This is a genomic window from Plantactinospora sp. KLBMP9567 (assembly GCF_033446045.1).
Lineage (GTDB): Bacteria > Actinomycetota > Actinomycetes > Mycobacteriales > Micromonosporaceae > Plantactinospora.
The window spans coordinates 1-115,343 of record NZ_JAWQRR010000033.1 but is presented as its reverse complement, the minus strand read 5'-3'; the positions used below and the strand labels follow the sequence as shown (position 1 = coordinate 115,343).

At 69.2% G+C, this 115,343-nt stretch carries 83 protein-coding genes and 1 pseudogene (1 of these 84 running past the window's edge); 31 read left to right on the top strand and 53 right to left on the bottom strand.

What is annotated here, in order from left to right; all coding sequences use genetic code 11:
• Together R6Y94_RS24725 and R6Y94_RS24720 are read left to right on the top strand one after the other, a co-directional pair.
• Positions 1 to 403, top strand: partial view of an ABC transporter ATP-binding protein gene (locus tag R6Y94_RS24725; RefSeq protein WP_318398233.1) — the 3' portion only. 332 nt of this gene lie to the left of the window's left edge; only the last 403 of its 735 coding nucleotides appear in the window; its start codon lies beyond the left edge, outside the window; the stop codon is at positions 401 to 403.
• On the top strand, positions 403 to 1,776 hold the full coding sequence (locus R6Y94_RS24720) for an FtsX-like permease family protein (RefSeq protein ID WP_318398232.1): 1,374 nt from the start codon (positions 403 to 405) through the stop codon (positions 1,774 to 1,776). The genes R6Y94_RS24725 and R6Y94_RS24720 overlap by 1 nt, the downstream gene beginning before the upstream one ends.
• Before the next feature lie 347 nt (positions 1,777 to 2,123).
• On the opposite strand, the gene R6Y94_RS24715 is transcribed toward R6Y94_RS24720, so the two are convergent.
• A complete protein-coding gene (locus R6Y94_RS24715) occupies positions 2,124 to 2,492 on the bottom strand; it encodes a YciI family protein (protein ID WP_318398231.1) in 369 nt (122 codons plus the stop codon).
• 528 nt (positions 2,493 to 3,020) lie between these two features.
• The gene (locus R6Y94_RS24710; protein ID WP_318398230.1) at positions 3,021 to 3,608 is read right to left on the bottom strand and encodes a TetR/AcrR family transcriptional regulator; all 588 of its coding nucleotides are present in this window, start codon (positions 3,606 to 3,608) and stop codon (positions 3,021 to 3,023) included.
• Positions 3,609 to 3,725: 117 nt separating this feature from the next.
• On the opposite strand from R6Y94_RS24710, the gene R6Y94_RS24705 reads away from it, so the two are divergent.
• Positions 3,726 to 4,586, top strand: a complete 861-nt coding sequence (locus tag R6Y94_RS24705) for an SDR family oxidoreductase (RefSeq protein WP_318398229.1) — start codon at positions 3,726 to 3,728, stop codon at positions 4,584 to 4,586.
• A gap of 38 nt (positions 4,587 to 4,624) precedes the next feature.
• Positions 4,625 to 6,082, top strand: coding sequence for an aldehyde dehydrogenase family protein (locus tag R6Y94_RS24700; RefSeq protein WP_318398228.1), 1,458 nt, complete (start codon positions 4,625 to 4,627; stop codon positions 6,080 to 6,082).
• Here R6Y94_RS24700 and R6Y94_RS24695 read toward each other — a convergent pair.
• Together R6Y94_RS24695 and R6Y94_RS24690 are read right to left on the bottom strand one after the other, a co-directional pair.
• Positions 6,079 to 7,080, bottom strand: coding sequence for a HEAT repeat domain-containing protein (locus R6Y94_RS24695; protein WP_318398227.1), 1,002 nt, complete (start codon positions 7,078 to 7,080; stop codon positions 6,079 to 6,081). The two genes, R6Y94_RS24700 and R6Y94_RS24695, sit on opposite strands and share 4 nt — an antisense overlap.
• 718 nt (positions 7,081 to 7,798) lie before the next feature.
• Complete coding sequence (locus R6Y94_RS24690; RefSeq protein ID WP_318398226.1) at positions 7,799 to 8,413, bottom strand: TetR/AcrR family transcriptional regulator; 615 nt, start codon at positions 8,411 to 8,413, stop codon at positions 7,799 to 7,801.
• Positions 8,414 to 8,511: 98 nt separating this feature from the next.
• Between R6Y94_RS24690 and R6Y94_RS24685 the strand changes: the two genes are divergently transcribed.
• Positions 8,512 to 8,889: a DUF4267 domain-containing protein gene (locus tag R6Y94_RS24685; protein WP_318398225.1), complete on the top strand. Its 378-nt coding sequence runs from the start codon at positions 8,512 to 8,514 to the stop codon at positions 8,887 to 8,889.
• Between the two features lie 115 nt (positions 8,890 to 9,004).
• Positions 9,005 to 9,472 carry an SAM-dependent methyltransferase gene (locus tag R6Y94_RS24680; RefSeq protein ID WP_318398224.1) on the top strand — a complete coding sequence of 156 codons (468 nt, stop codon included), beginning with the start codon at positions 9,005 to 9,007 and terminating at the stop codon, positions 9,470 to 9,472.
• A gap of 337 nt (positions 9,473 to 9,809) precedes the next feature.
• Here R6Y94_RS24680 and R6Y94_RS24675 read toward each other — a convergent pair whose 3' ends face one another.
• From R6Y94_RS24675 to R6Y94_RS24660, 5 genes and pseudogenes are all read right to left on the bottom strand, one after another.
• Positions 9,810 to 10,268, bottom strand: coding sequence for a DUF4265 domain-containing protein (locus tag R6Y94_RS24675; protein ID WP_318398223.1), 459 nt, complete (start codon positions 10,266 to 10,268; stop codon positions 9,810 to 9,812).
• A gap of 57 nt (positions 10,269 to 10,325) precedes the next feature.
• The gene (locus tag R6Y94_RS24670; RefSeq protein WP_318398222.1) at positions 10,326 to 10,829 is read right to left on the bottom strand and encodes a hypothetical protein; all 504 of its coding nucleotides are present in this window, start codon (positions 10,827 to 10,829) and stop codon (positions 10,326 to 10,328) included.
• Positions 10,830 to 11,148: 319 nt separating this feature from the next.
• A complete protein-coding gene (locus R6Y94_RS24665) occupies positions 11,149 to 12,555 on the bottom strand; it encodes a serpin family protein (protein ID WP_318398221.1) in 1,407 nt (468 codons plus the stop codon).
• A 72-nt stretch (positions 12,556 to 12,627) separates the two neighbouring features.
• Positions 12,628 to 12,843 (bottom strand): annotated as a pseudogene (locus R6Y94_RS45290) (helix-turn-helix domain-containing protein); the annotation flags it as partial.
• A 161-nt stretch (positions 12,844 to 13,004) separates the two neighbouring features.
• Positions 13,005 to 13,442, bottom strand: a complete 438-nt coding sequence (locus R6Y94_RS24660; protein ID WP_318398220.1) for a hypothetical protein — start codon at positions 13,440 to 13,442, stop codon at positions 13,005 to 13,007.
• A gap of 1,018 nt (positions 13,443 to 14,460) precedes the next feature.
• On the opposite strand from R6Y94_RS24660, the gene R6Y94_RS24655 reads away from it, so the two are divergent.
• Entirely contained in the window at positions 14,461 to 14,613 is a 153-nt protein-coding gene (locus tag R6Y94_RS24655) for a hypothetical protein (RefSeq protein WP_318398219.1), read from the top strand.
• Positions 14,610 to 14,843: a hypothetical protein gene (locus R6Y94_RS24650; protein WP_318398218.1), complete on the top strand. Its 234-nt coding sequence runs from the start codon at positions 14,610 to 14,612 to the stop codon at positions 14,841 to 14,843. The genes R6Y94_RS24655 and R6Y94_RS24650 overlap by 4 nt, the downstream gene beginning before the upstream one ends.
• Here R6Y94_RS24650 and R6Y94_RS24645 read toward each other — a convergent pair.
• A complete protein-coding gene (locus R6Y94_RS24645) occupies positions 14,834 to 15,739 on the bottom strand; it encodes an oxidoreductase (RefSeq protein ID WP_318398217.1) in 906 nt (301 codons plus the stop codon). The genes R6Y94_RS24650 and R6Y94_RS24645 overlap by 10 nt on opposite strands.
• A gap of 133 nt (positions 15,740 to 15,872) precedes the next feature.
• Here R6Y94_RS24645 and R6Y94_RS24640 point away from each other — a divergent pair, with 133 nt between their 5' ends.
• Positions 15,873 to 16,793: a helix-turn-helix transcriptional regulator gene (locus R6Y94_RS24640; protein ID WP_318398216.1), complete on the top strand. Its 921-nt coding sequence runs from the start codon at positions 15,873 to 15,875 to the stop codon at positions 16,791 to 16,793.
• A 27-nt stretch (positions 16,794 to 16,820) separates the two neighbouring features.
• Here the strand turns inward: R6Y94_RS24640 and R6Y94_RS24635 are convergent, their stop codons facing one another.
• The 7 genes from R6Y94_RS24635 to R6Y94_RS24605 all read right to left on the bottom strand — a co-directional run bounded on the left by R6Y94_RS24635 (position 16,821) and on the right by R6Y94_RS24605 (position 24,026).
• Positions 16,821 to 17,147 carry a DUF1048 domain-containing protein gene (locus R6Y94_RS24635; RefSeq protein WP_318398215.1) on the bottom strand — a complete coding sequence of 109 codons (327 nt, stop codon included), beginning with the start codon at positions 17,145 to 17,147 and terminating at the stop codon, positions 16,821 to 16,823.
• Position 17,148: 1 nt separating this feature from the next.
• Entirely contained in the window at positions 17,149 to 17,505 is a 357-nt protein-coding gene (locus tag R6Y94_RS24630; protein WP_318398214.1) for a DUF1048 domain-containing protein, read from the bottom strand.
• Positions 17,502 to 17,828 carry a PadR family transcriptional regulator gene (locus tag R6Y94_RS24625; RefSeq protein ID WP_318398213.1) on the bottom strand — a complete coding sequence of 109 codons (327 nt, stop codon included), beginning with the start codon at positions 17,826 to 17,828 and terminating at the stop codon, positions 17,502 to 17,504. Before R6Y94_RS24625 ends, R6Y94_RS24630 begins: the two co-directional genes overlap by 4 nt.
• A 519-nt stretch (positions 17,829 to 18,347) precedes the next feature.
• A complete protein-coding gene (locus tag R6Y94_RS24620) occupies positions 18,348 to 19,109 on the bottom strand; it encodes an ABC transporter permease (protein ID WP_318398212.1) in 762 nt (253 codons plus the stop codon).
• A 10-nt stretch (positions 19,110 to 19,119) separates the two neighbouring features.
• A complete protein-coding gene (locus tag R6Y94_RS24615; protein ID WP_318398211.1) occupies positions 19,120 to 19,923 on the bottom strand; it encodes an ABC transporter ATP-binding protein in 804 nt (267 codons plus the stop codon).
• Positions 19,924 to 20,580: 657 nt separating this feature from the next.
• A complete protein-coding gene (locus R6Y94_RS24610) occupies positions 20,581 to 22,569 on the bottom strand; it encodes an ABC transporter permease subunit (protein ID WP_318398210.1) in 1,989 nt (662 codons plus the stop codon).
• A gap of 26 nt (positions 22,570 to 22,595) precedes the next feature.
• Positions 22,596 to 24,026, bottom strand: coding sequence for an extracellular solute-binding protein (locus R6Y94_RS24605; RefSeq protein WP_318398209.1), 1,431 nt, complete (start codon positions 24,024 to 24,026; stop codon positions 22,596 to 22,598).
• A gap of 1,019 nt (positions 24,027 to 25,045) precedes the next feature.
• On the opposite strand from R6Y94_RS24605, the gene R6Y94_RS24600 reads away from it, so the two are divergent.
• A complete protein-coding gene (locus R6Y94_RS24600) occupies positions 25,046 to 25,204 on the top strand; it encodes a hypothetical protein (protein WP_318398208.1) in 159 nt (52 codons plus the stop codon).
• A gap of 92 nt (positions 25,205 to 25,296) precedes the next feature.
• Positions 25,297 to 26,799: an endo-1,4-beta-xylanase gene (locus R6Y94_RS24595; protein ID WP_318398207.1), complete on the top strand. Its 1,503-nt coding sequence runs from the start codon at positions 25,297 to 25,299 to the stop codon at positions 26,797 to 26,799.
• 166 nt (positions 26,800 to 26,965) lie between these two features.
• Here the strand turns inward: R6Y94_RS24595 and R6Y94_RS24590 are convergent, their stop codons facing one another.
• On the bottom strand, positions 26,966 to 27,529 hold the full coding sequence (locus R6Y94_RS24590; protein ID WP_318398206.1) for a class I SAM-dependent methyltransferase: 564 nt from the start codon (positions 27,527 to 27,529) through the stop codon (positions 26,966 to 26,968).
• 161 nt (positions 27,530 to 27,690) lie between these two features.
• Positions 27,691 to 28,704 carry a LacI family DNA-binding transcriptional regulator gene (locus R6Y94_RS24585; RefSeq protein ID WP_318398205.1) on the bottom strand — a complete coding sequence of 338 codons (1,014 nt, stop codon included), beginning with the start codon at positions 28,702 to 28,704 and terminating at the stop codon, positions 27,691 to 27,693.
• Between the two features lie 780 nt (positions 28,705 to 29,484).
• Between R6Y94_RS24585 and R6Y94_RS24580 the strand changes: the two genes are divergently transcribed.
• The 6 genes from R6Y94_RS24580 to R6Y94_RS24555 all read left to right on the top strand — a co-directional run bounded on the left by R6Y94_RS24580 (position 29,485) and on the right by R6Y94_RS24555 (position 39,384).
• Entirely contained in the window at positions 29,485 to 30,459 is a 975-nt protein-coding gene (locus R6Y94_RS24580; protein ID WP_318398204.1) for a glycoside hydrolase family 6 protein, read from the top strand.
• A 690-nt stretch (positions 30,460 to 31,149) separates the two neighbouring features.
• Positions 31,150 to 32,712 carry a non-reducing end alpha-L-arabinofuranosidase family hydrolase gene (locus R6Y94_RS24575; RefSeq protein WP_318398203.1) on the top strand — a complete coding sequence of 521 codons (1,563 nt, stop codon included), beginning with the start codon at positions 31,150 to 31,152 and terminating at the stop codon, positions 32,710 to 32,712.
• 275 nt (positions 32,713 to 32,987) lie between these two features.
• On the top strand, positions 32,988 to 35,795 hold the full coding sequence (locus R6Y94_RS24570; RefSeq protein WP_318398202.1) for a glycosyl hydrolase family 95 catalytic domain-containing protein: 2,808 nt from the start codon (positions 32,988 to 32,990) through the stop codon (positions 35,793 to 35,795).
• A 436-nt stretch (positions 35,796 to 36,231) separates the two neighbouring features.
• A complete protein-coding gene (locus R6Y94_RS24565) occupies positions 36,232 to 37,494 on the top strand; it encodes an ABC transporter substrate-binding protein (protein ID WP_318398201.1) in 1,263 nt (420 codons plus the stop codon).
• Between the two features lie 64 nt (positions 37,495 to 37,558).
• Positions 37,559 to 38,521 carry a sugar ABC transporter permease gene (locus R6Y94_RS24560; protein ID WP_318398200.1) on the top strand — a complete coding sequence of 321 codons (963 nt, stop codon included), beginning with the start codon at positions 37,559 to 37,561 and terminating at the stop codon, positions 38,519 to 38,521.
• The gene (locus tag R6Y94_RS24555) at positions 38,518 to 39,384 is read left to right on the top strand and encodes a carbohydrate ABC transporter permease (RefSeq protein WP_318398199.1); all 867 of its coding nucleotides are present in this window, start codon (positions 38,518 to 38,520) and stop codon (positions 39,382 to 39,384) included. The genes R6Y94_RS24560 and R6Y94_RS24555 overlap by 4 nt, the downstream gene beginning before the upstream one ends.
• Positions 39,385 to 40,045: 661 nt before the next feature.
• Here R6Y94_RS24555 and R6Y94_RS24550 read toward each other — a convergent pair.
• The 9 genes from R6Y94_RS24550 to R6Y94_RS24510 all read right to left on the bottom strand — a co-directional run bounded on the left by R6Y94_RS24550 (position 40,046) and on the right by R6Y94_RS24510 (position 53,380).
• On the bottom strand, positions 40,046 to 41,431 hold the full coding sequence (locus tag R6Y94_RS24550) for a glycoside hydrolase family 43 protein (RefSeq protein WP_318398198.1): 1,386 nt from the start codon (positions 41,429 to 41,431) through the stop codon (positions 40,046 to 40,048).
• A gap of 262 nt (positions 41,432 to 41,693) precedes the next feature.
• On the bottom strand, positions 41,694 to 43,178 hold the full coding sequence (locus R6Y94_RS24545) for an endo-1,4-beta-xylanase (protein ID WP_318398197.1): 1,485 nt from the start codon (positions 43,176 to 43,178) through the stop codon (positions 41,694 to 41,696).
• A gap of 672 nt (positions 43,179 to 43,850) precedes the next feature.
• Positions 43,851 to 44,612 carry an RNA polymerase sigma factor gene (locus R6Y94_RS24540; RefSeq protein WP_318398196.1) on the bottom strand — a complete coding sequence of 254 codons (762 nt, stop codon included), beginning with the start codon at positions 44,610 to 44,612 and terminating at the stop codon, positions 43,851 to 43,853.
• 260 nt (positions 44,613 to 44,872) lie between these two features.
• Entirely contained in the window at positions 44,873 to 47,263 is a 2,391-nt protein-coding gene (locus tag R6Y94_RS24535) for a ricin-type beta-trefoil lectin domain protein (protein WP_318398195.1), read from the bottom strand.
• Between the two features lie 300 nt (positions 47,264 to 47,563).
• On the bottom strand, positions 47,564 to 48,415 hold the full coding sequence (locus R6Y94_RS24530) for a sugar phosphate isomerase/epimerase family protein (protein ID WP_318398194.1): 852 nt from the start codon (positions 48,413 to 48,415) through the stop codon (positions 47,564 to 47,566).
• Positions 48,416 to 48,421: 6 nt separating this feature from the next.
• Positions 48,422 to 49,606, bottom strand: coding sequence for a substrate-binding domain-containing protein (locus R6Y94_RS24525; RefSeq protein WP_318398193.1), 1,185 nt, complete (start codon positions 49,604 to 49,606; stop codon positions 48,422 to 48,424).
• A gap of 10 nt (positions 49,607 to 49,616) precedes the next feature.
• The gene (locus R6Y94_RS24520; RefSeq protein ID WP_318398192.1) at positions 49,617 to 50,600 is read right to left on the bottom strand and encodes an ABC transporter permease; all 984 of its coding nucleotides are present in this window, start codon (positions 50,598 to 50,600) and stop codon (positions 49,617 to 49,619) included.
• Positions 50,601 to 50,602: 2 nt separating this feature from the next.
• Positions 50,603 to 51,577 (bottom strand): ABC transporter permease, encoded by a 975-nt coding sequence (locus R6Y94_RS24515; RefSeq protein ID WP_318398191.1) that lies wholly within the window; start codon positions 51,575 to 51,577, stop codon positions 50,603 to 50,605.
• Positions 51,578 to 51,868: 291 nt separating this feature from the next.
• Positions 51,869 to 53,380, bottom strand: coding sequence for a sugar ABC transporter ATP-binding protein (locus R6Y94_RS24510; protein WP_318398190.1), 1,512 nt, complete (start codon positions 53,378 to 53,380; stop codon positions 51,869 to 51,871).
• A 521-nt stretch (positions 53,381 to 53,901) separates the two neighbouring features.
• Between R6Y94_RS24510 and R6Y94_RS24505 the strand changes: the two genes are divergently transcribed.
• Positions 53,902 to 57,447, top strand: a complete 3,546-nt coding sequence (locus tag R6Y94_RS24505; protein ID WP_318398189.1) for a ThuA domain-containing protein — start codon at positions 53,902 to 53,904, stop codon at positions 57,445 to 57,447.
• Between the two features lie 113 nt (positions 57,448 to 57,560).
• Here R6Y94_RS24505 and R6Y94_RS24500 read toward each other — a convergent pair whose 3' ends face one another.
• From R6Y94_RS24500 to R6Y94_RS24470, 7 genes are all read right to left on the bottom strand, one after another.
• Complete coding sequence (locus R6Y94_RS24500; RefSeq protein WP_318398188.1) at positions 57,561 to 57,821, bottom strand: aldo/keto reductase; 261 nt, start codon at positions 57,819 to 57,821, stop codon at positions 57,561 to 57,563.
• Positions 57,818 to 58,579: an SDR family oxidoreductase gene (locus tag R6Y94_RS24495; protein WP_318398187.1), complete on the bottom strand. Its 762-nt coding sequence runs from the start codon at positions 58,577 to 58,579 to the stop codon at positions 57,818 to 57,820. The genes R6Y94_RS24500 and R6Y94_RS24495 overlap by 4 nt, the downstream gene beginning before the upstream one ends.
• Entirely contained in the window at positions 58,576 to 59,601 is a 1,026-nt protein-coding gene (locus R6Y94_RS24490; protein ID WP_318398186.1) for a zinc-dependent alcohol dehydrogenase, read from the bottom strand. The genes R6Y94_RS24495 and R6Y94_RS24490 overlap by 4 nt, the downstream gene beginning before the upstream one ends.
• Positions 59,602 to 59,949: 348 nt before the next feature.
• A complete protein-coding gene (locus R6Y94_RS24485; RefSeq protein ID WP_318398185.1) occupies positions 59,950 to 61,173 on the bottom strand; it encodes a mandelate racemase/muconate lactonizing enzyme family protein in 1,224 nt (407 codons plus the stop codon).
• A 1-nt stretch (position 61,174) separates the two neighbouring features.
• Positions 61,175 to 62,002: a carbohydrate ABC transporter permease gene (locus R6Y94_RS24480; RefSeq protein ID WP_318398184.1), complete on the bottom strand. Its 828-nt coding sequence runs from the start codon at positions 62,000 to 62,002 to the stop codon at positions 61,175 to 61,177.
• Positions 62,003 to 62,980, bottom strand: coding sequence for a sugar ABC transporter permease (locus tag R6Y94_RS24475; RefSeq protein ID WP_318398183.1), 978 nt, complete (start codon positions 62,978 to 62,980; stop codon positions 62,003 to 62,005).
• 4 nt (positions 62,981 to 62,984) lie between these two features.
• Positions 62,985 to 64,250 carry an ABC transporter substrate-binding protein gene (locus R6Y94_RS24470; RefSeq protein WP_318398182.1) on the bottom strand — a complete coding sequence of 422 codons (1,266 nt, stop codon included), beginning with the start codon at positions 64,248 to 64,250 and terminating at the stop codon, positions 62,985 to 62,987.
• Between the two features lie 181 nt (positions 64,251 to 64,431).
• Here R6Y94_RS24470 and R6Y94_RS24465 point away from each other — a divergent pair, with 181 nt between their 5' ends.
• Positions 64,432 to 65,178 carry a FadR/GntR family transcriptional regulator gene (locus tag R6Y94_RS24465; RefSeq protein ID WP_318398181.1) on the top strand — a complete coding sequence of 249 codons (747 nt, stop codon included), beginning with the start codon at positions 64,432 to 64,434 and terminating at the stop codon, positions 65,176 to 65,178.
• A 90-nt stretch (positions 65,179 to 65,268) separates the two neighbouring features.
• On the opposite strand, the gene R6Y94_RS24460 is transcribed toward R6Y94_RS24465, so the two are convergent.
• A complete protein-coding gene (locus R6Y94_RS24460) occupies positions 65,269 to 66,651 on the bottom strand; it encodes an RICIN domain-containing protein (protein ID WP_318398180.1) in 1,383 nt (460 codons plus the stop codon).
• 784 nt (positions 66,652 to 67,435) lie between these two features.
• Here R6Y94_RS24460 and R6Y94_RS24455 point away from each other — a divergent pair.
• Together R6Y94_RS24455 and R6Y94_RS24450 are read left to right on the top strand one after the other, a co-directional pair.
• Positions 67,436 to 69,079 (top strand): glycoside hydrolase family 27 protein, encoded by a 1,644-nt coding sequence (locus R6Y94_RS24455; protein ID WP_412102866.1) that lies wholly within the window; start codon positions 67,436 to 67,438, stop codon positions 69,077 to 69,079.
• A 180-nt stretch (positions 69,080 to 69,259) separates the two neighbouring features.
• Positions 69,260 to 70,351, top strand: coding sequence for a cellulose binding domain-containing protein (locus R6Y94_RS24450; RefSeq protein ID WP_318398179.1), 1,092 nt, complete (start codon positions 69,260 to 69,262; stop codon positions 70,349 to 70,351).
• A gap of 142 nt (positions 70,352 to 70,493) precedes the next feature.
• On the opposite strand, the gene R6Y94_RS24445 is transcribed toward R6Y94_RS24450, so the two are convergent.
• Genes R6Y94_RS24445 through R6Y94_RS24425 form a run of 5 tightly spaced genes read right to left on the bottom strand, consistent with a single transcriptional unit; the run spans position 70,494 to position 74,932 of the window.
• Positions 70,494 to 71,462, bottom strand: coding sequence for a branched-chain amino acid ABC transporter permease (locus R6Y94_RS24445; protein ID WP_318398178.1), 969 nt, complete (start codon positions 71,460 to 71,462; stop codon positions 70,494 to 70,496).
• Positions 71,462 to 72,322: a branched-chain amino acid ABC transporter permease gene (locus R6Y94_RS24440; protein ID WP_318398177.1), complete on the bottom strand. Its 861-nt coding sequence runs from the start codon at positions 72,320 to 72,322 to the stop codon at positions 71,462 to 71,464. The genes R6Y94_RS24445 and R6Y94_RS24440 overlap by 1 nt, the downstream gene beginning before the upstream one ends.
• On the bottom strand, positions 72,319 to 72,975 hold the full coding sequence (locus R6Y94_RS24435; RefSeq protein ID WP_318398176.1) for an ABC transporter ATP-binding protein: 657 nt from the start codon (positions 72,973 to 72,975) through the stop codon (positions 72,319 to 72,321). Before R6Y94_RS24435 ends, R6Y94_RS24440 begins: the two co-directional genes overlap by 4 nt.
• The gene (locus tag R6Y94_RS24430; protein WP_318398175.1) at positions 72,972 to 73,745 is read right to left on the bottom strand and encodes an ABC transporter ATP-binding protein; all 774 of its coding nucleotides are present in this window, start codon (positions 73,743 to 73,745) and stop codon (positions 72,972 to 72,974) included. Before R6Y94_RS24430 ends, R6Y94_RS24435 begins: the two co-directional genes overlap by 4 nt.
• Entirely contained in the window at positions 73,742 to 74,932 is a 1,191-nt protein-coding gene (locus R6Y94_RS24425) for an ABC transporter substrate-binding protein (RefSeq protein WP_318398174.1), read from the bottom strand. Before R6Y94_RS24425 ends, R6Y94_RS24430 begins: the two co-directional genes overlap by 4 nt.
• Before the next feature lie 261 nt (positions 74,933 to 75,193).
• Between R6Y94_RS24425 and R6Y94_RS24420 the strand changes: the two genes are divergently transcribed.
• The 6 genes from R6Y94_RS24420 (at position 75,194) to R6Y94_RS24395 (ending at position 81,273) form a co-directional block, all read left to right on the top strand.
• Entirely contained in the window at positions 75,194 to 76,108 is a 915-nt protein-coding gene (locus tag R6Y94_RS24420; protein WP_318398173.1) for a PaaX family transcriptional regulator C-terminal domain-containing protein, read from the top strand.
• Between the two features lie 114 nt (positions 76,109 to 76,222).
• A complete protein-coding gene (locus R6Y94_RS24415) occupies positions 76,223 to 76,633 on the top strand; it encodes a thioesterase family protein (protein WP_318398172.1) in 411 nt (136 codons plus the stop codon).
• 24 nt (positions 76,634 to 76,657) lie between these two features.
• Positions 76,658 to 78,274 carry a long-chain-fatty-acid--CoA ligase gene (locus tag R6Y94_RS24410; RefSeq protein WP_318398171.1) on the top strand — a complete coding sequence of 539 codons (1,617 nt, stop codon included), beginning with the start codon at positions 76,658 to 76,660 and terminating at the stop codon, positions 78,272 to 78,274.
• Between the two features lie 147 nt (positions 78,275 to 78,421).
• A complete protein-coding gene (locus R6Y94_RS24405; protein WP_318398170.1) occupies positions 78,422 to 79,249 on the top strand; it encodes an SDR family NAD(P)-dependent oxidoreductase in 828 nt (275 codons plus the stop codon).
• A gap of 45 nt (positions 79,250 to 79,294) precedes the next feature.
• Complete coding sequence (locus R6Y94_RS24400; protein ID WP_318398169.1) at positions 79,295 to 80,473, top strand: thiolase family protein; 1,179 nt, start codon at positions 79,295 to 79,297, stop codon at positions 80,471 to 80,473.
• Complete coding sequence (locus R6Y94_RS24395) at positions 80,473 to 81,273, top strand: MaoC/PaaZ C-terminal domain-containing protein (protein ID WP_318398168.1); 801 nt, start codon at positions 80,473 to 80,475, stop codon at positions 81,271 to 81,273. The genes R6Y94_RS24400 and R6Y94_RS24395 overlap by 1 nt, the downstream gene beginning before the upstream one ends.
• Before the next feature lie 33 nt (positions 81,274 to 81,306).
• On the opposite strand, the gene R6Y94_RS24390 is transcribed toward R6Y94_RS24395, so the two are convergent.
• Complete coding sequence (locus tag R6Y94_RS24390) at positions 81,307 to 82,659, bottom strand: PHB depolymerase family esterase (protein ID WP_318398167.1); 1,353 nt, start codon at positions 82,657 to 82,659, stop codon at positions 81,307 to 81,309.
• Positions 82,660 to 82,930: 271 nt separating this feature from the next.
• Positions 82,931 to 83,128, bottom strand: a complete 198-nt coding sequence (locus R6Y94_RS45285; RefSeq protein WP_412102871.1) for an MMPL family transporter — start codon at positions 83,126 to 83,128, stop codon at positions 82,931 to 82,933.
• 480 nt (positions 83,129 to 83,608) lie between these two features.
• On the opposite strand from R6Y94_RS45285, the gene R6Y94_RS24385 reads away from it, so the two are divergent.
• Positions 83,609 to 84,958 (top strand): cellulose binding domain-containing protein, encoded by a 1,350-nt coding sequence (locus R6Y94_RS24385; protein WP_318398166.1) that lies wholly within the window; start codon positions 83,609 to 83,611, stop codon positions 84,956 to 84,958.
• Positions 84,959 to 85,408: 450 nt separating this feature from the next.
• Here the strand turns inward: R6Y94_RS24385 and R6Y94_RS24380 are convergent, their stop codons facing one another.
• On the bottom strand, positions 85,409 to 87,490 hold the full coding sequence (locus R6Y94_RS24380; RefSeq protein ID WP_318398165.1) for a family 43 glycosylhydrolase: 2,082 nt from the start codon (positions 87,488 to 87,490) through the stop codon (positions 85,409 to 85,411).
• 616 nt (positions 87,491 to 88,106) lie between these two features.
• On the opposite strand from R6Y94_RS24380, the gene R6Y94_RS24375 reads away from it, so the two are divergent.
• The gene (locus R6Y94_RS24375) at positions 88,107 to 90,455 is read left to right on the top strand and encodes a beta-L-arabinofuranosidase domain-containing protein (RefSeq protein ID WP_318398164.1); all 2,349 of its coding nucleotides are present in this window, start codon (positions 88,107 to 88,109) and stop codon (positions 90,453 to 90,455) included.
• Positions 90,456 to 90,547: 92 nt separating this feature from the next.
• On the opposite strand, the gene R6Y94_RS24370 is transcribed toward R6Y94_RS24375, so the two are convergent.
• The 4 genes from R6Y94_RS24370 to R6Y94_RS24355 form a co-directional block, all read right to left on the bottom strand.
• Positions 90,548 to 91,009, bottom strand: a complete 462-nt coding sequence (locus R6Y94_RS24370; RefSeq protein WP_318398163.1) for a S26 family signal peptidase — start codon at positions 91,007 to 91,009, stop codon at positions 90,548 to 90,550.
• Complete coding sequence (locus R6Y94_RS24365; RefSeq protein ID WP_318398162.1) at positions 91,006 to 92,748, bottom strand: ABC transporter ATP-binding protein; 1,743 nt, start codon at positions 92,746 to 92,748, stop codon at positions 91,006 to 91,008. The genes R6Y94_RS24370 and R6Y94_RS24365 overlap by 4 nt, the downstream gene beginning before the upstream one ends.
• 119 nt (positions 92,749 to 92,867) lie before the next feature.
• Entirely contained in the window at positions 92,868 to 93,428 is a 561-nt protein-coding gene (locus R6Y94_RS24360) for a TlpA disulfide reductase family protein (RefSeq protein ID WP_318398161.1), read from the bottom strand.
• Between the two features lie 2 nt (positions 93,429 to 93,430).
• The gene (locus R6Y94_RS24355) at positions 93,431 to 93,979 is read right to left on the bottom strand and encodes a MauE/DoxX family redox-associated membrane protein (protein WP_318398314.1); all 549 of its coding nucleotides are present in this window, start codon (positions 93,977 to 93,979) and stop codon (positions 93,431 to 93,433) included.
• Between the two features lie 1,481 nt (positions 93,980 to 95,460).
• On the opposite strand from R6Y94_RS24355, the gene R6Y94_RS24350 reads away from it, so the two are divergent.
• On the top strand, positions 95,461 to 98,205 hold the full coding sequence (locus R6Y94_RS24350) for an AfsR/SARP family transcriptional regulator (protein ID WP_318398160.1): 2,745 nt from the start codon (positions 95,461 to 95,463) through the stop codon (positions 98,203 to 98,205).
• A 180-nt stretch (positions 98,206 to 98,385) separates the two neighbouring features.
• Here R6Y94_RS24350 and R6Y94_RS24345 read toward each other — a convergent pair whose 3' ends face one another.
• The 5 genes from R6Y94_RS24345 to R6Y94_RS24325 all read right to left on the bottom strand — a co-directional run bounded on the left by R6Y94_RS24345 (position 98,386) and on the right by R6Y94_RS24325 (position 112,737).
• On the bottom strand, positions 98,386 to 99,351 hold the full coding sequence (locus R6Y94_RS24345) for a sulfotransferase domain-containing protein (RefSeq protein WP_318398159.1): 966 nt from the start codon (positions 99,349 to 99,351) through the stop codon (positions 98,386 to 98,388).
• Positions 99,352 to 99,388: 37 nt separating this feature from the next.
• Complete coding sequence (locus R6Y94_RS24340; protein WP_318398158.1) at positions 99,389 to 100,270, bottom strand: alpha/beta hydrolase; 882 nt, start codon at positions 100,268 to 100,270, stop codon at positions 99,389 to 99,391.
• Positions 100,271 to 100,346: 76 nt separating this feature from the next.
• Complete coding sequence (locus tag R6Y94_RS24335) at positions 100,347 to 100,682, bottom strand: hypothetical protein (protein ID WP_318398157.1); 336 nt, start codon at positions 100,680 to 100,682, stop codon at positions 100,347 to 100,349.
• Between the two features lie 29 nt (positions 100,683 to 100,711).
• Positions 100,712 to 105,493, bottom strand: coding sequence for a polyketide synthase (locus R6Y94_RS24330; RefSeq protein ID WP_318398313.1), 4,782 nt, complete (start codon positions 105,491 to 105,493; stop codon positions 100,712 to 100,714).
• A gap of 5 nt (positions 105,494 to 105,498) precedes the next feature.
• The gene (locus R6Y94_RS24325; RefSeq protein ID WP_318398156.1) at positions 105,499 to 112,737 is read right to left on the bottom strand and encodes an SDR family oxidoreductase; all 7,239 of its coding nucleotides are present in this window, start codon (positions 112,735 to 112,737) and stop codon (positions 105,499 to 105,501) included.
• Between the two features lie 667 nt (positions 112,738 to 113,404).
• Here R6Y94_RS24325 and R6Y94_RS24320 point away from each other — a divergent pair.
• Positions 113,405 to 115,222 carry a hypothetical protein gene (locus R6Y94_RS24320; protein WP_318398155.1) on the top strand — a complete coding sequence of 606 codons (1,818 nt, stop codon included), beginning with the start codon at positions 113,405 to 113,407 and terminating at the stop codon, positions 115,220 to 115,222.
• Positions 115,223 to 115,343: the final 121 nt, after the last annotated feature.

The following is a 115,343-nucleotide window of genomic DNA, read 5'->3' as shown; positions in this document are numbered from 1 at the left end:
CCCGGCTACCCTTGCCGGCCGCCGGAAAGACCGCGGGCTCGTCAAGCGGACCCTCTCCGGCTTCGGTCTCGACGGCAAAGCGCGGCAAGTGGTGTCGACGATGTCCAGCGGCGAGCAGCAACGAGTCGCTCTGGCACGTGCGATCACCGCGCGCCCGCGCATCATCTTCGCCGACGAACCGACCGGGGCACTGGACAGCGCCACGTCGTCGTTGGTGCTCGACACTCTGCGCAGTCTCGCGGACGAGAACCACGCCGTGGTGATGGTGACCCATGATCTGGACGCTGCCTGCCGCGCCGATCGCGTCGCCGTGGTGCGTGACGGGCGACTCGTCGCCCAGGTGCAGGCCACGACGCCCACCGAGCTGCTCACTTTGATGCGCTCCACCGGTGAGGCGGCGTGATGGCCGCGCTCCTCTCCCAGACTTTCCGCGCGCGGTGGCGGGCGTGGCTGCCTGCGCTGGGCGTCGTCGTCCTCGTCTCCACCCTGGTCGGCGTGAGTGTCCTGCACTTCTGGACAACGACGACACCGCAGATGGCCGACGCCGTCGAGCAGGCTGGCACCACCCTTGCCGAAGTCCGCATCGCCGCTCAGACGATTTACGTCCTGACCGCCCTCTTCGGCGCGATCGCTCTCAACGTCGTGGGAGCTGCCACCGTACAAGCCGAACGCACCCTGATGGCCCAATGGCGCCTGGCCGGTGCCGTCCCCCGACAGACCGCAGGGATGGCCGTCGGACTCGTCGGCCTCACCGCGCTGGCAGGCTCAATCCCCGGGGCCATCCTCGCAGCCCTCATCGGCCCGCCCATGGTCAGTCTGCTGAACACCATGGCCGGGCCCGACATCGCCTCCGTACCCGTGACCATGCATCTCGCCCCCGCCGCCGTGACCATTCTGCTTACCATTGGCACCTGCCTCCTCGGCGCGGTTTCACCTGCCCGGCGCGCTGGCCGCGTGCCTGCCATTGAGGCACTCGTGGCGACATCCCCTCGGCCGGTCCGCCTCACCGCGTGGCGATGGGTACTCACGGTGATCGGCGCCATCACGACGGGGGTAATCGCGGTCGCCGCGCTGACTGTTCCCGCGACCTCCAACGGGATGGTGACGATCGCTCTCTATCTCGGCTTGTGCCTCATCTTGACGTTCCATGTTGCCGCACCCGGCCTCGTCCCGGCGATCATTCGCGGCTTCGGCCGACTGCTCGCCGTTGTCGACTCGCCGGCCCTCCAGATCGCTCGGCGCTCCGCTGTGGCACGCTCTCAGATCAGCAGCGCTACGGTCGCTCCGTTGGCCGCGGGGCTCGGCTGTGTCGGCATCCTCGTGGGCACGCTGAACACCTTCCTGGCCCGAATGCGCACATTCGGCGTCACGGAGGTCAACGTGGCCGACACCTGGATCATCGTCACCGTCGCCGCCGTGATGCTCACCGGGTGCAGTGTGGCGGTTGTCGCCCTCACCTCACGCAACCGGGAACGGGAGTTCGCCCTCCTCCGGGTAGCCGGTGCCACACCGACAATGCTGGGCCGCGTCGTGCTCCTGGAGGCAATGCTCTACGTGGCCACCGCGCTCATCCTTGCAGCAGTCGCCACACTTGCCACCGCCATGACCCTCGCTTGGCTCGGCTACCAAGCTGGCCTCCCCTTCACGGCCCAGTTCCCGGGCGTCGCCCTGGCGGCGTTCGGCGCTGCCGCCTACATCGCGATAGCCATAGCCACTGCGCTTCCTGCCAAGAAGGCCATCGGAGCAAACCTTCGTTCATCTCTCAGCCCCGAATGACAGAACGTTGGAGGTATTCGTTCGTATCGGTTCCTCGGCGACTTCCTCGACTTACTGATCGGCACCGTAGCATCACTGAACCTTTTTCAACCTGGACCGCGCGGCGCTCACGCACCGCGTCCGGCCTTGCGGTCCGCTGGACCGCCGGGGGAGGTTGAAAGGTTCAGTGGTTGCGGGGATCCGACCAGGCCCGGGGATTGGGCTTCGCCCCGCGCCCGATCCCCGGGCCACCGTCACGGCGTCCTAGTCCAGGTCGATGCGCAGACCCGCCTCGTCAACCGCGGCCACGCAAGTCTTGCTCTGACGTGGCGAGTCTTCCTCGATCCGACATCGTCGGACCGTCATCATCAACTATCAGCCCGGCGAAGCATCGCGTCTGTTTCGGGATCGGGCATGAGTTCCCGAACCTCTTGCGCGCAGCGGCAAGCGCCGGCAATCTTGGCAGCCCACGACAGCGCCTCCTCGCGTGAGGCCACGTCGACGACCACGAACCCGCCAATGACCTCCTTGGTCTCCGGGTAAGGGCCGTCGGTGACCATCCCGTCCGTGGCCACGACGCTCGCCCTCTGGCGTTCTAGTCCAGCGCCGAACACAAACACGCGGGCGTTCACGGCCTCCTGGACCACCGCGTGCGAGGCCTTGCCCACGTCGGGCCAATCCTCGTCGGGGATGTGGTCCATCGCGCCGTCATTGAACGAGATCAAGTACCGCGTCATCCCATGACTCCCTTGTCCCGGCGGCCTCGTCCAGCCGCCTCTCGCCTGCACTACGAACGACTCACCCCGGATCCGACGCTATGCCACAGAAATTCTCACGGGATCTCCGCCGCTCGGCGCCCGCGTCAGGTCGCTCGTGTTCGTGGGGATCATCGCCGCCGCCACTGGCCACGAATAGTCCCACACTCACCTGCCGCCGACCGTGCGCGCTGTGGCCTCGGCGCACCGGTCACCCCGCGTAGAGCCCGGCCCCGGCACGGTTCTCTTGCCGGCATGTCGAGATGCGGATACCTGATGGAGCGGGCTCGGTCGGCCTCGCGCTTCTCGTCCGCGCGCATCTCGGCGTCGTCGTCGCCGATGTTGAATCCGGTCCGACTGCGCGGCCTTTTCAGCCGCACGCGTACCACCAACGAACTGTCGCGGACGCTCCGGTTGGTCGTCGGAGGGAACTCGGCGATGGCGAGCCGCTGACGTCCGGGCGGATCTCACCACTTTTCCGGCCGTAGCCGTCGAGTCCGTTGGCGCCGGTCATGCGTGCCGGCTCGTGCCGGCGATCATGTGGACGAGGGTGTCGGTGAGGTCTTCGGCGGAGACGCCACCCCATTTGGGATCGGTGAGCTGGCCGCTGGCCTCCAGGCCGGCGATCCCGTTCGCGCTGCTGATGAGTAGGGCTGCGTATCGGCGGGCGTCCTGCTCGCCGACCAGGTCGGCGACGACGGCGAGGAACTCGGTCTGGCTGCGCTGGGCGGCACGGGCGAGTGCCGTGGGGTCGCCGGATGGGTTGCTGAACATGAGCTTGTAGAGGTGTGGCTGAGAGCGGCCGATGTCGATGAGCGCGATGAGGCCGCCGCGCAGTTTGTCGGCGGGCGACAGGCCCGGATCCGCGCGCAGGGCTTGCATGCGGTCTGCGAGCGTGTCCCAGGCCTGGGTCCCGACGGCGATCAGCAGGCTTTCCTTGTCCGGAAAGTGCCGGTAGGGCGCTCCCCGAGTCACTCCGGCGCGTGCTCCCACCGCGCGCAACGTCACGGCGTCGAGGCCACCGGAATCGAGCAGGTCAGCGGCCGCATCGAGCAGGGCGCGGCGCGTGGCGGCGGCTGATTCGGCGCGGCTGGTCATGCGGACGATCCTAGCGCCCTTGTGATGACTAAGTCACTTGATCCAGTTGACAATGTCATCCCACCATCGCACACTGGAAAGATGACAACGTCATCTGAAACTCAAGGACTCGTGGTCGTGACCGGAGCGTCAACCGGCATGGGCGCGGCCACCGCGCGGGAACTGGCCCGCCGCGGCTTCCACGTCCTCGCCGGGGTGCGGCGCGACATCGACGGTGAGCCCCTGCGCGCCGCAGGCGTCGAGCCGGTGATCCTCGACATCACCAACCCCGACCACATCGCCGCGCTCGCCGCACGCGTCGAGCGGGACCCGTGGCCGCTGCGGGCGCTGGTCAACAACGCCGGCATCTCCGGCGCCGGCCCGGTCGAAGTGACGCCGCTCAGCGAATGGCGGCGCATCTTCGAGGTGAACTTCTTCGGCCACGTCGCCGTCACCCAGGTCCTGCTTCCCGCGCTGGTACGCAGCAAGGGCCGCGTCGTCAACATCACCTCGATGCTCGGCAAGCTCGCCATGGCCGGCTACGGACCGTACGCCAGCAGCAAGTTCGCGATGGAGGCAATGAGTGACGCGCTGCGCAACGAGCTGGCCCCGCACGGTGTGCAGGTGGTGGTGGTCGAGCCGGGCGGCGTCAAGACCGAGATGGCCGGCCACGGAACTGCCGGCTTGAGCGAGGTCGGTGCCCGGATGACGCCGGAGCAGAACGGGCGCTACGGCGACCTGATGCAGGCGCTGCCCTCCCACATCGCCGCGTTCACCAAGGCCGGTGTGACCGCAGGCGTCGCAGCTAAGACGATCGCCAAGGCGGTGACCGATCGCAGGCCCGGCACCCGGTACACCATCGGCGCCACGGCCACCTTCCTCATCGGTGTCTCCCGCTTCCTGCCCGACCGGATGCTCGACCGGATGACGACCTCCGACCTGCGCAAGCACTACCCGGCCGAGACCCGCGGCCGCACGACCGCGACACGTACCGCCTGATCGACACCCGCCGTCTGAGACGAATCGAGAGGACAACAATGTCGACCACCAACACCGCCCGCAATCTCATCAACGGCGAGTGGAGCGACACCGGCTCGGTCCACGAGTCGATCGACCCTTCCACCGGTGAGGTCGTCGGCGCCTACGTTTCCGCGGGCCGCGCCGAGGCACAGGCCGCGATCGCTGCCGCTCGCTCCACCTTCGACACCACCGGCTGGTCGTGCAACCCGTCCCTGCGATCGCGGGCACTGAACGAACTGGCCGACCGGCTTGCCGAACGAGTCCCCGCCATCGCCCGGATGCTGGCTCAGGAGAACGGCAAGCTTCTGGCCCAGACGACCTGGGAGCTACTGACCTCGGTCGAATGGCTGCGTTACAGCGCCGCCTCCGCACTCGTCCAGATCGCCGGCCGCGCCGCCGAACCCACGCCGGGCTCCTACTACCACTCGGCCCCCGAGGCGGCAGGCGTCGCCGGCATCATCGCCCCGTGGAACTCCCCGGTGGTCCTGCTTGTCCGCGCTCTGGGCCCGGCCATCGGAGCCGGCTGTACCACCGTGGTCAAGATGCCCGGCCAGACCGCGCTGACCAACGCGTTGTGCGCCGACGCCGTCGCCGCCACAACGTCGCTTCCCGCCGGTGTCGTCAACATTCTCACCGAGACCGGCAACGAGGTGGCTCCGATGCTGGTCGCCTCGCCCGACATCGACGTGATCAGCTACACCGGCAGCACGCACGTCGGGCGCGCCATCGCGGCCGCGGCCGCCCCCACGCTCAAGCGGCTCGGACTCGAGCTGGGCGGCAAGACCCCGCTGATCGTCTTCGACGACGCCGACCTGGACATCGTGGTCCCCACGCTCGTGATGAGCAGCGTCCTGATGAACGGCGAGTTCTGCTGCACCGGCTCCCGCGTCCTCGCCCAGCGCGGCATTGCCGACGAACTACGCACCCGGCTCGCGGCAGCACTGGAAGGGGTCAAGGTCGGCCCCGCACTCGACCCCACCAGTCAGATGGGCCCGCTGATCGACAAGGCCAGCGTCGCCAGGGTCGACCGCATCGTCGAGGAGGCCGCCGAATACGCCAAGGTGATCGTCCGGGGTGGCCCGGTCAACGACCCCGACCTGGCCGGTGGCGCATTCTTCCGGCCCGCCCTGATCGAAGTCGACCAGGTCGACGTCCCCATCGTCCAGCAGGAAGTGTTCGGCCCGGTCCAGACCTTCGAAATTTTCGACGACGAGACCGACGCGATCCAGCGAGCCAACGCCACCGAATTCGGCTTGGCCGCCTCCGTGTTCACCCTCGACGACTTGCGGGCGCGCCGCGTCGCACGCGGCCTGCGCTTCGGTGGCATCTGGTTCAACACCTGGGGCACAATGTCCGAACACTTCGAGCAGGGCGGCATGAAGCAGAGCGGCTACGGCACGCTGTGCGGGCCGTCCGCCATGAGCGAGTTCCAGCACCTCAAGACCTACGGCAGCATGGCCCCACAGCCGGCCTAAGAACCGGGCCCAGCGCGATCCCCGGGGCTGACGCTGGGCCCGCCACCGCCGAACACAGCACGCCGGTCCTGGACGGGCGGTGCCTCATTCAGGAACGCGACCAGCCACGCTACGAGCCCGCCGGGTTCCGCGATGCGATCGGGCCACGGAACATCCTGCATCCAACCCGCTAGATCCGGCCCGACTACCTCGCCGAACAGGTCCAGCATTCGATCCGGCACCGGCTGCGTGGTCGCGCACAGCCAGCTCAGCGCGGCGGCGAATCGCACGTCGGGCGTGTTGGCCGCGTCGGTCCACAGCTCACCGGTCCACATCACCACGTCCGGGTCGCCGTGCTCCACCGCCAACTGCGCGAGAGCCAACACCAGACTGATACGTACGGCTTGGGACGTCTCGGCCGCGAGCCGCGCCCGCAGTGCGGCTGGTACCTCAGGTGGTGGCCACAGTGCTCCAGCGAGCGCGTACGCCGTGTTCGCCCGCACCAGCGGATCAGGGTCGTCCAGCAGTCGGATCAACAGCGCCGCGTCGGCCGTGACCGCCTCCCGCGCCGCCTGTTGAGTCCATACGACCGGGCGCCCGGATCCGTCGATCATCAGATCGTCCGGATCATCGGCCACCTGGAACAGATCCGTCCGAAGGTCGGTCCCGAAGTGGTTGCGGTGGCCGGCCTCGGCCGCCAACCTCAGCACCCGACCGCGACCGTGCGCCCCAGGGGTGGCAGCGATACGCAGCAGAAAAGGTACCGCTAACGCCAGCGCGGTGTCGCTGTTGCCCTGATGCCGCACCTTGTTCCAGAGGTTGACCAGACCATGACGGGCGGCATCGGGTTCCGGGGCGTACAACACCTGCAGCATCGCCGGCACGTCGTCGGCCGGCCCGTACGCATGGCTGAACCTGGCCCAGGGCACACGATCCAACGTCAGCTCGCCGGCAGCACGGAGCTCCGCCATGACCCGCCGGACGTCCTGCTCTCCACCCGGCTCACTGATCTCGATCACGCCGCGATGATGACACGTTGCGAACGACAATTCCGGCTCTCGTGACCTGCCTGTCGATCACGGTCCAGACGCAGGTGCGCGGATCTGCCGCAATCCGCGCCAGCGGTGGTTGAGCGGCATGGCGACTGAGGTACGCACCGGCCTTGACCATTGAGCCTTTTCCAACCTGACCTTGCAGCTCAGGGTGGGTCCGGCGAGCCCGGATATCGATGAGGGCGAGGCTCCGAGGGGCGCTGGAAGCTGTTCACGTAGGGATGAGGCCCGGCCGTCATCGGCCGGGCCTCATCCCGTGGTCGTGCTATCCGTAGTTGTACATGCCGGCGTAGGGGTCGGGCTCGCCGGTCCACGGGTCCACCCCGGACCGCAGCCGGCGCATGTACTCCGTCCGGGTCAGGAAGGTGGCCCTCCTTTTTCAGCCTCCCCTTGCGATCCGTCGGACCGCAGGGTCGGACGCGGTGCGTGCGCGCCGCGCGGTTCAGGTTGAAAGGTTCAATGTCGAGCGTGTACCAAATGCGTCCGTCGTCGAACTCCATCCACATCCGGTTATCCCGGCAGACTGTTCGCCGTGCCCAGGTGGTGGGTCGCTGCCCGCTGGGCAGGAGAAGTGGTGTGGTCGTGGTGGTTTCGAGCGGGCCATCCGCTTCGAGTCGCGATCCGAGCACTACGGATCTTGACCGCTGGCGTGCCGGCGGCCGTCCGGACGTGCCGATGAATGCGCTCAGTGGTTCTGCTCAGATCCATGGGGCATGGTCGGTCTTATCGGGGTGTCCGCGATCCGGGTGATGAGGAAGTCAATTCGTTCCTCCTGTCCGGCGGGAGGGATGCGGCCGCTGTCCGACAGAACGGCGATACCGTGCAGGGCGCTCCAGATGACTTCGGCGAACAGTTCGCGTCGCTTGTTGTCCGGCCGGAAGCAGTTGACGAACTCGTCGAAGCAGGCTCGCAGCGGAACCGGCGTCTCCGCGCTCGCGAACTTCAGGTCGGTGGGCAGGATGAACATGGCCTGGTAGAGGGCAGGTCGCTCGGTCGCGAACCCCAGGTAGGCGCCGCAGACGGCTCGCAGGGCCTGTCCAGGTTCGGAAGCTGCCTGCCGCGCGCGGCGCAGATGCGCAGCAAGTTCGCCGAATCCGTCCAGGGCGACGGCGCTCACGATGGCGTCCTTGCCGTTGAAATGGCTGTACAGCACCGGCTGGCTGTACTCGACCCGTTCAGCTAGCCGTCGTGTCGTCACGGCCTCCCAGCCTTCGGCCTCCGCGAGTTCACGTGCGGCGGTAATGATCATCTGATGGCGGTGGGCGCGTTCACGCTCGCGGCGCTCACTGATGATGGACATGACCAGATCCTAGCAACGCTAGACATGCTTTCGTTGGTAGTCTACCGTCGCTACAGGTTCTAGCGCCGCTAGACTGCTTCGCCGCAGAGAGGAAACCCATGCTCGTCAACGTCGCCGAAGTGCTCGCCGGACTGATCGGCGTAGGCATCATCTTGATCGGCGCGCGCGCCTTTTGGGCGCCGCGGGCCGCAGCCGGCTTCGGTATCCCCGGCACGCCGACCAGAGATCGCACCTTCCAGGCCTGGCTGACCGTCAAGGCCGTGCGTGACATAGCCTCGGGGCTCTTCATCTTCATCCTGCTGGCCGGAGCGACACCCCACCTACTCGGCTGGTTCATGCTGGCCGCCGCGGGCATCCCGGTCGGCGACGCACTGATCGTGTTGCGCAGCAACGGGCCCAAGGCAGCCGCATACGGCATCCACGGGGTCACCGCCGTGGTGATGCTGGCGATCAGCGTGCTCCTGTTCGTCGGATAACCGTTTGCCACACCGCAGTACCGCCGATCCTCCGGATGCGGTCTCCCCGGCTCGTCAAGGTGAGGTCGAGGACGGCACTGATGGCCCCGACACCCGTACGGACGTGGAAGGAATCATGCTCAGCTTCGAGATCACCCCGATAGGTACCGTCCGGAACGACAGGACGGACGTTCAGGACACGGACAACTGGGGTGCCGTCCGCAGCACGATCACCATCGACGAGCGCTTCGGCGAGGCATGCCTCCAGGGCCTGGAGGGCTTCTCCCACGTGGAGGTCCTCTTCGTTTTCGACCAGTTCCCGGAACACGGCGATTACCGCGAGCCCCGCCCCTACCGCGGCCGTCCCGACCTTCCGCCCGTCGGCGTGTTCGCCGGCCGCGGCCCCCGCAGACCGAACCGCATCGGGGTGACGTGCTGCGCCATCGAGTCCGTCCACGGGCGCGAACTGACGGTGGTGGGGCTCGACGCGATATCGGGCACCCCGGTCATCGACCTGAAACCAGCGATGGCAGAGTTCTTACCGGAGAACGTCAAGCAGCCGGAGTGGGTCAGCCGCCTGATGTCGGAGTACTTCCAGCCGTAAGGCGAGGTCTAGGCGGTCGACCTGACTCCCAACCGACGCATCGATCTCTCGCATTCACAAACGCATCAGCCCACGAGAGTCAGCGGCTTTCCGAAGAGAATCCCGAGGCGGCCGAGCGACCATGATCCGACGTACTCTCATGGCCGAGCGGACGCGGTGACAGGTCGCCAACAAGTCACACAGAGTGACGGCTCCGCCTGGCGTGTGGCGCACGGTCATGCCGATGTGCGCGCATCCAGCCTGGCGGGTGATCGGGCTCGACGGTTCGCTGGCGACGCGGGCCGCTTGAGCTGTCTTATTTGAGGTAGTCGAATGCAGCAGAAGCCGACCAAACTGGTTATGCGTCGCGCCAAGCGTCGGTGACGCAACCCTCCTCGAACTGCCACCAGCCCTGCGCCTGCCCCGACACCAGCAACTGCTTGATCGCGGCCAGGTCATCGTCCGCCGGCACGTTCATCGCCACCAGCGGGAACGCCTCGCTGAACGCCTCGCCGCCAAGACCGAACCTACCGAAACACTCGTGAACCGCCTGGGCACTACGTCCCAACGGACCATCAGGCACCGGCAACACACGGATCGTGCAGTTGCCCGACGCCTCGACCCGCTCCACCACCCATCGCCTACCGCCGTCGTCGGTCACGAAGCGCACGACGTCACCCTCCGCGACACCGTCCTGCAGGAACGGCACGTTCACCACCCGCACCGTGTCCGCACCCACCGGCTCTGCCCACAATCCCTCGGTGTCATACGGCAGCCACCCCTCCCGCGGCACGAACCGAAACCAGACCTTGACCAAACCCTCCTCGACCGGTGCCGGCCTGTCGGGCGCTACCGTCGTCACGCCGCGCTCACCTCACAGGTAGTCGAAATATCGGATGAACCACGTCGGCGGGTACGACGGATAGGCATCGCGCAACGCATCGTTGGTTCCGTCGTACTCCGAGGACAGCACGTCCTCCAGCAGCGGCACATAGTTCAACGCTGCCAGCACCTCCAGCACCGCCCCGCGATCGGTCTCAGCGATCAGGCACAGAGTCTCGGCATCGTCGTAAATGCCCGGTCCCTCCGCGCCCAGCAACGCCAAGCCACCGAAGTTGCTCACACGAACGAAGATCGCCACGCCGTTCGCCGTCACCGGCGCCGGTACCACCAACTGCCCCAGGTAGCTCGCGTCCTGAACCTGGCGACCCGCCTCGGCCTCGCAGGTGCACCCGAACCGCTGTTCCACCCCGGCCACCAGCGACTGGAAACGCCGCTGCTCAGCCGCGTAATCGAACAGGGCCGGGTACTCGAGGCGTGTGGGGTCGTCCAGCCGTCGCAGCAACGCCGCGACCTCGGCTCGGTCGGGCAAGGTCACCAGGCCATCGTGCCAGCCGACAGTTGTCCTTGGTCGCCGGCTTCCCCGTCCGGCACCCTGACCTCCGCACGAGCGGGCGCCACTCGATTGGGTGAAGTGCAGGCTCATGCCGCCGACCGTACGCGCCGCCACCAGCCGGAGCCGTCACGCTCCGTGGCCAACCTCCGACATCGGTCGCCGACGTCCGGAACTTGCCGATGAGCGTGATGCCTGTAGGGACTCACCAACCGATCTGCCGCGATCCGCTCGTTACGCAAGGTTGCGAGCCTTTCCGACTGACAGTGCGGATCAACCGAAGATCTCGACCGACCCGGTCCGGTCAGGCTGGGCCGGTGACCAGCGGGTCGTGGACCCTGCCGAGGAACAGCGGTACGCCAGTGAGCTGGTCGTGGATGACGTACAGGAATGGCCGGTTGACGAAGAACTGCGGCCCTTGCGGGATCGACGGCGGCCGGATGATGACGGCCGACGCGGCTGCGGCCTCGGTACCCTTCTCGTCCACCGCGATGAACGTCTCGTGCACCACGTCGTCGATGCACAGGGCTGGTTCGGTGCTCATGGCGGCGAAGTCGGCCTGCGACGTGAACGCCGTGGGCATGCCGAGGCTGCCCAGCACGGCACCCAGCTCGGCCGGCAGGCGGAACGTCCACCGGGGCAGGCGCAGTTGGACGTCGACGAACCGGAACCCGGTCAACAACGCGCCCAGCCACGTCACATCGAGATTCGCCTCAACCGCAGTGAGATCGCCCCGGGTCGGCATGACGATGGCCATGGCCAGCCCGCCGCCCGCGTAAGGCACGTCGACCGCGCGCCACCCGTCCCCCTCCAGGTAGCCCATCCTGTCGAACGGTCCGCGCATGATCGGGACGTCGACGACGCTGCCGTCATCCCGGGTGAACGGCTCCACCGCCGTGGCCGTCGGGGTGAACGGGTACTTCCAGGCCGCCATGAGGTAGGTCGTGTTGGTGAGGATCAGGCTGGTGTCGGGGCTCACGGCGTCGGACCGCAACAGCTCCGGGATCTTCGCGTTGGTCCGGTCGGACACCCAGGTGTTGATCTCCTGTCGGGCCACCTCCGGCGCGCCCCGGAAGTCGACCGGGTGCGGCGCCGCACCGTAGTAGCCGGCCAGGGTGTCCCGGAACCCGGGTCGCAGGCCCAGATCGAACCGTGTCCACAGGGCGTTGGCCGTGGTCAGCCGGGACTGCCTGGTTCCATCGCCGTCCTGGTACCGGCCGGCGAGCATCTGATCGACTGTGTTGAACCCGCTGTCGAGCGCGCCGGGTCGCGGATACGGCGCGTGGAGCACGGCATCCATCTCGTCCGCCGTGGTCGAGCCGGCGCCCGCCCTGGTCATCGCGAGCGCGAGCCCGACCGAGTACGGCGCGCACACCACGTTGCCGCCTGCACGGGTCGACGCCAGGGTGCGGTAGAGGTCGGCCGTGAAGCCGCGTACCGCAGTCGCGGCAGCCTCCGTCGCAGCCGGGTCGGGGGGTACGCGTACCGGATCCGTCGATGTGGACGACCTGCCGAGCAAACGGGGATGGCCTGGGGCGGCGGTAAGGGCAGCGGCCGCAAGCGGTACCGCCCGCAGGACCGATCGGCGCGAGACCATGCAGCGACGGTAGAACAGTCCTACAGGGACGCGCCAGGTACAGCTCCTAAATTCATAGAAGTTCGGCAATGTTTGCCAGTTGTGCGGGGAAGCAGCTCGCGATGAGCTGGACATCGGCTCATATCCTGCACCAACCGTCACCGTGGGTGATAACGGGCGATGCGTGTTCCGGATCATGCAACGGCGATGGGCGGCGTCCCACTCACCGTCCGGCCAGCCCTGGTTCGGCTCACGACCTAGCGGCCCAGGGTCTGTCCCGGCCCGCTGGACCAGCGGCTCGCAGCCACCCAGCCCGGCCGCGAGCACCGCGGCCACGTGTCCGTCGCCACGGTGCTCGCGCAGCGCCGAGCCGCCCGAGACAAATTGCGGCAACTTGTCTGGTCGGCGGATTTGAAGCCGCACATTGGACTGTCACGGACGTCGACCCGTCACGCCGGGAATCTCCAGGATCCGGAGAACGAAAACCCCTCCGGCCGCCCGACCCTACCTAACGTCATCCGACAAACAACGAGAGCCGACATTGGACGGCGACGCACCGCGGCGACCACCGTTAACGCCAATCGTCAGGAGCGTGGCGGCGTAATCGCGAGGGTCTGGCACGTGTCGTTGATCGGGAAGATGTCGCCGGGCTGGAAGAATTGCACGAAGCCCGAGCCTTGACCGGGATTTGAGCACTCGAGCCAGCCCCAGTAGCCGCCGGCCACGAGACTCTGTACGTAAAGTTGGCCCAGGTCCCAGGTACCGACTGTGCCGCCGTAGCAGATCACGGCACCGGGCGCGAGGACGAGCCGGATCTGCCTGGGGGTCTGGCTGGTGTTGCACGGCCGGGCATCGATCAGCGGGACCACGGGTGGGTTCCCAACCTGCGACGAGACGACGTACGCCTCTTTCGCTGATGCGGATGCCGTGGTCACTGATGCCTGCGCCGGCAGCCCGGTCGCTATCGAGCCGATGATGACTGCGGTTGCCGCCAGGCCGGCGAAGATTCGTTTCTTGGCCACGGGATCCTCCTGAGCGCGTCGTGCCTTCGTTCTCCACGAAGGCTGTCCCCAGCTCAGCAGACGGCGCATTCAGTTCGACTTCAACGGTCGACGACCGTGCACTGACGCCGTATGGCGACGGGTGCAGATTGGTTCTGCCCACTGGCCCCTGGCCAACGCCGTCGACGAGCTGGGCGTCGTACGGCGAATGGTCGGGACTACCTGGGCGCGAACGACCTGCTGCGCCAAGCCCTGGAGCTGCATCGCGCCCTGAGTCGGTGGCGCCCGCAACTGGCGGGCCTGGCTGGCCAGCCGGCTGATCATGCTCTGCTACCCGCCGTTCCGGGCGCTGCACCGGGCTCACCCGACCTACACCGCCGCCCCGCCCCCGGAAGAATCCGATGGCGGCGGAGCCGTCGCCCCGACCAGGCTGAGACATCCACAGGCCCTGGCCCGAAGAACGCAGCGGTTGGCCACACTGTCGTCGCGGCGCGCCCTGCCTGCGGCAGATTGGCCCACTCGGCCCCGCTCCGCCACCGAGCCCGGCCACTGGCCCTGCTGCCCGGCATCGGCGGCGGCTCGCCCTCCAGCGCGTCCGCCGATCGTCCCCCGCCCCCCTTGCGTTCCAGAACATCCTGGAGACAGCGATGACGGACCTCCACCCGGACCTGCCGATCCCGCCGTGCGGGCTGACGGCGACGGCGCTGCGGTTCGCCCAGCGGATCGAGTCCGCACCGATCCTCAACCACAGCCTGCGCAGCTACCTCTACGGCGGCCGGGGAACTCGTCCGCCAACGCACCGCAGCCGCCTGGCCGACCTGGGAACAGCTCACCCAATCTCCCGGCTGGCACGACTACGACGGGTACGAGGTCTGACGGCACCCGGCGCACCACCAATCGACCCTCCAGGAGTTGTCACGCACACCCGAGAAGCGTCCGCGCAACCACCCCCGGCCCGGCAGCGGCTCACGAAGGCGCTGCTGACGGTGCGCAGTTCGGTCAGGCGCAGCTCTTCTTCGGCAACCTCAACGAAGCCGTGGTGAAGGTCCCGGACCGGTTCGCCGAACACCGCGACCTGGCCGCCGCACCGGGGACGGCGGTACACCTGGCGGCAGTGCTCCGGCCCGGCAGCCCGGTGCTCTACTTCGTACCCAGTGGCCCCCTCACCGTCGCTGCGGCCCTCGGCGGATGAGTAGCAAGACCGACACCAGCAACATCGCTGGCCTCCACCGACCTCTCCGGCGAGCGATGGCGGCGGATCGCCCCGACCTGGGCTCTGCTCTGCGTACCCTCGGCCTGCCGCTGCTCGACGGCACCACCGCGCAGGTCGACGGGCTGACCGTGGCGGCCGTGCGAGAGTTGTCTCCGGCGGCGCTGGTCGAGACGCTGCGGATCGCCGATGACCGTCGGGCTCAGAGGTAGCTGACGCCGGTCAGTTCCTCGGCCGCAGCCCAGAGCCGCTTGCCGACGGCCGGATCGGCGGCCTCCCGGCTGAGCCGGGCCTCGGTGACCCGGCCCCGCGTCTCCCAGAGTCCGGACGGCCCGAAGAACTGGCCGCCCCGCACACCGGGCTCGGTCGCGGCGCGCAACTGCGGCAGCGCGCCCTGCTCCACCGACTGGGTGGCCAGCAGGCCGAGCCACGCGATCAGCGCCCCGAGCCGGCCACGGTGCTCCCAGGCACGCGGGGTCAGGTTGGTGCGGGTGAGACCGGGGTGGGCGAGCGCGCTGACGATCGGCGATCCGGCCGCGCGCAGGCGACGGTCCAGCTCGATGCCGAAGATCGTGGTGGCGAGCTTGGACCGGCCGTAGGCGGGAGCTGCTCGGTAGTCACGCTCGAACATCAAGTCGTCGAAGTCGAGGTGCGCGTTCTTGTGGGTGATCGAGCTGAGACCGACCACGCGGGCCTCCCGAGCTGCGGTCAGGTTGCCGAGCAGCAGGCCGGTCAGCGCGAAGTGGCCCAGCATGTTGGTGCCGAGTTGCAGCTCGAAGCCGTCGGCGGAGGTGCGGCGCGGGCCGAGCAGCACCACGCCGGCGTTGTTGACCAGTAGGTCGATCACCGGGTGGTCGGCGGCGAGCTTCGCGGCGAAGGCCCGCACGGAGGCAAGGGAGGCCAGGTCCAGCTCACGTACCTCGACGTCGCCGCCGATCCGCCGGGCGGCCTCCTCGCCGGCGGCGGTGTTGCGGACGGCGAGTACGACGTGGGCGCCGTGGTGGGCGAGCCTGGTGGCCGTGACCAGGCCGAGGCCCGAGTTCGCGCCGGTCACGACGGCGACCCGGCCGTACTGGTCGGGGATGCCGTCGGCGGTCCATCCGGTCATCTGCTGCTCCTGAAAGTGTCGGTGTGCGGTAGACCGACGACGCTAGGAGCAACGCGAGCCGGTTCGGTCGTCCTTGGTTACCTAGGTCTGCGGGACCTACCTCGGCTGCCCAGCGAGGGGGCACACTTGCGGCATGACCCATCCGTACGCTCGTGAGCTCGGTGATTTCCTGCGCGCCCGGCGCAGTCGGCTGCGTCCACACGACGTCGGCCTGGAGCCGGGCGGCCGGCGGAAGGTCACCGGGCTGCGACGCGAGGAGTTGGCCCTGCTGGCCGGGCTGAGCACCGACTACTACCAGCGGATGGAGCAGGGCCGGGAGGTACGCCCGTCCGACGACGTCCTAGACGCGCTCGCCGGCGCGCTCGGCCTCGACGACGAGGAACGCCGCCACCTGTTCACCCTGGCCCACGCCGCCCGCCGGCCGATGCCCGTCCGGATGGACCACGGTCCGGAACAGGCACCGGACAGCACGCGGCGGCTGCTGCGGGTGATGGAGACCCCGGCGGTCGTGCTCGGCCGGCACCTCGACCTGCTCGCCTGGAACCCGATGGCGGAGGCACTGCTCGGCGACCCGGACGCCTACCCGGCCGACCGGCTCAACATGCTCCTGCTGATGTTCGACGACACGCTGACCGGCGAGCGGGGCTGCCCGGACTGGGAGCGCCAAGCCCTGGACTACATCGGCATGATGCGCGCCGCCGTCGCCACCGACCCCACCCACCCCCGCGCCACCGCGATCGTCGGTGAGCTGAGCATCCGCAGCGCCGACTTCCGTCGGCTGTGGGCCCGGCACGACGTACGCGAGTCGGTCAGGGGCACCAAGACCTTCCGGGTCCCCGAGGTCGGCGACATCGTCCTGGACTGGGACACCTATCCGCTGCCCGGCAACCCCGGCCCGGTCATGCTGGTCTTCACCGCCGAGCCGGGCAGCGCCGACGCGGACCGACTGCTGCTCCTGGCCTCGATGCACGCGACCCGCTCGGCGCTCACCAACAAGCACTCCGGTGAGGAAAACACCTCCGTAGGGAAACTGTCGGCAAGGGAAATCCCATAACTGGCGGGTGTCTTGGGTCGACGGGTGCTACTTCTCGGCCGTGCCGGATTTCCCTTTGACGGACTCCTGATAGATGTCCGCGTAGGTGCGCGAGTCCTTGATTAGGTCATCGCAGAAGGCCGCGACGTCGTTGCCGATGAGCTGCAGGACTCCCTTGCCGGCCACGACGCCTTCCTCGAAGAAGTCGAGGATCCCCGAGAGCAGGGACCCGTCAGTCAGCCCGACCGGCCCGACCTTGAAGAAGTACCTCTGAATCTCCTTGTAGACGATCTGGTAATCCCGTGGGAGCGCCTTGACCCGCGCCATGTGCGCCCGCCACTGCTTCTTGCCCTCGATGATGTCCTGGATGCCCACGTCAGCCCCCTAGCCGGTCTAATTTCCTTGCGACATTCCGATTCAACTGCTGGCGCCACCGGTCGCGATAGCTCCGAGCCCCTTCCTCACCGGCCAGCGCCGCGCAGAATCCCTTGATGTCGTCACCCAGCACGTCGTGAATGCTCTGCCCATCGGCCGCTGCCTCTTCGAGCAGCCCCAGAGCGCCGTCGAGAATCGGCATCAGGTTTCGACCTGTGAAGTCCGAGTACGGAAAAAGGTGGCCCTTGATCTCTTCCCACGCCGCCCGGTAGTCGGCCGGCAATGCCTCGGCCCGGGCCTCGAACGCCTTCCATTCCCTGGTGAGATCGCTGCCCGTGATGGTCTCCCAGAAGTTCATCTCCCGCCCTCCTTGAGCTTGTCGATCCGTGTTGTGATGTACTCCCATTTCACCCAGAACGTCGCGAGTTCTTCGCGCCCCGCGTCGTTGAGCGCATAGAACTTGCGCGGCGGGCCCAGCCCGGACGGCCGTTTCGTCACTTGGACGAGCCCGTTCTTCTCCAGTCGCAGCAGGATGGCGTAAACCGTCCCCTCGACGACGTCCGCGAAGCCGAGTTCGTTCAGCCGACGCGTGATGGCGTAGCCGTAGGTCTCCTCGCTGCCGATGATTTCAAGCACGCAGCCCTCAAGCGTGCCCTTCAGCATCTCCGTCAGGTTGTCCATCCTGGGTCCTCTTCGGTCTCGCGGTACTCAGTACCGCCGAGTACCGCTATACGGTATCACAGAGTAGTGCACGAAGCCCAGCAAGCGCCAAGCGCGCGACACCTACCGCTCCCCGGTCGTCCTTGACGCCGTCGCCTGGCCCCGGCAATTGTCAGACCCGCCCCTCGTCCCACTCACTGCCGCAGGTGCCACAGTTGGAAGACCTTGTGCCGGCGTAGTAGGGTCCGCGCGGCCGGCCGTTGGAAGAGGAGGCGTGGCGCGGCTGCAACTGCGGCGCGATCCGGGCCAGCATCGCGGCGACGTGGACTGCCGTCACTGCAGGTGTGCGGTGTGTCCGTGGCAAGCGGGCGGCCACCGTCAGGCCGGGACGGCTCTGCGAGCCGACCAGGACGCCGCAGTGGCCGCCTTGGGGTTGACGTTCAGCGAGGAGCTGGGCCGTTCTGCAAGCGGCCGGGAGGGAGCCGGTCAGCGCAGCCTATCCGGGGGACCTGGCGCCCGGCCGGATCAATCACGGTGCTGTCAGGAGATTTGGCGGCGGTAGATGGCCATGGCGAAGACGTAGGTGACGATGAGGATGCCGACGCACCAGGCGAGGGCGGTCCAGATGTCGCTACCGACCGGCTGTTGTGTGAACAGGTCGCGAATCGTGTCGACGATGGCCGTCACCGGCTGGTGTTCGGCGAAGGCGCGTACCGGGCCGGGCATGGTGTCGGTGGGTACGAAGGCCGAGCTGATGAACGGCAGGAAGATGAGCGGGTAGGAGAAACCGCTCGCGCCGTCCACGCTCTTGGCGGTGAGGCCGGGGATGACGGCGAGCCAGGTCAGCGCGAGGGTGAACAGGATGAGGATGCCGGCGACGGCGAGCCAGGCCAGTACTCCCGCTCCGGAGCGGAAGCCCATGAGCAGGGCGACGCCGACGACGACCACGAGTGAGATCAGGTTGGCGACCAGCGAGGTCAGCACGTGCGCCCACAGCACGGACGACCGGGCGATCGGCATGGACTGGAAGCGCTCGAAGATGCCGCCCTTCATGTCCAGGAAGAGTCGGAACGCGGTGTAGGCGATGCCTGAGGCGATCGTGATGAGCAGGATGCCGGGCAGCAGGTAGTTCACGTACGAGTCCGACCCGGTGTCGATCGCACCGCCGAGCACGAAAACGAAGAGCAGCATCATGGCGATCGGCGTGATCGCGGTGGTGATGATGGTGTCGACGCTGCGGGTGACGTGTGTCAGGGATCGTCCCAGCAGGACGGTGGTGTCGCCAAAGAAGTGCTTGGTCATCGTTCTTCCTCTACTTGTCCGCGCCGACGCTGCGGGCGTTGGCGGCGCCGTCCTTGCCGGTACCGACGATGGCGAAGAAGACGTCCTCGAGGCTCGGCTGCTTCTCGACGTATTCGACCTTGGCCGGTGGGAGCAACTGCTTGAGTTCGGTGAGGGTGCCGTTCACGATGATCCGGCCCTCGTGGAGGATCGCGATCCGGTCGGCGAGTTGTTCGGCCTCGTCCAGATACTGCGTCGTGAGCAGCACCGTCGTGCCCTGGTAGGCGAGCTTTTTGACGGCCTGCCACACCTCGATGCGTGCCTGGGGGTCGAGTCCGGTTGTCGGCTCGTCGAGGAAGATGACCGGTGGATTTCCGATGAGGCTCATCGCGATGTCGAGCCGGCGGCGCATGCCTCCGGAGTACGTCGACACCTTCCGCGCACCCGCGTCGGTCAGCGAGAACCGCTCCAGCAGGTCATCCGCGATGATGCCCGGGTTCTTCAGGTGCCGCAGCCGGGCGACCAGCACCAGGTTCTCCCTCCCGGTGAGGATCTCGTCGACGGCCGCGAACTGCCCGGTGAGGCTGATGGACTCCCGCACCCGCGCCGCCTGGGTGGCGACATCGAAACCGTTGACGCTAGCCGCCCCCGCGTCCAACTTGAGCAGCGTGGACAGGATCCGCACCACGGTGGTCTTGCCCGCCCCGTTCGAGCCGAGCAGGGCGAAGATGCTGCCCCGCGCCACGTCGAAATCCACGCCTCGCAGCACGTGCAGCTGCTTGTACGACTTCTCCAGACCCTTCACGTGGATCGCCGGGACATGCTGTGCCGTCATCAGATTTCCTCTCTTCTCTTCCGGTTCCTTCTTCAGCGGCGCGGTCGATCGCTCTGGTCAGCCGTTCCCGCTCCCGGACGATCCACTGATCCCTGGGGCAGTTGCGGACGAACGTTTCGATGAAGTCGACGGGACGGACCCTTTTCCACATCGCCGAGGCGCTTCTGCTCGACCCTGACCAGCAGGGCGTGGACGCTGCCCTCGGCGATTTCGGGGAAGCCCTGCCCCCGCAGCCACGCCGATCTCGTCGCCATACCCGGGCGACATGGCCAGGACCGCGAGAACGATGCCCCTCCAACGCGCCCTTCAGCATCTCCGTCATCTGCCTGCCCATCGACCACCTACCGCACTACTCAGCAGCACTAGCTACCAGTAGATAGTAGCACTGACTACTGAGCGAGCAAGCCTTCATGTGACGGGCGGGGGTGACGGCCGCACCGAGCTGGCAGCTACCGAGCCGAGGTCCGCCACCTCACCGGCAGTGACCCCGACGACCCCACCCACGCTTCACCCTGCAAGCCGCCGGCCTCGGCCCCCTACGTGACTGGTCCGCCGAGCCGCAAGGCGCACCGGGCGTAGGCGTCCGCCGACGGAACCGCCAACGTGATCTGGTCCATGCGGGATTCATGTCGCTCGACGGCGTGCTGGATTCCCAGGTCAGCCCTTCACCGCGCCCGCGGTGAGCCCCTCGGTCAGGAAGCGCTGCCCGAAGGCGTACATGACCACCACGGGGATGCTGACGAGCAGCGACGCCGCGGCGAGCTGCCCCTGCGGCACGACGTCCCCGGTAATCATCGACTGCATTCCCACCGGGAGCGTCTTGTACTCGTCCTTCGTGATGAAAACGAAGGCGAAGAGGAACTCGTTCCAGGCATTGGTCAGGGTGAACAGCATGACCGCCAGCAGTCCCGGCTTGGCGAGCGGCAGCACCACCCGGCGGAACGCCTGGAGGCGGGTGCAGCCGTCGACCAGCGCGGCCTCCTCCAGCTCGACGGGGATCGACGAGAAGTACCCCGCCAGCAGCCAGGTGGCGAACGGAAGGGTGAAGGTCGGGTACGTCACCACCAGCGACCACAACGAGTCGGTGAGCCGCACCCCGATGAGCAGCTGGTACAGCGGGATGAACAGCAGCGCGCCCGGCATCACGTAGGTGATCAGCACCGTGACGGTGAAACCCTGCGCCCCGCGGAACCGCAGCCGGGCCAGCGCGTAGCCGGCCAGGACGGCGCAGAACAGCGCCACCACGGTGGACGCGGCGGACACCAGCACGGTGTTGAGGTACCAGCGGCCGAACGGCTGGTTGGTGAACAGTGCGCCGAACTGATCCAGCGTCCACGGCGTCGGCCACAGGTCGTGTTCCCGCATGACGACCTGCCCCTCGGACTTGAAGGCCGTCACGGCGATCCAGTACATCGGGCCGAGCACGAAGGCGAGCAGGCCGGTCAGCGCGACACCGGAACCCAGGCCCGACACGAGGGACGACGCACGGCGACCTCCCCGGGCCTGGAAAGCCGAGGCCACCCGACCGACCCCAGCCGCGATCAGCAGGATCACCCCGAGGACCACCGCCGCCTTCCAGAAGATCTGCGGCGACGCCCAGAGCAGCAGACCGGCGACCGCCGCGGTGACGACCCACGGCAGCGCCTTCCGCGCCGTCCCGGCCCACCGCGCCGTCCGGGTATACCGGGTTGGCCTGGTACCGGTGTCCTGGCGCAACAACCGGACCAGGACGAATACCAGCCCGCCGATGATCGGCAGCATGACGAGCGTGACCGCCGCCCCCGCGCCGTACTGTAGCTGCAGGATCGCCTTCGAATAGGCGACGAGCACGTACGGCGCGGTCACGTCGCCCGGGCCGCCCTGCGTCAGCAACCAGATGAGGTCGAAGTTGTTGAACGTCCAGATGGACGACAGGGTCACCGTCACGGTGATCACGTGGCGCAGTCCGGGCAGCGTCACGTGGACGAACCGCTGCCACGACGAGGCGCCGTCGATGGTCGCCGCCTCGTACTCCTCCGCCGGGATCGCCTTCAACCCCGCGAGGAAACAGACGGTGAAGAACGGCACGCCCTTCCACACGTTGACGAGGATCACGGAGGGCATGGCCAGCGAGGCGTCGGACAGCCAGCCCGCGGGCCAGCTGTCGACCAGATGCGCGGAGGCCAGCAGCGGCCCGATCCCGGAGGCGGTGAGCAGCGTGTTGACACTGCCGAAGATCGGGTCGAGCAGGGAGCGCCAGCTGAACGCCGTCACCACCGTCGGCACCACCCACGGCACCAGGAGCAGCCCGGTCAGCAGGGCCCGCCCACGACGCCGATGGTGCAGCAGCAGGGCCGCGGCCAGCCCCAGCACCACCTTGAACACCTCGGCGTAGGCGGTGAAGACGAAGGAGTTCACCACGCCCGTGTGGAACTGCTCGTCACCGGCAAGGGCGAGGTAGTTGCCCAGGCCGACGAACACACTGTCCGGGCCGTGTCGTTCCGTGGTGCTGGTGACGATCGACCGGGCGATCGGCACGAGCACGAGCACCCCGACCAGCACGGCCGTAGGCGCCAGAAACAGTGTCGCCAGCCGCCAGTCACGACCCAGCCGCCGCTGGGTCGCCGTGAGGGAGCCCGGCCCCGGCGGCGAGGATGCCCTCGTCACCGGGGCCGGCGCTGGACGAGCCGACCTCACTGCGGCAGCCCCTGCTGGGCGAAGATCCGCACCATTTTCGCGTGCGCGGCCGTCACGGCCTGGGCGGGCGCCGTTCCCTGGATGACCTGCTGCATCATGTCGGTGAGGACGTAGGCCGCTACGACGGCCTGCTGGCCGGCGCTGGCCTTCTGTGGGAAGGTCAGGCCGTTCTTGGTGGGCAGCGGCAGCGGCTGCTGGGACATGTTGCGCAGCATGGGAAACGCCGGGTCGCCGCTGGTGAAGAACGGGTCGGCGTCCCAGACCTTCTCCCAGGCGGGCATCGCCAGGCCGGGCGCCTCCTTGGCCACCCCGACCAGCGCCGGCGCACTGACCAGGTACTGCGCCAGCAGCTTGGCGAGCGCGGCGTTCTTGGCGCCCTTGAAGACGACGAAACCCTGGGACTGCCCGAACAGCAGGGACTTGTCGGTCGCCGGCCCGATGCAGTCGGAGAAGACGTGGGTGTTGCCGTAGACCGGGTTCTTCTTGGTCTTGGAGTCCGCGTAGACGCTGAAGCTGTTGCGGGTGTAGCCGGAGATCCCGGCGAGCCAGTTCTCGTTGTTGCTGGTGTCGGTCCAGCTGGCCACCCCCGGCGGCAGCATCGGCCTGTACTTGGAGTTGGTGTAGATGTCCCCCAGGAAGGTCACCGCCTGCACCGTCTCGGGCGAGTCGAACGTGACCTTCCGGCCGTCGTTGGAGGCGATCGCCCCGCCATAGGAGTTGATCAGTGCCTCGATCATGCCGTTGCCGTCACCGGACCGATTGACGGTCATGCCCCAGCCGAACCGGCGCTTGGTCGGATCCGAGATCGCCAGGCACAGGTCCCGCAGCTCCTCCCAGCTGTAGACGTCCTTGGGGGCGATGCCCTTGTCCTGCATCCAGTCCTTGCGCAGGAACGACCCGATCCCGATGAAGTGGTACGGGATCGCGAACCACTTGCCGTCGAAGACGCAGAAGTGCTTGGCCTCCGCGCAGGGCTCGCCGTACTTGGCCGTCAGCGCCTCGACGATGTCCGTCACCTCCTCCAGGTCGCCCAGCGCCTGGAACTGCGCGACGAACCGCGAGTCGGTCATGAACGCCAGGTCACGCGCCACGCCGCCCTTGACCTCTGCGTCGATCTTGGCCACCACATCACCGGCGTCGGCCTGGACCAGACTGTTCTCGATCTTCGTCCCGGTGGTGTCGGCGAATTTCTTGATCGAGCTGTCGAGCACTTCGTTCGCCGCCGTCGAGTACAGCTTCTGCGACAGCATCCCCATCGAAGAGCCCTTCAACGACGCCGCGGCGTCGAGCAACTCCTTCGGAACCTCCGCCTGCGCTCTCGGGGGCGACTCCGAGTCGCCCCCGCACGCGGCCAGACCGGCCGCGCCGAGCACCCCCACCCCCATCCCCAGAAAGCCGCGCCGGGACCACAACGGGTTGTCCTCCATGGCCACTCGTCTCCTTCCTATCCCCTCACCGCTGCACGCCGAAGGGGCCGGAAGGCCTGCCGCCTCCCCTGTTGACACCTGCGAACCGCTCACGAGGACAGATCGCCCGAACGGGGGGTCGCAGCCCGCCTCTGTCGCGCAGTCATCGGAAAGTTGCCCCGGTGCGCGGCGGCCTTTCCCCCGACTTGCCCCGAGACATGCGCGCCGCCGGCCGGAACATCGGCCTGCCCGGCGGTGCGCTCACCTTACACATTCCGGAAAGTCGCGCCTAGAGGGATGAAGCAAAATCTGGGCAGCAGTGCCATTGATTGCCGTCAACTACCTACGATCGAGGTCGGGGCACGGCCCATGGGCCGCGCCATTCAACGATGTCGCTCCGCATCGGGGCTCCGAGATCTACCGACGTGGACGTCTGCGTGGGTCGCTTTGCTGACGGCCCGGTCCTCGCGCTCCGTACCGTGCCGGCCGCGGCCAGCTGCCCGGCGACGCAGATCTGACCGGCCAGAGCCTCCAAAGTGGAGCAGCGTCCCGGTGGTCAGGGCCTCCCGTCCGCCGCGGCCGCGTGCCGAGCTACCTGATCAGAGGGAGTACGTGTCCAGCACGGCACTGCGCTACGCTGCGCTGCTGAAAGGTCGTGGCGAGACGCCGTTCCCGGCGGTCGGCGCGCCGACGGAAGAAGAACGCCAGCATCCCCGAGGCGGCCCGCCGCCGCGCCACCTCGGCGCACCACAGCGAAGTTGCGGGCTTACTGGGTCGCCCCTGCCCCGGTCGGGTGGGCGGTGACGCCGAGTAGATGGACCCGCCGGGTAGTCACCTCCATGACCACCAGCGCGTACCGGCCCCCAGTGCACAGCCGGTGCGACCAGTTCGGCGCAGTACACGGCGAGCAGCGTCTCCGTTTCCGGAAGATTTCCGGAAGGGTGTTGACATCATCGCGGATCCGTATCGATACTTGCTCATCGACAGGCGTCTACCCATGTAGCTCGGGTTGATCCCAGGACTCACCACATGGTTCGACCATGACAAGCAACCAGGGTCAGCCGCAGGCCAGCCACACCGGCGACAGCGCCGCGCCAACCGGGTTCAGCCTCGACGGCGCCGCCTGCCACTGGACCTTTTTCAACCTGGACCGCGCGGCGCTCACGCACCGTGTCCGCCGGACCGCACGGGGAGGTTGATAAGGGTTCACTGAACACCCCGCCGGTCCGGCACCTGCCGGGCTTCGGCATGAATGTCAATCACTTGATGCCGACCTGTAAGGAGATGCCTCGTGAGCAGCAACCCGAGCCAGCGTAAGAAACGAACGAGAATTGCTCTGCTGCCGGCGGCGGCACTACTTCTGGTCGGCGGCGCGGTGATCGTTCAGTCGAACACGCCGGCCGTCGCGGCCGAGACGACGCTGCGGGCCGCGGCCGCCAAGGCTGGCCTCTTCTTCGGCGTCGCCGCCTCACCCGGCCGGCTCAGCTCGATCGTCAACCAGGAATTCAACCAGCTCACCCCAGAGAACGACATGAAGCCGTCGACGATCGCCACGTCCAGCGGAGCCCTGCAGAACACCGGCAACGCGGACACGCTGGTGAACTACGCGCAGTCCAACAACATGTCGGTCCGCGGCCACACCATGGTGTGGCACTCGCAGGCAGGCTCGCTGCAGGGCGCCAGCCAGGCGACGCTGAACACCTTCATCGGCAACGCGTTGACCCGCTGGGGCAACAGGATCGCGTACTGGGACGTGGTCAACGAGCCGTTGGCCGACAACAACACCGGCACGCGCCGCACCCAGTGGCCGCACACCCTGAACCGGGACGCGAACGGTGACGGTGACTTCTTCGACGCGACCGACACCGACGTCATCCGGGACTCGTTCATCCGGGCCAAGCAGGTCGTGCAGCAGAACAACCTGAGCACCAAGCTCTGCATCAACGATTACGACATCGAGGGCCTGACGGTCCAGGGCGGCACCGTCAACCGCAAGGCCAACGCGATGTACGACATCGTCAGGACCTACCGGCAGTACATCGACTGCGTCGGCTTCCAGGCACACTTCAACGACAACCCGAACAGCATCATCACCGACGATCTGCAGGCCAACATTCAGCGGTTCGCCGACCTGGGCGTCGAGGTGCACATCACCGAACTCGACATCGACGACGACCTGAGCAACAACGACATCGGACAGGGCCAGGCGGACAACTACCGCAAGGTGGTCCGTGCCTGCCTGAACGTCGCCCAGTGCACCGGCATCACGGTCTGGGGCATCTCCGACAGTGAGTCGTGGCGCGCCTCCGAGCGCGGGCTGCTGTTCACCGGCAGCAACGGCAGCTACCAGCGGAAGGCCGCGTACACCGCCGTGCTCGACGAGTTGAACAAGGGTCGGAACGTCTCGCCGTCCACCCCGCCCACCTCGCCGTCCAGCCCGCCGGTGTCGCCCTCGGTCCCTCCGGTGTCACCGTCCGGGTCGCCCAGCTCGCCGCAGCCGCCCGCCGGCTGCACGGCGTCAATGTCGCTGAACTCGTGGAACGGTGGATTCGTCGCCACGGTCCGGGTCACCGCCGGCTCCGCGCCGATCAACGGCTGGTCCGTCGGGCTGACCCTGCCCAGCGGCGCCACCGTGTCGAACTCGTGGAACAGCACTGCCAGCGGCACCAGCGGCGCTGTGCGGTTCACCAACGTGAGCTACAACGGCCGGATCGCCGCCGGGCAGTCCGCCGAATTCGGGTTCCAGGGTACGGGGACCGCCACCGGGATCACCCCCACCTGTACCGCGTCCTGACCTGACCTGACCCGGTCCGGGACGGGTGTCGACTGCCCGTCCCGGACCGGCCGAACTTGTACCGCTGCGATCAGGCCGCTGCCGGTGCGAAGACCACGTTGAAGTGAACGAACCGGCAGCCTGTCGTCCGGGTCAACCTGGCGAATTCGGCAAATCTCGTGGCGGGTCAGTACGGGTGGAACTGCTCGAACGGCGGCTCGACCAAGGAGTCGGGAAGCCGGAGAGCGCGGCAGCGGGGCACCGCCTCGGCTCTGGGGTCGTCGCCGATGTTCCGCAGGGTTCCGCCGCTGAAGGCCTCGGGAATCGCCGTCCAGCCCAGGTTCTGCTCGTAGTACCGCACCGCGGTGCGCACCGAGGGTGTCCAATCGTCGTCCACCACGATCAGTCCGCCCGGCCGGACGATCTTGCGCAGGAAGTAGAGGTCCACGAAGACCTCGTGATAGCGGTGACTACCGTCCACGAACGCCGCGTCGGCGACGAGACCCTCGCTGACAAGTTCGGGGAGCGCGATGGAGGACCACGTACGCACGAGCCTGGCGATCGAGTCCAGTCCCGCAGCGTGCAGTAGATCCCAGCCGACGTTGGAGTACGCGTGGTCCTGAAAGGGATCGATGATGACGTGGCGGGGGCGCGGCGGGTCGACTGCGACCAGCGCCTCCCCGACTGCGAGGGCAGAACTGGCGTATGCAAGCCCGACCTCGACAACCGTCTCGACCTGCTCAGAGATCAACAGATCTCGAAGCAGATCACACTCCCGCTCCGGCATCGTGACCGTCTCGAAGTCACGCTCGTGAGGTCGCGTCCACGGCGGACCGTCCCGGGCAAGTCGGCGGCGTACCTCCCGAACTCGTGCCCCAAGCTTCGGTCCCGATGATGGATGCGGTAACCCGATCATGCGGAGCCGCGCAGCACCAATCTGGTAGGAAGGATAAGGGAGGCGGCTTCCCGGCCCGCGATCAAGTCGATGAGCACTCGGGTCATTTCCTTTCCGAGGGACTGAACCGATTGATGAACCGTGGTCAATGGCGGGTCGGTTCGTTCGGCTATTCCTAGATCGTCGAAGCCCACGACCGCTACGTCCGCCGGTACGGACCGACCGGCCTCGCTCAGCACGCGCAGGGCTCCGGCCGCCATGTTGTCGCTGGCAGCGAACACGGCATTAAGATCCGGGTGGTCGTCGAGCAGCGTTCTCATCGCCACGGCACCGCTGGCCTCGGTGAAGTCACCTTCCGCCATGCCGTACGGAGTCAGACCCGCCATGATCATCGCCTCACGATAACCGCGGTAGCGGGCTGCGCCGACCTCAGTGCTCATCTCGCCCGTAATGGCGACAATACGGGTTCGGCCGAGGCTGATGAGATGCTCGGTAGCCAGCCGCGCCCCACCGAGGTTGTCGGAGTCGACGTACCACTGCGGCTTGAAATGCAATGGCCGACCGCCGTACACGGCCGGCAGGCCGGCTCGGCGCACAATGTGGGTCAGCGGGTCGTCGCCGCGTAGCGCCATCAACATGATGCCGTCGACGCCCCGCGTGTTCAGCAGGTTCGTGAGCCGGGACCGGCCCCGACCGGAACTGGCCAGACACAACAGCAGGTGCAAGTCGGTGTCCTCCAGCGCCGAGGAGACACCGACAATGATCTGACCGAAGAACGGATCAGCGAACAACTCAGGATCGTCGTGGGAGATGGCGAGGGCGACGACTCCGGTCTGCTGGGTGGCCAGGGCACGAGCGGTGCGGTTGGGCAGGTACCCCAACTCCTTGATGGCCCTCTCGACGGCGTCGCGCGTGGCGCGACTGACGTGCGGCGCCTTGTTGAGGACCCGAGACGCGGCAGAGCGTGACACACCGGCGCGCGCGGCCACCTCGTCGAGCGTGGGCTGGCGCCGAGTTGTGCCTGTTTCCATCTTGATGCCGCGTCCTTCCTGCCTAACGTCGGGGACAGGCCGGCGACGGGGGACCCGGCGTGGCTCGATCGATGCCAACCCGGCTACCGACCGTGCTGACGTCGCCGGTAAATGGTATCGGCCTCCGACGACCAAGGTCGACACGGTCACGCCAGGTACGACCGCCAACAGGCGATGCGCCGCCAGGGCCATCGGCATCTTCGAGTAGCCGGAAGCTGGTAGATCCTTCCCGTAGCTCCTCGGCGCGCGATGGGCGCATGCACGAACGTTGGTCCGCGCTCGCGCGCCGTCGCACCGCCCGAGTCCGACACTGCCGGCGTGAACCAGTGCCACAGCCTGGAAGCGGTTCCAGTATCGCCGGCGCCAGGACCGTGCGGCAGACCCGGGGTCCGGCGAGCAACCTTGACTTTTGCTCGTCACATGCCCAACATGAGATTGACGTCACTGGATAGAAGCAGACTGGAAGCGCTTCCAGTCTGCCTCAAACCTCAGGTCCGTAGGAGTTCACGAGCGCCTCGACGCGGGACGTCACAGCGCACCGACCGCAACGCGGTGACCAGACAGCTGGAGGTCGATCCGTCAGCTTCGGGACCCGGACGTCCACTCAGAACCCTTCCCCGCGCCGGTTGCCTGACGGCGACGCGGTAGGCAGCGGACGAGGCGAGCGTGTTCTGACCACCGCGTCACCGTCGTTGGCGGTCCGAGGTTGGAGCAACCGCGGGTCCAGGCACTCAGCACCAGTTCATGTCGATGCACTTTCAACGCTCTAGGAGGCTCGCAATGAAACGACCCGCCCGGCCGCTGCTCGCGCTTGCAGCCGCGCTGGCAGTGGCGGTTCCGACGATCCTGTTCGGCTCGTCGGCCGCCTACGCCGATCCGATCAGCCAGACCAGCGGCTTCTACGTCAATCCCCAATCCAGCCCCGCGTCATGGGTCGCCGCCAACCCTGGCGACGGGCGCGCCAACGCGATCAGAACCGAGATCGCCCAAAAGCCGATGGCCTCCTGGTTCGGCAACTGGAGTGGCGACATCACCGCTGCGGTCGGCAACTACGTCGCGGCTGCGGACGCCGTCGACAAACTCCCCCTGCTCGTGGCCTACAACCTCCCTGGCAGAGACGCCTGCGGCGGACACTCCGGTGGTGGTGCCGGAAGTGTCGCCGCCTACGACGCATGGATCGCAGCCTTTGCCAGCGCGATCGGCAACCGGCCCGCTGTCGTGGTCCTCGAACCAGACTCACTGGGTGACTTCAACTGCATGACCCAGCCGCAGATCAACGACCGCGTCGGCATGCTCGCCCGCGCCGCCAACCAGTTCCGATCCAACGCGCCCAACACATGGGCCTACCTCGACGCCGGCAATCCTGGCTGGGTCGACGCTCGGACGATGGCGCAACGCCTCAACATGGCCGGCGTCGCCAACGCCCACGGCTTCGCCCTCAACGTATCCAACTACTTCACCACCGGCGAGAACACCAACTACGGCAACGCGGTTGCCTCCACGCTGCGTAACGACTTCGGATACACCAAGCCCTACGTGATCGACACCAGCCGCAACGGCAACGGCTCCAACGGTGAGTGGTGCAACCCGGCCGGCCGCAGGATCGGCACACCGACCCAGACCGGAGGCGGTGCCGAGATGCTGCTGTGGCTCAAGACACCGGGAGAGTCCGACGGCAATTGCGGGGTCGGAGCCGGATCCACCGCCGGTCAATTCCTACCGGAGGTGGCATATAAGATGATCTTCGGGTATTGAGCTGGGCGATGCACGACGATCACTGGACAAGCCGGTTCGCCCGGGCGCTCGCGCTGGCGCACGTACCGGCGCTGGGGCCGGTGGTGGCCGGGTTCGCCCGGGTACTGCACCGAGATCGGGCTGCCGGCGCGATCGCGTTGCCCGAACCTGGATCACCCGGTGTGGCGCACCGCGTGCAGCGTCGCGACTGCGCTGCACCGGCGTCGATAACAGAATTTCGCTGTTAGATTCATTGGGCATCCGATCCGATTCTCTTCGACGAAAAGTGTTATCTGTCGCCGCTGTACGCGTCGGGTTGTCCCAGGTGCGTCCCCATCGGTCGCTCCGGCGCCCATACGGGTTCACACATTGATGCCCGCCCCTTGAATACCTCGAAATGTTCTGGCAATATGCCGTACATCCGCCTGAGCGGCTTCCCCGTGTCTCACTTGATGCCCGTGAGGCGATGCGGCCGGTCATGTTAGCGGTAACACCTTCGGTTCCGTACCCCCGGGAGGACAGATCAGAGCATTAGCGCGTTGGGGACGACATGGCCGGGCAATCCATCCGTCCACGCCGTCGCGCCGGAGTGCCGGACGGCGTCGCCGGCCACTCCCGCGCTTCTACTGTGTCGTCCCGGGAAGCGCGGATCGCCACCACTCCACGCGTGGCGCACGGCGCCTCGGGTGGTTCGGGCAAAGGAGAAAGACTATGGATGCAGTGGCGCAGGCGCCACCAGTCACGCCGGCTTCAGGACCGGCCCGCCAGAATTCGGCCCGCATCCCGCGACGTCGCGGGCGGTACGCGCTCGTCGTCACCGTGGTGGTCGCCCTCGTCGCTACCGCTGCGGTCGCGTTCGGTCCGGCACCGGCGTCGGCGGCGACGGTCGACACGAGCGCGTGGTACGTGTTGGTCAACCGCAACAGTGGCAAGGCGTTGGACGTGTACAACCTGGCCACGAATGACGGTGCGCGGATCGTGCAGTGGGCGCGGAACAACGGCAACCAGCAGCAGTGGCAGTTCGTCGACTCGGGCGGCGGCTACTACCGGCTGCGGTCACGACTGTCCGGCAAGGTGTTGGACGTCTACAACTTCTCCACCGCCAACGGTGCCAGCATCGTGCAGTGGGCCGACGGCAACGGAACCAACCAGCAGTTCCGGTTGGCCGACTCCGACGGCGGCTACATCCGGCTGATCAACCGGAACAGCAACAAGGTGGTAGAGGTACAAGGCGCCTCGACCACCGACGGCGGAAACATCGTCCAGTACGACGACTGGAACGGCAACAACCAGCAGTGGCAACTCGTCCGCGTCGACAGCGGCACCACCCCGACCACACCACCAACGACACCGCCACCGACCGGTACCTGCGATCTCCCCTCCACGTACCGCTGGACATCGACCGGCCCGCTGGCGCAACCAAGGTCGGGATGGGTCTCACTGAAAGACTTCACCCACGCCCCCTACAACGGCAGGCACCTCGTCTACGCCACGACACACGACACCGGAACAACCTGGGGCTCGATGAACTTCGGCCTCTTCACAAACTGGTCCGACATGGGCTCAGCCAGCCAGAACGCGATGTCGTCGTCCACCGTCGCACCGACACTCCTCTACTTCGCCCCACGCAACACCTGGATACTCGCCTACCAATGGGGCGGACCCGCCTTCTCCTACCGCACCTCAAGCGACCCCACCAACCCGAACGGATGGTCATCACCACAGACGCTCTTCTCCGGAACCATCTCCGGCTCCGGCACCGGACCCATCGACCAGACACTCATCGGCGACAACACGAACATGTACCTCTTCTTCGCCGGAGACAACGGCAGAATCTACCGGGCCAGCATGCCCATCGGCAATTTCCCGGGCAGCTTCGGCTCAAACTACACAACAATCATGACCGACTCGACGAACAACCTGTTCGAAGGGGTCCAGGTCTACAAACTCCACGGCCAGAACCGATACCTCATGCTCGTCGAAGCCATCGGCGCACAAGGCCGCTACTTCCGCTCGTTCACAGCCACCAACCTCGCCGGCTCCTGGACCCCACAAGCCACAACCGAGAACAACCCCTTCGCCGGCAAAGCCAACAGCGGCGCCACCTGGACCAACGACATCAGCCACGGCGAACTGATCCGCAACAACGCCGACCAGACCATGACCATCGACCCATGCAACCTCCAACTGCTCTACCAGGGACGCTCCCCCAACTCCGGCGGCGACTACGGCCTCCTACCCTACCGACCAGGCCTACTGACACTGCAACGCTAACCCCATGACACAAGCCCAACTCCGACGTCCCTAACACATCCACACAACGACACACACCAAATCAGATGAGCGATGTCAACGCTCGCAACCAGGACCGGACGACACAAGAGCGGGCGGGCTCGGCCCAATGCCGAGCCCGCCCAGTGGATCCACGCTTCGCCAGCGTCGGGTTCGGCCGCACCGTGGCCCGGGTCGCGAACTGGGGCGGCACATCGACCCTGCCCTCTGACCCGCACCAGCCCTCTAGTCAACGCACCCTGTCGGGAGAGTTCGTGATGTCTGAAGTGACACGTAGGAAACTTCTCACGGTCGGGGCGGCCGGGGCGGGAGTCGCAATGCTGCCGGCGGGGTGGACCGCCGTCGCCCGAGCCAAGTCGGCGGCACCGCCGCAGGTGCTGGCCGCCAACGACCTGGCGCTCTGGTACGACGAGCCCGCCGGCACCGACTGGCTGCGGGCGTTGCCGATCGGTAACGGCCGACTCGGTGCCATGGTGTTCGGGAACGTCGATGCCGAACGGTTGCAACTCAACGAGGACACCGTCTGGGCCGGTGGACCGTACGACTCGGCCAACCCCCGGGGGGCGGCGTCGCTGGCGGAGATCCGGCGACTGGTCTTCGCGGACCAGTGGGGCCAGGCGCAGACGCTGGTCGACCAGGCAATGCTCGGCCGACCCGCGGGGCAACTGGCATATCAGCCCGTCGGCAACCTCCGCCTCGGCTTCACCTCCGGCACGGTGTCGCAGTACAACCGGACACTCGACCTCACCACCGCCACAGTTTCGGTGACGTACGTGCTGAACGGCGTGCGGTACCAGCGTGAGGTGTTCGCCAGCGCACCGGACCAGGTGATCGTGATCCGCCTGACCGCCGACCGCGCGAACTCGATCACCTTCAGCGCAACGTTCGACAGCCCACAACGTACGACAGTTTCCAGCCCGGACGCCACGACGATCGCCATCGACGGCATCTCCGGAAACATGGAGGGCATCAACGGATCCGTCCGCTTCCTCGCCCTGGCCACCGCCACCGCCAGCGGTGGCACGGTCAGCAGTTCCGGCGGAACGCTGCGGGTGTCCGGTGCTACCGGTGTCACGCTGCTTGTCTCGATCGGCTCCAGCTACGTCGACCACCGCACCGTCAACGGCGACTACCAGGGCATTGCGCGCACCCGCCTCGGCGCCGCCCGAAACGTCAGCATCGACCAACTGCGTAGCCGGCACCTTGCCGACTACCGGTCGCTCTTCGACCGGGTCACGATCAACCTGGGCCGAACGTCGGCGGCCGATCAGCCGACCGACGTGCGAATCGCGCAACACGCCGGCGTGAACGACCCACAGTTCTCCGCGCTGCTGTTCCAGTTCGGTCGCTACCTGCTGATCTCCTCCTCGCGGCCAGGCACCCAGCCGGCCAACCTTCAGGGCATCTGGAACGATCAGATGGCGCCGCCCTGGGACTCGAAATACACGATCAACGCCAACCTGCCGATGAACTACTGGCCCGCCGACACGACCAATCTCGCCGAGTGTCTCCTGCCGGTCTTCGACATGGTGCGGGAGCTGGCTGTCACCGGTGCCCGCACCGCCCAGGTGCAGTACGGCGCCGGCGGATGGGTCGCGCACCACAACACCGACGGCTGGCGGGGCTCGTCGGTCGTGGACGGCGCGCTGTGGGGCATGTGGCAGACCGGCGGCGCGTGGCTGGCCACGCTGATCTGGGAGCACTACCTCTTCACCGGCGACGTCGAGTTCCTCCGGTCCAACTATCCGGCCATGAAGGGTGCCGCCCAGTTCTTCCTCGACACCCTCGTCACGCATCCGACGCTCGGCTACCTCGTGACCAACCCGTCGAACTCTCCGGAGCTTCCGCACCACGCCAACGTCAGCGTGTGTGCGGGCCCCACCATGGACAGTCAGATCCTCCGCGACCTGTTCGAGGGCTGCGCCCGGGCCAGCGAGGTGCTCAACGTGGACAGCACCTTCCGGGGCCAGGTCCGGTCGGCGAAGGATCGTCTGCCACCCATGCGCGTCGGCTCCCGCGGCAACGTCCAGGAATGGCTGGCCGACTGGATCGAGACCGAGCAGTACCACCGGCACATCTCCCACCTCTACGGCTTGCACCCGAGCAACCAGATCACCAGGCGTGGCACCCCGCAGCTGTACGAGGCCGCGCGCCGCACGCTGGAGCTGCGCGGCGACGACGGGACCGGCTGGTCACTCGCGTGGAAGATCAACTACTGGGCCCGGATGGAGGAGAGCGCACGCGCGCACAAGCTCATCCGCGACCTCGTCCGAACCGACCGACTCGCGCCGAACATGTTTGACCTGCACCCGCCGTTCCAGATCGACGGCAATTTCGGCGCCACCTCCGGCATCGCCGAAATGCTGTTGCAGAGCCACAACGGCGAACTCCACCTACTGCCCGCGCTGCCGACTGCCTGGCCCACCGGCCAGGTGTCGGGTCTGCGAGGGCGCGGCGGATACACCGTCTCCATCGCATGGGCCAGCGGGCAGGCCGATGAGTTCCTCATCAGGGCCGACCGCGACGGCACCGTCAAGTTGCGCGCCCGGCTGTTCACCGGCGGCTTCACCGTTGCCGACGTCACCGACGGCAGCACGCCCACCACCACGCAACCCGAGTCCGACGCCGTCCAGCTCGGCGTCCGGGCCGGCCACAGTTATCGACTGGCACGGCCAGCGGTACAGCCATCGCCGACCCTCAGCCCCACGGCACCGACGAGCCCGGTCGCCCCGACGTCGAGCGCTACCAGTTCACCCGCGCCTTCCTCGGCCCGAGCAGTCTACGCGGTGACCAACTCCTGGCCAGGCGGCTTCCAGGGCGAGGTGACGATAACCGCCGGACCGTCGCCGATCCGCGGTTGGACCGTCTCCTGGGCGTTCCGCGACGGACAGGTGGTCAGCCAGGTGTGGAGCGGCTCGTACACGCAGAGCGGAGCGGACGTGAGCGTGATCAACGGTGCCTACAACGGCGTTCTCTCCGCCGGCGGCTCCACCACCTTCGGGTTCATCGCCTCGGCGAGCGCTGTCAACGAGCCGCCCACGAACATCACCTGTACGGCGACCTGAGCCGGTGCGGTGTGTGCCTCCTCCTCGACCACTCCCCCTCCATGGGCGCGGAGGCGCGCCCGTGCTGGCCGGTGACGACGACGGCCCCACGGCGGACACGCCGAGGCCGCCGGGGCCACAACGACGTCGGCACCGACCAGGGCGGAGTCGACCATTGAAGTCGCAGCTCACGGCCGGAATCCAGCCTCCCCGCCGAGAGGTCGTTGACGAGGACCGTGAGGATGAGTATCCTCATACGTCATATGATAGAGATCGATATCAGTCGATCGATATCTCGATTCGGCTTCGCCGCGAAGGCCATGCCGATGGGGCCGTGGCTGGCGACCCAGGTCGCAGGTGGGCAAAGCCAGCACCTCCGCCGCGGTGTGCCAGCCGATATCTGATGCCCAATGACTCATCGCGGTCACTCCGGACCGCACACCCTATGGAGGGCCGCGTGAAGCGCGTCATCACCACCGCAGCCGTCTTCGCCGCAGCCGTGCTCCTGGTATCCGGCTGTTCGGCAGGATCGGGCGGCGACTCCGACTCGTCCGGTTTCGAGTTCTGGTCGTTCACCGGGATCAACCAGAAGGCCGACGTCGAGGCCTACACGAAGGCACATCCGGACACACACGTCAAGCTGACCGAGGTGGGCAGCACGACCGAGACGGCCCAGGCACTCACCGCGGCACTGGCCGGTGGCAAGGTGCCCGACCTCGTACTGATCCAGGGTGACGACCTGCCGAAGTTCATGCAGTCTCCGGAGAACTTCGTGGACCTGTCCACGCTCGGCGCCGACAAGATGAAGGGCGACTACCTCGACTGGGTGATGAAGCAGTCGACGACCGGGGACGGCGAAATCGTGGGGATACCGACGGATGTCGGCGGCATGGCGATCGCGTACCGCACGGACCTGTTCAAGGCCGCCGGTCTGCCCACCGACCGGGACCAGGTGTCGAAGCTGTGGCCGACCTGGGACGCGTTCGCGGAGGTCGGCAAGCAGTACGTCCAGGCGACCGGCAAGCCGTTCCTGGACAACACGCCGACGAGCATCTTCTTCCAGGCGGTCAACCAGGGCACAGAGCGCTACTACGACGCGGACCACAAGCTGTCGTACGACAGGAACCCACAGGTCAAGGCCGCATTCGATCTGACGCTGAAAATCTTCGCGACGGGCATCTCCGGCAAGCAGACCTCGTTCTCGACCGGGTGGACCGCGGCCATGAGCAAGGGCGACTTCGCGGTCGTCTCTGCGCCGGCGTGGATGCTCGGCTCCATCCGTACCAACGCACCGGATACCGCCGGCAAGTGGGATATCGCCACCATTCCCGGCGGCTCGGGCAACTGGGGTGGCAGCTACCTGGCCATCCCCAAGCGCGCGAAGAACCCGAAGGCGGCCTGGAACTACATCGCCGAGATGCAGTCGCCGGCCGGCCAACTGGCGAACTTCCTGTCGAAGGGGAACTTGCCGACGACACCGTCGGTCTACACGGATCCGCAGCTCGTCGGAAGGGCCGAGCCGTTCTTCTCCAACGCACCGATCGGCAAGATCTACACCCAGTCCGTTCTTAACATCAAACCCTTCTACATCGGTCCCGACGACGCCACCATCGGCAGCGAGCTGCTCAACACCCTCACCAGCGTCGAGCAGGGCAAGGTCGATCCCGCCAACGCGTGGGACACCGCGCTGACCAACGTCAAGAACGCCCTTCGGGGCTGAACGGACGACTGATGCGCGGCGGGCGGTGCGGATCCGACCGCCGCACGTCGGGAAGGTGACCGCTGTGACCACCACGCTCAGCCCGGCCACGGCCGGCCATTCCCCGCCACAGCCCAGTCGGTACCACCACATACAGCAGGGCGTACGCGAGCGCCTGGCGCCCTACGCCTACGTGGCGCCGTTCTTCCTCCTCTTCTTCGTCTTCGGTCTCTTCCCGCTGCTGTTCACGTTCTACGTCGCCCTGTTCGACTGGGACCCCATCGGCGAGCGGCACTTCGTCGGGATGGACAACTTCTCCCAGCTCGTCCACGACCCACGGTTCTGGGGCGCGTTACGCAACACGTTCAGCATCTGGGTGCTGTCGACGGTTCCGCAGTTGCTGCTCGCGCTCGGCGTGGCGCACCTGCTCAACCACGTACGGCTGCGGGCGGCCACGTTGTTCCGGATGTCGGTGCTCGTTCCCTACGTCACCTCCGTGGCCGCGACGACCATCGTTTTCGCCCAGCTCTTCGACCGGGACTACGGCATGCTCAACTGGTTCCTGGAATTGCTGGGTTTCGAGCACGTCGACTTCACGGCGTCGGTGTGGGGAAGCCACCTCATGATCGCTGCGATGATCGCCTGGCGGTGGACCGGATACAACACCCTGCTGTATCTCGCCTCGCTACAGGCGGTTCCCCGCGAGCTGTTCGAGGCCGCTGCTGTGGACGGCGCCAGCGGTTGGCAGCAGATCCGCCACATCACCATTCCGGCGCTGCGACCGATCATCGTGTTCACCGTCGTCACGTCGACGATCGGCGGGCTGCAGGTCTTCACCGAGCCGCTGCTGGTCAATCCGGTGGGTGGACTCACCTGTGGAGCGGCACGGCAGTGCCAGACCCTCACCCTCTTCCTCTACGAGCAGGGCTTCGGCCGGTTCCACTTCGGCTATGGCGCCGCCGTCGCCGTCGCGCTGTTCGTCATGGTCGTGATCGTCGCCACGATCAACTACCTGTTGGTCACCCGCATCCGCTCGGAGCGCCCATGAACCCCGAATCCTCCACCGGGCGGACACCGCACCGCCGACGCAGCGTCAACCGGGTCCCGATGGTGGTGTACGGGGTGCTCGGCGTCATGGTGTTGCTCAGCATCTTCCCGCTCTACTGGATGTTCGTGGTGTCCACGACGGACTCGGCCACCGCGACCAGCCTTCCGCCGCACGTCCTGCCCGGCGGCAACTTCCTGTACCTGGCGAACATGGTCTTCGACACCGTGCCGTTCGTGCAGGCGCTCGTCAACAGCGTCATCGTCTCCACCGCGATCGGCGTGGGCCAGGCGGTGCTGTGCGCGCTGGCCGGTTTCGCCTTCGCCAAGCTGCACTTCCGGGGCCGCAACACGCTGTTCCTCATCGTCGTGTTGACCATGACCGTGCCGGCCCAACTGGCCGTCATCCCACAGTATCTGATCATGTCGAAGCTCGGCTGGGTGGACACCCTGCAGGCCCTGATCGTCCCCGGGCTGGTGAGCGCGTTCGGCATCTTCTGGATGCGTCAGCACATGGGCAGCACCATCAACGACGAACTCATGCACGCCGCCCGGGTGGACGGCGCGACGACCTGGCAGATCTTCTGGCGCATCGCCTTCCCGCTGGTTCGCCCGGCGGCGTCCATCTTGGGACTGTTCGGGTTTGTCAACGCCTGGAACGACTTCCTGTGGCCGTTCATCGTGCTGAAGTCCCCGGAGCGGTACACCGTGCAGATCGCCATCAAGGCCCTGCAGAACAGTCGGGACCTCGACCTGGGTCTGGCCATGTCGGGCTCATTCCTGGCCACGCTGCCACTGCTGGTGTTGTTCGTTTTCGTCGGGCGACGCCTGGTCCAGGGGATCATGGAAGGTGCGTTCAAAGGCTGACCAGCGCCGGTTCCCACACCAGGGCCCGTATGGTGCTACCGCCCGTACTCCATCTCAAGGTCTGCCCGGAGTTGGCGGCGCGGAGGTTGAGCGACGGCCGAGGGAACGCAGGGTCGGACGCGGTGCGCGAGCGCCGCGCGGTTCAGGTTGAAAAAGGTTCACTGACCCTGGTGGCCCGCTCGTGACGGCGTTCGGTGACCGACCGCTGCCGGATGCGGTCGGCAGGGTCACCGCCCTACCGGGCTGGTCCGGAGCACCTCTGCCCGGCCCTCGGGCGGCTGTCCCGGCGGCAGCAGCGGCGCGGCCGGGTCGAGGTTTCGGTCGTGGTTCGCGACGTCGATTCAGGACCGGCGGCTGCTGCCGCCGCGGCCGGGGGGCGGCGGGGGGGCGGGCGACGCCCCGCCCGGCCCGCCGGGTCCCCCCCGCGCCCGCGGGGGCTCCGGCCGGGGGGGGGGGCCCCCCCGCGGCCGGGGGCCGGCGCGGAGAGGGCATACTCCGCGCCGGCCCGGCCGTGACCACCTCGCGACGGCTCAGCCGTTCGCCGCCGACCCGTCAGCGGTGCGGGTGGCCACGTCCTGGCGGGCCCGCCGGACCAGCAATCGGCCGTGCGGCCGTGGAGTGGCGGGTGAGGTCGTCTGCGGTGCCGTGGTCGGCCAACCCGCTACCGTGGCTGGAACTGCCACCAGTCGACGTTGAGCAGGTAGCCGCTGCCGCCGGCGAAGCGCAGGTACAGGTCGTGCGTGCCGGTCGCGCCGCTTATCGGGCAGGTGACGGTCGTCCAGGTCTGCCAGCCCCCGGTACCCGGCACGGTGCAGGTTCCCACGAGGGTGCCGTTGGTGCCGCCCAACCGCAGTTCGATGCGGCCGCCGCTGGTTCCCGAAGCCACCCTGGCGTTGAGGGCGGCGGCGCCGGAGCCGAAGGACACGCCTTTGACCTTGGTCCAGTCCCCGTTCTCGATCCAGCCGACGTTCATGCCCCCTCCGCTGGCCGGCTCGGTCTCCACACCGGTCTCCCAGGCGATCGTCTCGGCCTCCTGCCGGACGTAGGGATTCAGTGTTCCGACCTGCGGAGCGCCCGTCGCGGTCATGTTGATCGTCGGGATCGTGCCGTCGGAGTTGTAGGTGAACTTCTCCACCGCCACGGAACGGGTGAAGCCGCCGCCGCCCGGCAGGGCGCCGTTGTGGTAGAAGAAGTACGAGCCGCCGTTGAAGTCGATGACGCCAGCGTGGTTGGTGAAGCTACCGCCCTGCCGGGGCATGACCGTTCCTCGGTAGGTCCACGGTCCGGTCGGCCCGGGGGCGGTCGAGTAGCCGATGAACTCCGCGCAGCATTCCGCCGCGAAGACGTTGTAGTACAGCCCGTTTCGCTTGTAGACCCAGGGTGCCTCTTCGTAGAGGGTCGGGCGACTCGCGTTCCCGTTACGGGCGCCGAACCCCGCCGTGGTCAGCGGGATCTGCGTCGCGCCGCCCGAAAACGAGATCATGTCGGCGTTCAACCGCACGTACCACAGATTGGGGTTGCCCCAGTAGAGGTATGCCTGCCCGTTGTCGTCGATGAAGGCGGCCGGGTCGATCTCCCCGTTCTCCACCAGTGGACGACCGAGCGCGTCCCGGAACGGCCCGGTGGGGCTCTCCGACACACCGACCCCGATCGCCATCCGTCCGGTCGCCCGGTTCTTGACCGGCACGTACCAGTAGAACCTGCCGTTGCGGTAGATGGTGTGGCCAGCCCACGCATCGGCGCTGGCCCAGCTGAAGGTGGCCAGACTCATCGGAGAGCCGTGATCGGTCCAGTTCACCATGTCCGTCGACGACCAGACCCGCCACTCGCGCATCGTGAAGTACGTCGAGCCGTCCTCGTCGTGACCGGTGTAGAGGTACACCCGGCCGTTGTGTACCAGCGGAGCCGGATCAGCCGTGTAGATCGTTTGCACGATCGGGTTGTCCGCCCGCGCCACCCCGGGCACCAACACCACGAGACACAGCAGCGCGGACATCACGGCCACGCCGCGTCTGCCCGCGACGCGGCCGAGAATTCCGGATTTCATGGTTGCCTCCTCGGAATCATGCTCATCTCCAGCGCGGACGCTTCGTCGCGAGTAGTGGTCGCCGGCCGGGCCGACGCGGAGCTTGCCCGCTCCGCGCCGGCCCTCCCAGGTCACGGCGGCAGCGACATGTCGGCGTTGATGACGCTGCCGGCCACGCCTGGAGACCGCGCCCCGGCCCTGCCCGCTGCAGGCCGGCTAGCAGGGGGTATTGCCGTACGAAGCCGCGTGGCGTGCCTGACGGTGTGCCGTCCTGGCGGCGCCGCTACCCGACGCGCACGAGTTGCCATTGCTGGTTGTTGCCGCCCCAGTCGGTGTACTGCACCACGTTCGCGCCGTCGTTGACGTCCGCGCCCTGCACCTCCAGGGCCTTGCCGCTGTTGCGGTTGATCAGCCGGACGTAGCCGCCCGCCGAGTCGGCGAGCCGGAACTGCTGGTTCGCCCCGTTGAGATCAGCCCACTGCACGACCGTGGCGCCGTCCGCGGTGGACGCGTTGGCGACGTCGAGCACCTTGCCCGAATGCCGCGACTTCAGCCGGTAGTAGCCCCCACCGGAGTCGACGAACTGCCACTGCTGCCAGGCACCGTCGTTACGCGCCCACTGGGTGATCCGCGCCCCGTCGCTCGTGGCCAGGTTGTACACGTCCAACGCCTTACCGCTGTTGCGGTTCGCCAACACGTACCACGCGGTCGTGTCGACCTGCCCCGGGTTGGGGACGCTGCCGCCGTTGAGGGCGCTCAGCACCGCGTCGTAGGCGGGCTTCTTGTTGCCGTTGCCGTCGAAGAGCAGCGGGTTCTGCCCGGTGCGCCACGAGTCGGTGTCGCGGATGCCCCAGACGGTGATACCGGTGCAGCGGGCGACGGCGAGGCAGGCCCGGGTGACGGTCCCGTAGACGGCGGCCTGGTTCGAGCCGGAGATGTCCAGCTCGGTGATCTGCACGTCGACGCCGAGGTCGGCGAAGCGTTGCAGGTTGGCTTGGTAGTCGCCGGGCACCGAGTTGCTCAGGTGCGACTGGAAGCCGACGCAGTCGATCGGTACGCCGCGGGCCTTGAAGTCGCGCACCATGTTGTAGATGCCGGTGGACTTCGCGTTGATCCCGTCGGTGTTGTAGTCGTTGTAACAGAGTTTGGCGCCCGGGTCGGCAGCGTCCGCGGCGCGGAAGGCCGCCTCGATCCAGTCGTTGCCGGTGCGTTGCAGGTTCGAGTCCCGCCGCCCGCCACTGCCGCCGTCCGCGAACGCCTCGTTCACCACATCCCAGGAGTGGATCTTGCCTCGGTAGTAACCGGCGACCTGGGTGACATGGTTCATCGCCGCGTTACGCAGCGCGCTGCCGGACATGCCCTGCGCCCAACCTGGCTGCTGTGCGTGCCACAACAAGGTGTGACCCCGCACGGACATGCCCCGCGACCGAGCGTGGTTGACGATCCGGTCCGCGTTCGTGTAGCTGAACCGGCCCTGTTGCGGCTCGGTCGCGTCCCACTTCATTTCATTCTCGGCGGTGACGCTGTTGAACTCCCGGTTCAGGATCGTCAGGTACGTGTTGTCCCCCATCCTGCCGGCTGCGACGGCGGCGCCGAAGTAGCGGCCCTTCTCCGCCGCCGAGGTACCCAACGTGGTGCCGGCGCTGGCGGGACTGGCGATCTGCAGTGCCATACCGGCCCCGAACAACCCGGTCGCCAGCAGTGACAGGATCGCTCTCGTCCACCATCGTCGCCGGGGAGGCCTGGTCGAGTATCCGAGTTCGTTCATCGATCAGTAGCCTTTCGAGATCGTTACCGGGCAGGGATCGCTGCCACATGAAGGGTGGGCCCGGTGAGGTGCGGCCGGGATGCGAGTCCTCAGGCCGATCGCGTCCGCCGCCGATGCGATTCTCATGCGATACCGGCAGCGACGCCCATGCGAAAGTCCGAAACCTCACGCCGCCGGGGATGTGACCGGTGACCAGTCGCTCCATCGATCCTCCCTTGCGATGTGGTAGCGCCTTCTGTGAGCGCTAACACACCTTGCCCACCTAGTCGGGGTTAGCAAGGGAAGGCATCAAGGGAGCGCTCACATCGATGTATCGAGATTGCCAGATTGTTTCGCGGCCTTCAAGAGGTACGCGGTAACACCTACACGAAATCCGACCACCGCGCAGTTCGCTTCAGGTACGGACCTTCGACAGGCGCGGTCGATAACACTTTTTGGACGGTGGTGACGAAATAACAAAGGCACGAGACCACCGCAGCTTTCTGTTATGGGAACCCGTGACATATGGTCGCCGCCGTCCCACCTCGGCGGTGGCACGCCGGGCAGACCTCCTCCTCCGCTGGCGGTAGCCGAGGCCGCGGAAAGCTGTCCGGGCCGTATCCATCGCCGTCAGACCGGGGCGACCCGCAGCCCGCTGCCGCGCCCGTCCCTCAACCGCGACCGCGGCACGCGTCAGCGGGGGCAGAGGAGCAGCGCGAGGCCGGCGATCAGCCCCTCGAGGGGAATTGGTTGCCCGTGGCGCTGGCAGATCGTGCAGGACCGGGTGTGCCGCGTGATGCGTTTACGCCACAGCGGGCTGGGGACGCCGTTCCAAGCCTCCAGCGTCGCGCTCAGCCGTGCACACCTGGGACGCGCTTCCAGCGCGGCTACGAGTGACCGGCTCAGCTCGAGCCGGTCACGCATACGCTGGACGCGTACACCGGCGTGAGCCACGCTCGTCGCCAGTGCCGCCGCGAGGGCGATCCTGGTCAGCAGCCCTACGGTCTCCAGCCACCACAGCGACAGCAGCCTTCGATCATGCCGGTCCAGCCAGGAACTGGCGCGCATCACCTGCCCGCGCTGGCGGGACAGCTCCACCCGAAGCAGGGCCAACCCCTCCGCGTCGGCAACCGGTGCGTCGGCCACCTCGGCGAGCGGCGTGGTCCGTTCGGCATCGGCCCGCCGCCGGTGCAGGTGGGTGCTGACCTGGCGCGTCGCGATCGTCAGCAACCACGGCCGGAAGCTCTCTGGAGAGCGCAGTGCCCGCAGCTCCCGCAGGGCGCGCAACATGGTCTCCTGCACGACGTCGTCGGCATCGGACGGCCCACCCAGTGCCCTGTGCACGACGGTGTAGACAAGCGGCAGGTACACCGTGACAAGTTCGTCGAGCGCCCGCCGGTCGCCGGCCTGTGCCGCCACGACCACGCTCGTCTCGTCATCCCTGCTGGCTGGCATGCTCCGCACCATTGAGCCTTTTTCCACCTGAACCGCGCGGCGCTCACGCACCGCGTCCGAGGCGGTCCGTCGAACCGCGAGGGGAGGTTGAAAAGGGTTCATTGGCGAGGTCTCGGTCAGGTCGTGCTCAACCAGATCGACGGGCGCCCTGCCCAGCCGAGGCGCCTGCCGTGGACCCGCCGCCGACCGTGGCCGCCGCCTCCCGGAGAGTTCGGTGAGTGGAACCGCGCCCAGGGCCCGGCCCCACTCACTCCGTGCTGTCAGTTGCGCAGGTTCCACTGCTGGTTGGTGCCGCCGTGGCAGGCCCAGAGGTGCACCTTCGTACCGTTCGCGGTGCCCTGACCGCTCGCGTCGAGGCACAGTCCGGACTGCACGCCGGTGACGGTTCCGTTCGCGTTGACGTTCCACTGCTGGTTGGCCTGACCGTTGCAGTCCCAGATGATCGCCAGGGTGCCGTTGGCGGCGCCCTGGCCGGAGGCGTCCAGGCACTTGTTGCCGTACACGGTCAGATGCTTGCCCGCGGTGTACGTCCACCGCTGGTTCGTCCCGCCGGTGCAGTCCCAGAGCTGCGCCTGGGTGCCGTTGGTCGTACTCGACCCGCCGATCTCGAGGCAGCGGCCGGACTGACCCCCGACGATCTGCACGTTCTGCTGGCCACCGCCGCTCTGCGGCCCGGCGGCCGCCATCACGGCCTGGGCGCCCGAGGGCCAGTTGCCGCCCGTCACCGTGACGTTGCCGGAGACGACGTTGCCCCGGTCGCCGTTGGTGACGTTGGTGCTGCCGTTGGTCGACCAGTTGTTGGTGACGGTGAAGTTGCCCATGTTCTCGGCGAACCAGTAGTTGGCGGTGGCCCAGGTACCGGTGTTCGAGAAGACGTTGTTCCGGGCGCTCCAGTACCGTGAGCCCTCGTCGAAATAGATCCCGAAGTAGCCGTTGGTCCGCAGGCAGTAGTTGTCGCTGATCAGCCCGCCCTGGTTCGCCGACAGCGTGTAGACGCAGCCGCCGTCGTTCATCTGCTGCATCACGTCGTGCACGTAGTTGCCGATGAGCCGGTTGTTCGACGCGGTCGTCGGCGTCGAGTACCGCGGCTGGTAGTTGTACAGACCACGGTCGGCGTAGTGGTTACTCCCGCCGGCGTCGTTGGCCCCCCACCCGTATCCCATCGACATACCGGTGTACGGCATGTTGTACACCTCGTTGTACGAGACGGTGGCGTTGGTGACGTACGTGGTCAGCACCGACACGATGCCCCGGTGCTCCACACCGAGGTCGTGCAGCCGGTTGTTGCTGATCGTGATGTCCCGGTTGACCATCCGCTGGTCGCCGGGGTGGTGCGCGTCCGCGCGCACACCACCGACGATGATGCCGCCGGCCGAGTTGCGGGCGATCTCGGACCTGGTGACGGTGATGTTGCTGGCGCCGAGGCCGACCCCGCTGGCGTGGGCGCTGGGGTCGTTGCCGATCCCGACCGCCGTCTGCCCCAGGTTGACGAACTGTGAGTCGGTGAAGGTGATGTTGTTGGCGGCGGAGATCTGCACGGCGGCGGGCGACTGCAGCCAGTTCGGTCGGGCGGCCTCGAACTGCGGACAGCCGTTGTGGCAGGAGGTGAAGCTGGGCCAGCTCCAGTTGCCCGCGATGTAGGCACCGGTCTGCTGGTCCGCATAACCCTGGTTGCTGCTGGGTCCGAGCCAGCTCGTACCGGTGAAGATGATCCCGCTGAAGGTCATGTGGTGGGCGGGCGCGTCGTAGCTGCCGCCGAGGTTGACCAGGGACTGGAGCGTGGGCAGTTCCACGCTGACGTTGCTCATGTTCTGGCCGCCGAGCGGGATGTAGGACAGTGCGCCGGTCGCCGGGTCGAGATACCACTCCCCGGGTGCGTCCAGGAACTCGTAGGCGTTGCTCAGGTAGAGCGGACCCGCCCGGTGCGGGCTGGTGAAGGTGTCGTACCCGAAATTGTTGTTGCTCCAACCGGGCTGCTGCATCGTGATCAGGTTGCCGTTGATGTTCTGCACCGAGACGTACCGGTCGGTGAACGAGCCCACGCTCTCCAGCTGGATCCGGTTCTCGTTGGCCAGGTTGTTCAGGTAACTCAGCGCGCTGTCGGTGAACCTCATGCCGGTGCTGTCCGCGGTGAAGTCGGCCCGGTTGACCTGGGTGCGGGCCCGGGTGGCGATGGCGCCGTCGACGTAGAGCTGCCGGCTGACGAGACCGGCGCCGACGTTGGCCCGCCAGATGTTCCTCCCGGCGTCGACGAGGGACCAGCCGGTGACCGCGCGGGCACCGCTGATCACGGGGCGGGCCGACGGGGCCGCCTGCCACAGCACCCGGTAGCCGTTCGTGCCGGAGTCGGCGGCCGTCAGCCGGAGCGGGGAGCTGAGCCGGTACACCCCGTCGGCAAGTTCGACGACGATGTCGCCGGACATCGAGCCGGTGCGGGATCGGACCGCGGTCTGCGCGCCGGTCAGGGAACACGGCGCGGCGACGGTGCACGCGGTGCCGCTGCCCGACGGGGATGCGTACAGGGTGGTGGTGGCTGCGAGCGCGGGGGCGACCGAGGTGGCCACCACGGTCGCGGTGGCCACGGTGGTCAACGCCGCCGCGGCTCCGACCAGCACCCGCCGCCGGGCGGCCGGAACTGAGGGTACGGACACGGGAGGTCTCCTTACCTGCATGGGGGTGGTGTGGTGTGGCCGATGATCCAGATGTGACTGGTCGACGCTGCGCGGCTGTCGACGCTGAGCAGGAGTCGCCGCCGGCAGCAGGCGTGGCCGGGCGTCGCGTCGGACGCGAACCGTGGCGCCGCGAAAGCGTGAACTCGATTGACAGAAGTTCATCATACGAATGATGTATTTGCAAGGATCGATAGACCTACCTCCGATCGGCCGTCCCGGATGGACGTACGCCGTGCCCTGCCGAGCCGGACCGGGTCGACGAACGCAAGGGCCGGCGTCTCAGCGGAGGATCCGCCGGAGATAGCTCAGGCCGTCCTGGGCGAGCCGATCCTGTGACGGGGCGAGCGGACGCCAGATCGACGCGGCGGTGGCGATGGTCTCGTTCTCGGCGGTGAACGACTCGATACAGACCGCACCCCGGTAACCGGTGGCGTCCAACGCGGCGAAGAAGCGGGGCCAGTCGAGATGGTCACCGCCGGGAGCGCCCCGGTCGGTGCCACTGACCTGGACATGCTTGATGTACGGGCCGGCCAGGACGAGGGCACCGTACGGGTCGGCCTCCTCGATGTTCATGTGGTACGTGTCGATCATGATGCCGACGTTCGGCGGCAGGCCGCCGAGCAGCTCCACCGTCTGCTCGACGGTGTTGGCGACACTCGTCTCGTAGCGGTTGAGTGGCTCCACACCGATGGAGACGCCCCGCTCCCCGGCGTGGTCGGCGACCGGCGCCAGCGCCCGGCGGAAGTCCGTGTAACAGGCCACGCGAGCCGCCGGGCTCATCCGCCAGGTCCGGCCCACCGCGGCGTAGACCGGCCCCCCGACGCAGGGCGCACCGACGACGGCCGCGCTGTCCACACAGTCCTTCAGGTACGCCACGGTCGCCTCGACGACGGCCGGGGCGGCGTCCACGAGGTCCCGCCCGGGCGGGGTGACCGCGCAGACGCCGGCCGCGGCCAGGCCGTACGTCGCCAGCAGGTCGCGGGTACGGACCGGATCCCAGTCGCCGGGTTGCTCGATCGGCAGCTCGACCGCGTCGAAGCCGAACGCGGCGATCCGGGGAACCAGCTCGGCCAAGGCCTCGTCGTCGACCGGCGAGGCCCACACCCAGGGATTGACACCGATGGCGTGCAACGGGGCCTACTTCCAGCGCTGCGGGTAGCCGGGCAGGTCGCGGCAGCCACACATGGCGTAGTGCAGCGGCGGCATGTCCGGGTCGAGGTAGCTGTCCAGGTTCTCCCGGGTGACCGTCGGCTGGGGCAGCTTCCACGGGTTGGCCACCTGCTGGCCGTCGAGGATCCGCAGCGCGGCGATGACCGGCGTACGCCACTGGTAGGTCGGATAGGTCGGCGCGATCGCGGTGAGGTTCTTGTCCTTCCAGATCTTCAGGAAGTCGAGCTGGTCCTCGCCGTTCATGGGCGGCACCGGCTTGCCGGCGTCCTGGAACGCCTCGACCGCCGCCACCGCGACCGCGCCGGCGTCCATCCAGACGCCGTCGATCGTGCCGTACCGCTGGAGGTAGTCGTCGACGATCTTCTTGGTCTTGGCCGGGTCGCCGTCGGTGAACTCGACCCCCACGACGTCGACCCTCGCCTTGTCGAAGGCGACCTTCGCGGCGGACCAGCGGGTCTCCAGGACATCGACACCGGGCAGGATCCGCAGGGCGAGCAGCTTGCCCCCGGGCTTCATCTGCTGGCTGACGAACTCGGCTCCGACGTGGCCGAACCCGTACCCACCGATGGGGTTGATGAACGTCACCGGGCACTTCGTGTTCACGCCACGGTCGAAGACGACGACCGGCAGGCCGGCACGGCAGGCCGCCTCGACCGCGGGGGTGAGCGTGGCGGTGGTGTTCGGCGAGACGATGAGCGCGTCGCAGTCCTTGCCGAGCAGGTCGTTGATGTCCGCGATCTGCTTCTGGTCCTTGCCCTCGGCGTCGACGTGGACGAACTCCCTGATCCGGCTCCGCTGCGCCTCGACCTCGGCCTGCATGGTCTTGAACCCGACCTGCCGCCACGGGTTGTTCAGCGCCGCGTTGGAGAAGCAGATCTTGTACGGGCCGGGCTTCTTGAACTTCGCGGTGTCCACCATCGTCGGGTTGAGCGCCTGCTCCCACGGCTTGTCGGCCGGCCCGGTCGGGGTGGCGGCGAGCAGCGCAAGTTCGTTGTCGTAGTCGGCCTGCACGAAGAACTTCGACTGCTCCCCCGTGCCCGCTCCCGGGGCACCGGTGGAGCTGCCCGACGGCGTCGCGGCCGGCTCGTCGGTGGCGCAGCCGACGAGCGACAGCAGGGTGACCGCGGCTACCGCCGCCATGTGACGTCTCACTGGAATCCCCTTATCTGGAAGAGAAACGCAGGGCCGAGACCGCCACGGCGCACAGGATGATCGCGCCCTGGACGGTCGATCTGAGGGCGCCGGAGACGCCGTAGAAGTTCAGGAGGGCGAAGAGCAGCTCGAGGGTCACCGCGCCGAGCATCGCGCCGAGCACCGAACCGCGACCGCCACCCAGTGCGACGCCGCCGAGGACGACCGCGGTGATCGCCCCGAACTCCAGGCCGGCGCCGGCCTGGAACGAGACGCCGCTGTAGCCGCCGAGGAGGATCGCCGCGACCGCCGCCGCAAGTCCGCTGAGTACGAAGGCGGCGGTCCGGGTACGCCAGACCCGCACCCCGGTCAGCTCGGCCGTGCGCGGGTTGTCGCCGACGGCGACCAGCGTGCGACCGAAGTCGGAACGCATCAGGAACACGGCCAGCCCCGCGAGAACCAGCAGGACGACCAGGGCGTACGGCAGGCGACCGAGCACCGGCACGTCCTCGAACGCGCGTCGGCCGAACCGGCGGAACTCCTCGGATAGCCCGCCCTTCGGAGCGCCGTCGGACCAGAGGTACACCGCGCCGACGAGGATCAGGAACATCCCGAGGGTGGTGATGAACGAGGGCACCCGCAGCCGCGTCGTGACCAGACCGTTCACCAGCCCGACTAACGCACCGCCGACGAGCAGCACCAGTACCACCGGCCAGGTTCGGGACGGATCGCTGTCGACGAGCCGGGCCGCGACGACGACCTGGGCGGTGACCAGGGAGCCGACGGAGAGGTCGAACTCGCCGGAGACGATCACGAAGTACTGGCCGGCGGCGAGCAGGATGATCGGCGCCGAGCGGCCGAGGAACGACATCAGCGACGGCGGGGCGAGGAAGTCGGGCTGCCGGACGGCGACGAGCCCCAGCAGCACCGCGAGGATCGTGAGGATCGGCAGGACGCCACCGGCGCGGGGCCGCAGGATCCGCAGCGGCAGCGGAGGGCGTTGCACGGTCTGCACGGCTAGGAGTCCGCCTTCCGCACGGCCCGGCGGGCGTAGACGGCAACCGCGGCGATGATGACGGCGCCGCGGATCACCTGCTTGAAGAAGGCGTCCACCTCGAGCTGGTTGAAGATGGCGTCGATGCTGGCGAGCAGCAGCACCCCACCGACGGTGCCGATGACACCGCCGCGTCCGCCGGCCAGGGCGGTGCCGCCGATCACCACCGCGGCGATCGACTCCAGGTCGTAGAGTCCCTCGGTGCCGACCCGGGGCGCACCCGAGCCGAGCCGGCTGGCGAGGTAGATCCCGGCGAGCCCGGCGCAGAGCGCGCAGAGCACATGGGCGGTGACGAGCACCCGGTCGGTGCGGACGCCGGAGAGCCGGGCGACCTCCGGGTCACCGCCGACCGCGACCAGGTGGTGGCCGAACCGGGTCCGGGAGAGCGCGAACCAGGCCGCCCCGGTGACGACGATCAGCAGCAGGAAGGCCAGCGGTACCGGACCGACGCGCTGGTATCCGAGGGTCTGCACGAGCGAACGGGCGGTGCTGCCGGCAGGGCCGTCGTAACCGTTGTCGAGGTATCCCTTGAGCAGCAGCCCGACGCCGAGGGTCGCGATGAACGCGTTGATCCGGAGTTTGGTGACGAGCAGCCCGTTGAGCAGCCCGACGCCCGCGCTCACGGTGAGCGCCAGACCGACCGCCGGCAGCAGCGCGCCGTCACGGCCGTCCATCGTCTCGGCGGCGACGAGGGTACTGAGGCTGACCACGTAGGCCACGGAGAGGTCGAGCGAGCCGCCGAGGATGACCAGGGTCTGGCCCACGGCGACGAGCCCGAGCCCGGCGGCGACGTGCAGCAGGCTCACCGTCGTCGCCTGGTTGAACAGCTCGCCGCCGTCGATCGTCACGACCAGCCAGCCGATCGCGAGGACGAGGGTCAGGGCCACGAACACGCCCGGTACGGGTCGTCGGGCCGACACGAGTGGAAGGCCGCTCACTGGGCCGCCTCTGCTCGCGACTGCGGGGCTCGCAAACCCGGCTCACTCCTCACGCTCACTGGGCCGCCTCTGCTCGCGACTGCGGGGCTCGCAAACCCGGCTCACTCCTCACGCTCACTGGGCCGCCTCTGCTCGCGACTGCGGGGCTCGCAAACCCGGCTCACTCCTCACGCTCACTGGGCCGCCTCTGCTCGCGACTGCGGGGCTCGCAAACCCGGCTCACTCCTCACGCTCACTGGGCCGCCTCTGTTCGCGACTGCGGGGCTCGCAAACCCGGCTCACTCCTCACGCTCACTGGGCCGCCTCCCGTACGGTCCCGACCGCCAGGGCGACGACGTCCTCCTCGGTCGCGCCGGCCGGCAACTCGCCCGCGACGCGGCCGTCGCGCAGCACGACGATCCGGTCACTCATCCCCAGCAGCTCCGGCAGGTCGGACGAGATCATCAGGACCGCCGCACCGTCGCGGGCGAGGCGGCGGACCAGATCGTGGATGGCCGCCTTCGCCCCCACGTCGATGCCCCGGGTCGGCTCGTCGAAGAGCAGGATCCGCGGGTTGACCGCGAGCCACCGGGCCAGCACGACCTTCTGCTGGTTGCCGCCGGACAGGAAGCGGATCTCCTGGTCGTCATCGACGGCCCGGACCTCCACCGCGGCGAGCAGCTCGCGGACCCGCACGGTACGGGCGGTGCGGCCGGACCGGGCCGCGAAGACGGCCCGGCTGGCGAGCAGCGCGTTGTCCAGTACGGACTGCCGGGCGACGATGCCTTCGCCCTTGCGATCCTCGGTGACGTAGGCGACGCCGGCCCGCATCGCGGCGCGCGGCGAGCGCAGCCGGACCGGGGTGCCGTCGAGCGTGACCTCGCCGGCCGTGAACGGGGCGACCCCGAACAGCGCACGGGCCAACGCCGACCGCCCGGCACCCTGGAGGCCGCCGACGCCGAGCACCTCACCCGCGCGCAGTTCCAGGTCCACTCCGCGCAGCTTCCGGTTGCCCCCGCCCCGGACGGTGAGCCGGACCAGGCCCCGGTCCTCGGGGCCGGCCCGGTCCGGGTAGTAGCTGGACAGTTCCCGGCCGACCATGTGCCGCACCAGCTCGTCGGCGGTGGTGTCCGCGGTGGGCACGGTGGTCACCCGGCGGCCGTCCTTCAGGACCGCGATCCGACCGGACAGGTCGAAGACCTCGGCGAGCCGGTGCGAGACGTACAGCAGGCCGATGCCCCGCTCCTGGAGCCGTCGTACCAGCCCGTACAGCAGCTCGACCTCGTGGTCGGCCAGCGCCGCGGTGGGCTCGTCCATGATGAGCAGCCGCGCGTCGAGGGCGAGCGCCTTGGCGATCTCGACGACCTGTTGCTGCGCGACGCCGAGACGTCCCACCCGGGCGTCGGGCGGCAGTGCGGTCTCCCCGATCGAGGTGAGCAGTCGGCCGGTGCGGCGCAGCATCTCCCGGCGGTCGACGAGCCCGCGGCGTACCGGCTCATGTCCCAGGTACACGTTCTCCGCGACGGTGCGCTCCGGCAGCAGGTTGAACTCCTGGTGGATGATGCCGATGCCGGCCCGCTGCGCGTCGCGCGGACTGCGGAACGCGCGTGGTTCACCGGCGAACTCGATGCTGCCCTCGTCCGGGACGTAGCCGCCCGAGACGATCTTCATGAGGGTGGACTTCCCAGCGCCGTTCTCACCGACGACGGCGTGCACCTCGCCCGGCCCGACGTCGAGGTCGACCCCGTCGAGGACGCGTACCCCGAGGAAGGACTTGCCGATGCCCCGCAGGGCGAGCAGCGGCGCCGGTCGTGGATCTGACATCGCAGAAGCCCTTACAGATAGTAGTCACCGAAGAGGTTCGTTCACCGCGCGCCGAGTCGTTCTGTTCGCACAGCAGCGAACTTTCGGGCGTGGTACGGAGGCTTACGTTCTTACGTCGCAAACATTCGCTTGACACGAGCGAAACATCACACGTATGAAGATAGATGTTTGGATGCGGCTCCGCAATCCTCGACCTGAGGCGATCGCCGGGCCCGCCACTGGACCGGCAGCGACGCCGGACCGAGGAGCCAGACACGGCGGCCCGCACCTCGGAACGACGTGAAACACAAGCACAGGCATCGATAGACTTCGACATGTAGCCCATCCCGACACCTTGCAGACCACGGGGCGAGGAACACACCTACGTCACGGTGTGTGACGTCCTGCGGGGCTGACTGCCGTTGCGGCGGACGGCACGACGCGACCAGCACACTCGTGCCCCAGGCGTGCCCAGGCACAACCTGACGCGCCGCCGGGGCCCGTGGCCGCAATCCCGTTGCCCGCCCGAACTAGGAGACGGCATGCGTCGCAACACATTGATCATTGGAGTGCTCGCCGGCCTGTTACTGTCGCTCGCGCTCATTCCTCCGGCGTCGGCGGCTCCCGCCTTCCGCGCCCTGCTGTTCACCAAGACCACCGGCTACCGGCACGACTCGATCCCCGCCGGAATCTCGATGTTCCAGCAACAGGCGGCGGCGAACAACTTCGAACTGGTGCACAGCGAGGACTCGAACGTCTTCACCCCGGCCAACCTCGCGACCTTCGACGTCCTCATCATGTTCCAGACCTCGGGCATGGTGTGGACCTCGGCGTCCCAGCGCCAGGCGGTGGAGGGCTTCCTCGCCGGCGGCAAGGGCATCGTCGCCGTCCACAACGCCACCGACATGGGCATCGAGGGCGAGTACCCGTGGTGGGACCAGACCGTGAACGCCGGCGCCCACATGCCGGAGCACTCCCCCGGCGTGCTGCCCGGCACCGCCATCGTCGCCGACAAGAAGCATCCCTCGACGGCCGGCCTCCCGGACCGGTGGAACCGCAGCGAGGAGTGGTACAACTTCGACAAGAACCCGCGCGGTGACGTCCACGTCCTGGTGACCGCTGACGAACGCACCTACAACCCGGGCTCCCGGGCGATGGGTCCGGACCATCCGATCTCCTGGTGCCGCAACGTCAGCGGCGGCCGGGTCTGGGCCACCGCGATGGGGCACGCCGCCGAGTCCTACAGCGAGACCAATTTCCGCAACCACGTCCTCGGCGGCGTCAAGTGGGCCGCCGGCAACGAGCCCGGCGACTGCGGCGGCACCGTCTGGGGCAACTTCGAGAAGCGTGCCCTCGACGACAACACCGTCGACCCGATGGCGCTGGCGGTGGCACCCGACGGACGGGTGCTCTACGTCCAGCGGGGCGGGCAACTGAAGATCTTCAAGCCGTCCACCAGCACCACCGTCACCGCCGGCACGCTCAGCGTCTACACCGGCGGCGAGGACGGCCTCACCGGCATGGCGCTCGACCCGAACTTCGCCAGCAACGGCCACGTGTACCTGTACCACTCGCCGGCGGGCAGCACGACCGACGTCAACCGGGTCTCCCGCTACACGCTCACCGGCGACACGCTGAACCTTTCCAGCGAGGTCAGGATCATCGGCATCCCCGCGTACCGCGACCGTACGTTCCCGGAGCCCGGACACACCGGCGGGTACATCGAGTTCGGCCCGGACGGGAACCTCTACATCGGCACCGGCGACGACACGCCACCGAACCTCGACCCCAACTGGCAGGGCTACGCCCCGCTGGACTGGCGGTCCGGCAAGGCCAACCTCGACGCCGCCCGGACCGCCGGCAACACCAACGATCTTCGGGGCAAGCTGCTGCGTATCCGGCCCTCGGCCAGCGGTGGCTACACCGTCCCGGCGGGCAACCTCTACCCGCAGGGAACGGCGCAGACCCGGCCGGAGATCTACGCGATGGGCTTCCGCAACCCGTTCCGCTTCTCGATCGACCCGACCAACGGCTGGGTCTACCTGGCCGACTACGGGCCCGACCGGAACCCCCCGTCCACCAACCGCGGCCCGGAAGGGCTCGTCGAACTCAACGTGATCAAATCCCCTGGTAACTACGGCTGGCCGTTCTGCCACGGCGACAACCAGCCATACGCACCGTACAACCCGGACACCGGCAGCGTCGGAGCCAAGTTCAACTGCACCGCGCCGGTCAACAACTCGCCCAACAACACCGGCCTGACCACCCTGCGGCCGGTCGTCGCGCCGCAGATCTGGTACGGCTACGGCACCTCGCCGACCTTCCCGGAACTCGGCTCCGGCGGCTCCGCGCCGATGGGTGGGCCGGTCTACCGGTACGACCCGGCGAACCCGTCCGCGACGAAGTTCCCGCCCTACTACGACGGCGTGCACTTCTTCTACGAGTGGTCGCGCAACTACCTCAAGGAGGTCCACTTCGACTCGGCCACGACGGTCACCCGCACCAACCCGTTCCTGCCCGCCGGCAACTTCAACAAGCCGATGGACCTGGAGTTCGGCCGGGACGGCTCGCTCTACCTGCTCGAGTGGGGCACCAACTTCGGCGGCGGCAACAACGACTCCGGGCTCTACCGGATCGACTACATCCAGGGCGGACGATCGCCGATCGCCAAGGCCACCGGCACGCCCACCAGCGGCAACGCGCCGCTGACCGTCCAGTTCAGCAGCACCGGTACGGCCGACCCCGATCCCGGCGACACGCTGCGCTACCAGTGGACCTTCGGCGACGGCACCACCTCGACAGCGGCCAGCCCGTCGCACGTCTACACCACCAACGGCAACTACACGGCGCAGTTGAAGGTCACCGACAGCACCGGCAAGATCGGCTTCGCGAACGTGCAGATCACCGTCGGCAACACCGCGCCGGTGGTCACCATCACCACCCCGCCCAACGGCGGCATGCTCGCCTTCGGCGACAAGGTGTCCTACACGGTCAACGTCTCCGACCCCGGGGGCGCCCCGATCGACTGCACCAAGGTGTTCGTCAAACCCGCCCTCGGGCACGACGACCACCACCACGAGACCACGGACTACCCGGGTTGCTCGGGCACCATCTCCACCGACCTACTCGGCGGACACCCCGACGGCGCCAACCTGTACTACGTACTCAACGCCCACTACACGGACAACGGCGGCGCCGGCGGCGCGGCCCCGCTCACCGGCTACGGGCAGGGGATCCTCCAGCCGACACACAAGCAGGCCGAGTACTACAGCAGCCAGTCCGGCACCCGGATCGTCGACCAGGCCGGCGCGGAGAGCGGCAAACGCGTCGGGGACATCTCCAACAACGACTGGATCGCGTTCACCCCGATGAGCCTGTCGGGCATCACCACCGTCAGCTACCGACTGTCGTCGCCGTCCGGCGGCGGCACCATCGAGCTGCGCGCCGACTCGCCGACCGGAACGGTGCTGGCCACCGCCCCGGTGCCCAGCACCGGCGGCTGGGACAACTACCAGTCCACGCCACCGGTGAACGTCGCCGCTCTCGCCGGAACCCACACGCTCTACCTGGTGTTCAAGGGCAGCGCGAACAACTGGTTCGACCTCGACTCGCACACCTTCGGCGGCGCCGGGGTCGGCGTTCCCAACACCGACGGCATAGCGGGCCGGACCTGGAGGCTCACCGCGCAGCACAGCGGCAAGCTGATGGACGTCAGCGGCGTCTCCACCGCCGACGGCGCCCAGATCCACCAGTGGGCGGCCACCGGTGGCGACAACCAGAAGTGGCAGGCCGTCGACGCCGGTGCTGGTGCGGTCTACCTGAAGGCGGTGCACAGCGGCAAGTGCGTCGAGGTGACCGGCGGCTCCACCACTGCGGGCGCCTTCCTCCAGCAGGCCACCTGCGACAACGGCAACCAGCAGAAGTTCACCGCCACGCCGACCGGAACCTCCGGGGTGTACACGGTGAGGAGTGTGCCCAGCGGACACTGCGTGGACGTCAACGGCGCCGCCACCAGCGACGGAGCCCGGCTGTTGCAGTGGAACTGCCTCGGCAGCACCAACCAGCAGTGGCGGTTCACCGCGGCCTGACGGGACCGCGGCTACCGCGTGGTCAGTGACGTCCCGGTCGGAACCGGCCTCCAGCAGGAACGGAACCGGTTCCGACCGGGACGTCGGCGTCGACCAGGGCGGACCGGCCCGCCCTACCCGGGCGGCGGCGCTAGCAGCCCGGCCGCCGCCAGCACGTCCCAGATTTCGTCCGGCACGGTGGCCGCCGACCGCCGCACGGCCTCGGTCAGCTGAGACCCGTCCCGCACACCGACCACGGTCGAGACCACGGCCGGGTGCCGGCGGACGAAGGCGAGCGCCGCCTGCGGCAGGGTGACGCCGTACGTCTCGCAGACCCCGGACGGCCCACAGGTGGTGGTGCGCGTCGATGACCCCGGCACCTGACCGCCCGTCATCGGCCCAGCCAGCCGCCGTCCACGGGCAGCACGATCCCGTTGACGTAGTCCGAGGCCGCCGACGCCAGGAACACGGTGGCGCCGCCGAGGTCGTCGGCGCGCCCCCACCGGCCCGCCGGGATACGGGCGAGAATGGCCCGGTCACGGTCGGGGTCGTCGCGCAGCGCCCGGGTGTTGTCGGTGGCGATGTAACCGGGTGCGATGGCGTTGACGTTCACCCCACGGGGCGCCCACTCGTTCGCCAGCGCCTTGGTCAACCCGGCCACGCCCGACTTCGACGCGGCGTACCCGGGAACGGTGATGCCGCCCTGGAAACTCAGCAGCGACGCGGTGAAGATGACCTTCCCTCGACCGCGCTCCACCATCGTCCGGCCGATCTCCCGGCTCAGCACGAACTGGCTGCTCAGCTTCACCTCGATGACGTGGTCCCACATCTCGTCCGGGTGCTCGGCGGCCGGGGTACGGGCGATCGTGCCGCCGTTGTTCACCAGGATGTCGATCGGCCCGAGCGCGGTGAGGTCCCGGGCCAACCGGTGTACCGCCGCTCGGTCGGCGAGATCGGCCCGCAGCGCGGCGAACCGGCGGCCGGCTGCCCGTACCCGGCGTTCCACCTCGCTTCCGTCCGGTTCCATCTGGGCGGAGACGCCGACGACGTCGGCACCGGCCAGGGCTAGGGCCTCGGCCATGGCCAGACCGATTCCGCGCCGGGCGCCGGTCACGACGGCGGTCCGGCCGGACAGGTCGAACAAGGTGGTCACCGGTCGGCCTCCCGCCAGTCGAGCAGCACCTTCAGCACGCCGCCGCCCTCCAGGGCCGTGAACGCGGCGTTCACGGCTTCGACGGGCTCGACCCGGGAGATGAGCCGTTCCGCCGGAATCGCGCCGGACGCGACCAACCGAATCGCCTCCGCCATGTCGGCCCGTTGGTACAGGCGGGCACCGAACAGCTCCAACTCGCGCCAGAAGAACCGGTGCAGGTTGACCTCCCGGGGCCGGGGGTGGATCGCCACCATCACCAGCCGGCCCCGGGTGGTCAGCACGTCCACCGCCGTGGCGACGCCGGACGCGGAGCCGGAGACCTCGAAGGCGATGTCGGCGCCCGCGCCGTCGGTGCGGTCGTTCACCAGCGCCACGACGTCGGTCGTCCCCGGGTCGACGGCCTCGATTCCCATCCCGCCTGCGGCGGCACGCCGGAACGGATCCGGCTCGACGAGGAGCACCCGCGCGCCGCAGCCCTTCGCGACGGTGGCGATCAGGACCCCGACGGGCCCGCCGCCGACCACGACCACCTGGTCGTCGGCGGTCACGTTTCCCCGCCGGACGTCGTGTACCGCGACCGCGACCGGTTCGACGAGCGCCGCGTGGTCGAGCGGCAGTTCCTGGGGCAGTGGCAGGACCAGGTCCGCCGGGACGTTCCAGGACGACTGCATGGCGCCCGGCGAGTCGATGCCGAGGAAGTCCATGGCGTGGCAGATGTGGGAGTTGCCGCGCCGGCAGGCGGCGCACTCCCCGCACGAGCGGGTCGGCATCACGGTGACGGCCTGGCCGACGGACCAGCCGGTGGTCTCCGCTCCGACGGCCGCGATCCGCCCGGACATCTCATGTCCGATGATCGCCGAGGCGCCGACCCGGGCATCCATGTCCCCGTGGTAGATGTGCAGGTCGGTGCCGCAGATCCCGGTGTAGGCCACCGCGATCCGCACCTGGCCGCGACCCGGCGGTTCCGGGTCACGATCCTCGATTCCGAGGTGGCGCGCCCCCCGGTAGACCACTGTCCTCATCGATCCTCCGTCTCGGTGGTCGGTACGTCGTTCGTCCCGACCGGGCAGGACCGGGGTGCAACGCCGTGGCGGAGCACCCACGACTGCCTGTTCTGGCGGCCAGCTCACGCTGAATTCGGTGAAGCGGAACTGGCCCGTCACGGGTACCGGGGCCGTTGCCGTCGGCGTTGGCGGCTCCGGTGGCGGCGACCACGACCGTGCGGGCCGCCGGGGCTGCTCCGGCGCTCCCGGCCGGCGGCCCGGCGCGCACTCCGGCGGCCAGCGGCGCGGCGGCATCCGCGCTGGTTCGTCTGGACGGTACGGGCGAGGGAGCACGTGGAGGTCCTTTCGGTACGCAGACCGGTTGGGTCAGTGGCGTGCGGTGGAAGACACGTCGTTGTGGGAGTGCAGCGGCGCGCCGGGGAACCGCCGCGCGGGGGCGATGACGTCGACCCCGGCCAGTAGTCGCCGTCCGGCCCGCTCGGGCCGGACGTGGGGGCCCTCGGACGTCTGCGCCTCCGGGTGCCGAGTGGTCGCCCGGATCTGGTCCTCGTCGACCCGGACGCCCAGGCCGGGCGAGTCACCGAGCACGAAGGCACCGTCCTCGACGTGCAGGTCGATGGAGACCCCGACCGGTGGAGCCAGGTCCTGCAACTCGCTGGTCAGGTGGTTCGGCACCGAGGTCGCGGCGTGCAGCAGCCCGACCGGACTGTTGCCGATCGGGCTGACCGGCAGGTCGTGCGCGTGCGCCAGGGCGGACGCCCGCAGGAAGTGGGTGACTCCCCAGACCGCGGCCATCTGCACGATGTCGACCGCACCGGCGGCGATCAGGGGACGGTACTGCTCCAGCCCGGTAAGGTTCTCTCCGGTGGCGACCGACGCGCGCACTCCCCGGCCGACGGCGGCGAGGCCCTCGGCGTCCCAGCGCCGGACGGGTTCCTCGATCCAGATGAGGTCGAGGGTGCGTTCGAGTTCGTAGACGTGTCGGACGGCCTGCTTGCGGGTCCACGCCTCGTTCACGTCGAGCATCAGACCGGGCCGCAGTCCGTGCCCGGCCTCGGTCAGCACCTCCCCGACCAGGCAGAGGCGATGCCGGTCGCGCTCGATGTCGAGGCCGCCCTTGAGCTTGGCAGCCCGCAGGCCGTACCGGGCGTAGACCTCGTACGTCGCGACGAGTTCGTCGTCGGTCAGCCCGATGTCCAGGCCGGACGCGTAGGCGGGCACCCGCCGGTCACGTCCGCCCAGCAGCCGCCACAGTGGCTCGCCGGCCGCCTGTGCCTTGATGTCCCACAGGGCGGTGTCCAGCGCGCCGATGGTGCCGAAGACCGGGCCCGCGTGGCCCGCCTTGAAGGTGTGCCGCAGCATGCGGTCGTAGAGGGTCGTCACGGCGCGGGGGTCTTCGCCGTCGATGGCCGCGAAGATCCGCTCGATCTCCACGTGCGGCCCGAGGCCGACCCCCGAGATGCCCTCGTCGGTCTCCACGATGACGATCGACACCGGGACCACCCCGTCGGAGAAGACGCCGTTGGCGTCGCCGACGGGCCGCCCCCATTCCTGGACCGTGGTGAGTGTCCGATATCCGGTGATCCGCATGTCAGCCCTTCATGGAACCGGCGGCGACGCCGTCGGCGATCTGGCGCTGGAGGAACAGGTAGACCACCAGGACGGGAACAGCGGCGATCAGGACCCCGGACGCGAAGGTGGGGATGTCGTCGGAGTACTGCCCCCGCAACGAGGTGACGCCGACCATGAGGGTCCGATGGTCGGCCGAGGGCATCATCACCAGCGCCATGAGGACGTCGTTCCAGCAGAACAGGGCGTTGAGGATGCCGACCGACAGCAGTGCCGGGGTGCCCAGGGGCAGCATGATCCGGCGGTACACGCCGTACACGCTGTTGCCGTCGATCCTGGCCGCGTCGACGATCTCCGGCGGGATGGTCTTGTAGTAGCTCGTCATCAAGAAGACGGTGAAGGGCAGGAACTGGGCCACGTAGACGAGGACCAGCCCGGGGTACGTGTCGATGAGACCGCTGTCTGCCATGATCCGGGCGAGCGGCACCATGATCACCTGGAACGGCACGAACAGTCCCGCGAGACAGCCAAGGAACAGCGCCGTCGAACCGCGGAAACGCAACTGGCTGAGGGCGAAACCGGCCATCGAGCCGAACAGCAGCAGCAGGACCACCGACGACGTCACCACGAGCAGCGAGTTGACGAAGTACCGGCCCATGCCGACGCTGTTCCAGGCCGTGCTGATGTTCTCCCAGCGCAGTGCGTCGGTCAGGGAGAACCGGTCGAGGATGTAGTCATGCCGGGTCTTCATCGCGACGTTGGCGGTGAAGAGCAGGGGATAGACAGTCGCCAGCGCGAGCAGCGCCATCGGGATGGCAACCAGCCACCGGCCCAGACGGATGCGAGACATTCAGTCCTCCCTTCCCGTCCGCCTGAGCAGCTTGATCTGGAGCAGCCCGACGACGATCATGATCACGAAGAGCACCGTCGACGCGGCCGACGCGAGGGCCGGTCGGTTCAGCTGGCCCTGCTGGATCCAGATGTAGTACTCCGGTAGGTACGTCGACCCCTCCGGACCACCGCTGGTCATGACGTAGAGCAGGCCGAACATGGACGTCAGCATCCCGATCATCGTGGTCACGAAGACGAACTGGATGGTGCGCGACAGGCCCGGGATGATCACGTGCCAGAGGACCTGGGGTAGCGCCGCCCCGTCCACCCGGGCGGCGTCCAGGAGCGCGGTATCCAGGGTGGCGAACCCGGCGAGGAACACCACCAGGGCCATGCCGAAGGTCGCCCAGACATGCACCCCGACCACCATGAACATGGCGACGTCCGGGTCCCCGAGCCAGTCCACGGGACCGATGCCGACCGACCCGAGAACGGCGTTGAGCGGGCCATCGAAGGCGAGCAGGAGGTTGAAGATCGCGCCGACGATGACCGGGGAGAGCACCGCGGGGAAGAAGTAGACGCCGCGGTACACCCGATGACCGGGCACCCGGAGGTAGATGAACGTCGCGAGCAGCCCCGGAATCGCCACCGCCACCGGAAGCAGCAGCACCAGCAGTCCCACGTTGCCCAGCGCGGTCCGGAACAGCGGATCCCGGAACAGCTGCAGGTAGTTGTCGAGACCGACCGCCACCCCGTTCCGCTCACCGTCGCCGGTGAAGGAGAAGTTGACCCCGAGAAGCAGCGGGTAGAGCCGCATCACCACGATGATCAGGACGGCCGGGGCCACCAGGACGTAGGGGGCGAGGCGCTCGGACCGCAGGCCACGGGTGCGCCGGGAACGGGCGCCGCCACGATGGGTGGCGGACCCGGCCGCCGCCCCGTCGGTCCGACCGGCGCGCGTCGGACGGACCGACGGCGGTACGTTTCCGATCGGCACGGGTTCAGCCCGCCCGGTCGGAAGCGGCCAACTGCTTCACCACCTCGTCGACGGTTGTCGAGCCGCTGAGCAGTTGCTGGGAGAGCCGACCCATCAGGTCCAGCGTCTTCGAGGAGAGCGCCACGTGCAGGGCGGGCTTGCCGCCTTTGATCTCGGAGACGATTGTGGCGACGGCCGCGCCACCCTGCGACACGTCGATCGTGGTGTCGGCGGCGATCGCACCGGCCTCGGCGTAGAAGGCCCTCAGCGCGTCGGTCGAGGTCAGCGCCCGCACCAGGTCGGCGGCCACCTTCGGGTCCTTCGTCCACCGGGCGACCCCGTAGCCGATGCCGCCGTCGTACGGCAGGCTCGGGGTGGTCCCGGCGGTGACGATCGGGGCGTCCATGACGCCGAGCTTGTCGGCCGTCAGGAACTCGTTGAAGTCCTTCCAGTGCCCCACGTCCGACATCAGCCCGATGACGTGGGCGGCCTTACCGGACTGGAAGAGCGCGAAGGAGTCGTTGAACATCGCGGTCGAGTTGGCCCCGTCGTTGTTCAGACCCGCGTCGCCGGCCTCCTTCCAGAGCTGGAAGACCCGCTTGACGTTGGGCGAGGCCCAGTCCCGCTTCCCGGCGATCCAGTTGTCGTACTCCTGGGCGGTGAAGATGCCCGACCCCAGGCCCGAGAGCCAGAACTGGATACCGGCACCCTCCTTGTTGCCGAGGGCGAAGCACTTGGCGCCGGCCTTGGCGATGGCGGCGCAGTCGGCGAGGAACTTGCTCCACGTCGTGGCCGGGCTGGCCGGATCGAGCCCGGCCTTCTCGTAGAGCGCCTTGTTGTAGTAGATGGGGTGGCCCTGCAGCGTCACCGGGCTGGCGTAGATCTTGCCTTCCTTGCTGAACGCGTCCCAGCCGGCGAGCCGCTGCTTGTCCTCGGCCACGTACTCGTCCAGCGGCACGAGCGCGTCCACCCGGTCACGGATCTGACCGCCTCCGTTGAACAGGATGACGTCCGGGCCCTTGCCGGACTGGATCGCCGCACCGAGCAGTGTGTAGTACTGGTCGAAGGGCTGGGCGACGAACTCGACCGTCACGTCCGGATGCTTCTTCGCGAAGTCCGCCTTCGCCTTCTCGATATAGGGTGCGGCAGAAGCCTCGCCAGACTTCCAGTCCCACACCACCAGCTTGCCCTCCGACCCACCCTGCGACGAGTCCGACCCTGTGGCACTTCCACAGCCGGCCAGCGCCAGTCCCACAACGAGGACGGCCGGCCATATTGCTCGCTGTTTCATCGTTGTCACCCTTTGAATGAGGGGTGGCCGGCGAACCGACCGTCAGGCGTCATCATTACGCGGAAACGTAACTCGTATGATGTCTGCCCGTCAACGGTCGGCCGTACACTGACCACGGACACCGGGCTACCAGCGCGGCGAGCCACCCGGAGGGGACATGACGCGATCGCAGGAGACCGCCTTGAATGCTGCAGCGCCCCCGGCCTGGACGCGACGACCGACCAACCTCGCCCGGGCCGTCACCGCCGAGCTGGTGGAGCGCATCGTCCGCGGGACACACCCGTCCGGGACGTCGCTCCCGCCCGAGCCGGTGCTCTGCGAGACCTTCTCCGTGAGCCGGACCGTCGTCCGGGAAGCGGTGAAGATCCTTCAGGAGAAGGGGCTGGTACAGGTCCGCCAGGGCGCCGGCACCATGGTCACCCCGCCGTCGTCGTGGGACATGCTCGACGAACTCGTCCTCGCGGCCACCATCGCCGAGGACGACAGCCTCGCCATCCTCGACGACCTCGTCGTCACCCGGCGGGTACTCGAGTCCGACATGGCGAACGTCGCCGCCCGGCTGGCGGACCAGGAGACCATCGAGCGGTTACGCGGTCAGGTGAAGCGGATGGACGAACTCGTCGAGGACCACGTCACCTACCACGAACATGATCGCGCCTTCCACGACACGATCATGCAGGCGTCCGGCAACCGCATCGCCCGTGGTGTCGTACGCGCGCTGGAGAGTCAGGTCGTCAACACCTCCCGGTACATGGGCCGGACCGAACGTTCGCTGTGCGTAGCGTCCAACCGCGGGCATCGGCGCATCTACGAACGCATCGCCGCCCACGACCCGGACGGCGCCGCCGAGGCGATGTTCACCCACATCACCGAGGCCTGGCTCGTTCGCCGCAGCGGAACGGGCAGCCCCAGCCGTCTCCAGCGGTGAACTATCGCCGGACGGACGGGCTCCCGGTCCGCAGAGAGTGCCGGCACCCCTGCTCGCCACGAGCCCGCCCGTCAGGTCCTTCGACCCGTCTCAGGAGAACTGCGCGAAGAACCGCCAGATCTCGCCCTTGGTCCAGGTGGTGATGCCGCTCTCGGCATAGGTCCCGTCCACCGGACCGGGCATGTGTCCGTTGTCGAACGCGGCCCACTGCACGGGGTAGCCGGACCGGCATCCCGAGTAGGCGGTGGTGACGTGCGTCCGACTGCCCGCCCCCGGCTCCGGCGGGCTCTGGGCGGTGCAACCGTTGTTCCGGACGAACGTGTCCCGCAGCGACCGCCCCTGCGAGATGTTGAGGACGTTGTCCGAGATGCCGTGCAGCCCGAAGTACGCGATCGGCTGGGTACCGCCGCTACACCCGCTGATCTGCGCTCCGGCGATGACCGCGACAGCCCGGAACACGTTCGTCCGGGCGCAGGCGAGCGCGTAGCTCATGCCGCCGCCCCAGCTGAAGCCGAGGGCGAAGCGCTGCCTCGGGTTGACGCAGAGGTCCGCCTCGATTCGCCGGATCATGTCGTCGACGAATGTCACGTCCTCGCCGCCGGCATTGCCCCAACCGTTGCCGAGCCCCTGGGGCGCGACCAGGATCGCGCTGTTGTTCGACTGTTCCTGCTGGCCGTAGTAGGACCAGGCGGCCCCACTGGTGCCGCCCGAGGAGATGTCCTGCATGGTGCCGCCCCGCCAGTGGAATGCGAAGATCAGCCGGTAGGGGTTGCTGTTGTTGTAGTTTGCCGGCATCCGCAGGATGAAGGAACGGCTCTTGCCGTTGCTCTGGGTCGTGTGCGTGCCGCTCGACAGCGTCGGGGCCTTGCCGCAGCCGGTACCACCCTGCGGTGGCTCGCCGCCGTCGACGCGGGCGAGCTGCCACTGCTGGTTCGTGCCGTTCCAGTCGGAGTACTGCACGACGTTCCCGCCGTCCGCCGAGGATGCGCCCTGCACCTCGACGACCTTGCCGCTGTGCCGGCTGATCAACCGCACGTGCCCCCCGTCGGAGTCGGCCAGCCGGAACTGCTGGTTCGTCGCGTTGAGGTCGGACCACTGCACGATCGCACCGCCGTCGGCGGTCGACCAGTTGTGCACGTCGAGGACCTTGCCGGAGTGCCGGGACTTCAGCCGGTAGTGGCCGCCGCCCGAGTCGACGAACTGCCACTGCTGGTTCGCGCCGTTGTTCCGCGTCCACTGGCTGATCCGCGCGCCGTCGTTGGTGGCCGAGGCGTACAGGTCCAATGCCTTGCCGCTGTTCCGGTTCACCAGCACGTACCAGGCGTTGGTGTCCACGGTCGCCGCCGACGCGGGTGCGGCGTTCACCGCGACGAGCGTCCCGGCCGCGACGACCGCCGCCGCCGCGACGGCCAGCCCTGACCGCCAGCGATGTCTCTGTGGAGAGGCGGGCCGAGCCTCACCGGTGGCCTTCATGATCCGCTCCTTCGGTCGGGGTTGCACGCGAGCAGAACGGACGCGTGCGCCCAGGGGTGGTGCCGGCGTCCGGTGGTGGCGTCGGCACGTGAAGTGATCCGCAGCCTCCACGCGGCCACCGGCCCCCGAATGTCCGGCCCTGCCCTGAGCCGGCGATGCGGCGAGTCCGCGCGAATCGCGGCGGTGCATCGTCAGGGCTCCCGGCAGCCACCTGACCCGCGATCGAGCAGTTAGCGCTCACATCGTCATACGTCAAACGACTTATGTCAATGCCGAACCCGCCGCTCGACCGCTGTCGCCTGTCGGCGACCCGAACGTCTCCGAGGCCGCGAGGGTCATCCCGGCGGCCTGGAACGCCTTAGAGGTCGACCGGAGCGCATCCACGGCCACCCATGGTTGCGAACCGCCCGCAGCACCGTGCGTCGGGAGCCGCCTCACCGCGCGCCGTCATGCCGCCGGACGCAGATCCCCGCTGGACATCGCAGCGACAAGGAGCTGGATACGGGCCTGCTTCTTGTCCGGGCCACTGGACACATATTCGGCCACCGAAACTCCCGTCTTGCGCTTCCAAACGCGACAGCGTATGTTACCGCTCACATCGATGCTGACCCATGGGATGAGTGCAGACCACCCGACCTGGCGCCGGCCTGGTGCGCGCGACTTCCGCCCGAGTGGTACGGGGCAACAGCTCACCCGGACCCCGGAACCCGCTCGGATGCGAAGTCCGACCGGCCTCACATCCAGGACGTGCTGCCGTCCGTCCCCGTAGCTCGCTGGAGGCCCAATGCACGCACGTACGAGATTGTTGGCCACCCTGACCACAGTTCTGGTGGCCGTGGGGGTGGCCGTTGTCGAGCCCACCGTCTCGCCACAACCGGCACAGGCGTTGAACAACGGAGTGGCCCGGACTCCGCCGATGGGCTGGAACAGCTGGAACACCTTCGGCTGCAACATCAACGAGACGTTGATCCGGCAGGTGGCCGATGCCATCGTCAGCTCCGGCATGCGGGACCTGGGCTACAAGTACGTCGTCGTCGACGACTGCTGGATGAACTCGACTCGGGACGCGCAGGGCAACCTCCAGGCCAACCCGTCCCGGTTCCCGAATGGCATGAAGGCGCTGGGTGACTACCTGCACGCCCAGGGTCTGCTCTTCGGCATCTACCAGGCGCCGCTGGACCGGACCTGCGCCCAGTACTTCGGCAGCTACCCGGGGGCGACCGGCGCCCAGGGGCACGAGGCCCAGGACGCCCGGCAGTTCGCCGCATGGGGCGTCGACTTCCTCAAGTACGACTGGTGCTCGCCCACCGGAACGATCAACGACCAGGTGGCGAGGTTCGCCCTGATGCGTGACGCGCTGGCCGCCACCGGCCGACCGATCGTCTACAGCATCAACTCCAACAGCATCCACGAGAAGACCGGGCCGATGCGCAACTGGGGCGACGTGGCCAACATGTGGCGCACCACCGAGGACATCACCAACGCGTGGGACACCGGGCAGACCAACGGGTACCCGATGGGCATCCAGAACATCGTCAACGTCACCGTGCCACTGGCTCACTACGCCGGGCCGGGTGCGTTCAACGACCCGGACATGATGGAGGTCGGCCGGGGCGGCATGAACGACACGGAGATGCACAGTCACTTCGCGCTGTGGGCAATGATGGCGGCCCCGCTGATCGCCGGCAACGACGTGCGGAGCATGAACTCGATCACCCAGGCCATCATGAAGAACCAGAACCTCATCGCGATCAACCAGGACTCGCTGGCCCTGCAGGCGGTCCAGGTGTCCTTCGACGGAACCCGGCGGGTACTGGCCAAGCGCTTGTCCAACGGTGACGTGGCGGTGGCGCTGTTCAACCAGGGCGGTGCCACCACGACGATCTCCACGACCGCGACGGCGGTCGGCAAGACCGGCAGCTCGTTCACGCTGCGTGACACCTGGACCAACGCCACCTCCAGCAGCACCGGTGCGATCTCGGCCAGCGTGCCGGCGCACGGCACGGTCGTGTACCGGGTCAGTGGCGGCGGCATCACCGACCCGCCGTCGACCTTCCGGCTGCGCGGGGAGTCCAGTGGCCGATGCCTGGATCTCGACAACGGCAACACGGCCAACGGCACCGGCACGCTGATCTGGGACTGCCACAGCGGGGCCAACCAGCAGTTCAGCCAGTCCGGCCAGGCCCTGCAACTGCTCGGCAAGTGCCTGGACATCTCGCTGAACGCCACCGCCGGCACGCGGGTGCAGGTCTGGGACTGCAACGGCGGCACCAACCAGCAGTGGGTCCACAACGGAAACGGCACGATCAGCAGCGTCCGGTTCCCCTCGCTCTGTCTGGACGTCGACAACGCCGGAACCGCCAACGGCACCGCCGTGATCGTGTGGTCGTGCCACGGCGGAACCAACCAACGCTGGGCCCGGACATGACGTCGGTGTCGGTCGCGGACCACCGGACCGCGACCGACACGGAGTCGCCGACCTCCCGCGGGGACGGCCCCCCATCGACCGATCGAGCGAAGACCGGCCACCACAGCGTCTCCACTCGTCGTCGACGGGGCCGTCCCGGCGGCCAGACGCCACCCACCCGCCACCAAGGAGGTACCGACTGTGCGCGGCGCGTCGGTCGGCGTCCCGACCGGGTACGGCTTCGCCGGCGGCGCGATCTACTACCCCACCGACACCAGCCAGGGGACCTTCGGCGCGATCGCCATCTCGCCCGGCTACACCGCGCTGTTCTCCGCCGAACTCGCCTGGATGGGTCCGGGGCTCGCCTCCCACGGGTTCGTCGTGATCGGCATCGATACCAACAGCCGCAACGACTTCGACGTCGCCAGGGGCACCCAGTTGCTCGCCGCGCTGGACTACCTCACGCAACAGAGTCCGGTGCGTGACCGGGTCGATCCCGACCGGCTGGCGGTGTCCGGCCACTCGATGGGTGGCGGAGGCGCCCTCAACGCGGCCATCCGGCGCCCGTCGTTGAAGGCCGCGGTCGGGATCGCGCCGTACCTGCCGTCGTCGGACCTGGCCAACGACCGGATCCCGACGATTGTCTTCGCCGGGCAGGCCGACACCGTGGTCACCCCGACCTACCTCAACGGCCTCTACGGCAGCCTGCCGGCCACGACGGAGAGCGCGTATCTGGAGATCGCCGGCGCCGACCATCTCTTCCCGGTCGGCAGGTCGAACGCCGTGATAATCCGGACGATGCTGCCGTTCGTCAAGATGTTCGTCGACAACGACACCCGGTACAGCCAGTTCCTCTGCCCGCTGCTGGACTCGACCGGCGTGGTCACGTACCGCAGCACCTGCCCGCTCCTGCCACCGCCCACACCGCCGACCGGCACGCCCTCCGCAGGACCCTCGAACACCCCGACTCCCCCACCGACCACCACCCCGCCGCCCGTCGGCGCGTGCGGCGCAACCTACCGCACGACCAACTCGTGGCCGGGCGGCTACCAGGGCGAGGTCACGGTGGCGACGGGCAGCGCGGCGATCGACGGCTGGACCGTCCGATGGATCCTGAGCAGCGGCCAGACCGTCGACCAGGTCTGGAACGGCACGCTGAGCATCAGCGGCTCGACAGTTTCGGTACGGAACACCTCGTACAACGGCTCACTACCGGCGTCCGGCTCCACCACGTTCGGCTTCCTCGGCAGCGGAACACCGGCAACCCCGTCACTCACCTGCACCAGTCCGTAGCAACGGCCGACCCGCAGCCGACCGGCGCCGGCGCGGCAGTGGCGGACCTGCGCGATCGCGACCGTGCGACCGCGCAGGTCCGCGTACCTCCGTACCGGCGGCGCGGAGGTGGTCGACGGTGGATGACGGGATGGCCGCCGGGCTACCCGGTACCGCTCGACGCCCTGCGGGTCAGCCGGTCGCGTACCGCCGGAACGATGCCGTGCGGCAGGAAGACCACGACCAGCACGAGCAGGACCGCGTAGACGGCGTAGGAGAGCACGGTGGGTGCATAGCCGGGCATCCCGGGCTGGGTGCCGAGCGTGTTGAGCACCTGGACGAGCAGGATGATCGCGGTGGCGCCGACGAGGGCGCCCCACAGCGTGCCGAGCCCGCCGACGACGGCCATCACCACGTACTCGATGGAGAGCAGCACCGGAAACGAACCCGGCGCGAGATAGCCGAGATAGAACGCGTAGATGCCGCCGGCCAGGCCGGCGAACGCGGCGGACAGCGCGAAGACGGTGAGCCGGTAGCGCCCCACCGGCACGCCGCTGGCCGCCGCGGCGGTCTCGCTGCTGGCCAGGGCCCGCAGGCCACGACCCGGACGGGAGGCGACGATGTTGCGGGCCACCAGCAGGGTGAGCGCGACCGCGACCCAGACCAGGTAGGCGTAGGAGATGTCGTCGGCGAACTCGTAGCCGCCGACCGACAGCCGTGGGATGCCCTGCAGGCCGATGGCACCGCCCGCCCAGTCCGCCCGGGCGACCAGGGAGAGCAGGATCAGCTGCATGGCGAGGGTGGCGAAGGCGAGGTGGTGACCCCGCAGCCGCAGCAGCGGTACTCCCACGACGACCGCGAAAGCGGCGGAGACCAGTGGTGCGGCGAGCAGACCGAGCACCGGTGGCAGGCTGTGCACGCTGAGCAGGCCGGCCGTGTAGCCACCGATCGCGTAGAAGGACGCCTGCCCGAGAGAGATCTGACCCGCGTACCCCATCAGCAGCGACAGCCCGACGGTGACCATCACGGCGAGGCCGAGCAGGATGTAGACGGTCAGGTGGCTGCCGGACAGCAGCGGTGGCAGGGCGAGCGCGCCCACCGCCACGGCCACCGCCGGCACCCGCCGCGACATCAGGCCGGCTCCTGTTCGGCCACCGGCGTGCGCGCCGCCTGCCTCATCATCACGGCGAGCAGCAGCACCAGCGCCACCTCCATCTGGTACGCGGCACCGCCGTAACCGGCGACGAAGGACTGGGCCACGCCCAGCAACAGTCCACCGGCGAGGGTGTGCAACGGCCGCATCAGGCCGCCGAAGACGGCGGCGGCGAAGCCACCCACGATCAGCGTGACGTCGTAGTCGAAGGTGACGAGCTGGATCGGCGTGACGAGTACCCCTGCGAGCCCGCCGAGCGCACCGCCGATGCCGAAGGCCAGCAGCCCCATTCGGACGACGTCGATCCCGACGACCTTCGCGGCGTACGGGTTGGAGGCGCAGGCCGACAGTGCCCGGCCGATGTCGGTACGCGCGAACAGCGCGGCCGTGCCGGCGAAGACGACGGCCGTCGCGCCGATGATGAGCAGGTAGTGCGCCTGGAAGCGGACGCCACCGAACTCGACCGCACCGGGTACCCCGGCGAACGACCGAGGCTGGTCTCCCCAGATCAGCACCTCGACCGCGTACGCGAAGACGGCCAGCCCCAGCGTGATGATCAGTGACGCGCCGGGTGGCGTACCCGGCCTGCCGATCGCGACCAGCCCGACGAGCAGCCCGGCACCGGCACCGACCGCCACCGCGGACACCTCGGCCGGGCCGTGCGGAAGTCCACTGGCCAGCAGCGTCGACGCGGTCATCGCGGCGATCACCGCGAACGAGCCCTGGGCGAAGTTGACCACCCGGGTGACTCGGTGGACGACGACGAGACCGCTGCCGACGAGCGCGAACGCGCATCCGCCGCCAACGCCGGTGATCAGGTACTGGAGGAACTCCCTCACCCGGCCACTCCCAGATAGGCCTCGGCCACCCGTGGGCTGGCGGCCAGTTCCGCCGCGGTCCCGGCGGCGACGACCCGCCCCGCCTCCAGCACGTATCCCCGGCTGCACAGGTCGAGGGCGAGTCGGGCGTTCTGTTCGATGAGGAGCACGGCGAGACCGCGTTCGGCGTTCAGCTCCCGCAGGTGCCGCACCAGGTCGGCGACGACGAGCGGGGCGAGGCCGAGGGAGAGCTCGTCGACCGCCAGCACGTCCGGCCGGGCCATCAGCGCCCGACCGACGGCCACCATCTGCTGTTCCCCGCCGGAGAGCTGACCGGCGCGGCGGCGACGCAGCGGGGTCAGGCCGGGCAGGATCTCGTAGATCGGGCCCGTGTGGCGGTTGCGGATACGCCAGCCCCCGAGCCGAAGGTTGTCGTCGACGGTCAGGTCGGGAAAGACCTGGCGTCCCTCCGGCACGTGGGCCAGCCGGCCGGAGATCGTCACCGTGCCGCCGGCCGGTCGCTGGATCCCGGAGAGCGTGTTGACCAGTGTGGACTTTCCCGCGCCGTTCGGGCCGATCAGCGCCACCATCTCCCCGTCCGCCACGGTGAGGTTGACCGCGTGTAGCGCGACCGCGACGCCGTACCGGACGGTGAGGTCGACCACGTCGATCACGCGGGCACCCCTGTCCCGAGGTACGCGGCGACGACCGCCGGATCGGCCCGGACCGTGGCGGGGGTGCCCTCGGCGATCACGTGGCCGAGGTCGAGTACGGTGACCCGGTCGGCCAGCCGGGTCACGAAGGCGACATCGTGCTCGATGATCACCATCGTCAGGCCGCTCGCCTTCAGCTCCTCGAAGAGTCGGGCCAGTGCGTCCCGCTCGGCCGTACGCAGGCCGGCCGCAGGCTCGTCGAGCAGGAGCAGGCGGGGGCGGCCGCAGAGCGCACGGGCCACCTGGAGTGCGCGCTGCTGCCCCAGCGGCAGCGACTCCGCCGGCCGGTCGGCCCAGTCGGCGAGGCCGACCCGGGCCAGCGCCTCCCGGGCGCTCTGCCGGATCTTCCGCTCCTCCCGGCGGTGCACCGGCAGCCGCAACACGGCGCCGACAAAACCTCCTCCGGTGACGGCGTGCGCGCCGACCATCGCGTTCTCCAGCGCCGTCATGCCACGGAAGATCCGGGCGCCCTGGAAGACGACGCCGATCCCGAGCCGGGCCCGGCGGTGGGCCGCGAGCCGGTCGATCCGGGTACCGGCGAGCACGATCTCGCCGGTACGCAGTGCCAACTGGCCGCCGACCAGGTTGAACAGGGTGGACTTGCCGGCGCCGTTCGGCCCGATGACGGCCCGCAGTTCTCCGTGCGCGACGTCGATGTCGACCTCCCGCACGGCGTACACCCCGCCGAAGGCGTGCGACACACCGGCGACCCGCAGCAGCGGCTCGGTCACTCGCCCGCCACCGCGGCGAGCTGCTCCCGCGCCCAGTCGGTGGGGACGAACGCGCCGCCCCGCACCGTGTTGACGGAGATGTAGTCGGCCTTGAGGCCGGCGTGGTCGGTGGCGCTGTAGGTGTAGGTGCCGTTCGGGGTCGTCACCGTCAGCCCTTCCAGAGCGTCCCGGATCTTTTCCCGGTCGGTGCCGCCGGCCTTCTCGATCGCGGCGGCGAGCAGTCGTACCCCGCTGTAGCCGTCCTGGGCGAACTGGGGTGGCGGGTACCCGTACTTGCCGCGGAACGCGCCGGCCAGTTCGTCGATCGCCTGCTTCTGCTCCCCGTCGGGGAGGGTGTCGCCGACCACGCCGATCGAGCTGGCCACCACCGCGCCCTCGGCGGCCGGGCCGACCGGGTCCAGCCAGAGCCTGCTGGCCTGCGCCCCGGTGAAGACCACCGGCACGTCGAGCCCGGCGGTGGCGTACTGCTTGGCCAGCGCCACGCCGGGAGCGCCGGTGGCCCAGACGACGAGCGCCTGCGCCCCGGAGGAGCGTACCTGGTTGAAGACAGCCGAGAACTCGGTGGTGGTGGTCTGGAATTCCGGGCTGGCGGTGAGGGTGACGCCATGGCCGGTCGCCTTCTGCCGGGTGCCGTCGAAGCCGGCCTTGGCGTAGGAGCTGCGCCCGTCGTACGCGACGGCGATCCTGGTGATGCCCTGCGCCTTGAGGTACTGCAGGATCCGGTCCGCATAGGTTGCCGAGGTGGCCGGCACGACGAAGACGTACGGGTGCACCGGGTCGACCTGCTCGTCGGCGGGGGTGAGCGAGATGTACGGGATCTTCTCCCGGTCGACCAGCGGGATGGTGGCCAGGGCGGAGTTGGAGAAGGGCGAGCCGATCACAGCGGCGACGTCGCGGCTGCGAAGGTCGTTGAAGGCCAGCACCGACTGGTCGGGCTGGCTCTTGTCGTCGCGAACGATCAGCTCCACGGTGCGGCCGAGCACCCCGCCGGCCGCGTTGATCTGCTCGACCGCGAGCGCCACGGACTTCTCGTTCTCCGTGCCGAGCGGTGCGTAGTTGCCGGTCAGGGAGACGATCTGGCCGACCCTGATCGGGCCGGCAGCGTCTCCGGTGGACGGGTCGCCGCCGCAGCCGGCCGTGGCGACCGCCACGACGAGCGCGACGGCGGATACGGCGGTACGTCGCACGGTTGCCTCCCACCATGAGGGAAAGCCCTGTCACGGAGACGCTAGACATCTATTGCACGCCGGTCAACATTCATGCCTAACGTTCTCGCTCCGAGACGGCGCGTCTCTCGTCGCCGCCGACCGGCTCCATCCGGCGGTCCGCGCCGCCGGGGCGGGCGACGGCGAGCACCGCGGGGATCCGTCCCGACGGGCACTCGGCGTCGGTCGGGGCAGGCTGGCAGGCTGGCTGTCGGACGACGCGGAATCTGTAGAGTCAGCCGCATGTCGATGCAGTCCGTGTCGCCCCCGACCGACCTGCCGCGCGTGCAGGCCGGCGGCAGCCCGCAACACCTGCTGTTGACGTTACTCGGCGACTACTGGTATGGCCAGCGCGCCCCGCTGCCCTCGGCGGCCCTGGTTGCACTGCTCGGCGAGTTCGACATCACCGAGGTCAGCGCTCGGGCCGCGCTGAGCCGGCTGGCCCGGCGCGGGCTGCTGGAGCAGTCCAAGTCCGGCCGGCGCACCTCGTACGCCCTCAGCGAGCGGGCCGCCGGGGTGCTCGCCGAGGGTCGTGGCCACATCCTGTCGTTCGGCACCGAGCGGACACCGTGGACCGGCCGGTGGACCATGGCGGCGTTCTCGGTGCCCGAGGACGACAGGTCCCGGCGGCACACCCTGCGCACCCGGCTCGGCTGGCACGGCTTCGCCCCGCTCTACGACGGCCTCTGGGTCTCGCCGCATGAACGAGTGACCGAGGTGACGACGATCCTGTCCGAGCTCGACATCGACCGGGCCACCGTGTTCACCGCCGAACTGGCCGACGGCGGGCCGACCGGCGGGCACCCGATCAACGCCTGGGACCTGGCCGCCCTGCGCGCCGAATACGAGCGGATCCTCGCCGCGTACGAGCCGGTCCGGCGACGGTGGCACACCGGCCGGATCGGCACCGCCGAGGCCCTCGTCGCGCGGACCGCCCTGATGGACGACTGGCGGACCATGCCGAGCCTCGACCCGGAGCTGCCGACCGAGTTGCTGCCGGCGCGCTGGCCCCGAGCGGCGGCCCGGGCGCTCTTCGTCGAGCTGTACGACGGCCTGACCGGACTGGCCGAACAGCGCGTGGTCCAGGTTGTCGCCGGGCACGACCCCGACCTGGCCGCGCTGGTGCGTACCCACACCAGCCGGACAGGCGATATGTGACACTAGTCTTGACGCTAGGCACATAAATAGTCAGACTCGGTCCAGGCTCGACGACGTCGGGCCACGCGTTTGCACCGGACGACACCAGCGACAGGGACCAGCGGGGAGACCGGGATGGCCGAGCCAGCGTCGATCGTCGTGCGCCGTCGTCTCGAGTGGTCGGACACCGACCCGGCGGACAGGTGGCACTACGGGGTGGTCCTGCGGTTTGTGGAGAGTGCCGAGAAGGAGCTGCAGGACCAGCTCGGCGTCACGGCGGCGGACGCCCGCTGGATGCCGCGGGTGAACCTCACGGTCGACTACCTGGCAGCCCTGCACTTCGGCGAGATCGCCGAGACCACCCTGGCGGTGGAGCACGTCGGACGCGCCTCGCTGCGCTACGCCTTCACGGTGGCCCGGGACAACACGACACTGGCCCGGGGGACGTTGACCGTGGTGTGGATCGATGCCGACACGGGCCTCAGCAGTCCGTGGCCGGACCGGCTCCGCGCGCTACTGACCGGGACCGGGGCGGCGGAGGGCTGACGGGTGCGGAGCAGCATGGGCTCGATGCCGCTGTCCGTCGGGATGATGCTGCGCCGGGCCGCCGCGATGGGCCCGCACGCCCGGCTGGTCGGCTATACGGAGGCGGGTCGAGCGGAGTGCCGCTGGCCCGAGCTGGCCGGCCGGGCCCACCGACTGGCCAACGCGCTGACCGCGCTCGGTGTCCGCCCGGGCGACCGGGTCGGCACCTACGCCTGCAACGGGCTGCCCCACCTGGAGCTGTGTTATGGCGTGCCGCTGGCCGGCGCGGTGCTGCAACCGCTGAACACCCGCCTGCATCCGGACCAGGTGGTAGCGATCGCCGCGCACGCCGAGGACCAGGTGATCTTCGTCGCGGCGTCCCTGACCGGACAGTTCGCGCCGATCCGGGGCCGGCTCCCCGGCGTCCGGCACTACGTCGTGCTGCCAGACGGCAGCGCACCGCACCCGGACTTCGCCGACGCGACGGACTACGAGCAGTTCCTGGCAAGCGCGCCGGAGGACGAGCCGGCGGAGGTCGACGAGTGGAGCGCCGCGTGCCTCTGCTACACCGGTGGCACCACCGGCCGTCCGAAGGGTGTGGTGTACTCGCACCGGTCACTGACCCTGCATGCGATGAGCGGTCTGTTCGTCGACTCGTTCGCCATCCGGGAACGCGACGTCGTGCTCCCGCTCACCCCGCTCTTCCACGCGCTGTCCTGGGGCATGCCGTACTCGGCGGCGCTGGCCGGGGCCGGTCTGGTGCTCGCCGGTGCCGACACCAGCCCGGCCACCGTCGTACGCCTCGTGCGGGACGAGCGGGTCACCGTCGCGGCCGGGGTGCCCACCTTCTGGCTCGCCGTCGACCAGCTCGCACCGAGCCCGGACGATCTGGCCAGCCTGGACCGAATCCTCTGCGGCGGCTCGGCGGTCCCGTTGGAGCTGATCCAGCGCTATCAACGGCGCGGCGTCGCCATGCGGCAGGGCTGGGGTATGACCGAGATGTCGCCGTCCGGCAATCTGACCATGGTCCGCCGGCATCTGGAGGACCGGCCGGAACAGTGCCGGCAGGCACTGCACGCCACCCAGGGCGTGCCGACCGCCGGGGTAGAGCTGCGGGTGGTCGACCCGGACGGCGTGGTGCTGCCGCACGACGGGCGGTCCGCCGGTGAGGTCGAGGTACGCGGGCCGTGGGTCACCGAGTCATACCACCAGCCGGAGGACGACGCCAACACCACCCGGTTCCGGGACGGCTGGCTGCGCACCGGCGACATCGGCACCGTCGACGGCGACGGCTACCTGCGCCTGCTCGACCGCGCCAAGGATCTGGTCAAGTCGGGCGGCGAATGGATCAGCTCGATCGAACTGGAGAACCACCTCATGGACCACCCGGCGGTGGCCCAGGCCATGGTCATCGCCGTACCGCATCCGACCTGGGGCGAACGGCCCGCCGCGCTCGTCGTCGCGTGCGCCGAGGTCACCGCCGACACGCTCGTCGCGCACCTGCGCCCCCGGGTGGCGAGCTGGTGGCTGCCCGACGTCGTCCGGTTCGTCGACACGCTGCCGATGACGGCGACCGGCAAGTTCGACAAGTTGACGGCCCGCCGGACCTGGCAGGACGTGTTGGCGGCCGAGCTCGCCTCGGCGACGGAAGGACAGCCATGAGCGAGCGAATCAGCCAGTTCAGTGCGGATGAGCCTCATGACGGCACGGAGCGAAGCGGAGTGCCGGCATGAGCGAGCGGAGCGAGCGAATCAGCCAGTTCAGTGCGGATGAGCCTCATGACGGCACGGAGCGAAGCGGAGTGCCGGCATGAGCGGATTGTTGGCGGACCGGGTCGCTGTGGTCACCGGAGCGGCGCGCGGGATCGGCAGGGCGACCGCCGAACTGCTCGCCGAGCACGGTGCCCGGGTGGTCTGCGCCGACCTGGACGGCGACGCCCTCGCACTCACCGTCGGGTCGCTCGGCGGTCGCGGTGTCGCCGTCGCGGCCGACCTGACCGTGCCGGCGGCACCGGCCGAGGTCGTCGCCCGCGTGGTCGACGAATACGGGCGGCTCGACATCGTGGTCAACAATGCCGGCTACACCTGGGACGGCATCTTCCACAAAATGACCGACGAGCAGCTTTCCGCCATGCTCGACATCCACCTCACGGCGCCGTTCCGGCTGCTGCGCGCCGCCGCGCCGGTGCTGCGCGAGGCCGCCAAGCGGGACGCAGCAGAGGGACGCGAGATCTTCCGCAAGGTGGTCAACGTGACCTCGATCGCCGGCACGATGGGCAACGTCGGCCAGGCCAACTACGCCGCCGCCAAGGCGGCCCTGACCGGCCTCACCAGGACGCTCGCCAAGGAGTGGGGCCCGTTGAAGATCAACGTCAACGCGGTGGCGTTCGGATTCGTGCAGACCCGGCTGACCGCCGACGCCACCGAGGCCGGCACCTTCGACCACGGCGACCGCCGGATCCCGCTGGGCATCCCCGGCGCCGTCCGGGAACAGGCTGCGGCCCGCATCCCGCTGGGCCGGCCCGCTACCCCGGCGGAGGCGGCCGGCGGCATTTTCCTGCTCTGCTCGCCGTGGTCGAACTTCGTCCACGGCCAGGTGCTCACCGTCGCCGGTGGGCAGGCCGAAGGGATGAGCTGAGATGCGATCTCCCATGCAGCCCGCCGACCTCGTCGGGAACCGGTGATGCGGCTCTCCGGGGTGGCGATGCCGGTCAACCTGGTCTGGTCTTCGCCGTTCTGTCGCTGGCAGGGTCCGCTCGCCGAGATGTCCAGCGTGGACCTTGCGGTCGACGTGACCGCCCGGGCGCTGACCAGGGGCGGGATGTCGACCTCCGAGATCAGCCAGGTCGCCTTCGGCACCACCGTGCCGCAGCCGGCATCCTTCTACGGCGTCACCACCATCACCCCACGGCTGGGGCTCTACACCGTCACCGGTCCGACCATCGCCCAGGCCTGTGCCACCTCGGTGGCGGTGGTGCAGGCCGCCGCCGTCCAGGTCGAGCTCGGCGCCCACCGCACCGTACTCGCGCTGGCGGCCGACCGCACCAGCAACGGTCCGCTGCTGGTCTGGTCGGCACAGCACAGCCCGGGCGCGGCGCCCCGGACCGAGCACTGGGTGCTGGACCCGATGCGGCACGACCCCAACACCGGTCAGTCCATGCTCGACACCGCCGAGCACGTGGCCGCCGAGGAGGGTTACTCCCGCGCCGAGATCGACGATGTCACGCTGCTGCGCCACGAGCAGTACCGGTCATCCGCCGCCCAACGCCCCGGCCACCTGGTGCAGGTGCACGTGCCCGGCCGGCGCGGCAGCGTGGTGGTCGACGACGACCACGGCGTGCACGACACCACGGCCGAGGGGCTCGCCGCGCTCTCCCCCGTCCGGCCGGACGGCGTCGTCACGTACGGGTCGCAGACCCATCCCGGCGACGGCACCGCCGGAGCGGTGCTCAGCACGGTCGACCGGGCCCGCGAACTCAGCGGCGGTGCCGGCGTCGCGCGACTGCTCGCGGTCGGGTTCGCCCGCACCGACCGAGCCCGGATGCCCAGGGCGCCACTGCCGGCCGCCCGCGCCGCGCTCACCCACGCCGGCCTCGACATCACCGGCATCGACGTGGTGACCACGCACAACCCGTTCGCCGTCAACGACCTCTACTTCGCCCGGCAGACCGGCTTCGCGCTGGACCGGATGAACCCGTACGGCTGCAGCCTGGTCTACGGGCACCCGCAGGGGCCCACCGGCCTGCGCGCGCTCGCCGAACTCGTCGCCGCGCTGCACGACCGGGGCGGCGGACGCGGCCTGTTCACCGGGTGCGCGGCCGGGGACACCGCCGGCGCCGTGGTGGTGGAGGTGACCGACTGATGACGTCGTTCGACGAAACTGTCGTCGGCCGCTGGAGCGAACCACGCCCGTTCGACGTCACCCCGGCCGGCCTCGCGGCATACGCCGACGCCGTCGGCGGACCCTCCCCGGTCTACGCCGTCGTCCCCGCCATGGACCTGGTCTTCATGGTCGCCGGTACCACCGCCTCCACCGAACTGCGCGCCAGGGTCGTGCACGGCCAGCAGGACATCTTCTTCCACCGCCGGCTGCCGGTCGGCGAGACGGTCACCGTCCACGCCGCCGTGCTCGGGCTGCACGGCAAGCGCAGCGGGACGATCGCCACCATCGGGGTGCGGACGTACGACGCCCGCGGCGCGCTCCTGAACGAGCAGTACGTCACCGAGTTCTACCGCGGCATACCGACCGACCTGCGACTGGGCACACCCTCCCCCACCCTGCCGGCCGATGCGCCCAGCGGCCCGCCACTGCGCACCGCGACCACACCTCTACCGCTCGACCTGCCGCGTCGCTACGCCGAGGCCTCCGGCGACCGCAACCCGATCCACCTCGACGACGACTTCGCCCGCAGCGTCGGGCTGCCCGGCGTCATCGTGCACGGTTTGGCCAGCCTCGCCGTCGCCAGTCACACCGTGCTCGCCGGCGGGGCCGAGCCGGCGCGACTGAGCTGCCGCTTCACCCGGCCGGTGGCGCCCGGCGGCACCCTCACCACCCGGGTCTGGGCAGACGGTCACGGATACCGGTTCGAGAGCATGGACCAGGCCGGCGCCCTGGTGCTCGGCGCCGGCCTGGTCGAACTCACCCGAACCTGCGTCAGATGACAGTGGGGGTTGCCGTCGACACTATTTGCGCCGTCATTGACTGCACGCCGCGCCGTTGAGCGTGAACTGGGTCGGGGCCTGGTTCGCGCCGCTGTAGGTGCCCTGGACGCCGAACGTGACGCTCGCCCCGATCCCGATCGCGGCGTTGTACGAGACGTTGCGAGCCGTCACCTGTGGCCCGGACTGGGTGACCGTGGCGTTCCAGGCGTTCGTCACCTGCTGGTTGCCCGGCCAGTTCCACTGAACGGTCCAGCCGTTGACGGCGGCGGTCGAAGTGTTGGCGACCGTCACGCTGGCGGTGAAGCCACCGGTCCAACTGTTGGCCGTGTAGCCGACTCGGCAGGCACCTGCGGACGGCGGAGGGGTAGTCGTCGGCGGCACGCTCGGCGAGGTCGTGGGCATCCCGGTGGTCGGGTTCGGGGTCGGTGATCCACCGTCGAGGCCGAAGAACTGCACCGCCGCCTGTGCCATGCCACTCATCGGCAGGCTGTGGCCGGCGCCGTTGACACTGATCGCCTCGAGCAGCGTGACACCCCCGCTGGTCCAACGCCGCCGGTTCCAGTTCGCCTGGGGCGTGTCCGTGGAGGTCGGTGTGAGACTCAGGCCGTGCACGTTGGTCCACTGGTCGACCGCCTCCTGGAGCAGTTGGAACGGCACGAGCGTGTCGTTGGTGCCGTGCCACAACTGGATACGCGGGCGGGCACCGCTGTAGCCGGGATAGGCCTGGCGCACGGCGTCGCCCCACTGCTGCGGCGTCCGGTCCATCCGCCCGTTGACGCACTGGCTGTTCTGGGGCGGGAAGTCGGCCGCGTTGGCGAAGCAGTTGAACGGCACCCCCATGAACGCCGCGCCCGCCTTGAAGACGTCCGGGTAGAGCGCGAGCATGGCGTTGGTCATCATGCCGCCGGACGAGCTACCCGTGGCGTAGACCCGGTCCGGGTCACCGCCGTACTGCCGCTGGACGTACGCCACCATGGACATGATCGACACCGGATCGCTCCCGCCGCCCCGGCGCTTGGACGCCGCCGACCAGACGTCGAAGCAGTTGCCGAAGCCCGCCTGCTGGGTCGCGGTCGGGTAGATCACGACGAACCCGTACCGATCGGCCTGCGAGGCGAACTCGCTGCCGGAGTAGAAGCCCGGGCCCGACCCGCCGCAGCCGTGCATCGCCACCACGATCGCCGGGTTGGTGGGGCGGGAGTCCGGAACGTAGACGTGCATCCGCATGCCGCCCGGGTTGTCGCCGAAGCCGGTCACCTCGACCAGGGACGCCGCCGTGGCCGGTGGAGCGAGCACGATCCCGGCGGTCGCCGCGAGCGCGGTGGAGGCCAACGCGACGAGTGCCACCCGGAGCCGGCGCCCGACCACTCCATTGATAGTCATCATTGCAGCAAGCTAGCAACTTGACTGACGGTCGTCAATAAAATGTCTTAGAGTGGCACCCGACCGCCCCACGGTGGCCGCCCTCGGCGAGCCGACAGTTCCCGGAACTCAGCGGCCCGCATCGTTGAACCTTTCTCAACCTGAACCGCGCGGCACTCACACACCGCGCCCGACGTCGCGCTCCGACGCACGATCCGTCACGACCCGAGTCACGCGCGATCGCCCCCGCCTCCACGTCCTCCGGACCGCAGGGGGAGGCCGAAAAGAGGTTCGTTTAGAGCCTCCGGCCACCACCGCTGCGGCAAGGAAGCCCGGCCAGCAGCAGGCCGGCAACGCCGATCGCCGGTCCGAGCTGGGCGACGGCGTGGTGGGCGAGGGTACGCCGATCTCCGCCGAGTCCGGTCCCCCCACGGAGGCGAGCGATCGTCAGGATCGTGTAGTCGGTGCCAGTCGCGACGGCGCACGCGACCACCCCCGCCACGAAACAGCACAAGCACCCAACCAGCGCCGCGGTCGGGAAGCCGGGACACCCAATCCCGTCGTCATCCCACACGGTGAGCCGTCCGAGCCGCAGCCGGGCCGGCCCGGTGGCCACCACCCTGGCGGGCGGATCCACACCGATCAAGAGCCAGCCTGCGATCCGGAACGCCCGGACAGCTTCGCCGCGCTCGCGCGGGCCGGCGAGCAGGTCCCGGCCCGGGTGCCCGATATTCAACGCTTAACATTTCCATTGACGACCGTCACACCTACCTCTATGTTGATACTGATAAATGTCGATGGATGTGGAAGTCGGCTCGGGTCGGTGCAGGCCGACCTCCTTCGCACAGGAGGGGGCCGTGGAGGTCACGTGCCGCCGGCTCGCGGCCACCGAAGCGGTCAGCCGAGTGTGGCCGCGTAACCGCAGCGATCGACACGCCGGCGATGTCGGCCCGCGCCGGCCCGGTCAGCCGAAATGCCGGGCGCCGCGGTGAGATTGCAACCTGAAGGAGGAAAGGTGACTGAGCGAGCAACTCGCCGAGGTCGTGCGACGATCCTGTCGCTGTCGGGCGCCGCGGCCGCCGCGGGCGTCGCGGTGCTGTTAGCGGCCGCAATGCCGTCGGGTGCAGCCGGGCCGAGAGAGGCGAGGGCAACCACGCCCGACACCGGCGTCGGCGTCTTCGCGTCCACCGCCGGATGCGGTCGGACACCAACGCTGACGAACGGCACGCATTCCATACAGAGCGGCGGGAAGACTCGTAGCTTCGTCCTGAGGATCCCCGACAACTACGACAACAGCCGCCCCTACCGACTGGTATTCGGATTCCACTGGTTGGGCGGCAACGCCAACTCCGTCGTGAGCCAGAGCTACTACGGGCTCCTGCCGCTGTCGAACAACAGCACGATCTTCGTCGCCCCCGAAGGCCTCAACAACGGCTGGGCCAACTCCGGTGGTGAGGACGTGACCTTCACCGACAACATGATCCAGACGATCGGAAATGCTCTCTGTGTCGACACGGCACAGTTGTTCTCCCTGGGGTTCAGCTACGGCGGCGGGATGAGCTACGCGCTGGCGTGTGCCCGGGCAGACGTCTTCCGCGCGGTCGCGATCTACGCCGGTGGCGTGATCAGCGGGTGCAACGGCGGCACCCAGCCCATCGCCTACCTTCAGGCGCACGGGCTCAGTGACAACGTACTCAGCATCTCCGGCGGACGAGCGATGCGCGACAGGTTCGTCAGGAACAACGGCTGCACCGCGGCAAGCCCGCCCGAGCCGGCACAGGGCAGCGGGACGCACACCGCATTCCACTACTCGGGATGCTCGGCCGGGCACCCGGTTGCCTGGTACGCGTTCGACGGAGGCCACACCCCCACTCCGCAGGACGCCGGCTCCAACGCGCCCTGGCTCCCCCAGGAGACGTGGACGTTCTTCACACAGTTCCAGAGCACGCCGACGCCGGGCCCGAACACCCCGACGCCGGGCCCGACGACACCGACGCCCTCCACCGGGGCCTGCCGAGTCACCAGCACCGTGAACGCGTGGAACACGGGCCTGACCGAGAGCATCACCATCACCAACACCAGCACCACCGCGATCAACGGCTGGTCTCTCGTCTTCGCCCTGCCGAGCGGGCAGACCATCACCTCAAGCTGGAACGCCAGCTACTCACCGGCCTCCGGACAGGTGACGGCGAGGAACGTCTCCTACAACGCCTCCGTCGCACCCGACGCATCGGTCAGCATCGGCTTCCAGGCCACCCACACCGGCAACACCTCCAGGCCAACCTCATTCACCCTCAACGGCGCGGCCTGCGCCCTCGCCTGACCGTCAACGGAGACCTGGGGGGTGGAGCCCGACCGGGCCCCACCCCCCAGACCCTTCCGCCGGAGCTCTGTGGATCTGAGGGCCGGTCTCCGAAGGCTTTCCGGCCTGCCCTCCGCGGTCGGCGAATGGTAGCCGTGGGCCGGGCGCTGACGGCCCGGCCCGGACCGGCTCGCGGCGGACGAACTCACGCTGTGCCTCGCCCGGCTCGTCGTCGCCGACCGCACACACCTGCGTACGCTCCACCTCGGGGCGTCGCTCGCCGTGCTGCCAGTGGTGCCCTTCCTGCCGCACGGGATCGTGCCAGCCGTCCGCGGCCGGCTGTCTCAAGTGAGCGCCGCCGCAGGGATAACGCCCGGTGCGGTGGCAGTGATCCCGCCTCGGACGACCCTCCGGTCGACAGATCCGTACGGCGAACGGATATGGGGTACCCGGACTCGCGCACGGTAACGATCATGGGGTCGTGAGGTCGAATCGGCGTACGGTGACGGAGCCGCCGAGTGCCTGGGTGGCGTGGTTGAAGATGCCGAAGCGGTAGCCCATGAAGAACTGCCAGGCGTTGTTGAGGGTGAAGGCCGGCCCGAGGCTGGTGAAGCTGGCGCCGTTGGTGCTGTAGGAGAAGCGGGCCTGTCGACCGCTGCCGGGTCGGATGTCGGCGTTCACGCGTAGCCAGATCCGGCCGCCGGAGACGGTGGCGGACGCGCGTTCGGTGCCGGTGCCGGTGGTGTTCCAACTGCTGTCCATGGTGAGGCCGTCGGTCATCACCACCCGGGTGGTGCCGTTGTCGCGTTTGACGCCGATCCAGGCTGACTGGTCCCGGAGCATGGCCAGGCCGGTTCGGTCGCCGTCGCGCATGGTGGAGTAGTCCAGCTCGATGGTGGCGGTCGAGGATGGTCCCTGGATGCGGTGGGTCAGGGTGTTACGGGCGCTGTAGAGGTCGTTGGTGACGGTGGCGGTCTGTAGGCGCAGGCCGCTGTTGAGCGACCAGCGGGTGTTGTCGGGGACGTGGTTCCACTCGTACTGCGGCCCGAGGGCCGTACCGGTGAAGGTGTCGGAACCGGTGAGAGGTTTGACCTGCCGGGTGGGCAGCGGGTTGGGGTAGCTGACGCCCCAGCCGCCGTTGACGGTCTGGATGCTGGGCCAGCCGTCACCGCTCCAGGTGATCGGGGCGAGAGCGGGGACCCGGCCGCCGGGGTAGGCGTCGACGAAGCTCATGTAGTACCAGGCGCCGTTCTGGGTCTGGACGAGGCCGCCCTGGTGCGGTACGCCGCCGCCGGAGATCGGACCTGGCATGTCGAGCAGCACCTGGCGCATCTCGTACGGGCCCCATGGGTTGTCGGCCTTGAGGACGTATTGGCCATTGGCGGGGCGGGTGAGCCAGATGTAGTAGCTGCCGTCGCGCTTGTAGAACCGGGCGCCTTCCAGGGTGCCGACGCTCGACGGGGTCTGGAACACCTGCTGCGTGCGGACCTGGGACAGACCGTCGGCGGAGAGCTGCGCGACGCTGATCGTAGCGTTGCCGTACGCGACGTACATGGTGTCGTTGTCGTCGACGAGCAGGCCGGCGTCGTAGTAACAGTTGTTGATCCGGGAGCGCTTCGTCCAGGGACCCTCCGCCGTGCTGGCGGTGTAGACGTAGGTACGGTTGAACTCGGTACAGCCGATCCAGTAGAAGGTGTTGTTGCTGCGCCGGTGGCCAAGGGTGGAGGCCCAGATTCCCCGCACGTACGCCCGTCCGCCGGTCAGGCTGTAGGCGTTGTTCTCGAACTCGGCCAGGCTCGGCACCGAGTGGCCGGCGAACTCCCAGTTCACCAGGTCGTAGGAACGCAGGATCGGCGCGCCCGGGGAGTAGTGCATGGTCGAGGCCGTCATGTAGTAGACGTCGTTCACCCGGATGACCTCGACATCGGCGAAGTCCTGCCACACCACCGGGTTCGCGTACGAGCCGCCGGGCGGCGGTGCGGTGGGGTTGCCGCCGCCGTTGACCCGGACCAACTGCCACTGCTGGTTGGCGCCGTTCCAGTCGTCGTACTGCACCACGTTTCCGCCATCGGCGGTCGAGGCGTTCTGCACCTCCACCACCCGGTTACTGTTCCGGTTGATCAACCGCACGTAACCGCCATCGGAGTCAGCCAACCGGAACTGCTGGTTGGTCCCGTTGTGATCGGCCCACTGCACAATGCTGGCACCGTTCGCGGTGGAGGAGTTGTACACATCCAGGACCTTGCCCGAGTGCCGCGACTTCAACCGGTAGTAACCACCACCAGAGTCCACGAACTGCCACTGCTGCTGGTTACCGTCATTCCGCGTCCACTGCGTGATCCGCGCACCGTCGCCGGTGCCCAGGTTGTACACGTCCAATGCCTTGCCACTGTTCCGGTTGACCAACACGTACCAGGCACTGGTGTCCACCGTCGCCGCAGCAGCCGGCACCGGCCCCACCGCCACAGCACCACCGCCCACCAGCACCGCCACCGCCGCCACGGCGACAACCCGCGGCGGCGCGGGCCGCGAGAACCGGCCGAAAATACCCATGATTGTCCTCCAATTGGCGATTCTCGGGCCGACGCCCGACCGGCGGGTGCACCACGGCGCACGAGAGCGGCCCGCTCTCACCGTCTGATTCAGAACGCTCACACGGTGTCCGGATGCCCTGACGCACGCCCCGGAGGTACGGCGAGGTGGCTCGCGCGGTAAGCCACCTCCACCTCATCCCTCGCCCATCGACTGTGAGCGATAACATCGTTCGCCGTCAAGTTGTAGCGGCGCCGCAAAATCGGTACAGCCAGACAATCCCTCCCTCCTGCGCTTGCCGCCGTCCACTATCGCCCCCCGACGAGGCACGTTCCTGCCGCTCCCGACGAAGGGCGGATACGGCGACCAGACGGCGCATGCGTCGCACTTCTACGTTTTTGCCCGGATTTCGACTACGTGTCGCAGCGACAACAGCACACTTGCGGTGCGCTACCGGAGGATGTATGTTACCGCTCACATCGACATCCGCGCATGACATCAGACGTCTGCCCGTCCTCTACCGGTAACGACCTCGGCCTGAGCGGTCCAGACGGCACCGCCGGATCGCCGGCCGCCCGACAACGCCTAGCGCTTCCGTCCCACCCGGCCCGCCACTCCGCGCTACAGGAGAACCACCATGCCGTTACCCCCCATGAGCCGGCGCCTGCTGTTGCAGGCCGCCGGTGCCGCCACCGTCGCGACAGCCGCCGGTGCCGCCACCGTCGCCGCGCCGGCGGTCTCTGGTGCTCCGGCAGCCGCCGCACTCCCCCCGGTCCGGCCGGACATCGGCGTCTCCGCGTACCCGTTCGAGCTGGGCCAGGTCCGGCTGACCAGCAGCCGATGGCTGGACAACCAGAACAGGACGATGAGCTACCTGCGTTTCGTCAACGTCGACCGGCTGCTCTACAACTTCCGGGTCAACCACCGGTTGTCCACCAACGGCGCCGCCTCGAACGGCGGCTGGGACGCACCGTCGTTTCCGTTCCGCACGCACATGCAGGGGCACTTCCTGACCGCCTGGGCGCAGGCGTACGCCGTGCTCGGCGACACCACCTGCCGGGACAAGGCCAACCACATGGTGGCCGAACTCGCCAAGTGTCAGGCCAACAACGGCGCCGCCGGCTTCAACACCGGTTACCTCTCCGGTTTCCCGGAGACCGACTTCACCGCCCTCGAGGCGCGCACGTTGAGCAACGGCAACGTGCCGTACTACGTCATCCACAAGACCCTGGCCGGCCTGCTCGACGTGTGGCGCCACCTCGGCAACAACCAGGCCCGCGACGTGCTCCTGGCGCTCGCCGGCTGGGTCGACTGGCGCACCGGCCGGCTGACCTCCAGCCAGATGCAGAACATGCTCGGCACCGAGTTCGGCGGGATGAACGCCGTACTCACCGACATCTACCAGCAGACCGGCGACAGCCGTTGGCTGACCGCGGCGCAACGGTTCGACCACGCTGCCGTCTTCAACCCGTTGGCGGCCAACTCCGACCAGCTCAACGGGCTGCACGCCAACACGCAGGTCCCGAAGTGGGTGGGCGCCGCCCGGGAGTACAAGGCCACCGGTACCACCCGCTACCGGGATATCGCCGGCAACGCCTGGAACATCTGCGTCGGTGCGCACACGTACGCGATCGGCGGCAACAGCCAGGCCGAGCACTTCCGCCCACCGAACGCCATCGCCGGGTACCTCCGGCAGGACACCTGCGAGCACTGCAACACCTACAACATGCTCAAGCTGACCCGGGAACTGTGGCTGCTGGACCCCAACCGGGCGGCGTACTTCGACTTCTACGAGCGAGCCCTGCTCAACCACATCATCGGGGCGCAGAACCCGGCCGACAGCCACGGACACATCACCTACTTCACCCCGCTCAACCCGGGCGGTCGACGTGGCGTGGGTCCGGCGTGGGGCGGCGGCACCTGGAGCACCGACTACAACTCCTTCTGGTGCTGCCAGGGCACCGGCATCGAGGTCAACACGGCGCTGATGGACTCCGTCTACTTCTACAACGGCACCACGCTGTCCGTGAACCTGTTCATGCCATCGGTGCTCGACTGGACCCAGCGCGGTATCACCGTGACCCAGACCACCGGCTACCCTGTCAGCGACACCAGCACCCTCACCCTGTCCGGCACGATGAGCGGTTCGTGGAGCATCCGGGTACGGATCCCGGCCTGGACCACCGGTGCGACGATCAGTGTCAACGGCACGGTGCAGAGCGTCGCCACCACCCCGGGAAGCTACGCCACCGTCACCCGCACCTGGGCCGCGGGTGACACCATCACCGTCCGCCTGCCCATGCGGGTCATCATGCAGGCCGCCAACGACAACCCGAACGTCGCCGCGGTCACCTACGGCCCGGTCGTGCTCTCCGGGAACTACGGCAACACCGCTCTGGGCGCCTTGCCGGCACTCACCGTCTCGTCGGTCACCCGGAGCAGCGGCACTTCGCTGGCCTTCACCGCCGCCGCGAACGGCGGCACGGTCAACCTGGGTCCCTTCTACGACGCCCACGGGCACAATTACACGGTCTATTGGAGCACCAACGGCGGCGACCCCGCTGCTGTCAGCCACCGGCTGGTCAATGCCGGCACAGGCCTGGTCCTCGGCGTCCAGGACATGTCCACGGCCGACGGCGGACTCGCCGTCCAGTGGGGCGACACCGGCACCGCCGACCACAACTGGGTGGTCGTCACCGAGGGCAGCGCCGTCAAGCTACGCAACGCCAACAGCGGCAAGGTCCTGGGTGTGCAGGACATGTCGACCGCCGACAACGCCCGCGTCCTGCAATGGTCCGACAACGGTACCGCGGACCACCTGTGGACGCTCCTGGACCAGGGCGACGGAACCTACAAGATCCGCAACGTACACAGCGGCAAGCTGCTCGGCATCCTCAACGGCTCCACGGCCTGGGGAGCGCAAGCCGTGCAGGACCCCGACAACGGCAGCACCGACAACCGCTGGCGGCTCGTCCGCAACACCTGAACATCCGCGACGGCCGGGCACCCGGCAGTGACCCGGATGGCGGTCGATCTCGTCGTTGACCGGCAGCGGCTTCGCGGACTCAGGTGTGCTGACTACCTCCGCATGCCGCGGACAACGACACCGATCAGCGTGTCCGCGGCGTAGTAGCCGGCATTCCTCGAGTCGTAGCTGGCGTCGGCGTTGTCGCCGAGGACGATCAGGCGGCCGGGCGGTACGACCCGGTCGGGCACGGGTACCCCGGCGGGGACGGGATCCCCCGGTACGGCCACGGCACGCTTGATGATCAGCAGCTCGCCTGGTGGATCGCGTCGCGCGGCGGCCGACCGGGCGGGACGCCGTGGCAGGTCGCGGTCGGCGAGGACGACGACATCACCGCGGCGGACCATGGCCAGTCGTACCCGCCGCACCAGCAGCCGGTCGCCCTCGGTGTACGTGGGTACCATGCTCCGTCCGGCCACTGTGGTGACGAGAAAGGTGTGACGTAGCCACCACCCCGCCACACCACCGGTTGCGGCCGCCACGACCACGGCGCTGACCACCGCCCGCGTCATCATCGGATGTCCTCGACCGCCGTTGCGCCGTAGCCGCTGGCCTGCGTCCGGAACAGTTGCGCGTACCGGCCGTCGAGGGCCATCAGTTCGTCGTGGCTGCCCCGCTCGGCGACCAGGCCCCCGTCGAGCACGACGATGACGTCCGCGTCCCGGACCGTGCCCAGCCGGTGCGAGATGAGCAGGCTGGTACGGCCAGCACGATGCGTCCGGAGACGCTGGTGGATCTCGTGTTCGGCCTTTGCGTCCAGGCCCGCGCTCGGTTCGTCGAGGATCAGCAGGTCCCGCGTGTCACGCATGAACGTCCGGGCCAGGGCCAGGCGTTGCCACTGGCCGCCGGACAGTACTACACCAGTTTCCGCGTCGTCCTTCTCCTCCTCGAGGTAGAAGATGCGGCTGAGCAGCGTGTCGTAGCCCCGCGGCAGTGCGGCCAGATTGCTGTGGACGCCAGCTACGCCGGCTGCCTCCTCGACCCGCCGCCGGTCGGCTACCGCGTCGATGTCACCGACCCCGATATTCTCGGCGGCGCTCAGGTCGTACGACACGAAGTCCTGGAACAACACGCCCATCCGGCGCCGCAGCTGCGCCGGATGCAGTTCGCGGATGTCGACACCGTCCCAGAGGATCGCGCCGTGGTCCGGGTCGTAGAACCGGCACAACAGCTTGACCAGAGTACTCTTGCCCGCGCCGTTGAGCCCGACCAGCGCGACCGCCTGGCCCTGGGAGATGGTCAGGCTGACGCCCTGCAGGATCCACGGATGGTCCTCGTGGTAGCGGAACCACACGTCCCGCACCTCGATGCCCTGCCGCAACGGCAGGAGATGTGCCGATCGGCCTGCGGGTGGCAGGTCGTCACCGAGGCGGCGTACGGCGGAGTGGTGGCCGACCATCAGCAGCGCCTGGTGCCCGCTGGCAATGCCGCTGACCAGGCCCATGAGCGATCCCTGGATACCTCCGACCGCCACCACGAATGCCGTCACGTCGCCCAACGTCAGCCGGCCGGTGGTGGCGCTGTGCACCGCCCACACCAGGCCGAGCCCGGAGACCACCGCGCTCAGCAGCGCCAGCAGTGACTGGGTACGCAGCACCTTGCGGTCGAGCCGCCGTTCCCCGTCCTGCACCTCGCGCAGTCCCCGCAGCAGCCGACCTTTGAAGAAGTCACCAAGGCCGAACAGGCGGATCTCCTGTGCGGCCCCGACGTCGGTGATCAACTGGCTGTAGAAGGCCTGCCGCCGCATCGCCGGTGACAGGCCCAGGTACATCCCGACCCGCTGCCTGGCCAGCGAGATCTCCGCCAGCAGCGCCGGCACCGCCGCGACCACCACGACCGCGGTCATCACCGGGCTGAGGATAAACAGCGCACCGAGCAGACTGACCAGCGTGATCACGTCCCGGCCGATACCGAGCAGACCGGACGTGAGCGGGCTGAGCGCCGGACCGGTCGCCTCGGTCGCCATCCGCAGCCGGTCGAGGAACCGAGGGTCCTCGAACCTGGACAACCCCTGGAAGGAGTTCACCGCGGTGTACAGCTGGTCCTGCATCAGGCGGTCCATCCGCCGCTGCTGCTCACCCTGCAGGTAGCTGCTCAGCTGTGGCAGTACCGCCGCGACCAGACCGGCCCCCGCCAGGCCCACTCCGGCGCCGACGGCCGCCTCGACCCGACCGGCTGCCAGCCCGTCCACCACAAGTTTGGTCAGCCACACCGTGGTCGCCGGCAGCAGGCCGCTGGCCACGGTCGTCACCACCTGCGACACGGTCAACCACGGACCCGCCCGCCACGCCGTCCGCCACACCCCCGCCAGCTCGTGGAGCGGGCGCCGCGGGCTGTCCGGCTCTGCCGCCGACATCTCAGGAGCCGACACCGTCAGGACGTGGCCGCCGCTTGCGCCACCACGCCGCGCACCGTGGCATCCGCACCGGCGATGACGCCGCCCGCATCGACCCGTAGGAACGTCGGGAACCCCCGTACCCCGAACGCCTGGGACACCGTGAAAGCGTCCGGTTCGACGACCACTGTCGCTTTGCCGCTCAGCGAGGTGGCCATCTCAACGGCTTCCGGACCGGAGTCGGTGATGACCGCGACCGCGGCAGTGGCGTCGTCGCCCTGCTCGGCCAACCACTTGGCGAATACGGGTGCCTGTTCGTGGCACGGCGCGCACCCGGCGGAGAAGAATCCCACCAAGCCCGGTCGGCCCATCAGGCTGTCCCGGGTGACCGGTGTGCCGTCGATCGCGGTCGCCGCGAAGGCCGGCACCGGCGTACCCACCAGCTCTTCCGGCGCGGGCATTCCGGGCGGTAGGGCACCGGACAGCCGGCTCAACTCAGCGGTCTGCTCCCGCAGCCGGCGCAGTATCCCGAACGTCAACAGCAGGTTCACCATGCACAACGCCCCGAGCAGGACGACGGCGGCGATGACGAAGGGCATGGTCATTTCCTCCGAGTATTTCCGGGATGGTACGTGGGGCGGAACAACGCCACCAGGTCATCGAGCCGCAATATGAAAGGCAACACCGCCGCGGCCACGGTGAGCGCCACGACGACGCCGGCGGGATGCCGGCTGCCATCCGTCGTCGCGGTCGTCGCCACGAAGCCGACCAGGCACACGACAACCAACAGCATGTTGCGCACCACGTGCGGGGCGCCGAGTGGAGTCTCCGATGCGCCGAAACACCGGCACGGGGACCGCTGGCCGCGCCTCATCGCCAGCACGACGGCGACCGAGAACGCCACCAGGAGGGCTGCCGCCAGCGCCAAGCCCGCCGGTGCCGTCGCCGGAATCACCACCAGCACCGTCACCGCCGCCTCGGCAATCACCGTACCGGCCGCAGCCGCTGCCACACCGCGACGGGGCCGGCCCAACAACTCGCCAGCCGACGCGACGAAACTCGAATACGCCACTGGGCCGCGAAGCTTGCTGATCAGCGAGCACAAGAAGACGCCGAAGACCAGGGCACGGCAGGCCACTGCCACGTACATCACCGGCCGCCTCCCGCCACGCCCTGGTCCCTCGTTCCGGACAGCGCCGGTCCTAACAGCCCTCTGTCGAGAAGATGGTCCATGCGGTGCAGCTCATGGGTCGACTCGGCCCGTAGTAGCAGCACCGCCGGCTCCAGCGGTACCGCACGTTGTTGAGGGTCATACACCTGTACTCGGTCCAGCAGTCGATGGCGTGGGCATCGGCGCGAGGCACCACAACCTCAAGTAGCCGGTCAGCTACCGCCTGCATCCGTCGGACGACACTCCCCATGTTCGCTCCTGATCCATACCCGGTCGTGATCTTGGCGAGGTGGGACGGTACACCACACCGCGTCCGATAAACAGTGGCCTACGGCCTCCACACCTGCTTTCCCGGTCCTCGTCGCCGGCCACCGGACCGGTGTCTGCCAGGTCTGGCTGGCCACTCTGGTGACGGACCGGGCGACCGCGGATTTCCGCGGATTCGTTGGGTTGTCGGCCCATTGGCGATGGGATGGGATGGGCGGGTCCCACAGTTCGTCAGCGAGCGTCGCGGTGAGCATCCAGAGCGGAAGGAGAGCCGTGTGGAGACACGGTCCATGTCCCTTGGACGCCGAGTAGCCGCAGGCCCGGTATCGGTGGCATCAGCGGCCGTCCTGATCCTGGCTGTGCCTTCGCCGGCCAGTGCCTGTGCGTCGAACGGCTTCGTCCGGCCGCACCCGACTGGCACGGTCGACGGCGCTGCGTACGTCGGCCACGGATAGCGGTCATCATGCGGCTGGCAGCACTGCTGCCCGCGATGACGCCCGCCCGAGGTTCGAACGGACCGAGGGCGAGTGCCAGGCGATCGTCCGCTCGATCACCCACCGGTACCCGGCCAGCCCGGAGCCGTGGGGTTGGCCGCGACGGGCGATCCAACAGTGGGATACCGGTACCCTCGGTCCGGACGTGGTGTTTCGCGCCCGGTCAACCGGACTCGGTCCGCTTTTGCTCCGCGTCTGGCCGCGGCGAACGTGCGAGGAGTCAACGACCAAACGGGACCCGTCGAGCTGCCCCACGGTCCGCAGCTCGGCGAGCAGGAGTTCGTGAAGCTGCTGCCACATCCCAACCCGGTTCCATTGCTCCAGGCGCCGCCAGCAGGTCATCCCGGACCCGAAACCCCAACCGCTGAGGCAGGAACTCCCACTGGATTCCGGTGTGCGACACGAACAGGATCCCGCACAGCCCCTGCGGGTCCGGGATCAGCTTTCGTCCTGGATGCCGTGGGTCGTGTTCGGACTCGGGCAGCAACGGGCCCAATGCGCTGCCACAGCCCGTCCGGCACGATCCACGGCGGCCGTTCACCAGTCCTCGGGACGGAGGATCGCAGATCGGCGTCCGCAAGAGATGGAACACCCATAGATCACCTTGTCAGAAACTCTAGCTGGACGGTGCTCTTGCGTTTCGACCTTCTTGGCCCGCTGACGGTCTACCGCGACGGTCGGCCGGTTCCGCTGGGCTCGGTGAAGCAGCGTCTACTGCTGGCGGCCCTCCTGTTACGGCCCAACGAAGTTGTCGGCACCGATGAGCTGGCCGCAGTGTTGTGGGACGACAGCCCACCCCCGTCAGCGGCGGCGAACCTGCGTACCTACGTGCGGGGGTTGCGGCGATCGCTGGGTGGCGGCGAGTCCTGGGAGGGGATCTCCGCCGCGGCCGGTGGCTACCGGGCCCGGGTGGGGCCCGACGAGCGGGATCTGGACCGGTTCGACGCGGCTGCGTCCCGTGGCCGGGACGCTCTCGCCGCCGGAGACGCGGCCCGGGCCGAGGCCGAGCTCGCCGCCGCCGTCGGCATGTGGCGTGGGGCGGCGCTGTCCGATCTGCCGCTGGGGCCACTGCTGGCCCGGCGGGTCGGACAGTTGGATGAGCGGCGAATGGTCGCCGAGGAGGACTACGCCGAGGCGATGTTGGCGCTCGGCTCGGCGGCCGAGGTGGTCCACCGGCTACGTGCCCTCCTCGACCGGCAACCGCTGCGGCAACGGGCGTGGGGTCAGCTGATGCTCGGCCTGTACCGCATCGGCGACGTGGCCGGCGCGCTGGACGCCTTCCGGCAGGCCCGGCAGGTACTGGCCGAGCAGACCGGTCTCGACCCGGCGCCGCAGCTGACCCAGTTGCACGACGACATCCTGCACCACCGCCCGAGCCTGGCTGCGGGACCGGCGACCGGTCCGGACAGGCCGGTACGCGATGTCGCACCATCGGACCCGCTCAGCGGACGTCCCGAGCAACTGCCTCTCGCGGCGCCGGGATTCGTCGGCCGCAGCGCCGAACTCGCCAGCCTCGACGCACTCCTCGACGAGGGGGCGCAAAGGCAGACGACGGTGGTCATCTCCGCGGTGTCCGGCATGGCCGGGGTCGGTAAGACCGCCCTGGCGCTGCACTGGGCACACCGGGTGGCCGGGCACTTCCCCGACGGCCAACTCTACGTGAACCTTCGCGGGTACGACGAAGCCGACGTGGTGCCCCCGGCCGACGCCCTGCTCGGCCTCCTTGAGGCGCTCGGTGTGCCCCAGGCCAAGATTCCGTCGAGCGTGGAGACCCGCACCGGGCTCTATCGTGGCCTGCTGTCCTCTCGCCGGATGCTCGTGGTGCTCGACAACGCACGGGACTCTGCCCAGGTACGCCCCCTGCTGCCCGGTGCCGGCGGTTGTGTGGTCGTGGTCACCAGCCGCGACCGACTCAGCGGCCTGGTCGCCGCGGAGGGCGCCGCACCCCTGACGCTGGACGTACTCACCACCGAGGAGTCGATGAGCCTGCTGGCCGGCCGGCTCGGCTCCAACCGACTCGCCGCCGAACCTGCCGCGGTCGCCGGCATCATCGCCGCCACCGGTCGGCTTCCACTCGCCCTGTCGATGGTGGCGGCCCGCGTCGCCACGCACCCCTCGTTCCCCCTCGACGCCTTCGCCGCCGAGCTGCATTCGGCCGAAGCGAGACTGGACGCCCTGGCCGACGGGGATGCTCGGCGTGTCTTCTCCTGGTCGTACCTGGCTCTGAGCCGGGACGCGGCACGACTGTTCAGATTGCTGGGGCTGCATCCCGGCCCCGACCTGACCCCCGACACCGCCGCCGCACTCGCCGGGACGACCGTGCCGGCCGTCGTTCCGGCGCTGCGTGAGCTGACCCGGCTCCACCTGTTGACAGAACATGTGCCAGGCCGGTACGCCTTCCACGACCTCCTTCGAGGCTACGCGGCCGAGCTTGCGCAGTCGTCGGAACACGCCGACGAACGGCTGGCCGCCCGGCACCGGTTGTACGACAACTATCTACACAACGCCTATCCAGCCGCCTTGGTACTCCAGCCGCAATGGGCGCCCATCGACCCGCTGCCAGCGCTGCCGACTCACCTGAGCAGCCCGGCGACCGATCACGACACCGCGCTCGCCTGGTTCACCGCCGAGCACCGCGTACTGCTACGCCTGGTCTCCCAGGCCGCCGAGACCGGATTCGACGCGTACGCCTGGCAGATTGCCTGGACGCTGAACGCGTTCCTCGCACCGCTCGGTCTCTGGCAGGACCAACTCGCCGTCCAGCAGGTCGCGCTCGCGGCCGCGGAGAAGATCGACGACGTTGCCGGGCAGGCCGCGGCCAACCGGCTGCTGGCCCGCGCGTTCACTCGACTCGGCCAGCACGACACCGCCGAGTACCGACTGACGCGCGCGCTCGATCTGCACGAACGCCTCGGCGATCCGACCGGCCAGGCCCAGACCCTGCACAACTATTGCGAACTCTGCTACCTGCTCGGCCGGCTGGACGAGGCGCTCGCGCATGCCCGCGAAGCGCTCCGGCTCTACCGGCTGGCCGGCAACCGCTCTGGGGAAGCCCGGGCGTTGAACGCGATCGGTTGGTTGTACGCCAGCACGGGCGACTACGCCCGGGCCATCGAGAGCTGCATGGAGGCACTCGCCCAGCAGAAGCGCAGCGGCGACCGCAACGGCCAGGCGGCGACGCTGGACAGTCTCGGCTTCGCGTACGACCGCCTCGGCGAACACGCCCGGGCCCTGAGCTGCTACGAACAGGCGATCCAGCTGTTCCGCGACTCCGCAGACCGGTACCACGAGGCCGAGACTCTCATTCGGCTCGGCGAGACGCGGGAAGCGACTGCCGACCTGTCCGGGGCGGCGGCCGCGTGGCAGCGAGCGGTGCAGATCTACGACGATCTGGGTGACCCGGCGGCCGAGGACGCCCGCCGCCGTCTCCAACGCCTCGGCTGATCCTCCGGCCAGCCGTATGCGCGTGTCTCGACAAAGGGTGCGGGAGATCATTCGCGAAGTTGACGTCATTCTCGTGCGGCACAAAGCGGTGCGCCGTACCAGGCCACGTCCAGGGCAACGATGGTCGCCGTGTGTGCCCGGCTCCGGTTGATACTCCTGGGCGACGCGTCGTTCCTCGGATCAGGCGATAGCCGCCGCATCGCACTGGCGGGGGCCCGGCTCGACCGCCCCGGCTACCTGTCGCGCCCACTGCTCCCAGTCGTCGAAATCCAGAAACCGGCCCAGCCGCGCGAGCTGCGCCAGCGGGTCGTCGACGAGGTCCTCGTACGTCATCGTCAACAGGTCCCGCGGCCCGGCATCGGTGATGGCCTGCTCGGCCTCGCTGGTGAGGAACGCGCACAACCTCCGGTAACGCTGCACGTCCCGGCCACGCTCGCTCAGCGTCTCGGCGGTCAATCGGCTCGGCAGGTAGCGCTCCAACTCCTCGGGCACCTGCTGGTCGGCGCCGAGGTGGAACGGATCGACCCCGTACTGGCCGAGAAACTCCAGGTTGAGCTGGAGAAGCTGGAAGGAGGAGTGCCGGCTCATCGATCGGGCGGTGTCCTCCCGGTTGCGGGTCAGGTAGACGATCTTCGCGGTGGGGAATTCCTCCAGCAGGTATCGCGCGAGGTGGCTGGAACCGCCCGAACGCTCGACCCAGCGCCGCCGGGCGGCGAGCGAGGTGAGCAGGTCCAGGAACATCTGGTGGTGCCGAGCCAACGGCTGAGCCGGAAACCCGGGCACCAGCTCGGCAAGGATGTCGAACAGCCGGTCCGGGTCGGACGAGATCTTCGGCAGCGTGGTCGCGAGGATCCGGGGCAGCTCGACGAGGTTGCCGGCCCATCGACCGTCAGCCGGGTAGCACACCTCGGCCGGGCCGAGGCCGATCCGGAACAGCGTGGCGAGCTCCGGTCTGGGGCTACTCAACCGTGACCAGTATTCGGCTCCGCTGAGTACCCCTCTGTCGCTGGTCCAGGTCTCCACCGACGCGAAGAACTCATGGGCTGAGAGGGTGTCGGACTGCTTGGCGATCAGGTCGGACAGCAGCGTCGACCCGCACCGACCGGTACTGATGATGATCGCCTGGCCGGCGGGCGGTGACTCCATCGAGGCTCCTACTCTGCGATGCGGATCAGTGGGTGGATCAGTGGGCGGTCGCCGGTGCGGACGGCTGATCCTGACCGTCATGACCGGAGAGCCCGCTGATGTCCGGCTGGCCGGGTGGGAGGCCGCAGTCCTCGCGTAGCCAGGACAGGACGATGTCGCGTACGGCAGCCGGCTGGTCGACCAGGAGGGAGTGCCGCTGGCCGGGAACGGTGACGAACCGTGCCCGCGGCAACAGCCGTCGGGCCTCGGGGACCAGTCCGACCACGGGCGAGTCGCCGCCGTACACCCACAGCACCGGGCCGCCGATCGCGGCAATCCCCTCCTCCGCCGGTAGCCGGCTGGCCGGCAGGTCGCGTACGAGGCTCGTGGCGGCGAGCACCTCCCGGGCGGTCCTGGCCCGACGGCTGGCGAGTTCCCCGCGTTCGGCCCTGATCTCGGCCAGCGCGTGTTCGCGCGGCAGGTACGCGGCGGCGTGGTGAAGCTGCTGGGCCACCCGCTCGAACCACGCCGCCGTGGGCGGGGAGGACTCGATCGCGGCGACGGCGGTGACCCGCTCGGGGTGGCGTACGGCGTAGCCGAACGCGATCGTGCCGCCGAAGGAGTTGCCGAACAGGTGGATCGGGCCGGTCACGTCGAGCGCGGCCAGCAAGGCCGTCAGGTCGTCGACGAAGTCGTCCAACGCGTAGCCTTCCGGCGGGCGTTCGGTGTGCCCGTGGCCGCGCAGGTCGTACATGATCACGCGGAGGCCGGCGGCGGCGAGCGGCTGGGCGAGGGTGAGATACCAGCTGGCCAGGGTGTCCGTGGTCAGGCCGTGGATCAACACGGCGGTCGGTGCGGCACCGTACCAGCCGGCAACCGCCTCGGCCGGGGCGAGCTGCTCCACGTGCACGGAGAGGCCGTTGGCCCGGACCATACTCATGCCGGCACTCCGCTTCGCTCCATGCCGCCAGGAGGCACACACACCCTGAGCCTGAGGATTCGCCCGCCACCCTCGCTCATGCCGGCGTACCCGCTCTGCCCTGGCTGGTGTCCGCGGTGCCGCTGGCATCCGTCCGGTCGAGCGCGGCGGCGATGTGTTCGACGAGGTGGCCGACCTGTAGTTGCCGGATCGAGTCCAGGTCGAGGCCGGCCACGAGCTTGGCGAGGTTGACCGCGTCGCCGTACCGCCCCTGCAGGCGACCGGCGAGGGAGACGACGTCGATGCTCTCCATCTCCAGGTCGTCCTGGAACCTGGTCGCCATGGTGATCTCACCGTCGACTCCGACGTCGTCGAGGATCGCGTGCAGCATCTCGGCAACCTCGGCGAGGATGTCGGACCGGTCCACAGGCATGTGATGTCCCCTTCTCGTGGTCCCGGTCGCTACGGGCGGCCGGTTCGGTGGGCAGGCTCCGGCCCCCAGGTCCAACCGACGACGTACCGCCGTGCGGGCAGGTCTTCAGGATTGGCTACGTCTCGGTACGCGACCTGGTAGACGCGGTCGCCGACCTCCACGGTCAGGGCGCTCGGGCTGGCGCCCACCACCGCGAACCGGCGCGGGTCCCCGGTGATGCCGGTGCCCTCCGCCTTGGCTGCGGCTTCCTTCGCCACCCGGAAGCGGGCGAGCCACGGGCACGGCTCTTCACCCGTCGCCACCGAGTCGAGCAGCCGCCGTTCCGGCCCGGACAGCGCGGCCGTGACCGTGCCGTCCGGCTGGTCCGCGATCTCGGCAACGTCGATGCCGACGCCGGGGGCACCGGGCGGTGCGTCGGGCTGGCGGGGCTTCGCGATCGCCACTCCGATCTCGGCCGTGTGGGCGAGTGAGACGTCACAGTCGCGGAAGCCCCGGCCGGGCCGCAGGCGTACCCGGGGCCGGCCGTTCGGCTCGTTCGTGACGGTCAACTCGATCGGGTAGACGTCGGTGTGGCCGTCCTCCCACTGCTGGAAGCGGACGGCGTCCTTGACCGCGATCCGGCCGAGCAGCCAATGCTTGCGTGCCTTGGGCGGCTGCCGCTCGTAGTCGGCGTAACCGCTGGTGCCGAGGATGCCGCGAGCGGCCATGGCGCGGGTGACCAGGTCCGTCCAGCAGTCGAAGGCCATGGTCCAGCCCTCCGGTTGGCGCAGCGACATCGGATGGCGCTCGGGGAAGCGCTCCGCCGGGCGGGCCGTGGGGTGGCTGTCGAACCGCCGGTCGACGCAGCCCTCGATCTGCGCCCATACCCGGCCGTCGACGGAGAGCTGGGTGTCGGCGACGAGTTGCCGGTTGTCGATCGCGCGCACCCGGGCTACGCACTCGAACGCCGTACCGGGCGCCGCCGACGGCCCGAAGAACCGGACGTGGCCGAACTCCATCGGCAGCGCGACGGTCCGCACCGGCTGCGTCGTGATGAGCCAGTTGCCGACCAGCTGGAGCGCGTTGTCGAGCAGCGCGCCGGGCGGGGCCGGCGCGGTCACCACCCCGCGGATGTGCATGTCGCCGAGGGCGTGCACCTTGGTCACGCCCCGGAACAGGGGACCGTGGAACATCAGGCGTTCGGCGTACATCTCCTCGGCGTGCAGCCGCGGCGGCCGCTCGGTGGCCGGGTCGTACCGCCAGACCGCCGGACGGTCGGCCGGGTAGTCCGGCGCCACCTCCACCGTCGCGCGGGCGTAACCGTTGAGGATCACCTCGAGTCGGCCGGGCCCGACCGGCTGGACAGTGATCTCGACGTCCTGCGGCGGCGCCGCGATCAACCAACGGGTGAACCGCGCGGCGCGCACCCCGACCACCCGGGTACCCGGGGCGGCCTGCTCGGCGGCGTCCACCATGTGCTGTACGACGGTGGTGGCCGGCACTACCGGCCAGCGGTCCTCCGCGTCGGGCCAGTCGTCGGGTTGGACGAAGAAGCAGTGGTCACGCAGGTACGGCATGGTGTCGAGGGCGACCCGCAGGACCGTGCGGTACGGGCGCGGCGGTGGTGTCCGGGCCGGCTGCCCCGTCCCGCCGTCGGTGGCCGCTACGGCCGATGTGTCGGACAGCAGCATGGCGAGTTCCGCCGCGGCGCTGGAGTGGCCGGCGAGCCTGTGCAGCGTGGCCAGGGCCGGCGATCCCGGCAGCGCCGCATCGGCCTGCGCCGTTGTGCAGCCCTGCGCCGGCACGGAGTCCTGCGCCGTTGTGCAGCCCTGCGCCGGCACGGAGTCCTGCGCCGCCATAAAGCCCTGCGCCGGCACGGGGACCATCCCTCCCTCGACGGCTGAGCCCGGTCTGCCCGGTACCCCGATCGGGCTGGACGTGGCGCCGGCGCCGCCGGTGTCGTCCGGACTGCCGCCCGGCGCGAGGTGCACCGACACGCCGAGCAGACCATCGGCTCCCTCGCCGAGGCGGACCAGCGGACCGCCGAGGTCGAGCCGCACGGTCGGGCCGCGGCGGGCGGACCGGACGGTGGTGGGCGCCGTGATCCGGGTACGTCCCGTGGGCGGCGCGAGTGCGCGCAGGTCCGGTGCGGCGCCCTCGACCCACAGTGCGGTGGCGACCCGGCGCAGTTGGTCCAGCCCGCTGCGGTGGGTGACGTTGACCGGCATGGCGAGGTGGTCCCGGCCACGCAGGTTGTCGCCGATGACCGAGGCGAGCTGTCCGGCGCCGACCTGTAGGAACACCCGGACGCCGGAGTCGTACATGGCCTGGACGGTCTGCCGGAACCAGACCGGTTCGAGCATGTGTCGGATGAATATCTCCAGTACCCGGGCCGGCTCGGTAGGGAACGGCGCCCTGAGCGTGGTGGACCAGACGGGTACCCGGGTGGGGCGGACCTGCCAGCGGCGGAGGGCCGCGCCGATCGACTCCAACCCGGACGCGAACATCGGCGTGTGGAAGGCGGAGCGGAACGGCAGCTTCTGGCAGAGCAGGCCGTCGTCGCGAAGCGCCTCGACGAGCAGTTCTATCTCGCCCTCGGGCCCGTTGACGATGCACTGGGCGGGCGCGTTGTCGTGGGAGAGGGCCACCCCCGGGTAGCCGGCGAGCCGCGGGGTGACCTGTTCCGCGGCCCCGCCGATGACGGCGAACGCGCGGCCGGGCACCTCGATCGACGTCGAGTTGAACGCGGCGAGGAAATCGTCGATGGATCCCGAGCTGATCTGCCCGGTGGTGGCCGCAGCGGTCCACTCACCGATGCTGTGCCCGGCGACCGCGTGCGGGGTGATTCCGATCCGGTGCAGGGCGTCGTTGAGCAGCCTGCCGACCTCGATCACGCCAGCGCCGTGCCGGCCGAGATCGTCGGCGGACCACTGACGGTCCGGCAGGCCGAAGTGCGCCGCGATGTCCGCGGTGCGCGGACTGAACTCCGCATCGAGCCCGGGATACACGAAGGCGAGCTGCCCACCGGAGTCGTCGGCGAGCAGTGGGGTGGGGCTGAACCAGATGTCCCGGGCACCGCGCCAGGACTGTCCTCTGGCCACGGCGCGCCGGGCGGTGCCGAGGCGTTTGGGGTCGGGGCTGACGATACCGAGCCGGCAGTGTTCGCCCGCCGCCAGCGGCCGTACGCCGGTGGGACTGGCCTGCCGCGCCCGGGCGGCGCCGAGGATGCGTACGTTGTGGTCGTCGGTGTCGAGCAGGCGGGCGAGCGCGGCCGGCTCGGGGGCGGCCAGCCACAGCACCTCGTCGGGCTGCTCGACGGTGACCCGTACCGTGGCCTGACCGCCCGCCTCCCCCCGGCCCACCAACTCCGCTGCGGGCACCGGCACCGGCCTGGTCACCGGACCGGCCGAGCCCGTGCCGCCCCGCCGGTCCGCGAATGCCTCCGGTGTCTCCTCCAGGACCACGTGGGCGTTGCTGCCGCCGAAGCCGAACGCGTTGACGCCGGCGCGGCGTGGTCCGTCGCTCTCCCACGGCTGGGCGGTGGTGATCGGCGCGAACCGGGTACGCCCCAGTTCCGGTCGCGGCGTGTCGCAGTGCAACGTCGGCAGTAGCACGCCGCGGTGCACGGCCAGGGCCGCCTTGATCAGGCTGGCGATACCGGCCGCCGGCATGGCATGGCCGATCATCGACTTCACCGAGCCGATCACCGGTCGTGCCCCACCCCGATGCGGACCGAACACCTCGGCGAGGGTGGCGAGTTCGACGGCGTCCCCGGTCGGCGTCGCGGTGCCGTGCGCCTCCAGCAGCCCCAGCGCATCCGGTGCGGTCGGGTCCAGCTCCGCAGCCGCCCAGGCTTGCCGGACCGCCAACACCTGACCGGCGCTGGCCGGATTGACCATGCTCGCGGCGCGCCCGTCGCTGGACATCCCGCTGCCGCGGATCACCGCGTACGTCCGGTCGCCGTCACGCACCGCGTCGGCCATCCGCTTGAGTACGACCACACCGGTGCCCTCGCCGATGAGCAGCCCGTCCGCCGCGCTGTCGAACGGTCGAATCTCGCCCTGCCGGGAGAGGGCGCCGAGTTGGCTGAACACGGACCAGAAGCTGATGTCGTGCACGTGGTGTACGCCACCGGCGAGGACCGCGTCGAGCCGGCCGCTGTTCAGCTCGGTGACCGCCTGGTCCACCGCGATCAGCGACGAGGCGCAGGCGGCATCCACCGTGTACGCGGGCCCGCGCAGGTTGAGCCGGTTGGCCACCCGGGAGGCGGCCAGGTTCGGCACCAGTCCGATCGTCCCCTCCGGCTGGTGTTTGCCGAGCCGCTCGTCGAACCTCGCCCGGACCGCGTCCAACCGGCTCTCCGGCAGGTCCGGGATCAGCTCGCGGAGCACCTGGATGACCTGGCTGGACATCCGCACCCGCTGCGCGTACCGAGCCTGGGCCGGGCTGAGGATGCCACCCCGGCCGAGGATCACCCCCACCCGCTCACCGGCGGGCAGCCGGTCCATCCCCCCGGCGTCCTCGACCGCCGCCGCCGCGACGTTCAGCGCGATGAGCTGGTCCGGCTCGATCTCGGCGACGGACGCCGGCATGATGCCGAACCTGAGCGGATCGAAGGTGGCCAGGTCGTCGACGAATCCGCCCCGGCGGCAGTAGAGCCGGTCCGGCCGGTGTGCCCGCGCCGGGTCGTAGAACTCCGGGTCCCATCGGTGCGGCGGCGTCTCGGTGACCGCGTCGACGCCCTCGACCAGGTTGCGCCAGTAGCTGTCCAGGTCACCCGCGGCCGGCAGCAGCACCGCCATCCCCACGATCGCGACCGGGTCGCCGGGCATGCCGGTCACCAGACCGACGCGGTGTAGACGACGGAGGTGAGCGCCGGGTCGCCCCAGGCCAGCTCGCTCAGCAGGCTCTGCGCGCCTTCCTCCGGGTCGATCAGGCCGACGCCGCGCCGGGCGAGTTCCCGACCCAGTTCGGGGCTGACCATGCCGCCGTGCCCGTCGGTCGGTGCCCACGGCCCCCAGTGCACCGTCAGGCAGCGGTTGCCGGTTCGGGCGGCCCATCGGGCGCCAATCGTCTCCAGGGCGTCGTTGGCTGCCGCGTAGTCGCCCTGGCCGCGGTTGCCGTACACCGCCGCGATGCTGCCGTACAGCACGACGAACCTCGGTCGACTGCCGACGGCGTCCAGCGCGTCCAGCGCCGACCGGGCACCCGTCACCTTCGTGTCGAAGACCCGGACGAACGACTCAGGGTCCTTGTCGACGATCAGTTTGTCCTCGACCACGCCGGCGGCGTACACCAGCCCGTCGATACGGCCGTACTGATCGTGGATGGCGTTGATCAGCCGCTGGGTCGCCTGCGGGTCGCGGGCGTCGAGGTTGTGGTAACGCACTCTGGCGCCCAGTTCACCGAGTTCCCGTACGGTGGCCCCGACCTCCCGGCCGGCGAGGACCGCCTGGGCCGCGCGGGCGATCGCCGCCGGGGAGCCGATCCGCTGGCGCGCGAGCACCGCCCGCACCGCCGCCGCGTCCGTGGCCGCCGCCAAGGCCGGATCCGGAGGGCCGTCCGGCAACGGAGTACGGCCGGCCAGCTCGATGCGGCACCGGGCAGCCGTCGCGAGGGCACGGGCGACCCAGGAGGTGATGCCACGGGCGCCGCCGATCAGCAGCACCACCGAGTCGCGGTCCAGCCCCATCGCCCGCGCTTCCGCCACGCCGTCGCCCGCCGGGCCGGCACCACCGGCCCCCAGCGCCCCGAGGCTCGCCGGCATCAGGTCGTACGCACACCGCCGGCCGCCGCCCCGGTTCACCACCGCCGCCTCGCCCCCGACCAGCATCTCGTCGACCAGCGTCTGGGCGAGCCGCGCCGCAGGCTCCGTACCGTCCACGATGACCAGGCGCGAGCTGATGGAGGGATACTCCCGGGCGATGGTGCGGAACAGGCCGCGCAGCCCGTCCGCCCCCGCACCCGTGTGGGGGTCGGCGACCGCCAACACCCGGTGCACCCCGCCGGTCAGGGCTCTCTTGATCAACTGAAACGCACCGGGGAGCACCGGTTCCTGCCCGCCGACCAGACCGTCGAGCAGGACCAGCCCGTCCGCCCCGTCCAGGCTGCCGGGCTCGGCCGCGGTGCCGGTGCGTACGGTCGCCCCGTGCCCGCGTAGCAACTCGACCAGCCGTACGGCGGTCGGACCCGATCCGGTGACCACCAGCGTGGCACCCGCGAGCACCGTCGCCGGTTGCCTCGGTGCCTCCGGGACCGGAACCACCGTGCAGAGCATCCGCGTCGGCGCGACACCCAGCGACGTGGCACCGCCCGCCGGTCCCGGGCTACCCGTCGCCGGCGCCGGGAGCGGGTACTCCTGCCCGGTGGGCACCGCCGCGGCCGGTCCGGTACGCGCCCGTGCCGGCACGGTGGACGACGCCTCGGTCGCTGTCGGCCCGGCGGCCGCGATCGAGGACTGTACGGGGACCGTAGCGGCCACGGCCGCGTTCACCCGGCTGCTGAGCCAGTCGACCATCGCCCGTACGGTCCGGGCCTTGACCAGTCCCTCCAGCTCCGATTCATCTCCCTCGGCCGCCAGGCCGAGCCGGGCGGCCACCTCGCCGGCCACCTCCGCCCGCTTGATTGAATCGATGCTCAGGTCGGCCTCCAGATCCAGATCGAGTTCGATCAGGTCGGCCGGGTAACCGGTCCGCTCGCTGAGCACCACCAGCACCGCGGCCTGGAAGCCGAGACCCGGCGGCTGCGCCGCGAGCGTGCCGACCGGTACGGCGGCCGCGGCGCTCCGGGTGCCGGCGCTGGTGCCGGCTCCTCCTACGCCGGTGCCAACTTTTCCGTCGCCGGGCGGCTCGACCATCGGCGCCGTGACCGACATCGGTCCGGGCGGGAGGGGCACGGGTGGGCTGCCCGTAGCCGACCCTGGCGAGGTGGACAGGGCCTGACTCGCCGGCGCAGGCAGGATCGGTACGTCGTAGCTCGCCGCCCTCTCCGTCTGGGTTGGCGTTGGCGTTGGCGTTGGCGAGATCCGTACCGGCGGACCTGCCGTGTCCGCTGTGGCCTCGACCGGCGGGCCTGCCGGATGGTGGTTCCCCGGTAGCCGTCCGGCGAGATGTCCCCCGCCGGTGCTGCCGAGGTAGGCGAGCAGGACATCGTGCTGAGCGGCGATCAACTCGCGATTGGTCCGCAGAAACTCGGCGAGCAGTTCCTCCCGCCCGTCTCGCCTGTCACGGTCGTCGGTGCCGCCGGCCGAGGGCCCGGCTGTTGCGATCATGGACAACTCCTTGCTGCGTCGCGGGGCCGTCATGCCTCCGGGGAGACTGCCTCCGTCGCGGTCGCGGACGAGTTGCCCGTCGACAGTCCAGAAGGGACGGTCGTCGGGTTCGGTCGTACCCGCCACGACGGTGTCGCGGCGGTGAAAGAGCCAGCCGGTCTGTACCGGTACCCCGGTGCACGCCAGCTGTGCCACGGCGATGAGGAAGTCCCGGAGCCCTTCGCCGGTACGCCGGTCGCAGGCGACGGCGAGGTGTGGCCGGTCGGCGAGGATGACCTGGACCAGGCCGGTGAGCACCTGCCCGGGTCCGGCCTCGACGAAGGTGCGGGCGCCGGCCGCGTACATGGCTTCGATCTGTTCGACGAAGCGGACCGGAGCACCGATCTGGGCCGCGAGTTCGTGCCGCAGCTCGTGGGCGTCCGCCGGGTAGGCGGTGGCGGTGCGGTTGGACCAGACCGGGATGGTGGCCGTGGTGATCGGGTGAGCGGCGAGCATCTGCGCGAAGCGATCTACGGCGGTGGCGACGAGCGGGCTGTGGAAGGCGCAGGCGACGTTGAGCCCGCGAGCCGTCAGACCGGCGGCCTTGAACGCCGAGATCGCCGCCTGCACCGCCGGGGTGCGGCCGGAGATCACCTGCTGGGTGGGCGCGTTGCTGTTGGCCAGGACGACCTGGTCGGCGAGGCCGGAACTGTCCAGGACCGCGCCGACACGCTCCGTGGTGGCGATGACCGCGGCCATGGTGCCCGGATCGGTGTCTGGATCGTCGCCGACGGCGGCGAGGATCGCGTCCGCGCGCTGCCGGCTGAGCCGCAGCAGGGTCGGCGGGTCGTACGCGCCGGCGGCGCACAACGCGACGAGTTCGCCGTAGCTATGTCCCGCGGTGAGGTCGGGGTGGATGTTGAGCCGGCGGAGCAGGTGGTCGACGGCGAGCCCGCCGACGCCGAGCACCGGCTGGGCCACCCGGGTGTCGCGGAGCCGATCCTGCTGGGCGCCCTCGGTGGTGGGATCGAACGCGCTCGGCGGGAACAGCAGGTCTACCCACTCCTGACCGAGCCCGAGATACTGGCGCAGCTCAGGAAAGGTGACGAACAGGTCGGCCAGGGCGCCGGGATGTTGACTGCCCTGCCCGGGGAAGAGGAACGCGACCTTCCCGGCGGCGTTGCCGGATCCGGTGCGCCGAGGTGGCGGCTGGACGAGTCCCTGTCCGGGGTCGTGCTCGCCGGCGAGCGCGCGGTTCAGCAGCAGATCGAGTTCGGTGACATCCCGGGCGACGATCGCGACCTGGACCTCTCCGGAGCGTGGGGCGGCCTGCGCGGCGGCCGTACCGGCCAGGTCACGTAGTCGCCACGGCCGGTCGTACCGGTCGGTGGTCCGCAGCGTGGCGGCCAGCTTCCGTACGCCCCGGTGCGCCGCGGCCCGGTCGGGGCCGCGGAAGCAGAACAGCTCCGCCGGCCACTCCTGGCGCGCGTGGCGCGGTTCCGGGGTACGCGGGTGCGCGGCGAGCACCAGGTGGTAGTTGGTGCCGCCGAAGCCGAAGGCGCTGACCCCGGCGAACCGCTCGCCCGGCGGGGCGCTCCACGGGCGGGCCGAGGTGTTGAAGGCGAACGGGCTACGCTGCGGATCCCAGGCCGGATTGGGACGGGTCAGGTTGATGGTCGGCGGCCGGACGCCGGTGTACAGCGCGAGCGCCGTCTTGATCACACCGGCGAGCCCGGCGGCGCACTTGGTGTGGCCGATCTGTGACTTGACCGAGCCGAGTGCACAACTGCCCGGCCGGGCACCCGACTCGACGAAGAACCTGGTCAGGGTCTCCAGCTCGGTACGGTCCCCGACGACGGTGCCGGTGCCGTGCGCCTCGACCAACCCGACCTGTCGCGGGGAGATGCCGCTGCGCGCGTACGCCCGGTCGAGCGCCCGGCGTTGCCCCTCGGCACGCGGCGCGGTCAGGCCCAGGGCGCGCCCGTCGCTGGACCCGCCGACCCCCTTGACGACGGCGTAGATGCGGTCACCGTCGCGCTCGGCGTCGGCGAGCCGCTTGAGCACGACACAGGCGACGCCCTCGCCGAGGGCGATGCCGTCGCCGGTGCTGTCGAACGGGCGGCACCGGCCGGTAGGCGACAGCGCATGCGCCGAGGTGAACATCAGATAGTCGTTGATGCCGTTGTGCAGATCGGCGCCGCCGCAGATCATCAGGTCGCTGGTGCCCGCCACCAGCTCCTTGCACGCCGCGTCCATGGCCGCCAGCGACGAGGCGCATGCCGCGTCCACCGTGAAGTTCGGTCCGCCCAGGTCCAGTCGGTTCGCGACCCGTCCGGCGATCACGTTGGCCAGCATGCCGGGGAACGAGTCCTCGGTGACCCTGGGTAGCTGGTCCTCCAGCTCGGCGGGGACCTCGCCGAAGTACGCCGGCAGCATGGTACGCAGCGTCTGCGCGTGTCCCATATCGCTGCCCGCCTCGGCACCGAACACCACCCCGGTACGGGAGTGGTCGATGCCCGGCACGTCGTGGCCGTACCCGGCGTCTACGAGGGCCCGGTGCGATGCCTCCAGGGCCAGCAGTTGGGTCGGGTCGATGCTCGCCAATGCCGCTGGCGGAATGCCGTACCGGATGGCGTCGAACGGCACCGGTGCGATGAACGCGCCCCACTTCGACACGCTGATCCGGCCCGCCCGGCCCGGCTCCACCTCGGACGCGTAGTAGGTCTCCACCGGCCATCGCTGGGCGGGCACCTCCCGGATGGCATCGCGTCCGCCGAGAATCGTCTGCCAGAAGCCGGCCAGGTCCGGCGAGTCCGGAAAGATGCAGGACATGCCCACGATGGCGACGTCCAGCGGGGCCGCCGGCACCGGTTCGGCCGGACCGGTCTCCAGTTCTGGCGTCGCCGCCAGCGCGGCTCTCCGCTCAGCGTGGAAGCGCTGCGCCCCGACGGTCACCCCGGCGTGCAGGTCGACCACGGTCGTCCGGGCGTCACGCAGCACGGCCACCTGGCCCGCCATGAAGAGCCCTTCAGCACGCTGGCCCGCCTCGTCCACCGCGACCAGCGCATCCCCGTCGCGCCGTCGACCCTTGCTGGCGATCCGCAGCCGGCCGACGTTGAGCATCTCCAGCCGCTCCCACACCTGCCTGCCGGCCGCCCCCGTCGCCGCCAGTTCCTGCCGCACCCGCTGGAAGTCGTCGACATACGGGCTGGGCAGGCAGCGGGTGACGTGTCCCGGTGCCGTCTCCAGCGTCGCCGTACCGGTCGCCGCGATCGCCTGCCGCTGGAACAGCGGCTGGATCGCCCCGCAGTCGACCGCCTCCCGGGTGAAGAGGTAGGCGGTGCCCAACAACACCCCGACCTGTACGCCGCGCCGCGCCAGCGGCCCCGCCAACGCCGCCACCATCGCCGCCGAACGGGCGTCGTGGATGCCACCGGCGAAGAACACCTGCATCTCACCGGCGGTCCCGACCGGGGCGTTGTCGAGGAAGTCCGCCAGGGCCAGCGCCTGCGCCTCCCAGAGCGGAAAGCTCGTCCGTGGCCCCACGTGCCCACCGCACTCGGCGCCCTCGAACACGAACCGCCGCGACCCGGCGCGGAGGAACTGCCGCAACAGGCCCGGCGACGGCACGTGCAGGAACGTGGTGATGCCCTCGGCCTCCAGGGCCTTGGCCTGCCCGGGCCGACCGCCCGCGATGATCGCCACCCGGGGTCGGACCTCCCGCACCGCCGCGAGCTGCCCGGCCCGTACCTCCTCCGGGACGAACCCGAGCACCCCCACCCCCCAGGGCCGCTCGCCCAGCGCCTGCCCCACCTCCCGCAGCATCCGTTGGGACTGTTCGCCGCTGGCCAGGGCGAGCGCGATGAACGGCAGGGCGCCGTCACCGGCCACCGCCGCCGCGAACGCCGCCACGTCGCTGACCCGCGTCATCGGCCCCTGCGCCACCGGGATCCGCACCCCGAGCGCCCGCGCCAACGGCGCACCCGGGGCCAGCAGCTCGCCCGGCGCGTCGTCGGTGACCGCGTCGTCGATCTCCGCACGGATGCCGCGCACCGCGGCGGCCGTACTTCGCCAGCGCTCCGGGAACACCGCCGCCAACCAGCCGTCCTGACCGACCGGGAGCAGCTCGGCGGTGCCGTCCGGTCGACCGTCGCGACGTACGCCCCGCACGCCGTCGCGCAGCACCGTCTCCGAGCCGTCCATCCGCCCGATCACGGCCCGCACGTCCTCCGGCAGGTCCGACTCCGGCATCAGCGCCAACTGGTTGTCCAGGACCACTCCGGTCGCCCCACCGACCACACACGCGGCGGCGGTACGCGGCCCGATCCCGCCGGCCACCCAGATCGGCAGGTCCAGCGCCTCGTCAGCCAGCAACTGCTGCAACAGGACGAACGAACTCAGCTCGCCGACCCGTCCGCCCGACTCCGAGCCGCGGGCGATCAACCCGTACGCACCGGCGGTAGCCGCCGCGCGCGCCTCCGTACGACTGGTCACCTCCGCCAGCACCCGGTATCGCTGGGCGGCCTCACCCACCGGCCACGCGCCGTCCGGCGGCAACACCACGAGGCTCACGTTTCCCTTCGCGGCCCGCTCCACATGGGTCACCGTGGCGGCACAACCAGCCGGGATCCGTACCCCGATCGGCGTCGCCGACCATGACGCCGCCTGCGCCAACGCCCACAGCGCCCGGGTGTCTCCGCGGGCGAGATCGAACACGCCCACCCCGCCCCCGCTACCGGCGGCCGCCACGATCCGTGGGCCAGGCTCGACCCCGCCGCACGGGTTCACCACGATGATCGGATCACGCCCGGCGGTAGCAGTATTCATCCGAACTCCCGTCCTGGGGCCAGGCGCGGCGGGGACCTCGACCGCCGTGCCGGTGCGGTGTCACGGGCGCCGTCTTGACCCCTGCCAACTTACGCCATTTGGCGACGTTTTTGCAGGTCATAGGCCGAAAGAGCTAAAAGCGAGCTACTCTCTGGTTCTTCCGAAAAAGCCTCGGGGACCACGATCTTTTGGCGAACTCAATCGGCCCCGCCGGGCCTGGTCCCGGCGCCCGCAGCCGACGCCGACCCAGCCCTTTTCCGGGGTGCGATGCTGCGTCCCTCGTCTCCCTCCGAGATCCTCGGGAGTTTCACATTCCCTGCGTCTGCCGCCCCATTCGTGAGCTAGCGTCATGATATGGCCGGTTATCGCCCGCCTCGGACCCGAGGGGCCGATGGCGCATGACACCCGTTTTAGTACTGCTTCAGGCTGATTGGCGCGCTCTGTGTGCGTCGGCGGAACCCGCGCACCCTCGGTGTTCCGGGCGACATAGGCGATTCCCGGGGCGCCATCAGCGGCCTCGCCATGGGCCGTCCCCCTTCGCGCAACAGCGGATGCTGCCCATCAGACGGTTCGCCCCCGCCTTCCCCCTGCCCTCCCCTGCCGTCCGCCCTGCCGACGTTCGTGGCGACAGCCACGCGACGAACCGCAACCCGAGAAAGGACCACGCATGGACAGGACCAGGAACATTGCCCGGTCTCTGCTCTCCACCGCCACCGTCATGGCGACCTCGCTCGCGCTCGCCGCCGTGCCGGCACACGGCGCCGCCGACAGCGAAGCACCGGCGGAGAAACGCCTGCAAGACGACAAGCCGCTCGAAGCCGGCCAGGCGCTGGCGACGCCGGCCATCAGCCCGGAACTGCTGGCGAAGGCCGCACCAGACGAGTGCTTCGGCGGGAGCGGCCCGCCGCCCTCGGCCTGGGCCGGCTGCGAGACCGGGCTGCCGAAGGTGAACCAGTCGTACGTATGGGGCCTGACCACGTCCGGCGACCACCTGTGGTTCGGGACGGCATCCAACGTCCACTGCCTGACGATCGGGACAAGTCTGGCGGTGACCGAACCAATCGAGAACGACGACTACGTGTGCGAATACGGCGAGAGCCCGCAACGGTCAGAGAACCCCGCCATCCCGCCGGCCGGAGGTGACTGGCGGCCGCCGAAGATCTACCTCTACCACAAGCCGTCCCGCAAACTGGTGGACAAGGCAGCAGCTATCACGAGAAAGTCGGAGGCCGATCGGCAACGGTTCGAGTCGACGGTGGGAATTCGTGCCGCCGGCTCACACCGGGGCGTCGTGCTGCTCGGCGGACCGAGCATCCTCGGCCTCAACCTGTTCGCGTTCGACGGCGAGTCGGGCGAGTACCTCGGTTCGACAACCCTCGCCGGGTACGGCAATGTCCGGCACTTCCTGGTCGCCGACCACACCCTCTACGCCGGTGTGGGTCTGGGGACCAACGGTCAGGCCGGCGGAGCGGTGCTGCGCTGGACCGGCAACAAGTCCCGCCCATTCGACTTCAGCATGGTGGCCAGCCTGCCGCAGCAGGTCGCGGACCTCGTCGTGCACAAGGGTCGGATGTTCGTCACGACCTGGCCCAGCATCGCCCGCAGCTTCGATAGCGAGAACACTGCCGGCATATGGATGAGCCCATGGCTGGTGGACGGTGCCCGGGGCCTCACCACTGCCGACGCCAACGCCTGGAAACGGGTGTGGAACGTGAGTCAGTACGAGCCCGACCCGGTCATCGCCGCGACCTACGGCCTCGGCGGGCTCGCCTCGTACGAGGGGAACCTCTACTGGGGAACGATGCACGTGCCGATGAAGGCTACCCAGGCCCACACGACACGCTACGTGCCGGAGAGCGACGCGCAGAACCTCGTCGCTGCGAAGAACACGCAGCGGACGACGAGCATCTTCCGGGCCAGCAGATTCGACAACGGCAAGGCCAGGGCCGACCTGCTGTATGGCGCGGCGGAGCTGCCCGCGTTCGACCCGGAGGCAAACGACGGGGCGGGCGAATGGCAGCTCATTCCGACCGGACACAAGCCCAGGTACGGCGCGGCGGGATTCGGCAACAGCTACAACAACTACACCTGGAAGATGCTGGTGGCCGGAGGCTCGCTCTACATCGGCACCATGGACTGGAGCTACCTCGTCAAGGATCTGCCGTTGGAACTTCGCGGCGCGGTCGAGGGCGGGCTCGGCGTGGCCGATCCCGCGTCGTACGGCGGCGACCTGTGGGTGTTCGACGACACGCATGGGCCGGCCAAGTCGGTGAGCACCACCGGGCTCGGCAACTACCTCAACTACGGGTTCCGCACGATGGTGGCCGATGGGCCGGCCGTCTACAGCGGCATGGCGAACCCGATGAACCTGAGGACCGACCGGGACGACGATGTCCCGGAGGGCGGTTGGGAACTGATCCGCCTGCCCGTGGCCAACTCCCCGGCGACGGCCCGGCAAAAGATGGCCCTCGGCGCGCAGCGGTAAGCCCTCCCAGCGCAGGCAACTGATTATCCGTTGGAAGTAGCGATCCGTACGGTCGTGGGGGGGGGGGGGGGGGGGCACGCCCCCCCCCCCCCCCCCCCCCCCCACTTCTGGGGCCCCCCCG

Excerpts from the sequence above, each read along its gene's own strand:
- R6Y94_RS24385 (WP_318398166.1), top strand. The coding sequence starts at position 83,609 with ATGCCGGGCGCCGCGGTGAGATTGCAACCTGAAGGAGGAAAGGTGACT.
- R6Y94_RS24325 (WP_318398156.1), bottom strand. The coding sequence starts at position 112,737 with ATGAATACTGCTACCGCCGGGCGTGATCCGATCATCGTGGTGAACCCG.
- R6Y94_RS24720 (WP_318398232.1), top strand. The coding sequence starts at position 403 with ATGGCCGCGCTCCTCTCCCAGACTTTCCGCGCGCGGTGGCGGGCGTGG.
- R6Y94_RS24575 (WP_318398203.1), top strand. The coding sequence starts at position 31,150 with ATGGATGCAGTGGCGCAGGCGCCACCAGTCACGCCGGCTTCAGGACCG.
- R6Y94_RS24710 (WP_318398230.1), bottom strand. The coding sequence starts at position 3,608 with ATGACCAGCCGCGCCGAATCAGCCGCCGCCACGCGCCGCGCCCTGCTC.
- R6Y94_RS24330 (WP_318398313.1), bottom strand. The coding sequence starts at position 105,493 with ATGCCCGGCGACCCGGTCGCGATCGTGGGGATGGCGGTGCTGCTGCCG.
- R6Y94_RS24505 (WP_318398189.1), top strand. The coding sequence starts at position 53,902 with ATGCGTCGCAACACATTGATCATTGGAGTGCTCGCCGGCCTGTTACTG.
- R6Y94_RS24490 (WP_318398186.1), bottom strand. The coding sequence starts at position 59,601 with ATGAGGACAGTGGTCTACCGGGGGGCGCGCCACCTCGGAATCGAGGAT.
- R6Y94_RS24375 (WP_318398164.1), top strand. The coding sequence starts at position 88,107 with ATGCCGTTACCCCCCATGAGCCGGCGCCTGCTGTTGCAGGCCGCCGGT.
- R6Y94_RS24605 (WP_318398209.1), bottom strand. The coding sequence starts at position 24,026 with ATGGAGGACAACCCGTTGTGGTCCCGGCGCGGCTTTCTGGGGATGGGG.
- R6Y94_RS24680 (WP_318398224.1), top strand. The coding sequence starts at position 9,005 with ATGCTCAGCTTCGAGATCACCCCGATAGGTACCGTCCGGAACGACAGG.
- R6Y94_RS24540 (WP_318398196.1), bottom strand. The coding sequence starts at position 44,612 with ATGCCAGCCAGCAGGGATGACGAGACGAGCGTGGTCGTGGCGGCACAG.
- R6Y94_RS24470 (WP_318398182.1), bottom strand. The coding sequence starts at position 64,250 with ATGAAACAGCGAGCAATATGGCCGGCCGTCCTCGTTGTGGGACTGGCG.
- R6Y94_RS24420 (WP_318398173.1), top strand. The coding sequence starts at position 75,194 with ATGTCGATGCAGTCCGTGTCGCCCCCGACCGACCTGCCGCGCGTGCAG.
- R6Y94_RS24445 (WP_318398178.1), bottom strand. The coding sequence starts at position 71,462 with ATGTCGCGGCGGGTGCCGGCGGTGGCCGTGGCGGTGGGCGCGCTCGCC.
- R6Y94_RS24335 (WP_318398157.1), bottom strand. The coding sequence starts at position 100,682 with ATGCCTGTGGACCGGTCCGACATCCTCGCCGAGGTTGCCGAGATGCTG.
- R6Y94_RS24585 (WP_318398205.1), bottom strand. The coding sequence starts at position 28,704 with ATGGAAACAGGCACAACTCGGCGCCAGCCCACGCTCGACGAGGTGGCC.
- R6Y94_RS24685 (WP_318398225.1), top strand. The coding sequence starts at position 8,512 with ATGCTCGTCAACGTCGCCGAAGTGCTCGCCGGACTGATCGGCGTAGGC.
- R6Y94_RS24360 (WP_318398161.1), bottom strand. The coding sequence starts at position 93,428 with ATGCCCTTCGTCATCGCCGCCGTCGTCCTGCTCGGGGCGTTGTGCATG.
- R6Y94_RS24620 (WP_318398212.1), bottom strand. The coding sequence starts at position 19,109 with ATGACCAAGCACTTCTTTGGCGACACCACCGTCCTGCTGGGACGATCC.
- R6Y94_RS24645 (WP_318398217.1), bottom strand. The coding sequence starts at position 15,739 with ATGACCGGATGGACCGCCGACGGCATCCCCGACCAGTACGGCCGGGTC.
- R6Y94_RS24380 (WP_318398165.1), bottom strand. The coding sequence starts at position 87,490 with ATGGGTATTTTCGGCCGGTTCTCGCGGCCCGCGCCGCCGCGGGTTGTC.
- R6Y94_RS24715 (WP_318398231.1), bottom strand. The coding sequence starts at position 2,492 with ATGACGCGGTACTTGATCTCGTTCAATGACGGCGCGATGGACCACATC.
- R6Y94_RS24410 (WP_318398171.1), top strand. The coding sequence starts at position 76,658 with ATGCCGCTGTCCGTCGGGATGATGCTGCGCCGGGCCGCCGCGATGGGC.
- R6Y94_RS24480 (WP_318398184.1), bottom strand. The coding sequence starts at position 62,002 with ATGTCTCGCATCCGTCTGGGCCGGTGGCTGGTTGCCATCCCGATGGCG.
- R6Y94_RS24550 (WP_318398198.1), bottom strand. The coding sequence starts at position 41,431 with ATGAAATCCGGAATTCTCGGCCGCGTCGCGGGCAGACGCGGCGTGGCC.
- R6Y94_RS24345 (WP_318398159.1), bottom strand. The coding sequence starts at position 99,351 with ATGGAGTCACCGCCCGCCGGCCAGGCGATCATCATCAGTACCGGTCGG.
- R6Y94_RS24460 (WP_318398180.1), bottom strand. The coding sequence starts at position 66,651 with ATGAAGGCCACCGGTGAGGCTCGGCCCGCCTCTCCACAGAGACATCGC.
- R6Y94_RS24400 (WP_318398169.1), top strand. The coding sequence starts at position 79,295 with ATGCGGCTCTCCGGGGTGGCGATGCCGGTCAACCTGGTCTGGTCTTCG.
- R6Y94_RS24415 (WP_318398172.1), top strand. The coding sequence starts at position 76,223 with ATGGCCGAGCCAGCGTCGATCGTCGTGCGCCGTCGTCTCGAGTGGTCG.
- R6Y94_RS24395 (WP_318398168.1), top strand. The coding sequence starts at position 80,473 with ATGACGTCGTTCGACGAAACTGTCGTCGGCCGCTGGAGCGAACCACGC.
- R6Y94_RS24665 (WP_318398221.1), bottom strand. The coding sequence starts at position 12,555 with ATGTCCAGCTCATCGCGAGCTGCTTCCCCGCACAACTGGCAAACATTG.
- R6Y94_RS24615 (WP_318398211.1), bottom strand. The coding sequence starts at position 19,923 with ATGACGGCACAGCATGTCCCGGCGATCCACGTGAAGGGTCTGGAGAAG.
- R6Y94_RS24355 (WP_318398314.1), bottom strand. The coding sequence starts at position 93,979 with ATGTACGTGGCAGTGGCCTGCCGTGCCCTGGTCTTCGGCGTCTTCTTG.
- R6Y94_RS24690 (WP_318398226.1), bottom strand. The coding sequence starts at position 8,413 with ATGTCCATCATCAGTGAGCGCCGCGAGCGTGAACGCGCCCACCGCCAT.
- R6Y94_RS24455 (WP_412102866.1), top strand. The coding sequence starts at position 67,436 with ATGCACGCACGTACGAGATTGTTGGCCACCCTGACCACAGTTCTGGTG.
- R6Y94_RS24500 (WP_318398188.1), bottom strand. The coding sequence starts at position 57,821 with ATGACGGGCGGTCAGGTGCCGGGGTCATCGACGCGCACCACCACCTGT.
- R6Y94_RS24510 (WP_318398190.1), bottom strand. The coding sequence starts at position 53,380 with ATGTCAGATCCACGACCGGCGCCGCTGCTCGCCCTGCGGGGCATCGGC.
- R6Y94_RS24650 (WP_318398218.1), top strand. The coding sequence starts at position 14,610 with ATGAGTAGCAAGACCGACACCAGCAACATCGCTGGCCTCCACCGACCT.
- R6Y94_RS24600 (WP_318398208.1), top strand. The coding sequence starts at position 25,046 with ATGACAAGCAACCAGGGTCAGCCGCAGGCCAGCCACACCGGCGACAGC.
- R6Y94_RS24390 (WP_318398167.1), bottom strand. The coding sequence starts at position 82,659 with ATGATGACTATCAATGGAGTGGTCGGGCGCCGGCTCCGGGTGGCACTC.
- R6Y94_RS24555 (WP_318398199.1), top strand. The coding sequence starts at position 38,518 with ATGAACCCCGAATCCTCCACCGGGCGGACACCGCACCGCCGACGCAGC.
- R6Y94_RS24640 (WP_318398216.1), top strand. The coding sequence starts at position 15,873 with ATGACCCATCCGTACGCTCGTGAGCTCGGTGATTTCCTGCGCGCCCGG.
- R6Y94_RS24580 (WP_318398204.1), top strand. The coding sequence starts at position 29,485 with ATGAAACGACCCGCCCGGCCGCTGCTCGCGCTTGCAGCCGCGCTGGCA.
- R6Y94_RS24625 (WP_318398213.1), bottom strand. The coding sequence starts at position 17,828 with ATGGACAACCTGACGGAGATGCTGAAGGGCACGCTTGAGGGCTGCGTG.
- R6Y94_RS24630 (WP_318398214.1), bottom strand. The coding sequence starts at position 17,505 with ATGAACTTCTGGGAGACCATCACGGGCAGCGATCTCACCAGGGAATGG.
- R6Y94_RS24485 (WP_318398185.1), bottom strand. The coding sequence starts at position 61,173 with ATGCGGATCACCGGATATCGGACACTCACCACGGTCCAGGAATGGGGG.
- R6Y94_RS24570 (WP_318398202.1), top strand. The coding sequence starts at position 32,988 with ATGTCTGAAGTGACACGTAGGAAACTTCTCACGGTCGGGGCGGCCGGG.
- R6Y94_RS24340 (WP_318398158.1), bottom strand. The coding sequence starts at position 100,270 with ATGAGTATGGTCCGGGCCAACGGCCTCTCCGTGCACGTGGAGCAGCTC.
- R6Y94_RS24545 (WP_318398197.1), bottom strand. The coding sequence starts at position 43,178 with ATGAACGAACTCGGATACTCGACCAGGCCTCCCCGGCGACGATGGTGG.
- R6Y94_RS24320 (WP_318398155.1), top strand. The coding sequence starts at position 113,405 with ATGGACAGGACCAGGAACATTGCCCGGTCTCTGCTCTCCACCGCCACC.
- R6Y94_RS24370 (WP_318398163.1), bottom strand. The coding sequence starts at position 91,009 with ATGATGACGCGGGCGGTGGTCAGCGCCGTGGTCGTGGCGGCCGCAACC.
- R6Y94_RS24700 (WP_318398228.1), top strand. The coding sequence starts at position 4,625 with ATGTCGACCACCAACACCGCCCGCAATCTCATCAACGGCGAGTGGAGC.
- R6Y94_RS24405 (WP_318398170.1), top strand. The coding sequence starts at position 78,422 with ATGAGCGGATTGTTGGCGGACCGGGTCGCTGTGGTCACCGGAGCGGCG.